The following is a 115343-nucleotide window of genomic DNA, read 5'->3' on the forward strand; positions in this document are numbered from 1 at the left end:
GAGGCACTTCCTACACTTCTCCGGTGAAGATTATTTGAAATGGATGGTACATGAAAGCTATCCTATTTCATTTGATATGAAAGATGTTAAAGATAATCTGCTTACAATCACGCTGACTGCTGCTAGAACCCAAAAGCTGGTATTGGTCTGGATATTGCCAGCGGCGCTATTGATACTGGGCTCACTTATTCTACTCAGACGTAAACGACAATAAGTAATCACCATGTACCTGTTAACCGATGAACAAACGATAGAGGATCTGCGCATCTTCGCCAGACGCGATAGTCAGGGCTTGTTTGATTTGTATAATCATTCACATACCCGTGGCGCAGAAAATGTTTTGAAAGAAATGTTTACGAGACCGCTGTCTGATCAGGAGGAGATCAATCGTCGCAGCTGCATCATCAAGGCATTTTCGTCTATAGATCTGCGTTTTCCTTTTGAACCGGCATTGTTCGATATGGCGGAGAAATATTTATTGGCAGCCGATGAACAAAAGAAACAAGGCAGCCAGCAGGCTGTACTCGGAGAAAAGGAAATTGCCGGAGGCGTATCTTCCCTGATCCAACTGATCCACCAGGTCAAAGCATTTGTGGAATCCAGGGAAGTAGCGGGTATTCAATGGTATTCACCAGAGCGGGATGCCATCATCTCCCTGCTCATCGATACTGCTTTTGAACCAGTGCTGCGCGAGCAGCAACATACCAGGCTTTCCTATGCAGCTATCACAGCCTATGACCTGTTGTTCCGTCAGCGAGAGCGCCATAAGATTGAACAGTTACTGCGTCAGATCTATCAATTGGATGTGTACCTCTCAGTGGCTAAAGTTGCACGCGACAGAAACTTCGTATTCCCGACAGCGTTAGCAAAGGGCAGTAGTACTTTAATATTGAAAGGAGTATATCATCCTGAATTGTCGAAGCCGGTGAGCAATGATTTTTCCATGAATGCAGATCGGAATGTAGTGTTTCTGACCGGGGCGAATATGGCGGGGAAATCCACCTTCCTGCGCGCCGTGAGTACAGCCGTGTATGTAGCGCATATCGGATTTCCCGTAGCGGCAACGGAGATGGAGTTCTCTGTACTCGATGGGATCTATACCACTATCAACCTTCCCGATAACCTGGGAATCGGCGCCAGCCATTTCTATGCTGAAGTGTTGCGGGTGAAAAAAGTAGCCGCAGAATTAGAGGCGAACAAATCGCTGTTCATCATTTTTGATGAAATGTTCCGCGGCACCAATGTGAAGGATGCGCATGAAGGTACGGTTGAGATCACTGTGGCATTTGCGAAGAAAAAGAACAGTATGTTCATCATCTCTTCCCATATTGTGGAAGCAGGAGAACGATTGAAGCAGGAGCCTGGTATCGGTTTTCAATACCTGCCCACTATCATGAAAGGCAGGATGCCTGAATACACATACACGCTGGAGGATGGCATCACGGCAGACCGGCATGGCATGATCATCATCCGTAATGAAGGCATTCTCGATATTCTGAAGAATGGGAAAAAACGCGCTGGAGAATTTGACAGGGCTCAGTCTCTGGCAGCAACCGTCTAAACTAGTAGTATGAGCAGTATACAATTCAATACAGATAAGCAGACAGTAGATGAGCTTAACCTGCTGGGTAAGTTCAGGCAGGGATCAGTGTATCATTTATTCAACCAGGTAAAAACGAGGGGTGCTGAACAATTGCTGGATCAGATGTTTCGTCAACCGCTAACTGATGAAGCAGCCATCAATAAACGAAGTAGTAAATTCAGTTTTTTTCAGCAGTCGGGTTTGAGTTTTCCATTTGATGTACAGCAGATCAATACGATGCGTGAGTACCTGGATGCAGGAACAGGCAGGAGCTATTTTGCTATTGTCAGCAGTATGATCATGCAGAAATTACTCAGCAAGCTCACCCGTGACGAACGTTATAAGAAATCAGTACAGGGAGTGCAGGCTACTATTGTTACTCTTAACCGTTTTTACGGTATGCTGGAAATATTACAGAAACTCAGCAGTCCGCTGGCAAATCGCGTGGATCAACTTTTGCAGGTATTGTCCGACAAACAATTGGAGAGACTGCGGAACACGGATATCTATGCCGACCTGCCGGTGCATACACTGGCGCAGTATGATCATTTATTGAAAACCCGCTTCCAGTCGGCCATGGATCAGTTGTTGCAATTTATCTATGAACTGGACCTGTACATGGCCGTTAGTAGCGTGGCTGCAAAGAAAGGGTTTACATATGCAAAGGCTGTGGCGCCTGGAAAAAATACGCTAAAGGTGACTAACCTGTTTCATCCCTGTATCGACAAGGCGATAGGGAATGATATCATGATGACCCAATCCACAAATGTAATCTTCCTTACCGGCGCCAATATGGCTGGAAAGAGTACGCTCATGAAATCTATCGGCATAGGAATGTATCTGGCGCATATGGGCTTTCCCGTTGCAGCAGCAGCCTTTGAATTTTCAGTGCGTGAGGGAATGTACTCATCTATCAATGTGGCTGATAATATCGGCCTTGGGTACAGTCATTTTTACGCTGAAGTGGTAAGAGTAAAACAAGCTGCTGAAGCAGCAGCCAGTGGCAGACGCTTATTGCTGATGTTTGATGAGCTGTTCAAAGGAACGAATGTAAAAGATGCCTATGATGGTACACTGGCAGTTACTGAAGCATTTGCTGAATACAATGATTGTTTGTTCATTGTTTCTACACATATCATAGAAGTGGGAGAGGCGTTAAAAGGAACATCCAATATATTGTTCCGGTTTATGCCAACGATCATGGACGGGATGAAACCAAAGTATACCTACAAGGTAGAAGAAGGAATTACGGAAGACCGTCAGGGTATGATGATCATCAGGAATGAAGGAATATTGGAGATGCTGGCTTGAGTTGAATCGTTTTCCAATAAACCAGGTATAGCTATGAAAAAAGGGTGTCAAATTATTTTGGCACCCTTTTCGTGTCCGCACGGAGGGACTCGAACCCCCACGGATCGCTCCACCAGATCCTAAGTCTGGCGCGGCTACCAATTACGCCACGTGCGGAAAAATTCCCTAAATTCCATCTTAACAAACCCTCCTAATCGTTTCAGGGACAGCAAATGTAGGAGATTTGACCCAGAACTGGAAAAACAGTTCTTAATTCGTAAATTCGTACGTTATGGCAACCACAGCAGCGATACCGAAGTATAACCTCAATGACGACCAGGAAAAGAAGCTGATCCTGCGTGAATACCGTGCCTTGCTCAGAGCCCTCAAGCCCAAACTCAAGCCCGGCGATAAAGAACTATTACGTCACGCTTTTGAAATGGCCGCCGATGCGCACAAGACCATGCGTCGCAAAAGCGGAGAGCCCTATATCCTCCACCCGCTGGCTGTAGCCCGCATCTGCGTGGAAGAGATCGGCCTCGGCGTTCGCTCTACCATCTGCGCGCTCCTGCACGACACCGTTGAAGATACAGACATCACCCTCGAAGATATAGAACGCGAATTCGGCAGCGAGATCGCCCGCATCGTTGACGGGCTCACCAAGATCTCCACTGTTATCGATGTAAATGCATCGCAACAGGCAGAGAACTTCAAGAAGATCCTGCTCACCCTCACCGATGATCCCCGGGTGATTCTCATCAAGCTCTCCGACCGTCTGCACAATATGCGCACGCTCGATAGCATGAAACGCGAGAAGCAACTCAAGATCGCTTCCGAAACCGTTTACGTGTACGCACCACTCGCACACCGGATGGGACTCTACACCATCAAAACAGAAATGGAAGACCTGAGCATGAAATACCTGGAGCCCGAAGCTTACAGGGAAATTGCCAGGAAGCTCGCCGAAACAAAAAGAGAACGCAGCAGATATATCAACGAATTCATCAAGCCGATCAAGGAAAAACTCGATCTCACCAATTTTGAATTCGAGATCTACGGCCGTCCCAAAAGCATCCACTCCATTTGGAACAAGATGAAGAAGAAAGCCGTTGAGTTTGAAGAAGTGTATGATCTCTTCGCCATTCGTGTGATCCTCAACGTTCCCCAGGAAAAAGAAAAAGAAGCCTGCTGGAAAGTGTATTCCTTCATTACCGATGAATACACACCGGCGCCTGAAAGACTCAGGGACTGGCTCTCCAATCCCAAATCCAACGGATACGAAGCCCTGCATACCACTGTGATGGGCCCGCAGGGAAAATGGGTGGAAGTGCAGATCCGCACCAAGCGCATGAACGAGATCGCGGAGAAAGGCCTTGCCGCCCACTGGAAATACAAGGAAGGAGCAACCGATGAAAGCCGCTTCGATAAATGGTTCCAGCAGATCCGCGAAGTTCTCAACGATAAAGACAACGATAGTATCGACTTCCTCCAGGATTTCAAAACCAGTTTCCTGGCAGAAGAAATATATGTATACACTCCAAAAGGGGATGTGAAAATGTTACCCGTTAACTCCACCGCACTGGATTTCGCTTTCGCGATTCACAGTATGGTGGGATCACAGTGTATCGGCGCCAAGGTGAACCACAAGCTTGTGCCCATTAGTCACAAGCTGCGCAGTGGTGACCAGGTGGAGATCATCACTTCCGCCAAACAAAAACCAAATGACGACTGGCTGAAAATTGTAGTTACTGCAAAAGCCAGGAGCAAGGTCAAGGATGCACTGAAAGAAGAAAAAAGAAAAGTGGCCGATGAAGGCAAATACACCCTTCAGCGGAAACTCGAACATATGGGCGCGGCATTCAATCAGCACAATGCCGATGTGCTCACTGCGTTCTATAAACTTGCATCGCCGCTGGATCTCTACTACCAGATCTCTATCAAAGCCATCGATCTGAAAGAGCTGGCAGACTTCCAGGTATTGGGAGATAAGCTGGAACCCCCCAAGCCCAAACCGGTGGAGCATAAACAGGAGACCAGCACAGCGCCGGCGAAGCACAGCAAGGAAACAGAACTGATCATATTCGGAGAAAGCAGCGATAAGATCGTATACACGCTCGCCAATTGCTGCAAGCCCATTCCTGGTGACGATGTATTCGGTTTTGTAACTACTGGTAAAGGTCTTACCATCCACCGCACCAATTGTCCGAATGCCACCAAGCTGCTCAGCAACTATGGCCATCGTATCGTAAAAACAAAATGGGCCAAGAACAAAGAGATCTCCTTCCTCACCGGTCTCAAGATCGTGGGACTGGATGATGTGGGCGTGATCCATAAGATCACTAACCTCATCTCCGGTGAAATGAAGATCAATATCGCTGCCATGACCATCGAAGCAAAGGATGGTCTCTTTCATGGAAACGTGAGAGTATTTGTTCACGACAAGGAAGAACTGGAAGAACTGGTAGACAGGCTCAAAAAATTACCAGGTATCGAAACAGTGGACAGGTACGATACCGAAGCTTGACAGAAATCAATTTACCTGCTGAACACTTCAGCATTTCATCATCTTTTTATACCTCTTAAATGCACCTTTTTTCAAGGTGCATTTTTTCTTACCTGAGCTGCTGCATACCATGCATGAGCAGAGGACGAATTGATTGCTACCGCTGTCTTTATGTGAACTGTTTTTCAAACTCAATTAAAAACGAAAAGTACACCAACATGAGACATCTGCTCAAACATGCAGTGCTTGCCTTCATTTGTGTAGCGCTACCGGCAGTGCTATTGGCACAGGTCAGCGTAACAGGTACTGTAACGGATGCAAAGAACAATCCGTTGCAAGGCGTATCTGTCAAGGTAAAAAATTCGAATATCGGAACCTCCACGGATGCTTCCGGCAGGTTCTCCCTCACGGTTCCAAAAGCAGGAGCTTCCCTGGAAATCTCTTCCGTGGGTTACAAAACAAAAACATTACAGACCAGTGAGAGCAGTGCCATCAGCATTACGATGGAAGAGGATGCAGGAAGGCTGGATGAAGTGGTGGTAACAGGTTTGGCCACCAGTGTAAAGAGAAGGAATCTCGCCAATGCCGTAGTAAGTATTTCCAGTAAAGAGCTGACCGGAACGGCGCCTGCACAAACCTTCGATGCCGCCCTCAACGGTAAGGTTCCCGGCGCATTGATCAATGCCAACTCCGGTGCGCCGGGTGGTGGTATTTCAGTGAAGCTGCGCGGCGTAACATCTGTTTTCGGCAATACACAACCGCTTTTTGTAGTGGATGGTGTGTTCATCGATAACTCGTCCGTTTCAGGTGCACTAAGTGCTGTTACTGGAGCTGTACCGGGCGCCATCACTTCCACACAGGACAATCCATCCAATCGCGTGTCTGATATCCGTGCGGAGGATATCGAGAATATTGAAATTCTCAAAGGCGCTTCTGCCGCTGCGATCTATGGCTCCAAAGCGGCTGCAGGCGTAGTGATCATCACTACCAAAAGAGGAAAAACAGGAAAAACGAAATTGTCTTTTTCCCAGGACCTGGGTTTCCTGGAAGCTACCAAACTGATCGGACAGCGCGAATGGAATGAAGCAAGGGCTGAATCGCTCGGTGGAAAGGATGAACCGAAAAATGCAGCAGCCCGCGCCGCCAGGAAAGCTGAATATATTGCTGCCCGTGATGCCGGCAAGATCTACGATTATGAAGAAGAAATGTATGGCAGAAAAGGACTCACCCGCAATTCTGTAGTGAGCCTTGTTGGTGGTAACGACAAAACCAGCTTCTATCTTTCCGGTGGCCTGAAAGATGAACAGGGCCTCGTAAAAAGAACAGGATATTCCAGTAAGACAATCAGACTGAATGTTGATCATCGCCTCACTGATAATATCAAGCTCAGCGTTTCTTCCACATATCTCAATACGCATGCAGACCGCGGCTTCTCCAATAATGACAACAATACAGTAACGCATGGCGTAGTATTGCTGAAAACGCCCAACTTCACTGAACTGCATCTGAATGACCTGGGTCTTTATCCCAATAACAGATATGCTTCATCCAATCCTTTGCATACAAGGGAAGTGATGACCAATGCAGAAGATGTGAGCCGCTTCATGACAGGTGTGAACCTGGATGCCATCCTGCAAAAATCACAAACCTCCACTACACGATTTATCGCAAGAGGTGGATTCGATTATTACACGCTCGGAACGAATGCGTTTTTCCCCGCTGATCTCCAGTTTCAGAATGTAGCACAGGGTACTTCTGCCCAGGGCACTACCAGAACACTGAACCATAATATCATTCTTTCTCTCGTCAACAGTTTTACGCCAACTGATAATTTCAGTCTTACCAGCTCTGCAGGTCTGACACAGGAGAATAAGGACTATAACAATATCCTGAATGTAGCCACCAGGCTCGTTGGCGGACAAACGAACATTAACCAGTCGGGAGCATTGACTTCATACCAGTTGCGTGATAAATTCCAGGACAATGGTTTCTTCCTGCAGGAAGAAGCTACCATCATGGATGCGGTTACACTTACAGGTGGTATCCGTCTCGATCGCTCCACCAATAATGGGGACGCTAAAAAACTCTATTTCTATCCCAAGGCCGGCTTATCCTGGAACCTTACGAGAATGAGTTTTTGGAAAGCGGATTTTGTTGATAACCTGAAGATCCGCACTGCATATGGCCAGGCGGGTAACTTCCCTGCATTCGGCAGTAAGTTCACACTGATGTCTATTGCCAATACCGGAGGAAATACCGGTTTGCTGCCTTCCACACTTCGTGGAAGAAAGGATATCGCTCCGGAAAGAACTTCAGAGCTCGAAGCTGGAGTGGATGTAAGTATGTTGGGTGGAAAATTGAACCTCGAGTTCACAGTGTATGAAAAAAGGATCACAGACTTCCTGCTGCAACGTCCATTGCCCGGATCCACCGGTTACTCTTCCGAATTCCTGAATGCCGGCGACCTGCGTAATCGTGGTATGGAAATCAGCTTGAGTGCTCAGCCTGTTTCCAGCAAAGATCTCAAATGGAATACCACTGTAAATTTCTGGCGTAACCGCTCTGAAGTGACCAGGCTGTCGATCCCATCTGTTGTGCTGGGTGCATTCGGAACGGGTCTGGGAACCTTCCAGATCAAAGAAGGAAGACCTGCAACAGAGATCGTGGGCACTATGGGGCCTGCCGGTGTACAAACTGTGGGTGATGCAGAGCCTGACTTTCAGATGAACTTCTGGAATGAACTCACTTTCATGAAGAACTTTTCATTCCGTTTCCTGCTCCACTGGAAAAAAGGTGGACATAATATCAACCTGAGCGAGTATCTCTCAGATCTGGCCGGCACATCAGCCGATTATGACGATGGAGATAAGGGTGGACCTGGCAAAGGCCCGGCCCGTCTGGCAAGAATGGAAGGAAGATTTGCTGACACTTATGTGCAGGAAGCAGGCTATGTGCGTTTGCGTGAAGTGGCATTCTACTATACTTTCAGCAAACTGCCAACATCCGTGATCAAAGGTTTGCGCATTGGTGTATCTGCCAACAACTTCCTGACATTCACAAAATACAGGGGATACGATCCTGAAGTTTCCAACTTCGGCGCCGGCTTCTCCACCAACGTGGATGTTGCGCCATTCCCTGCGTCCAAACGTGCTTCTTTCCATCTTACTGTTGATTTCTAATTGAAAAAAATGAGCATTATGAAAAAATCATTCATCATAAATCTTTCTGCCGGATTGATGCTGACAGGCGTTCTTGCTTCCTGTAACAAGGAGATTGGAAGCCTGAACGGATCCAGTGTGGACGATGTGTCTGCAAATCCGTCGCGTCTTGAATTGAACAATATGGTAGTCGGCTCGGAAGCCGGCATGAGAACACAGATAGGATTGTACCTCGATGCTGTTGGGGTTTTAGGACGTGAAGTGTATCGTTTCTCTGGCGCTGAACCGAGATATACTACAGAGCTGCTGGGTAAGAATGACCTAACGCTTACCAACAACGTTTTCTACCTGAGCAATCCCTGGAATGCGCGATACAGGGTAGTGAAGAATTGCAATATCATTATCGCAGGCGCTACCAGGTCTACACTCATCACAGACAAACAGGAGAAAGGGTATACCGGTTTTGCAAAGACCATCAAAGCCTATCAACTGTTGCTGAACCTGAATTATACTGAAACAAATGGTATCAGGGTGGATGTTGCTGATCCTGACAAGCTCGGGCCATTCCTGTCTTATGATCAATCACTCACTGAAATTGCCAAACTGCTGGATGAAGGGAAAACGGAGATCGCGGAAGGAGAAGCGTTGTATGTGTTGTCTGGCGGCTTCGATAACAAAGGTGGTGGCATGCTCAAATTCAACCGTGCCATTGCTGCGCGTGTAGCGGCTTACAGGAAAGACTGGCCCGGAGTGCTGTCTGCCCTCAGCGAATCATTCTTCAATCTGGATGGCGATTTCGCGGATGGATTCTATCATGTGTTCTCAACTGGTCCGAATGACCAGACGAATCCATCTTATTTCCGTCCCAACAACACTGGTGAAGCCAGGCTCACTCATCCTTCCTTTATCACTGATCTTACTGCTTACAGTGCAGCAGATGACAGGAAAAACAAAGCGAGGCTCCGCACTGCTGCGGAATCTTCCGATGATTTGACGGGCACACACGATCTCGCGTTGTTTGCTTCCAATACCTCACCAATGGCGATCATCCGTCAGGAAGAGCTGATCCTGTTGTATGCAGAAGCAAAAGCAAACCTGGATGAGATCACAGATGCGAAAACAGCCATCGATAAGATCCGCACCAAACATGGGGGTGTAGCTTATGCAGGTGATGATACAAAAGAAGCGCTCATCACTGAAAATCTTTTACAAAGAAGATTCTCGCTGCTGTATGAAGGACATCGCTGGATAGATCTGCGTCGTTACGGAAGATTGGCGGAATTGCCGCTGGATCGTACCAACGATACTGTTTTCGAAAGGATGCCAAAGCCACTTACGGAAGCTCAATAATTTAGATACCTCTTTTATTTGCAGGCCCCGTTTCTGAAAAGAAGCGGGGTTTTTTAATATCTTAGATAATTGATAATTAAACTGCCATTTTTTGCAGTTCAGTATCTGGATTGTACAGTGCAGCATCAGGCTTTGTTTTCTTGTCTGATTATGAGATCCTTTTAAAAACACATTCGATCATCCAAAAACCTTTCCACATGAGACTTTTACATCTGATCAATTCCTGCTAAACACCGGCTTTCTCTCACGTAAAGACTCCCATCTTTCCATAAACCCCTTTCCGTATTCCTGTGCTATCACACGGGCAGCACTGCTATGCCTGCATGTGATCCTTTTTTAAACACATTCAAAAACAAAAGTTACACCAACATGAGACATCTGCTCAAACACGCAGTGCTTGTCATAATTTGTATGGCACTGCCAACGCTGCTACTGGCTCAGGTCAGCGTTACAGGTACAGTAACCGACGCCAGCAATAATCCGTTGCCGGGCGTATCTGTAAGGGTGAAGAATTCAAACATCGGAACTTCCACCGATGTATCGGGAAGATTCTCCATCACTGTTCCTTCCAAAGGAGCCACACTTGAAATTTCTTCTGTAGGTTTTAAAACACGATCCATCCAGGTGTCAGAGAATGCTGCTCCGCTCTCCATCAAAATGGAAGAGGATGCTGGCAGGCTGGATGAAGTAGTGGTCACCGGTCTGGCCACCAGTGTAAAAAGAAGGAACCTTGCCAATGCCATCGCTACTGTGTCCAGCAAAGATCTTGTTGGTACTGCGCCTGCGCAGACATTCGATGCAGCGCTGAATGGTAAAGTGCCCGGCGCGCTTATCAATGCCAACTCCGGCGCACCCGGTGGCGGCATCTCCGTGAAACTGCGCGGCGTTACTTCCATCTTCGGCAACACACAGCCACTCTTTGTGGTGGATGGCGTATTCATCGATAACACTGCTACTCCCGCTGGACTTAACTCCGTTACAGCTGCAGCAAGAGGTGGTAATGCATCCAACCAGGATAATCCTTCCGGTCGTGTTGCTGACCTCCGTTCAGAAGATATCGAGAATATCGAGATACTGAAAGGCGCTTCTGCTGCCGCCATCTATGGGTCGAAAGCTGCTGCCGGTGTGGTGATCATCACCACCAAACGCGGTAAATCAGGAAAAACGAAACTCACGCTTTCACAGGATCTCGGTTTTGTGAAAGTGCGCAAATTACTTGGACAGAGGTCCTGGACGGAAGAACGTGCAGCAGAGCTCGGTGCAGTTGCGCTTGCAGATTTCCAGGAAGCGAAAGCAGCAGGCAGAATGTACGATTATGAAAAAGAGATGTTCGGCGAAACAGGCCTCACGCGCAATACAGGTCTCAGCCTCGTGGGCGGAAACGAAAGGACCAGCTTCTTCCTCTCAGGAGGAATGAAGAATGAAGATGGAATTGTAAAAGGAACAGGTTATGAATACAAAAGCTTACGGGTGAACGTGGACCATCGCATTACTGACAATATCAAAGTGGGTGTGTCCAGTACCTATATCAACTCCGAAGCGGATCGCGGATTGACGAACAACGATAACAACTCAGTGTCCTACGGCGTTGCTCTTTCCGCTACTCCCAATTTTACAGAGCTGCATAAAAATGAACTGGGATATCCCGATAACAAATACACGGCGTCCAATCCCATACAAACAAGAGACCTGGCCAATAACTCTGAAAAAGTGAGCCGCTTCATCACGGGTGTAACCCTGGATGCGATCCTGCAAAAATCAGATGTGTCAACCACCCGATTCATCGGCAGAGGCGGTTTCGATAATTATACTTTGAAGACCAGCGCTTATTTTCCCAATGAGCTGCAGTTCATGCAGACAGCAGAAGGTACATCGGTTCAGGGTTATGCAAAAAGCCTGAACTATAATGTGATCCTTTCGCTGGTAAATAATTTCTCTCCGTCAGACAAATTCAATCTCACATCTTCTGCCGGTGTTACTCAGGAGAATGGTGATTTCGATAATATCCTCAATGTGGCAAGCAAGATGATTGCAGGCCAGCCGAACGTAGACCAGGCCGGCGCCTTGTCGCCAACACAATTGAGGAACCAATTCCAGGACAATGGCATCTTCCTCCAGGAAGAAGCTACACTCATAGATGCCATCACACTCACCGGCGGTGTACGCCTGGACCGCTCTTCGAATAACGGAGACGCCAGCAAATTCTATTTCTATCCCAAAGCAGGTTTGAGTGTGAACCTCACCAGGATGGACTTCTGGAAAAGTCCTTTGTTCGATAACCTGAAACTGCGCGTTGCTTACGGACAGGCAGGTAACTTCCCTGCTTTCGGAAGCCGCTTTGAATTGATGAGCATCTTCAATATTGGTGGTAATGTGGGACTGTATCCGGCTCTTACGCGTGGATCGAAAGACATTGCACCTGAAAGGACTTCCGAACTGGAAGCAGGTTTTGATGCAAGTATCCTGGGTGGAAGAGTGAACCTGGAGTTCACGGTTTATGAAAAACGGATCACGGATTTCCTGCTGCAGCGTGCGCCTGCCGGTTCTTCAGGCTTCTCACAGCAATTCGTGAATGCCGGCAATCTCCGCAACAGGGGAATGGAAGTGAGCCTGAATACCACGCCGGTTTCCAACAGGGATGTACGCTGGAATTCCATCGTGAATTTCTGGTTCAACAGATCCAGGGTTACCAAACTGAATGTAGATCCTGTTGTGCTGGGCGTGTTCGGTACCAGTCTTGGTTCTTTCAAGATCGAAGAAGGCAGGCCGGCAACACAGATAGTTGGCGCAGCAGGTTCCCCTGATAATGTGATACCTATCGGTGATGCAGAGCCGAATTTCCAAATGAACTTCCTCAATGAAATCACTTTCCTGAAGAACTTCTCTTTACGTTTCCTCCTGCACTGGAAGAATGGCGGCGATAATATCAATCTGAGCCAGCTCCTGACTGACCTCAGCCTGACCTCACCGGATTATGATGATGATGGTGGCACCAAAGGCCCCAACCGTGTTGGACGTTTCGGCGACACATATGCTGATGTGTACACGCAATCTGCGTCCTACCTGCGTTTGAGGGAAGTGGGACTCTTTTACAATTTTAGTAAGATGCCCACATCCGTGATCAAGGGATTGCGCATTGGTGTATCCGCCAACAATTTCCTGACCATTACCAATTACGATGGTTATGATCCTGAAGTATCCAACTTCGGTACAGGATTTTCCACCAATGTGGATGTAATGCCTTTCCCCGCATCCAAACGCGCCACTTTCCATCTCACCATCGATTTCTAAAAACAAAAAATGATTATCATGAAAAAATCATTCATCATATATCTCGCTGCAGGAATGTTGGCAACAGGTTTGTTTTCGTCCTGCAAAAAAGAGATCGGCAGTTTGAACGGCCCGGAAATAGAGGACCTCACAACCAATCCTACCAGGTTCCAGTTGAACAACGTGGTGATCGGAACAGAATCAGGAATCCGTACAGCACTTGACTTCTACCTGGATGCAGTAGGAGTGGTGGGCCGCGAAATGTATCGCTTTGCTTCATCAGAACCCCGTTACGTGCAAAGCCTGATGGGTAAGGACGGACAGGGCCTCGACAATAATGCTTTCTATCTTACCAATCCCTGGAATGCCCGCTATCGTGGGGTGAAGGCCTGCAATATTTTGATTGAAGGCGCCACCAATTCAACCAGCATCACTAATGAGCAAAGGAAGGGATACCTGGGCTTTGCCAAAACCATCAAGGCTTACCAGTTGCTGCTGAATCTCAACCTCACTTACAGCAATGGCATCAGAGTGGATGTAGCGGATCCGGATAATCCGGGACCGTTCCTGAATTACGATGAATCGCTGAAAGCTATCTGGGACATGCTCAATGAAGCGGTTACTGATTTCACCGGATCAGTGATAGAGTATACTTTGTCTGAAGGATTCTTTTACGGCACTTCATCTCCGGCAAAGCCCACTGTTGCACAGATGATCCAGTTCAATAGGGCCATAGCCGCCCGGGTAGCATTGTACAGGAAAGATTGGCCCGGTGCTTTGACTGCACTCAATGGAACATTCTTTGATCTCAATGGTGATTTGAAAAAAGGATATTACCATGTGTTCTCCACACGCCCGAGTGATCAGACCAACCTGGCTTTTTTCCGTCAGAATGCCACCGGCGAAGTGAGGGTAGCGCATCCGTCTTATGCTGCCGATATTCTTCCGGGTGATGACCGGCTTGCGAAAGCTCCTTTGAGGACCAATCCTGCATCTGCAGACCAGCCGGCTCTGGTGAGCAATCGCGATGTATTTGTGTATACTTCAAATCTGGCGCCCATTCCCATTATCCGTAATGAGGAAATGATCCTGATCTATGCGGAGGCCAAAATCCGATCCACTTCCTATCCTGATGCGATCGTGGCGCTCAACAGGATCAGGTTGGCCCATAACCTTCCCGTGTATACAGGATTGGCAAATGAGAATGCGTTGATCACGGATCTGTTATACCAGCGCCGCTACTCTCTTTTCTTTGAAGGGCACCGCTGGGTGGATGTTCGCCGGAACGACAGACTGGCTAGTCTGCCCAATGCCAGGGTCGGGGATACCATATTCGATAAATTCCCCATTCCCCTTACAGAAGGCCAATAATTTATTGTTTATCCCCATATTTGCTGCGCCCCGCTCTTTTTACAGAGCAGGGCGCTTTTTTATTTTCCGCTTTTCTGGCATTCGCCTATTTTTGCCCCCGTTTTCCGGAGGCTGTCTCCAGGAAGCTAAACTCACACAAATTCTGTTATGGTTGATGTATTATTAGGCCTTCAATGGGGTGATGAAGGAAAAGGAAAGATCGTAGATTATTTCGCTCCTCAGTATGATATCATTGCACGTTTTCAGGGTGGGCCAAATGCAGGGCACACGCTGTATGTGAACGATAAAAAAGTAGTACTGCACCAGATCCCTTCCGGCATCTTCCATGCAAATACCCTCAACCTCATCGGTAACGGCGTTGTGCTGGATCCCGTGATCTTCAAAAAAGAATGCGATACTGTTGCTCAATTTGGGGTTGACTTCCGCAAAAATCTTTACATCTCCGAAAGGACCCACCTCATCCTCCCTACGCACAGGGCGCTGGATAAAGCCTCTGAGCTGTCTAAAGGCAACGACAAGATCGGATCTACCCTCAAGGGGATCGGACCTGCCTATATGGACAAAACAGGCCGTAACGGTCTCCGCGTAGGCGACCTGCTGGATAAATCCTTCACTACTCAATATATCAAGCTCCGTTTGAAGCATGAGAAAATGCTCAACAGCCTGAATTTCCATGAAGACATCACCGCCTGGGAAGAAGAATTTTTCGAGGCCATCGAATTCCTGAAGACCTTCAAGATCGTGAATGGTGAATACTTCATCAATCAAAAGCTGAGAGAAGGTAAGACCGTTCTGGCTGAAGGAGCTCAGGGCAGCATGCTGGATGTGGACTTTGGCACCTTCCCCTTCGTTACTTCTTCCAACACCATCTCCGCCGGCGTTTGTACCGGTCTGGGCGTGGCTCCTCAAAAGATCAGAGACGTGATTGGAGTAACCAAAGCGTATTGCACACGCGTGGGTAGCGGTCCTTTCCCTACTGAGTTGCACGATGCCACGGGAGAAGAACTCCGCCGTATTGGCAACGAATTCGGCGCAACTACCGGCCGTCCCCGCCGTTGTGGCTGGATAGATCTGGTAGCGCTCGATTTTGCCTGCATGGTGAATGGCGTTACCAAGCTGGTGATGACCAAGGCTGATGTACTTGATGCTTTTGATGAATTGAAAGTATGTACTTCCTATAAGATCAACGATAAATCGGTAAAAGCCGTTCCTTTCCAAATGACCCGCGTGGCTATCGAGCCTGAATACAAGTCGTTCAAGGGATGGAAAACCGATATCACTGCACTGCAATCTGCTGCCGCCTTGCCGGTAGTGATGAAAGACTATGTGACTTTTATCAATGACTATCTTGGAGTTAAAGTTGCCTGGATCTCAAATGGTCCCGGCCGCGATCAATTGATAGAAATTTAGTAGTTTCATAGCATAATCTTATCAGGGTTTTTTAATGATCAGCCGATCAGGTATCCCACTAATGAAATAGTAGTTAAATTATTATTTTTGCCGGTATTTTTTTGTTTGAATTGCATGTGTATCTTAACAGCATATACGTGTGAACAGGCGGGGAAATCCCTGGTGTTTTTACCTTAAAAAAAATTCAAAAAAAGTTTGGCGAATTAAAAACTTCGCGGAATTTTACAACTCAATCTTACCAGACAATGGCAGCAAAATCTGACAAGGAAAAAAAGACTGGCGGAAACCCTGCACCAAAGTCTTCTAAGGAACTTCCTAAGAAAGAATCCTCCAAACCCAAAAAAGAGGATGATGATGAGGATGATGATTTTGAAGATGATGAGCTGGAAACGCCCAAAGCCGCCAAGAAACCAGGCGGTAAAGCAGCAGCATCCAAGAAGAAATCCTCCGACGATGAAGATGAAGAAGATGGTGATGACGATGATGTTGATGAGGTGGATGACTGGGATAAAGTAGAAGAAGACGAAGACTGGGATCCGGACTTCGAAGAATTCGATCTTCCCAAATCCAAGACGAAGAAATCAGGCGGCGGAAGCAGCAGCGGCGGCGGTGGAAAGAAATCCGCCAAAGACGATGACGATGATCTCGGATTGGATGATGAATTCAAAGACATGGATCTCTTCAATGACAGAGGAGGTTTCGACGATGATGATGATGACTTCTAAGAGAAGATTCAAATCTTTTCCAATAACCGATTTTCGGCTAACAAAAGCACAAATGTTGAACTGGACTTACCAGTTCGACATTTGTGCTTTTTTAGATAACCACCAGTACCAGGGTGAGCACCATTCCTTTGAATGCCTGCTCGGCGCCGGTGCGCTCCATCGCCTGGAATGTAATGCTGGCAATGCTTTTGAGCGATTGCAGCAAATGCATGCCGAACATGGCGACTGGCTTTTCGGCCACCTGGGCTATGATCTCAAGAACGAACTATTCCCACTTACTTCAGAGCATCCCGATCCAGTAGGGTTTTCGGATATGTTCTTCTTTGTGCCCGAAGTAGTGATACTGCTTGGAAAAGATGCAATACATATTGGTGTTCACGGTGATGATCATGCGAAACTGTGGGAAGCCATCGTTAACCAACCCTTTGCAGGTTGGGTAGGGGTTCAGTCGCCCTTCCAGACCTGGCAGCGATTTTCGAAGCCGGAGTATATCGGGATCATCGAACAACTGAAGCAACATATCCTTCGCGGAGATTGCTACGAGATCAATTTTTGTCAACAGTTCTACGGTGAAAATGTGAAGCTCATTCCATTGAGGTTGTACGAAGAGCTTTGCGCTGCATCTCCCAATCCTTTTTCAGCATATTACAAATGCATTGATAAATACCTGCTCTGCGCCAGTCCTGAAAGATATCTGCGAAAGGAAGGTGATCGTTTGCTAAGTCAGCCCATCAAAGGCACCATGGCCCGTCATAAGTTTGACGCCAGCCAGGATGAACAGCGCAAAGAACAATTGCAGAAGAGTGCGAAAGACCGCTCCGAAAATGTAATGGTGGTAGACCTGGTTCGCAACGATCTGGCAATGGTTTGTGAAGAAGGTTCTGTTCAGGTGGATGAACTCTTCGGTATCTACAGTTTTCCCCAGGTACACCAGATGATCTCCACTATCAGCGGCACCCTACGAAATGATCTTAGTTGGGTGGATGCCATCAAAGCTACTTTCCCGATGGGCTCTATGACGGGCGCGCCTAAGCGCAGAGTGATGGAACTGATCGAAAAATATGAAGCAGTAAAGCGCGGCATCTTTTCAGGAGCAGTTGGCTATATCACTCCCGACGCAGACTTTGATTTCAATGTAGTGATCAGAAGTATCCTCTATAATGAAACTACGGGCTATGTCAGTTGGCTTGCCGGCGGTGGCATCACTTTCTACAGTGATCCGCAACAAGAGTATGAAGAAAGCCTGTTGAAAGCAAAAGCGATCAGGCAGGTTTTTGGAGAAGCGGAGAAAGAATCTTTCCGCGATGTGGAAGCCCGCTGGAACAAACCGACGGAAGGGCAATAAGAAAAGGTGCACCTGTGCAGGTACACCTTTCATAAATAATTAAGCAATTCCTTATTACTTCACCTGGCTGGATACACTGGAGCCGCTCAGGAGCAACTGTACGGATTCATTCAGGATCACGTACTTGTTGGTCATAAACAATTCCATTTTCTCGGCAGGCAACTTGAGTTCGTAAGCATTGTCTGCACTCGCCATCTTTTTATCGAAATCAGGATTGTACCTGTTGAAGGTGGACATATCCATCATCACATGTTTGGCGATGCAGGAAGAATGGTATTTGCCGGAAACGTTTAAACTTTTGGAGCTGGCCAGTTCATCCGCGCTGAGTTTACGGTTCAGCAGATAAGTGGCCGTTACGCCCATTTGTTCTTTGGCTTCTTCCTTGGTGAGGGTGGTGATGCCTCCCTGACCTTCGAATACGTAATGCGTTCCGATGAACTTCTTCACGTGTGTACGGGATTCGGCAGGCAGGTAATACTGGAGATCCCAGAAATTGCGGCTACCGCTTTTTCGGATGGCTGAATACACGTTACCCGGCCCGCCATTGTAAGCAGCAATAACCAGGAGCCAGTCGCCGAACTCGGTGTACAGGTCTCTCAGGTATTTTGCGGCTGCAGTGGTGCTCTTGTAGTAGTCGGTACGTTCATCCTTGCCCTTGGATACTTTCAGTCCCAGCACACGGGCTGTACCCGGCATGAATTGCCAGGGGCCAACGGCGCCGGCCCAGGAAACTGCTGTACGTTTGAGTTTGGATTCTATTACGGCGAGATACTTGAGCTCCGTAGGGAGGCCATAGCGGCTCAGGATGCCATCCATCATATTGAAGTAGGGGCGGCCCCAATCCTTCATTTCCAGCAGGTCTTCACCATGCTTGTCCATATAATCCTCCACGAACTTAATGGCCCTGGGGTTCAGTCGTACTTCGGCTGATGTGGTACCTGCCGCTTCCTCATCGAACAGATTGCTGAAACCTCCGGTTTTAGGGGCGGTGGAATCAGCCATACCGGGGAGGAACAGGCTCGTCTCCAATACAAAGTGATTGGAGCGTGGCTTCTTCTTAACGGCATCCGTTGTTGAAGCCATAGTAAACCATACCAGACACAGTAAACTGGCAAAAAATAGCTTTCTTTTCATCATCATTTGTTTGAGGCACAGAAATGCGACCCTACAGGTATGGATTCAAGAGTTAAAGATGATGTTTCAAATAGGATAGAGAATAAACGTGGTTCATTAGGATAGGACGAAAAAAAATCGGTGCAGAGAACTCCGGGGGTCGAGCGTTTAGGCTTTTCATGTTAACCGGCGAATCTGTACCGCTGCATCCACTGATGGGATAACTGGAGCAAAGATAACTCGCAGAATCGGTTTGTCATAATCTGCAACCCATAGGGCATGCCATTACTGTGCCAAAAAAGCGGGATTGAAATACCGGGAATACCGGTCAGGTTGGAAAAAACTGTAAAAATGTCAGCCAGGTACATGGCGATGGGGTCTTCCATTTTCTCACCGATTCTGAAAGCGGTGGATGGAGCCGTGGGGAGTATGAGGGCGTCGAACTGGTTGAATACCAGATTTGTTTTGTTGACCAATAGTTGACGTACCTGCTGGGCCTTCGTAAAGTATGCATCGTAGTATCCCGCACTGAGAACGAAGGTTCCCAGCATGATTCTACGCTTCACTTCCCAGCCAAAACCGTCAGAGCGACTGGCTTTATAAAATTCGATTAAATCTTGTTTTTTATCCACATTGGCCCTGAAACCGTACTTCACCCCATCAAAGCGGCTCAGATTGGAGCTTGCCTCGGCAGTAGTGAGTACATAGTAGGCGGGAACGATATAGTCGAGATACTCGAAGTCAACAGGGCTCACGGTATGGCCGTCTGCCTTGAGTTTCTCTATAAGGCTGAGGATATTCTCTCTGATCTCGGGATCGAGGGCCGGGCTTTCCAGGGCTTCTCTGAAATACGCGATCCGCAATGGTTTGAGAGCTGTTTCGTCTGTTACCGAAGCAGCAGAAGGAATGGCTTCTGATGTAGCTGTAGAATCGAAGTCGTCGGCTCCGGCAATCACTTCGAGAACAGCGGCCACATCGGGCACGTTCTGGCCGAAGATGCCGATCTGATCGAAACTGCTCGCATAAGCGATCAGTCCATAGCGGCTCACCCGCCCGTAGGAAGGTTTCAGTCCAACCACTCCGCAAAAATCTGCTGGTTGTCTTACCGAGCCACCGGTATCGCTTCCGAGGCTGGCCATACAGAGCCCTGCCTGTACAGCAACGGCGGAGCCGCCCGAAGATCCACCGGGAACGCGGGTCTCATCCAGTGCGTTCAGCACTTTCCCATAGGCCGAATTCTCATTGGTAGAGCCCATGGCAAATTCATCGCAGTTGGTAACACCAATAATAATGGCGTCTTCTGCCAGAAGGCGTTCCACCGCAGTGGCGCTGTAAACGGCATTGAAATTTTGCAGGATCTTAGAACCTGCGGATACCGCATGCTGCCTGTAACTGATCACATCTTTGATGGAGATCACCACGCCATGCAATCTGCCCATCGGCTTGCCTTCCTTACGGGATTGGTCAAGCGCAGCAGCTTTCTCCAGCGCCTCTTCGCTGAAAACCTGCGTATAGGCATTGAGGTGACGACGTGATGCTATTGCCAATAAAAAATGCTGAACGGCTTCTGTACAGGTGACAGAACCATTCAGCAGATCAGTATGATATTGTTGTATCGAAGTATACGTAAACAAGCGAAACCACCGGTTTTGAGCACAAAACGGTTAAAGGATCAACCGGAAATAGGAGTGACGTTCAGAAATTATTGAGCAGAGGTAGCTTTCTTGTCTTTTTCATTCATGCCTTCCTCGATCTCTTTCTTCACGTTGTTCTTGGCATCGTTGAACTCACGGATACCCTTACCGATACCGCGCATGAACTCAGGAATTTTACGACCGCCAAACAGGATCAACACCGCTAAAATGATCAGGATCCACTCAGTACCCCCCGGCATTGAAATCAGCAACAAATTGGCATTTAATAACATGATAAACTATTTAAGTGATTTGAACTACGAAATTACAGCTTTTAGGTGAATAAAATACCCGGAGCCGGGATTGGGAATGTGAAAGCAGGGCTGCGGAAACAAACCAGCGCGGGAGGATGTATTTTTAACTTTTGTTTAGTTGGGTTGGGCTTAGGTAATTCTTCTGAGCTTTTTCGCTTATGTTTCCGAGGCCCTGCTTTCACATTCCCAATCCCGGCTTCCCACCCTGCAAGGGGCATTATGATGAAGCTCCTCCGCAATATTCCCTATTAATTTGTTGAAATATATGACACTGAAAGGTAAGTTGGTGGAGATTTATACAGTTCTAACCCGCCCTGATTGCAATTACTCGGGAATGATGCACTTTTTCCCATCCTCCTTTTTTAATCAAGGAAAATCCGTTTGAACTGGCTTGTCATAGTGCATGAGCCAGTTCCTATGTTGATTTTGTAAATAATCAGACTGCCGTTGGTCACAGGGGGTACTTTTTGTTACACCTCCCGGGTGGCGAGGCAGCAGTGGGGATGGTCTGCCTCGGCCTTCAAAACATAAGCGAAGAAGTTGAAAAGAATTACCAAAGCCCAATCCTACCAAACCAAAGCCCAATAAATATCCTCCTGCGCCGGTATGTTTTACAGCCGACGCAGACCATCACCCTGCTGCTAATCAAAAACAGCAACAGAGGAATAAAAAGAAAGAACCTGCCACAATGGGCAGGCTCCACCATATTTAAAATAAGCTGAATTATTGGTACTATGCTTTCGCAGCAGCGCCAGTGAGAACGCGTTTTTCCTTGATTCTCGCGCTCTTACCGCTACGTTCACGGAGGAAGTACAGTTTAGCACGACGAACACGACCAGTTTTGTTCAGTTCGATTGAATCAATGTTGGGAGAGTAGATAGGGAAAGTTCTTTCTACACCTACGCCATCGGAGATCTTACGTACAGTGAAAGTTGCAGTTTGAGCAGTTCCCTGGCGTTTGATCACATCACCACGGAAACTCTGGATACGCTCTTTACCACCTTCAATGATCTTATAGTTAACAGTGATATTATCACCTGCTTTGAATTTCGGGAATTCTTTCTTTCCGGTCAACTGTTCGTGTACAAATTGAACTGCTGCGTTCATGACTTCTAAATTTAAGGGAGGCAAAGGTAATGAGAAAAACCGTAATTCGATCTATATTCTGCTTTTTCTTCTGAATTAATTCCGGCAACACACTGCCACGGCTTCGGTTCTACCTCTGTATCAACCCGTTGTTATATAAAATTGTTGTTTAAATCTTTTTTTATCGGGCCACATTCACGGCTCTCTTTTCCCGGATCACGGTCACTTTGATCTGACCTGGGTAGGTCATTTCAGTCATGATCTTCTGTGCGATCTCGAAAGAGAGTTTATCGGAATCGGCATCGCTTACTTTTTCTGCTTCAACGATCACGCGGAGCTCACGGCCGGCCTGGATGGCATAGGCTTTCTCCACACCCTGGTACGCCATTGCGAGCGCTTCCAGTTCCTTGATACGTTGCAGGTATTGCTGCATGATCTCGCGGCGTGCACCTGGTCTTGCACCGCTGATGGCGTCACAAGCCTGGATGATGGGAGCGATCACATAAGCCATTTCCATTTCATCGTGGTGGGCGCCGATGGCGTTCACCACTGCGGGGTTCTCGCCGTATTTCTCAGCCAGCTTGGCTCCGAGGAGGGCGTGGCTTAATTCTGTTTCTTCATCAGGAACCTTGCCAATATCGTGCAGGAGGCCTGCGCGTTTGGCGAGTTTGGGATTGAGACCAAGTTCTGCAGCCATGATTCCGCAGAGGTTGGCCACTTCGCGGCTGTGCATCAGCAGGTTCTGGCCGTAGGAAGAACGGAAACGCATCTTACCCACCAATCTTACCAGTTCCTTGTGCAATCCGTGAATACCCAGTTCGATCACAGTGCGTTCGCCGATTTCCATTACCTGCTCTTCAATCTGGCGGCGGGTTTTCTCAACCACTTCTTCGATACGGGCGGGGTGGATACGGCCGTCAGCTACGAGACGCTGAAGGCTGAGGCGTGCAATTTCACGACGGAGCGGGTCGAAGGAAGAAAGAATGATCGCTTCCGGAGTGTCGTCAACAATCAGATCCACACCTGTAGCGGCTTCGATGGCGCGGATATTACGTCCTTCACGACCAATGATCTGACCTTTTATTTCATCGCTTTCCAGGTTGAAAACCGTGATGGAGTTCTCGATGGCCTGTTCTGCTGCTGTACGCTGAATGGATTGGATGATGATCTTGCGGGCTTCCTTGTTGGCTTTCTGCTTGGCGTCGTCGATGATCTCCTGCTGCAAAGCCAGGGCCTGCGTATGTGCTTCCTGTTTGAGGCTTTCTACCAGTTGTGATTTTGCCTCGTCGGCTGTGAGGCCTGCAATCTTTTCAAGTCTGCGGATATGTTCTTCCTGGTGCTTTTCCAGTTCTGTCCTCTTCAGGTTAACAACTTCGATCTGGCGGTTCAGATTATCTTTTATGGCGTCGTTTTCCTTGATCTGCTTCTCTGTCTGTTCTACTTTCTGATTGATGCTTTGCTCTTTCTGCCTGATCCTTCCTTCTGCTTCGTTGATCTTCTTGTTTCTTTCCAGTACCTCTTTGTCGTGCTCTGCTTTCAGTTGTACAAATTTTTCCTTGGCTTCGAGCAGTCTTTCTTTTTTCAGGTTCTCCGAGTTGGTCTGGGCGTCTGCTAAGATCTTTTTGGCCTGTGATTCAGCATCTTCTACCTGCTTCTGAGTGTTCTTGGCGAAGATGAATTTACCCGCTACAATACCTACAGCCAGCGAGACTCCTCCAATTATATAGGTTAATGCATCCATTTTGTTTAGAATGTTTTATTAGTTCTACCATATTATATGACCCCGATATGTATAGTAATTTCTCCATACGTGAGGCTAATGTGCGAAAGTAAGGAAATTACGGAATGATTCCCGGAACTGAACATTAGAAGGGCAATAATTGTTAGGGCCGCAGCTCTATTCGTATTAATTTTGCTTCACACCAATGCCTGTCCTTTATGAGATTCCCCGCTCTTACCAAACGTAGTATAACATTGCTGGCGGCCATTTTGATACTGTTCACCGCCTGTAAGATCACGCTTTTATCGGCCTATGACCAGGTAACGGACAATGTGCTGTCTGAAATGCAGCAGTCCACCACCGCCTTTTTTGTGAAATATGAAACCACACCTTCTGCCCCGGAACTGAAATACCAGAACCAGCAGGCGTTCTACCAGGGCTGATGACCAGCTCCCGTACGCTCCGGATCCGCAACAGCGCCATTGAGAAGAACAGGCCGATGATCACCATGCTGGACCTGCTGGATGAGAATATCATGCTCATGGATTCCCTGCACAAACTAAAACCAGATGGCCTTCTCGCTCCCCATGATGTTCGCCTGCTCAAAAGTGCTTTCGAGAGCCAGTATACTGCCATGTTCAAATTTGTGATGGCCCTTAAGAGCAGGGCTGCCGCTCAGTAACCTTATTCATTCATCACTTTACATCAGCTATGAACCTCAATATCTCCAACCTGGCCAAAGACATGCTCAATGCAGCCAAACCCATTCTCAACGATTATTGGAAAGAAGTAAAACCCTATGTTGAAAAGGAAAGCAAAGCTTTTGCGCAAAACCTTGCGATGATCGCCAAACTGAAACTTCAGGGAAAGATCACCCGTGAAGAAGCGCTGATCCATATTCAGATCCAGCGGAACTCGTACCGGGCAGTACTAACCGCAGTGGAAGGCCTGGGCATCCTGATGGTGGAAAAAGCGCTCAATGCAGCCATCGGCGCTATCAGGAATGCAGTGAACACTGCCATCGGATGGAGTTTGCTCTAAGCCCCTCAAGGAACTTCAACCGCCAAACATTACCTTTGCGGGGAAGCCAATTGGAGTTAATCACAATATATCAATTCACGGATGACTATTTCTTATAACTGGTTACACGAATACCTGCCGGCAACTATTGAACCTGAAAGATTGAGCAAGATCCTGACTTCTGTTGGACTGGAAGTGGAAAGTCTTGAAAAATATGAAAGCCTGAAAGGAGGGTTGCAGGGGCTGGTAATTGGTGAGGTGCTTACATGCGAAAAACATCCCAACGCCGATAAGTTATCTGTTACCACTGTTAATATCGGAAGCGGTGAACCGCTTCAGATCGTTTGTGGGGCACCGAATGTTGCTGCCGGTCAAAAAGTGATCGTGGCACCTGTGGGCGTTACCATCTATCCGTTAGGTCATGATCCCATCACCATGAAAGTGGCCAAGATCCGCGGAGTGGAAAGTCATGGAATGATCTGCGCCGAAGATGAGATCGGATTGAGCGATAACCATGCCGGCATCCTGGTGCTTCCTGCAGAAGCCAAAACCGGAATGCCTGCCGCCAACTATTTCCAGCTGTATACAGATTGGATCTACGAGATCGGCATCACACCCAACCATATGGACGCCATGAGCCATATCGGTGTAGCACGTGATGTGTGTGCTTATATGAGCCATCACGACAAAAAGGATTTTCGCGTGAAATCCCCGTCAGTGAACGCTTTCAAGGCCGATAACACCAGTCTTCCCATCACTGTGGAGATCGAAAACAATGAAGCCTGCCAGCGATACAGCGGCGTATCTGTTTCAAATATCACTGTAAAGGAAAGCCCTCAGTGGCTGCAGGATAAACTGCGCGCTGTTGGCCTTCGTCCTATCAACAATATCGTAGACATCACCAATTTTGTTCTGCACGAAACCGGTCAGCCATTGCATGCGTTCGATGCAGCTGCCATCACGGACAATAAGGTGATTGTAAAGAATCTCGCGGAAGGGACTCCCTTCATTACGCTGGATGAGAAAGAAAGAAAACTGAGCGCTGAAGATCTGATGATCTGCAATGGTGCTGGTGAAGCGATGTGTATTGCCGGCGTGTTCGGTGGTATCAAAAGTGGTGTGAAAGAAACTACCACCAATATCTTCCTGGAGAGCGCCTGGTTCAACCCAACGGATATCCGAAAAACATCTTTCCGTCATGGTTTGAGAACAGATGCTGCTGTCCGTTTCGAGAAGAATATCGATATCAGCAATACGGTGAACGCGCTCAAACGCGCTGCACTGTTGATCAGGGAACTGGCAGGAGGCGAGATCAGTTCTGAACTGGTTGACCTCTATCCACAACCGAAAGAGAAAGCGGCGGTGCAATTGAAATATCATTTTCTCCGCAAGCTGAGTGGTAAGAGCTATCATTTCGATTCTGTGAAGAAGATCCTCGCCAGCCTTGGCTTTGAAGTGATCAAGGAAGGGATGGACGATCTCTGGATCGCTGCTCCATACTGGAAGCCTGATATTACATTGCAGGCAGATGTGGTGGAAGAGATCATGCGGATAGACGGGCTCGACAATATCGAGATCCCTGCCGCGATCACGCTGTCTCCTTCAGTGGAAGCCGACCGGTATAAATATCTCTACAAAGAAAAAGCCTCCAATTACCTTGCAGCAGTTGGATTCAACGAGATCTTCACCAACTCCATCACCAATGCCGCTTACTTTGATGAAGCGGACCTCGGCAATGCAGTGAAGCTTCTCAATAACCTGAGCGCTGTGCACAATATCATGCGCCCCTCCATGCTGGAAACCGGTCTGGAAGCCATTCTGCACAACCTCAACAGGAAGAACCAGGACCTCCGGTTCTTCGAGTTCGGTAAAACCTATTCTACTTCCGGCTCCGGCAAGTATGAAGAGCACGAGCATCTCTGCGTATACATTACCGGCAATGTGGAAGAACAGAGCTGGAAATCCAAGGCTGTGGCTGCGGATCTCTATCATCTGAAAGGTATCGTGGCAAGGATATTGCAACTCTGCGGAATAAGCAAAGTGAGCTGGAAAGCGGCGGAAGACAATACTGCTGCCAAAGGCAAGCTGGTGAATGCCCTGCAGGTGTTGATCGGGCAGGATGTGATCGCTGAACTGGGGATGGTGAGCAATACAGAACTGAAACGTTTCGATATCAAACAAGCCGTTTTCTATGCAGACTTCGACTGGCAGCAAATGCTGAAGTTCATGGCGAAGCAAGACCTGAAAGTGAAAGAACTGGCCAAACAGTTGCCGGTGTACAGGGACCTGGCCATGATCGTTCCAAAAGCCCTTGCTTATGCTGAAGTGGAGAATGCAGTGAAGAAAGCGAAGCTCGACAAGCTCCAGCGCATACAGTTATTCGATGTTTTCGAAAGTGAAAAGATCGGTTCCGATAAGAAATCACTCGCCATCAGCTTTACTTTCCTGGATGAAGAAAAAACTTTAACGGACAAGGAGATCGATGGCATGATGAACAAGATCATGGACGCCCTTGAAAAAGACCTGAAAGCCGAGATCCGGAAATAGTTAAAAATTTATCCCATGTCGCAGACAGAGTCATTGAAACGGTTCAATGAAAAATTGCAGCTTGTGGTGCAACAGTACCAGGCTATGCAGCGGGAGAATGTCCGGTTGCAAAAGGAGCTTCAGGATCTGAAAGGGAAGGAGGAGCTGCATGTATCACAGATCTCCGAGCTGGAGAACAAGGTGGCGGCGTTGAAGATGACGGCCGGTCAGATAGAAGTTACTGACAGGAAAGAATTGGAGAAAAAGCTGAACCTCTACATCCGGGAGATAGACCGGTGTATTGCCATGCTTGGAGACTGACCGATTGATTATACCCGTTTTACCAGGCGCATTTTTTGTTCGTCCTCGCCCTGGGATAGCTCAAGTGTGTATACGCCGTAAGGCAGGTCGTTGAGGCCTTTCCAGGTAACAGTATTATCGCCTTTGGGAACATTGGCCTCCATGCGGCTGCATTCTGCGCCTTTTTCATCTCTGAGGATGGCCCGGAGGCTGGAGCGGATGGGAGCTACTAACTCGAACGTAAGGACGTCGATGAAAACGGAAGACTTGACTTTAGCTAACATGGTAGTCGTTTGGTTTTGGGATTTGAAATCATAGAATACGGGATCCGGTTGTCCTTGCCTTAACCATCCAAAACGATCCAGAGTTGGTCCTTAATACATGAAAACGTCCGTTGTGAATACCGTGTGGATAAATATAGAGCACCTATTTCAAATTTGCAAGCAATGGAAGAATTAATTCCAATAAATGTTGTGATAGGCGACAGAACCTATCGGATACGCATATCCCCTGTTGATGAGGAAGTGGTCAGAAAGACCCTGAAGCTGATCAACGACAAGATCATTGAGTTCAAAACCAATTTTGCAGGGAAGGATATGCAGGACTATGTTGCGATGGTGATCCTCTGGTATGCCACACAACAAAAAGCGGCCGGAAACCAGCCGCTGATTGATCATGAATCGGAACTTCAATTGTCCGCCATGGAAAAAATGTTGGATAAAATATTGTCTTCCGAAAGCTGAGCCGGATTATTGACGGTTCAACAATGCGTCTGAGTCTATCTTGATCTTAAAAGGGATTTCCTGTCCCATCGTTTCCAGTTTTCCTTCCCCTTCCATGTTGAGTTTTTTAGCCTTTACCAGGCCTGAAGCAGTCTCCATGGTATACTCGCCTTTGAGAAGCCCTGTCAGGTCCATATTCATGGTCATTCCGCCCTGCTGCATTTCACCACTGCGGCCAACGGTTCCGCCGAAAGAAATAGTTGCATTGGCGCCCTGGATAGAAACCACTCTGTAGTTGAGTACATATTTAGCATTGGTCTTTGGATCAGTGAGGCTGTCAATCCAGGTATCTCCGGTTTTGAAAGTCTTGCCTTCAGGAAGGTTGGCGATGATCTCGAGGCTGGTTCCAACCTTGCTCATGCTTTCTCCCATGCCACCGCCCATATCGTTCATGATATCGCTGGCTGGATCTGCTTTTTCATCGCTGGCAGTGATCATTCCTTTTTTATCTGTAGTGATATTTACAGGAGTATTGAGTTTTGCGCTGAAAGCTTTTCCGAATTCGCTGTCGGCATCTTCTTTCTTATCTGAGTCGTAGCTCATGGTCTGGGGACCTGCCTGCATATCCATCACAACACGTGTAAGGATGGTGTTGAGTTTATTATCTGTGGCGGTAACATCGGTTACACCTACTTTGCTGGTGAATTTATAGTTGTTCACCATATCCATGGACTGGCCCATCATTTCCATGGTCATCACCATTTTCATGGAACTGGTGGATTCGATCTGCTGGCCTTTCTTGAATTCGGCTTTACGGGTAATGGTTTGGGCAGAGGCAGCTCCCGTGATCAATACTGCTGCAATGGCGATGAATTGTTTCATACAATCTTTGATTATTTAGTAAGGTTAGTCGCGCGGACGCGATCGATATTGCAAATGAAGGCTAAAATAATTTATTGGGGAACAGAAATAGTTGCGCCGGAAGAAATTTCAGGCGGGTGAGCAGTAAAAATCAATTTCTGGAGATAAGAAAATGGAAGGGAGGCAATCGGCGCATGTCCATCAGCCTTTCCAGCTTTACCGGTTTGCGCAGCATTTTGGGGAAGGAAGTGATCTGCGCTATTTCAACAAGATTGCCTTTGGCTATAGCTGCGGATGTGAGTATGCGACGACAGAGTTGTTCATGATGGTCCAGAAGGGCCAGCTCTTTCGACTGACTGTCGTTCAGCAATACTTCAAAATGTTTCAATTGATACACCCGCATAAAACTGGCTTTTGCCTGATGCTAATTTCGGTTTAATAACAGATATTTCCTATGGTTGTTTGACGTTTTTTATTACAAATACCTTCGCGGTACCGCTTTCAGCTTTGCAGCAGTCCGCAAACCCGCACTGCATCGGGTTTTTTACCAGCCGGAAACCAGCTAAAACAACCTCCTGCTACATCTTGATTATTGCATGTTTTCACCAAATTTCGAGGGCCTTTTTCTTTCGCACAGCCTGTGTGAATTTCTTTTAGGAACGGGTGCCAAACTTTTGTAAATTGGGGATAGGTATAGCATCAGTGTGGATAACCCATCAAACCCTGTGGGTACACTGGTGGATTGCGGGTGATGAAATATAGATCGGAAAAAATTTTTTTCGGGACGATGGAGGGGTTTATATTCGCCCTCCTGACTGACGCGGTAACATTGCGATAACCCTGTAGTAACATTTTCGTAACAACAAGGCTGGATACTAACCCGCAAGTCATTGGTTGGTCACCCCAATTAATGTGACAAGCCCTTTTTACGCCTATACCTGGAAAAACTGCCCGAAACGGCTGCTCTAACCAATGTGTTTAACTTATTATTGACCCTCTTGAATGGACTTGACTAACCTTAATAAAGACCGAAAGAATAATCGGCGCAAAGGTTCCCTGGACCTGAGCACGATGGTATATGGCAAAGTACCCCCGCAGGCTAAAGACCTTGAAGAAGCTGTCCTTGGAGCCATTATGCTGGAAAAAAGCGCTTTCGATACCGTTATTGAGATCCTCAAACCCGAGTGTTTTTACCTGGATGCCAATCAGCGTATTTACCGGGCCATGCAAAGCCTCCAGCAAAAGAACCAGCCTATCGATATCCTTACCGTGGTGGAAGAGCTGAAAAGTAAAGTAGAGCTGGAAATGGTAGGCGGTCCGTACTACGTGACCCGTCTCACCAACGCTGTTGTATCATCCGCCAATATCGAAGCGCACTCCCGTATCATCCTTCAGAAATTCATTCAGCGCGAACTGATCCGTATCAGCGGAGAGATCATCAGCGACAGTTATGAAGACAGCACGGATGTATTCGATCTCCTGGACGAAGCGGAGAGCAAGCTTTTTGAGATCACCAACAATCACCTTCGTAAAAACTTCGACAGTATCGATTCTGTGTTGGTGAAAACCGTACAGCGTATCGAAGATATGCGCCACCGTACGGAAGATATCACTGGCGTGCCCAGTGGATTTCCTTCACTGGACAAAGTCACCTACGGATGGCAGCCATCGGATCTGATCATCCTCGCTGCCCGTCCTGCGGTAGGTAAAACGGCATTCGCCCTTAACCTGGTCCGCAATGCGGCACTCAGCAGCAAACAGGTACCTGTGGCCTTCTTCAGCCTTGAGATGAGCTCGGCACAGCTGGTACAACGTGTACTCTCAGCCGAAAGTGAGATCTGGCTCGAAAAGATCTCCCGTGGTAAAATGGAAGAGCATGAAATGAAACAGCTCTATGCCAAGGGGATCCAGAAACTGGCGCAGGCGCCCATTTACATCGATGATACAGCAGCCCTCAACGTATTTGAGCTCCGAGCCAAGGCCCGCCGTCTCAAGAACAAACATAATATCGGCATGATCATCATCGACTACCTTCAGCTCATGAGTGGTGGCGGTGGTAAGAATGTGAACCGCGAACAGGAGATCAGTACCATCTCCCGGAACCTGAAAACACTGGCGAAGGAGCTGATGATCCCCATCATCGCACTGTCCCAGTTAAGCCGTGCGGTGGAAACGAGAAAGGAAGGGAACAAGATGCCACAGTTGAGTGACCTTCGTGAATCGGGCGCCATCGAACAGGATGCGGACATGGTAATGTTCATTTATCGTCCTGAATACTACGATATCACTTCCAATGAAATGGGAGAAAGCAATAAAGGTGAAACGCACGTGCGTATCGCGAAGCACCGTAACGGTTCGCTCGAAACCATCAAACTCCGCGCCCAGCTTCATATTCAGAAGTTCGTGGAAATGGAGGAAGATGATTTCGGTGGTCTCGGAGGCGGTGGCGGCAGCTGGAGACCTGTACCTACTGATGGCGGCGGTGGCGGCGCACAAGGCCAGGATGGCGGTGGAGCCAAGCTGTATATCCAGGCCGGTAGTAAAATGAATGATATGCCTTTCGGGGATGATGACGATTCTCCGTTCTAAGTTGCTGCTCCTATGAGTTTGCCAATCTTCTTTTACGCAGAACCTGTAACAGTGAACGAACTGGTGCAATTGCCGGAGGAAACTTCAAAGCATATTGTACAGGTGCTTCGTATGGACAATGACGAACATCTTCAACTGGCCGATGGCAAAGGCAATCTCCACCTGGTGGTCATCGCAGAAGCACATAAAAAGAAATGCATCGTAAAAGCGTTGAGCACCACCGTTAGTCCGGCTCCTGCAAGAAAGATCAATATCGCTATTTCACTGTTGAAAAATGCCAGCCGGTTTGAATGGTTCATGGAGAAAGCAACCGAGATCGGTGTAACCGAAATTATTCCGCTGATCTGTGAACGCACGGAAAAACAACATTTCAAGAAAGAAAGATTCGAGAATATCCTTGTCAGCGCGATGCTGCAAAGCCAGCAATCCTGGTTGCCTGTATTGCATCAGCCTGTTCACTATGAACAGCTCTTCCGCCTGGAAGATACATTGCTGGCCTCACAGAAATTTGTTGCGCATTGCGGGGAAACTCAAAAGACGTCTCTTGCTTCGGCTGTCGACTTCAGCCAATCATCCCAATTTATTTTGATCGGTCCGGAAGGGGATTTCACACCGCTTGAGATCAAACTGGCGCTCGATCACAAGTTCACTCCTGTAACGTTGGGGGATACCCGCTTACGCGCTGAAACGGCAGGAGTGGTGGCTGCTACATTACTCTGTATTCATTAATCACATTTTGTCCGGTAGCTCGCGTCCCCGCGAGTGGCAATAAAAAAGCGGAGCCATTGGCCCCGCTTCTATCCTGAATATTTAGCTGATCAATGTTGTCTGCTTGCATTCGTCCCTGCCGGACTGTTCTCTTTGAGCTTTGGCTCTCGCAACTCCACCGGTTTCTTTTTCTTCTCGCGCTTGCGCATCCACATATTCAGCAGCTCCACACCAAAGGAAAATGCCATCGCAAAGTAGATATAGCCTTTATCGATATGGCTGTGGTGTACAGGCTCCAGACCTTCAAAGAAGAGGCTGAAACCAACCATCAGCAGGAAGGCCAGGGCCAGCATCTTCAGCGTGGGATGCTGATGGATGAAGTTGCTGATCTTGTCTGCAAAGAAGAACATGATGATCATGGCAATGATCACGGCAATGATCATTACCGGTACGATGCGCGCAAGTCCAACAGCCGTAATGATACTGTCGAACGAGAACACCATATCAATCACAATGATCTGCGCGATCAATGAACCGAATGAAGCTGGCTTATTGTTCTTCGGATTCAGCGATTCCTCATCGCCTTCCAGCTTGTGGTGGATCTCCTTCACTGTTTTGTACAGCAGGAACAGGCCACCCACAAACATGATACAGTTACGCAGGTTGAATGAAACATGCGTACCCCTTATGTCGAATCCGAACAATTCCGAGTTACCGTTCTTTACCAGCCAACCGATGGCCATGAGTAAAAGGATGCGGACGGTGATGCCGGCAAACATCCAGATACGGCGGGCCTTGAGCTGTTGTTCTTTGCTCATTCGTCCCATCAGTATCGACACGAATATCACGTTGTCGATGCCGAGCACCACTTCTAGTGTAGTTAGTGTTAATAAACTGATCAGTGCGTCGATCGTAAATAACTGCTCCATGAGCGGGTCAAAGTTTTAAAAGCTGAAAGTAAATTAGTAGTGGTTGGTTGCTGTTTGTTACAGTTGATCTACGCTTTCCATTTGCTGCTGATCTTTTTCACGATAGCGGGACCTTCATATATAAAGCCTGTCCAGATCTGCACCATCACTGCGCCTGCAGCGGCTTTGGCGGCTGCATCTTCACCGGTGAAGATACCACCTGATCCGATCACCGGGATCTTTCCGCCCGTCTTCTCACAAATATAACGTACCACTTCCGTAGAACGCGTGAGCAACGGCTTTCCGCTTAGACCTCCGGCGCCAATGGCTTCCAGGGTGCTGGCGGGTGTTTGCAGGTTATCACGACTGATAGTGGTATTGGCGGCAACCAGTCCATCCAGTTGGATCTCAAGTGCCAGGTCTACCACATCATCGATCTGCTCAACGGTAAGGTCTGGTGCAATCTTCAGTAATAACGGTTTAGCTTCAGCGCCGGACGGCGTGAGCTGGTGATTGATTGTCTGCAAATGCGAAAGGATCTTGTGCAGGGAATCTTTTTCCTGCAGTGCACGTAAGCCCGGTGTGTTGGGCGAGCTAACGTTCACCACAAAATAGTCCACAACATCATAGAGCTCCCTGAAGCAGATTTCGTAATCTTTCCAGGCATCCTCATTGGGCGTTACTTTGTTCTTACCGATATTGCCGCCAATGATCAATGGAGAAGAAGCATGTTGCTCTTTCCATTTTTTCAATCGCGCAGCAACTACTTTAACGCCGTCGTTGTTGAAGCCCATACGGTTGATCAGGGCCTTGTCTTTCGGCAAGCGGAAAAGCCTGGGTTTATCGTTCCCCGCTTGCGGTAGCGGTGTAACAGTTCCGATCTCCACATAACCGAAGCCCATCACTTCCAGTTCACTGAGGAAGAGGGCATTTTTGTCGAACCCGGCAGCCAGGCCAATACGGTTAGGGAAATGAAGCCCAAAAAGAGTGGCAGGGTTTGCTGATACGGGTTTGAATGACGCTGTCAGCATTTTGCGGATGAAGCCGATGCGGCATCCAAGTTTGAACGTGTTCATGGCAAAATAGTGCACACTTTCAGCATCGAAAAGGAATAGTAATTTGCGAATTAACTGGTACATATTGGGGTGCGAAGATAATGCAACTTTAACGGACAGCTATTTGGCGGGAAGAAAATGGATTATTAACTTTGATACAGAAGGTTGCATAAACAACTAATGAATCACTTAAACATATTTTATGCAGGAAGCATATATCGTAGCAGGGTATCGTACCGCAGTTGGTAAATCCAAGCGGGGGGTATTCCGTTTTTATCGTCCGGATGATCTGGCCACTGAAGTGATCAAATCGCTGGTAGCTTCTGTGCCCGGACTGGAGCCTAAAATGGTGGATGATGTGATAGTGGGCAATGCGGTTCCCGAAGCGGAGCAGGGCTTGCAGGTGGGCCGTTTGATCGCTGCCAAAGCGCTGGGTATTGAAGTACCGGGCATGACAGTGAACCGCTATTGTGCGTCCGGCCTGGAAACCATCGCCATTGCTACGGCGAAGATCCGGATGGGAATGGCAGAGTGTATTGTTGCCGGCGGAACCGAAAGTATGAGCCTGGTGCCAACATCTGGTTGGAAGCCTGTTCCTTCTTATGCTATCGCGAAGGATGAACCTGATTATTTTCTCGGCATGGGGCTTACAGCAGAAGCTGTAGCCAAAGAATATGAAGTGAGTCGTGAAGACCAGGATGCTTTCTCTTACCAAAGCCATCAGAAAGCGATCAATGCTATCAAGAATGGCTATTTCAAAAGCGGTATCCTGCCCATCAATGTGGAGCAGGTATATGTGAACGAAAAAGGAAAGCGCGCAGTAAAAAGCTATGTAGTGGATACTGATGAAGGACCACGTCCGGATACCAGTATGGAAGCGCTGGGTAAATTAAGACCAGTGTTTGCTGCCAATGGTACCGTAACAGCCGGTAACTCTTCTCAAACCTCTGATGGCGCTGCCTTTGTGGTAGTGATGAGCGAAAGGCTGGTGAATCAGCTGGGATTGAAACCTATTGCACGTCTGGTTGCCTGTGCATCAGCGGGTGTGCATCCCCGTATCATGGGCATCGGTCCGGTGGAAGCAGTTCCCAAAGTGTTGAAGCAGGCCAATATGAATCTTGGTCAGATTGATTTGGTAGAATTGAATGAGGCCTTCGCTTCACAGGCGCTGGCCGTGGTTCGTAAACTGGGCATCAATCCGGATATCGTGAACATCAATGGAGGCGCTATTGCGTTGGGCCATCCGCTGGGATGTACAGGTGCCAAGCTCACTATTCAGATCACGAATGATATGAAGCGATTGGGCAAGAAGTATGGCATTGTTACTGCCTGTGTTGGCGGTGGACAGGGGATTGCGGGGATTATTGAGAATATCAGTTAAGAGATTGAAATAGATTAGTTGCAAGCCTCCGGTGAAAGCCGGAGGCTTTTTTGTTGGACGATATTAATCGGGATGAAAAATCTGCGGAAAATCGTCATAATTACCCTCATTTTTAGGCTTAAAGAATCCCTGAATGCAATTGGGATTTCTGATGCAGATCTGGATATGAGTTTTTGAAATGATGCCTGAGCCTTCAAAAGCTGGCCCTCCTTCAAAAAAAGCGCCGCGTACAGAATCGAAAATCCTGAACCTGGTATGACCTTCAGTTCTTTTATCATCACTGATCCTTTTCTGAAATTTAGCATGCATATATTCTATCACTGCACAATCAAGGTATCTTAATAATTTGTCCTTGTGTATGTCGCCTTTAGAATCTTTATTGATCGGGAGTGGGGTACCTGTAGACAAGTAAGATTCAGCCATGGTATTGTAGTAATTTGACAATAGGTGGATATACTCACTGTCCAGCAAATCACAACAATAACCTAATTGAAGCACTGCTCCAATTACTGCAGGCTCCGAAATTTCACCACGGGCTTTTTTCTCCAATGCCCATAGCCAGGCTCTCTCCTCATTGTTCTCCCAAAAATAAAAACCATGGCCCAACCACTCGAATGGCTTTTGGCTAAATTTGATTCTATCGGGCTGTGAAAGCAATTCATCCCGTACTGCGGCTTCACAACCGTGGAAACCGAACACCAGGTTCGACTTAAAATCATACATATACTCCGCTATTTAGAAGCGGAGTACTGCTCGAGGATTTTATAGGGTTCTGTGTAGTTGCCGTTCTCATCAAAGATGCCTGCGTCGACCAGGTCTTGAAGCGCCTCTTCACGAGTTAATTTCCTCTGTCTCAGACTTACCGCTAAATCCATCATTCGCTGATAGTTTGCTCTTTCTTCGTCTGTCCATGTATACATAAGAGAAAATTTAGAGTCACTAATTTACAACTTCTTTCGAACAAACTTTTCTCCCAACCCTTCTCACGTCAACATCCCCCCGAACTCCTGATTCCTCAAAATCCCTGTCGAAGCACGCTTTTCACCCCAATCCGTATTATTACGATTTTCTCTGAATTTTTACTTGTTGATGGACTATTTCTTTCAAATGGCAACATTTTTGAGCATAAATAGCGTTAACTGCTTACCCCAAAAATAACCGTATGGATAGAAGAGCATTCTTCGCCCTGAAACCAAAAGCCAATACTCCTGCCACCTCGCCATTCGGCGGGCTCCGCCAGATCACTTCAGGTTTGAACCCTTACACGGGTCCCTGGACTACCAATGAAGTAGCGCACCTGCTTAAAAGGACCATGTTCGGGGCTAAAAAGTCTGATGTGGACTATTTTCGCGCCATGTCAATGGATGCCGCTGTGGACGCGCTTTTGAACGTACCCGCAACAGTACCTGCTCCTCCGGTAAAAGCATATAGCAATGAAGATATCAACCCTGCCGATCCGGATTTTGCTATCCCCATTGGAGCAACCTGGGTGAATACACATACCAACGACGGCCAGGCGAACTACAACAGGATCATCAGCTGGAAAGCCTGGTGGACTTCCCTAATGATCAACCAGGAAAGGAATATCGGTGAAAAGATGAACCTCTTCTGGCATAATCATTTTGCCACAGAAACCGGATTTTATAAAGTGGGCATTTACGCGTATCGTCATTACCTCTTGCTTAGAAGTCATGCCACAGGCAATTTCAAAGCATTGGTTCGCGGGGTAACCATCGATCTTGCCATGCTCAATTATCTGAATGGCATGCTTAGCCGAAAAGAAGCGCCAGACGAGAACTATGCACGTGAATTGCAGGAGCTTTTCACACTGGGAAAAGAAAACAATCCAAACTATACTGAACCAGACGTGATAACGGCAGCACGCGTGCTCACCGGCTGGTGTATCAATGAAGCAACAGATGAGGTTTTCTTCGATATCAATCGCCACGATACAGGAAGCAAAACCTTTTCCTCCTTCTATGGCGGTACTACCATCGCCGGCCGTAGCGATGCCAATGCAGGTGAAGCTGAGCTCGACGATCTCCTCACCATGATCTTCAACAAAAGTGTGGAAGTCTCAGAATTCATGGTGCGCAAACTCTATCGTTATTTCGTTTATTATACCATTGATGCCAATACGGAAACCAATGTGATCAAACCATTGGCCCTGCTGTTCCGCAACAGCAACTGGGAAGTGAAACCTGTGCTCGAACGCCTTTTCAAAAGCGAACATTTCTTCGATGTGCTTTCACAGGGCTGCCTGATCAAAAGCCCGCTTGACCTCACTATTGGTCTCTGCCGTGAGTTCAATGTTCAGTTCCCTTCGCCAACTGACTATGAAGCTTATTACGGCTTGCTGGACTTTGTAAGGTTCCAATCAGCCGAAATGCAGCTAAATCCCGGCGACCCTCCCGGTGTGTCCGGGTGGCCAGCATACTATCAGATTCCACAATTCCACGAGGCATGGATCAATTCAGATACCCTGCCTAAAAGAAATATTTTCTCAGACGTATTGATTGGCTCAGGCTATATGAGGAATGGTCAGGTACTTAGGATCGATCCCGTAGAATTCACCAACACACTACCCAATGCAGTTAACCCGGATGTGCTGATCAATGATGTGTTGAACCTCTTCTACCGGGTACCCTTATCCGATGCATCCAAAACCATCATCAAGAATGCGATCCTGCTTACCGGTCAAACGCAGGATTACTATTGGAGCAATGCATGGAATGCATACAAAACCGATCCCACCAATATGGTGAAATACGAAGTAGTTTACCTCAGGCTACAGGCATTGTACAAATATTTCATGAACCTGGCCGAGTACCAATTAGCTTAACCCAACCGCCTGCTCCCGCAGGAACAACCAATTACTATGAAACGCAGAGAATTCTTTTCACAAACTTTGCCGGCAGCCATTACACTGCCCGGACTTTTCAAAGGTTTTTCTGTTAAAGCATATACCGGCTCTTCGCCATTGATTCACTCTTTACTTGCTACCACCGAAACAGATAAGGTACTGGTACTCATCCAGCTCAATGGCGGCAATGATGGATTGAACATGGTAATACCTGTTGAGTTCTACGCAGGTTATCAGAATGCAAGAAAGAATATCGCTATCCCTCAGAATAAGGTCCTTACCCTGAACGGCGTGGTAAAAACAGGATTGCATCCTTCCATGGCCGGCCTGCAAAGCCTTTACAACGAGGGCAAGCTGGCGATCGTTCAGGCTGTGGGTTATCCCACACCCAACTTCTCGCATTTCCGCGCCACAGATATCTGGATGAGCGGCTCCGATTCAGAACAGGTGCTCACTACAGGATGGACAGGCAGGTATCTCGCCAACGAGTTTCCCAACTATCCTAACGGATACCCCAATTCGCAGATGCCGGACCCGCTGGCCATTCAGATCGGTGCCGTGGCCGCTCTGGCACTACAGGGACCTACCATGAACATGGCGATGAACATCAGCGATCCCAACAGCTTCTATGATTTTCTCGAAGACATTCAGGATACTGTTCCGGATACACCATGGGGTAAGGAACTGAAATATATCCGTCTTATCGCCGGACAAACGGAGAGATATTCCACCGTTATCCGCGCAGCAGCCAGGCGTGTACCAACACAGGGCAGCTACCCGGGCAATAACGACCTGGCGCAACAATTGAAAATTGTAGCAAGGCTCATCAAAGGCGGATTGAAAACACGGATCTATATGGTGAGCACCGGAGGATTTGATACACACGGAGGCCAGGTGGAAGAAAAAGATACCACCACAGGAATGCACGCTTCACTGCTCGGCAATCTTTCTAATGCTATCAAAGCGTTCATGGATGACCTTAAAGGTCTTGGAGTGGAGGACCGCGTGATCGGAATGACCTTCTCCGAATTCGGAAGACGCATCAAATCCAATGGCAGCTTCGGAACTGACCATGGAGCCGCCGCGCCTGTATTCGTATTCGGCAAAAATGTCCGCCCGGGCATTGTAGGAAACAATCCCAATATCCCTACCAGCACTTCGGTGAACGACAATGTGCCTTTTCAATACGATTTCAGAAGTATTTACGCTTCCCTGCTCAGTCAATGGTTCTGCGTGAAAGAAACCGATCTGCAGACCATCATGTTTAAAAATTTTCAGAACATCCCACTGGCTTACAACAATGCCTGTACCACTACCGGCCTTGACGATGTGATCCGGAATTCAGGCGATCAACTTATCATTAATTATCCTAATCCGTTCACCGAAACCACCAGTATCACCTTCAAAACAAAAGGCGGTCATACTATGGTACAGGTAATGGACAGTCTCGGTCGCGTTGCAAAAATTCTCACGGATAAGGTCTATGCCCCCGGTGCCTATACGCTTCCATTCGAAAGCCGTGGCCTTCCGGCAGGTGTTTATTATGCACGTTTTCAGAATGGCACCACCCAACAGGTAAGATCGATGCTGAAAGTGAGATAAGTATTCAAAACATATTAATACGAATAATCTTTAAGCCCTTTTCAGGGCTTTTTACTTTCATATGGTAAATAGTTTTAAATTGCCCCATATTGATTACATCCTATGGTGAAAGTTTTTATTACTGACGACCACGAATTATATCTTGAAGGACTTACCCTGTTACTCGGAAAACAAGAAGGAATACAGGTTGTTGGTACGGCCATGAACGGAGGCCATTTGCTGAAACAATTGCCCGAACTGGAAATTGACGTGCTGCTGCTGGACGTACACCTGCCCGATATCGAGGAAGAGGATCTCCTCAAGCAGATCCGCGTCATCAAACCCGAGTTGAAAGTGCTTTACCTCACGCTCATGAGGGGCACCCGTTACATCCATAAACTGGTGAAATACGATATCCAGGGCTATCTTCTGAAGAATGCCAGCATGGAAGAACTGAAGAAAGCCCTCAAAGCCATCTCCACGGGCGAGAAATACTTCAGCAAAGAGATCAATATCCTGGATACGGAACAGGACTTCCGCAATACCATCACCATCGAAGACAAGAAGGTGGAAGAAATTCTTTCCCGCCGCGAAATTGAGATACTGACCCTTATTTGCAAGGAATTCAGCAACTCCGAAATTGCAGAAAAACTATTCCTGAGCGTAAGCACCGTGGAAACCCACCGGAAGAACCTCATCGCTAAATTAGGCGTGAACAATACGGTTGGACTGGTAAAATTTGCGCTTAAGAACCGGCTGATCGACTGATATCCATTTTCGATTTATGGAATTTTAATTGCTGCCAACCGCAAAACGGTAGCAGATTCCTTATCTTTCCTATAAGCAACCCGATTATCATTTGAGACCCTGGCTCCTCATTACTCTCCTTATTGGCAGTATGCCTGGATACACACAGGTGGATACTTCCCGCCTGAAAAGCATCTATGACCGTTGTCTCGATTTCTCGGAAGACAAGAAAGATTCTATCCGCTATTATGCTGCTTTCATCGAAGAGGAAGCGGTCAAGCTGAAATTCAACAAAGGCCATGTGCTGAGCTGCCGGCTCAAAGGGATCTATGAAGAAATGATGAGCAATTACGAATCTGCCATCCATTTCTACCTGGAATCGCTGGATGCTGCCCGTAAACTAAATTCCATTGAATATGAGATCTCTGCACTCAGCGATCTCGCCATTCTCTATTCCAATATCAAGGAACCGCAACAGGCTAAAACCTTTTACCAGCAGGCGGCAAGGCTTTCCGCTTACAAAGGTGATATTTACAATGTGGTTAGTACCTATAATAACCTGGCGGTGATCTTCATGCAGCTGAAGCAGTTCGACAGCGCAAGGGTATTGCTCGATGAAGCGCTGCGCATCGGGAAACCATATGAGCACACTGTAGATATAACCAGCACCTACAATAACCTGGGCAGTCTCAACTTCAAGGAAAAAAAATATGATGAAGCGCTGCCCTTTTTCCGCAGCAATCTCTACACGCATACGCTCAATAATAATGTAGGAGATCTCTGGATCGATCTGCTCAACCTGGCCGATCTCTTCACTGAAAAAAAACAATTCGACTCGGCAGCCTGGTACGCAGAAAGGACCATGGACCTGGCCCGCAAGCTCGGATCCAAAAGCAAGGAGGCAGATAGTCATGCAATGCTGGCCAAGCTTTCCGAATACAAAGAAGATTATTACAGTGCCTACGATCACCTCAAAAGCTGGTACGAACTGGATACTGCCATCGTAAATGGGGATACCCATCAAACAATCGCTGAACTTCAGGAAAGGTTCAATGCCAAAGAAAGGGAAGCCGCCAATAAACTCCTGAAAGAACAGGTGGAAAAGGAAATGCTGAAAGCGAGAAGCATCACCCTGCTGGCTGTTGCATTCGGAATTATCGGCGCACTCACCGCCATCGCATTCATCACCAAACGAAATGCCAACAGGCGCTTACAGGCCACCAACCAGTTGATCCTGCAACAAAACGATAAACTGGCCGAGCTCAACTACGAAAAGAATTCCCTCATCAGCATCGTTTCACATGATCTCAATACACCCTTTGCTACAATCCAGGTCTGGGGTGATTTGATGATGCATGAATCGGAACGCTTATCAGCAGAGCAACAGCGGGCACTCAGCAAGATCATACAAGCCAGCAATTATGGTGAAGGCCTGATCAGCCGTATTCTCGACGTGGAGAAAAAAGATATCGGCAATCACAAATTGCGCATCGAGAATTTCGATCTCACCATTCTCACGGAAGATGTGATCGATAATTTCAAGGTGATGGCTGATAAGAAAGAGATCCGTCTTCATGCGGAACTTCCCGAAAAAGAATTATACATCCTCAGCGATAAACACCTGGTGAGCCGCATCTGCGAAAACCTGCTTTCCAATGCCATCAAATACACGCCCCGTGGAAAAAATGTATGGGTGAGCGTAAACGAAGAACAGGATGCCATCAGTATCAAGGTCCGCGATGAAGGAGTAGGGATCGAAAAAGAAGAAATGCCCCATCTTTTCTCCAAATACAGTATGATCTCTTCGCAACCCACGGACGGCGAAAACTCTAACGGCCTCGGGCTAAGTATCGTAAAACGCATCGTGGAAGAGATCAATGGTAAGATCAGCTGCGAAAGCGAACCAGGCAAAGGCTCCCTTTTCACCGTGATTCTCAGAAAGTAATCCACCGCTTCAATAATTTTTGACCCGCTAAAAGCAAATGTTCTATATTTGCAACATGGTGGCAATTTTTTTGAGGGATGGAAAACAATGGCTCAGTCGCGGCATCAGTACGCTGCTCCTGCTCTTGTTTGCGCTCAGCATCACCCCCAAGAAGATCCTGCACGATCTGATCGTTCATCACGAGGATGATATCAGTTATCATACAGCAGCCACACCAGGATTCGTAAAAAGCGGCTTTCATTGCGATACAGACAACAACGTAGCGGAATCTCCCTTTACCAGCGGAGATCCTGTAACCATCTCAAAGCCGCCTGTTGAATTCATCAGCTTCAACGATGTCGTCAACAGTTCCCTTCATTCTATAACCGCCTTCTATTTCAGTCTTCGCGGACCACCTGCCATCAGTTGATCCCACTAACCCGCTTGTATAAGCGATATTGACATGATCTGAATATCCAGATCAGCATTTACTTATTTACTGATTGTATTTCTATAAATCTGAACGAAGATGAAATTTGTTCTGTCGATCATTGTATTCATTGCCGGCTTTGCCGCCAATCCCCTCATTGCACAAAACCTGAATAATTCACCTGCAGCTGCTCCTGTAACAGACAGGGCCAGCCTCACAGGTAAGATCACCGATATCGTTACAGGCGAAGCGCTCGCCGGCGCCTCCGTTTACCTGCCGGACCTCCGCACAGGGGCCACCACCAACGCACAAGGCATTTACAGTTTCAAGAATATTCCCGGAGGCAAACACCTGGTAGAGGTGAGCTTCACAGGCTATGCGCCGCTGATCGAATCCATCTACCTCAGCGCCATCAGCCAGAAAGACTTCGCCCTCACCCGTTCCTATGTGGAGAATGAAGCCGTTACCGTTACCGGTGTTTCTGCCGCCACTTCCGTGAAGCGTACACCCGTGCCCGTTAATATCGTTAAGAAGGATGAACTGTTCCGCGCAGCATCCACCAACCTGATCGATGCATTGAGCCGCACGCCCGGTGTATCGCAGGTATCAACAGGACCGGCCGTTTCCAAGCCTTTCATCCGCGGCCTCGGATACAACAGGGTAGTGATCGTGAATGATGGGATCCGTCAGGAAGGACAGCAATGGGGGGATGAACATGGTATTGAGATCGATGAATACAATGTGAGCAAGGCGGAAATTCTCAAAGGACCGGCTTCCCTCATGTACGGCAGCGATGCTCTGGCAGGTGTGGTGAATATCATTTCCATCGTTCCCGTAGCAGAAGGAACCATCAAGGGAAACCTGTTCAGCAATTATCAAAGCAATAACCGCCTTCGCGGCTTCCATGCAGATCTCGGCGGCAACCAGAATGGATTCATCTGGGGCGCCTATGGATCTTACAAAGCCGCTGCAGATTACAAGAATAAATACGATGGCTACGTCTTCAATTCCAAATTCAATGAGAAAGCCTTTGGTGGTTATCTCGGACTGAACAGGCAATGGGGGTACACGCATGTGTATGCAAGTATGTTCGATCAGCATGTAGGACTGGTGGAAGGGGAGCGAGACGCTGCAACCGGCCGCTTTATCAAGCCTGTTGATCATGATGGTGTGGTTGAAGAGGAAGAAGCAGCGCATGATGATTTCACTTCCACAGATCCATTCATCCCACGTCAGCGCATCAGGCATTTCAAAGTGGCTACAGATAACAGTTTCAGACTGGGGGATGATCGACTCACTTTCACGCTGGGCTTCCAGCGCAATCAACGGGAAGAGTTCGGTAATGTGCTCGATCCCAAAGAACAGGAATTGTATTTCGATCTTAAGACCATCAACTACAACCTGCAATATCATTTCGCTGAAAAGAACCATTGGAAAACATCCATCGGTGTGAATGGCATGCAGCAGAACAATCAGAACAAAGGAGAAGAAGCCCTCATTCCTGAATACGATCTCTTCGATGTTGGCGCCTTCATCTATACACAGAAAGAGATCAACAAGATGACGATCAGCGGCGGCCTTCGTTATGATCACCGCTCCCTGAATTCGAAAGAAATGGATGAAGATGGCGATCTGAAATTCGAACAGTTCAAGAGGAAATTCGATAACGTTTCCGGCAGCATCGGTCTCAGCTACCGTGCAACAAAAGACCTCACCCTGAAATTCAATATGGCCCGGGGTTTTCGAGCACCCAGCATTCCTGAGCTGGCCAGCAATGGCGCGCATGAGGGAACTAACAGGTATGAGTATGGGCAGCGCGACCTGAAATCAGAAACCAGCTTCCAGGTAGATGGCGGAGTGGAATTTGCCACGCCCCACGTAAGCCTGGCGGCCAATCTCTTCTACAACTCTGTACAGAATTTCATTTATTCACGCAAACTGCAGGCTGTTGGCGGTGGCGATTCACTCATCATTGCTGACGGAGACGAGCTCTTTGCCTTCCGGTATAACCAGCACAATGCAACGCTCTATGGCGCTGAAATGAATATAGATATCCACCCGCATCCGCTGGACTGGCTGCACCTGGAAAACACTTTTTCCTATGTGCGCGGAACTCTCAGCGAAAGCCAGGACGGCAGCAGGAACCTTCCTTTCATTCCTGCAGCCAGGCTGATCAATGAAGTGAAAGTTGACCTCTTCCCAAAATCAAAAACCTTCAGTCAGCTCTACGTGAAAGCTGAACTCGATAATACTTTCGCACAGAACGAGCCTTTCACCGGTTACAATACCGAAACCAAAACTTCTGGTTATACTTTGCTGAACGCAGGTTTCGGTGGTAATGTAATGAGTAAGAACAAAGTGCTGTTCAGTCTCTTCTTTTCTGCCAATAATATCGGGGATGTTGCCTGGCAGAGCCACCTGAGCAGATTGAAGTATGCACCTGAAAATGAAGTCACCGGCAGAATAGGTGTTTTTGGGATGGGAAGGAATTTCAGTGTGAAGCTGAACATCCCGCTGAGCTTCACCACCAACTGATGAAACCGGCTACCCCCGCGGGTTATACATACTAAAAGCTGAAAATAAGCGTTGATAAATGGGTCCTTACTAACCCATCTTCATAGGATTGATGAAGCCCTGCTACTGAGCGGGGCTTTATTTTTGGGTATATTTATGTTGTAAATCAACCGCATGGAATTGTCTATCACCACCCCTGCACTGCTATTCCCGGCTATCTCACTGCTGATGCTGGCCTATACCAACCGTTTCCTGGCGCTGGCAAGCCTGATCCGGAATCTCCGGGAGCAATATCGCAAAGACCCTGCTGAAAAACATATCGTACAACAGATCCGAAATCTTCGCGTAAGGATCAGGTTGATCCGCTCGATGCAATTGTTCGGAGTGCTTAGCTTTCTTTTCTGTGTGGTATGCATGTACTGCATCTTCAGGCAGTGGGAGGAAGCCAGCTACATGATCTTTGCTATCAGCATTGCTGCTTTTATGGTGAGCCTGATTCTGTCTCTCATCGAAATATTCCTTTCCACCAAAGCGCTTGAGGTAGCGCTCAGTGATATAGAAGAAGTGACCCGCACCAATTTCCTGGTGGAAATCCTGCGTGGAAAAGAAGAAAAAGATAAATGATGGATCAGATCTCGCTTACCGGCTCTTCAGTTTTGTAATTGGGATTGTATTTCACAAAGAAGTAGAGATAGATAACACGGCTCAGGCGCATCAGCCAGGGTTGCAAAAAGATCAGTAAAAAGATATTGATCCCAAGCCACCAGAAGAACCGCGTATCATGAGCAGACATACCGATCAGTACGATCCAGGCTACGAATGTAGTTACAGAGAGCGCCACAGACAAAGCATAGCTCACATAGCCGGTTCCATACCAGAAGCCCACTTCAATTTCATACCGCTGCGCACATACCGGACAGGTCTCCGGCATATCGAAAACCTTCTTCAGGTTCCACGGGTTTTTGTTATTGAACATATTGCCGCGGCGGCAACGTGGGCATTTCATAGTGAGGATGCTCCAAAAAAAATTGGGCCTGGATACTTGGTTGCTCATAATCCCGCAAAGATAACCACTTTATTTCTACAGGAAATTGACCTTTATCACGCTGTGACTTCGTTCTCCGGGGTCGCTACCGGCTTCTTGCGCTCACCGATCTGCTGACGCCACATGGCATAATACAGTCCCTTCTCTTCCAGCAGGCTCTCATGCGTGCCAGTCTCTACCACATCACCGCGCTCCAGCACATAGATGCGGTCTGCATGCATGATAGTACTCAACCTGTGGGCTATCAGGATAGTGATCTGGCTCCCTTTGGAAGAAACATCCTTGATGGTATTGGTGATCTCGTCTTCGGTCAGGCTATCCAGTGAGGAAGTGGCTTCATCGAAGATCAGGAGATGAGGGTTGCGCAGCAAGGCACGGGCTATGGATAAACGTTGTTTCTCGCCACCGGACAATTTCAATCCACCTTCTCCGATCATGGTGTCCAGTCCTTTCTCAGCTCTTTCGAGCAGGCGCGTAACGGCTGCTTTTTTCAGCGCAATGAGCAGTTCTTCATCCGTTGCGGAGGGATTTACAAAGAGGAGGTTCTCACGGATGGTGCCGGAAAACAATTGTGTGTCCTGCGTTACAAAACCGATCTGGTTACGCAGGTCTTCAAAATCGATATTGTTCTCATCGATGCCATTGTACAGGATCCGTCCTTCCTGCGGACGATACAGTCCAACCAGCATTTTCATCAGGGTGGACTTACCGGAGCCTGATGGCCCTACAAATGCGATGGTCTCACCGGTCTTAGCAGTGAAGCTGATATTCTCGATGGCGCGGGTTTGCGCGCTCTGGTGTTTGAAAGCCACCTGCTGGAATTCGAGTGTCTGAATATTGCCCAGGTGTTTTGGATTGGCAGGTTGTGATTCGGGTTTCTTGTTCATCAGATCCCTGAAATTATTCAGCGACGCTTCAGCCACACGGTAGGAAAGCAGGATGCTGCCGATATCCTGTAATGGACCAAAGATGAAGAAGGAGTAGATCTGCATGGTCACCAGCTGTCCGCCTGTTATGCCGTGCTTATGATACACCAGGTACATCAGGATGAAAAGGATCACCTGGCGGAGTGTATTCACAAGAGTTCCCTGCACAAAACTGATGCTTCTCACTTTCTTCACTTTCGTGAGTTCCAGTCCAAGGATCTTGTAGGTATTCTTGTTCAATCTTTCCACTTCCTGGTTGGTGAGGCCAAGGCTCTTCACCAGTTCAATATTTCTCAGGGATTCCGTGGTGGAACCGGCCAGACTGGTAGTCTGGCTGACGATCGTTTTCTGGATAGCCTTGATTTTCTTACTCAGTAAATTGGTGATGGTAGTAAGTAAAAAGATGCCGGCCAGGTATACGATGGGAACTGTCCAGTGAATATTGATGGCTGCATACACCATTACGATCACGATACCCACCAATACACCAAAAAGGATATTGATGAAGTTGGTGATGAATCTTTCCGTATCGGTCCTCACGTTTTGCAATACACTAAGTGTTTCGCCACTGCGCTGGTCTTCAAACTCCTGATACGGAAGTTTCATGGCATGTTTCAATCCATCGGTAAAAACCTTTGCACCGAATTTCTGGATCACTACATTCAGGAAATAGTCCTGGATATTCTTGGCGATGCGGCTGATCATGGCAATGGTGATGCTGGCCAGCAATAGCCAGAGCACGCCACTATATGCCTGTGTGAAGAACTGCTGCCAGGTATAGTTGCCCGTGTTCTTATGGTAATCGTTGGTAAGGTCAACCAGTCTGCCAAAGATGATCGGGTCCATTAATGCAAAACCTGAGTTGATAGCGGCCAGAACAAGGGTTAGGGCCACCAGCCATTTATATGGTTTGAGGTAGGTAAAAAGAATTTTCATATTCTGTCAAAGCTTGGGGAAATATTGAGTAATACTTCAGGATGTATCAACAATTCTACAATATCGTACAAATATATCATGGATAATATGAATGTCCGAACAGCCTGCAACATCATAACAAGCAAGGGGCAGTCTTGTTTAGCCAAAGTTTTATGAATCTTTTCGGGTGTTCGTGAATGTGTAGATGATACTTATTGGAAATCAGGTGTTTTGGAGTCATTATGACAGTATTAACAGATTTTGGGCACGTATGTTGCTTTCATACACAAAATCCCGAGCAAAGAGGATGTTAAAGCAGAGCAGTGTAAAAATAAATACCGGGAAGCAACGTTTAGTTTGCGCGCTTTGTCACATGAAGAACGAGTTTCCAGGTTGGAAAACACTGTTTTAAATATATTTTAGAACTGTTTAGTCTTATGGTTATAAATAAAATTTGTTTACTTTGCTGCCTCAAGGCGTAAGTAGGAATTTTTTTGAATGACCCTCTGATTTGAGGAAAAGCCTTAATTACGATGATGATAACGTCCTTTTCGCCGGTCCATTCCTTTGAAAGAAAAACCGGATTTAATAGTAATACTGTCGCCTTCAGGACTTACGTAGAAGAAAAGCGTAACTACCTTATTGTTAAGAGGGTATTTGATATTGTCCTTTCCCTGTTGGTGATTGTTGGAATTCTAAGCTGGCTGATCCCAATCATTGCAATACTGATCAGGCTGGACTCTCCCGGGCCTGTATTTTTCGTACAACGCAGGGTTGGCCGTTTCGGAAGAAGTTTCCGCTGCTTGAAGTTCCGCACCATGGTTGTGAATGAATATGCCAATACCCGCCAGGCTGCAGAGGATGATATTCGCATTACCAGAGTAGGTAATTTTCTCCGCATTTCTAATCTCGATGAATTTCCCCAGTTCCTTAATGTGTTCTTAGGACAAATGAGTGTGGTTGGTCCAAGGCCGCATATGCATGCTGATTGTAATGTCTTTTCTTCTGTGATCACTCATTACAAATTCAGGAACATGATGAAGCCCGGTATTACCGGTCTGGCACAAGTGAAAGGATTCAGAGGGCCCACAAAGAATTTCGAGAGCATCTTCCATCGTTATCAGTTCGATGCATTTTATATCCGTAATGCCAATTTTTGGTTGGACATGCGTATTGTGCGCAAGACGGCAGCTCAGACTGCCCGTACCTTCTGGCATAAGTTCTCAGGAAAAGATGCTCCTCAACCTGCGCTGCCCGCGCCCAAATCAAACTGGGCCGCTACTGTACAGGTAAAAAACCTGAACTAGTAAGCGCTACTACAGTTCTCAATCTTCCTTATGCGATCCATATTTCTGACAGATCCGGAAGGACTGCAAATCCCCGTCAAAGAGAAGGGATTGTATGCCCTGTTCGCCGGATTCATGATCAGTTTCTTTTTACCCGGCATGCCCGTGGTGAATAATATTCTGTTCGGATTGCTTTTCGTTTATAGTTTCCTGTTCAATACTCACGGAGAGAAAGGCTGGCTCTTACGCCGTCGCCTGGCTGTTGCGGGAATGATCGTTTTCTTTCTGCTGCAGGTCTTGAGTGTTTTGTATTCCTCCAATAAGAAAGAAGGATTGGAGATGGTGGTGTTGCGCTTACCCATGCTGATGTTCCCCATTGCGATCGGTACTATCAGGATCGGAGATCTTTTGAAGAAGAGACTGATGGCGCTTTGGGTTATGGTGATGTTACTGGCAGCCGTTGTCACTTTTATCTGCAGTATGGTAGTTGTTATCAGAACAGGAGAGAGCTCCTGGTTCTATAATGATTCGCTGACGGTGGCTATTGGCTGGCAATCCTCCTATTTTGCCATACTGCTCACCGTTACACTGTACATGTTCGTTTACCTGATCGAATCCGGCGCCTGGCCTTTTTCACGGGCAATCAGTTTTGTAATAGGTGCTTTCTTCCTGGTTTTCCATTTTCTGCTGGCCAGCAGGATGAATATCATCTTACTGTATAGTTCCATATTCCTCTATGCGCTTTATGGAATGGTGCTGAAAAGAAAATACAAACTGGGATTGTACATCATGTCCGGCCTGGTGCTTGGTGCTTTGATGCTGGTGTTGCTTTTTCCTAAAACCATCAATCGATTCAGGGAATTGGGGTATCGCCAGTTCGATTATTCCAGCAGGGGAGTGGAGAGCCATTATGATATGGAAGTGAAGCCTGATCAGTGGAACGGAGCCAATATCAGGTTGGCTGTATGGCAATGCGGATGGGAACTTGTGCAGAAACATCCAGTATTGGGCACAGGTATCGGGGATAAGATGGATGAACTGATGGAAGCGTATAAAATGAATGGATTTGTGATGGGCGTTGAAACCAGGCGTAATCTTCATAATACTTACCTGGATGTACTGGTGGCAACCGGATTTACCGGGCTGATATTATTCCTGCTTGCCTGGATCATTTTGCCACTGCTGTATTGCCTGAAAAGCCGCGACTGGCTTGGGGCCTGTATCATTGTGGCCCTCGCATTCGGATGCATCACTGAAACCTATATCGATCGTAGCCAGGGGAATTATATGCTGGGTTTCCTGATCACTTTCATTGTCAGCTGCCGCAGGCAGGATCAGTGATTATCTGAAATGTACATATCGATAGCGGTTTGCGTATCGCCGTAAAAAACAAGGCTGCCATTTTTCATGAAAGCGCAACGGCTGCAGTACTGACGGATCACATCCATCGAGTGACTGACCAGGATTACGGTCTTCCCTTCAATCCAGCTACTCTCGAATACTTTCACTGCTTTTTCCTGGAAACGCATATCTCCCACAGCAAAGATCTCATCAAGGAACATGATATCTGCGCCTGCATTTACGGCAATGGAGAAACCCAGCCTGGCTACCATACCAGAAGAAAAGAAGCGGATCTTGGTATCCACAAATTCACGCAATTCTGCAAAATCGATGATCTTATCGAATATCTTATCTATCTCTTTGATGGTGAGTCCAAGTACTGAAGCAGATACATAAACGTTCTCACGCGCGGTGAGCTGGTGGCTCATACCTACGCCAAGGTTCATCAAAAGCGTTGTGCCATTGATATTGATCTCTCCTGAGTCAATGGGATATACGCCAGCCAGTAACCTGATCAGTGTGGATTTGCCGCAACCGTTTCTTCCCAGGATGCCAATGCACTCGCCTTTGTAAATATCGAAGTCCATCGGCTTGATGGCTTCCACCCGTTTGGCGCGCCCGGGTTTGAACAGGTTGAATAATCTATGCTTAACGGTATTGTGACTGTCTTCCGTGATACGGAAGGTTTTACTGATGTTCTTTGCTTCTATTGCGAGCTCTTTGTTCTGCATGATCATAATTTTTCAGCCGCCTTTACGCCCAGCTTGTTCAGTAATACCAATCCGAAAAATAATAACAGTGCCGCATAACCGAAATCAGCCAGTAGCAGAGGCATATCAGGTGCGCGCCCTTCCAGCATCACCCTTCTTGCATTGATGATGATACCTGCAATGGGATTGGCATATTCAAGTGCAGGGAGTGAGTTCTTGAAAGTTTCCAGCTTATAGAAGATAGGCGACAAAAAGAAAAGGAAGGTTGAAAAAGCCACCCAGATCTGGGAAATATCTTTTGCTACGATATAAATATTGGAGAGGATCAATGATATGCCCAGTGACAGGATGAACAGGTTCACAAAGAGGAACAGCATCCAGATATTTGAGGGGGCGATGGCCAGCGTTCTCAGTTCAATAAAATTGTAGAATACCAGGAAGATAATAAAGTTGAACAGGAAGCCGATGGAATTGGCGAACAGGGTGGAGATATAGATCTCGAACTTGTTCATATTGCTGTATTCATAGAGATACTTTTTGGTATACAGCAATTGAATGGTGCCGGTAGTGCATTCCAGGAAGAAGTTCCACATGATCAAACCGATGAAGAGATAGGAGGCGAAATTCGGTTGGTCCGTTTTCAGGATCGTTTTGAAGGCGATGTAATAAATCACCATATCCATCAGCGGTTTGATCAGCGCCCATAAGAGACCGAGCCTATTTTCGTAATATCTGAGTTTGAATTCTATCTTCGCCAGCAACCAAATCCTTTCGATCTTATTCTTGCTTTTGGTCCAGTCTTTTATGAGTTTTGGGAGCATGCTATTCAATTAGTCTTTTTACTTTAAGAGCAATTTTTTTGAGGTAATAGTTTTTGCTTACGATATTCTTTAATCTTGAATTGAATTTATTGATGATCACAGGACCGGTTATGCCATGAGTAGCTTTGTCAATCGTTGGGTTATCAAGGTAAAGTCCCGGACCATTCGAATTCAACAAATTGACAAGGTCAGATGCATAATTTGCATAGAACCTTTGGTGTTTATTGGCTACGTATGAATACAGGTCGAGGAACTTGGCCTTGGTCAGTTTTCTGATCATAGAATTGGTCCTTACCCTGTATTGGAACAATGCCTCTGGCAGGGAAACCCCACCCAGGCCTTTTGACGTCAGATGCACAATACATTCCCAATCTTCCAGGCCCTGTTTCATGGAAGCATCATTACCAGTTGTGAGGTAGGATGCTTTTTTATAAATCAGAGCACAATGCATGGTATTGTGGAACAAAATGAATGGAGGTTCAGGCGTAACTGACAACCAGTATCCATCATTGTTTTCGAAATATTTGCTCCAGCAACCAACAAAGTGAACATTGTCATATTGCTGCAATACCCTTACAGCTTTTTCGTAATAATCCGGATTAATCAGATCATCTGCATCAAGGAAAGCCAGGTACTCCCCGGTGGCATGTTTAGCGCCATAGTTCCTGGAATCACTTAACCCTGAATTCTTTTTGTGCAATACGATCACATCAGGGTATTTCGCTTTCAAAGTAGCTAAAGACTTTTGGCTTTCCGCATTGGAACCGTCGTCAACCACCAGGATCTCCAGGTTATTATAAGTGGACTTCAGCACAGATTCCACCGTTTCTATCACCAGGTCGCCCAGATTATAATAAGGTATTACCACAGAAAGAAGCTCCTTTTTGCTTCCGTTCAGCGCCAACTCTTCCGCTTTCACGGTCAAAGGCACAGGTCTGATATAAGGAAAGGTCCGGTTGGATGCAGTCTTCTTTTGCAAATAACGCTCGATCACCTGCATCTTTTGCTCATAAATGGTTGCGAAATTAAAATCATTTATGATCTTTTCATAGGCTTTTTTGCCGAATAAGGAAATTTCTTCATCCGTCAAGGCCAGCGCTTTCTGTAATTGGGTAAAAAAAGTCTGAGGTTCAGTATGATCGAAGAGAAAACCGGTTTCACCGTCTTCCACCAATTCGGAATGGCCACCCTGGCGGGAAGCCAGTACAACCTTGCCTTCCAGCATGGTTTCCATTACAGTATAAGGGAAATTATCAATCAAACTGGGAATGATCACAATATGGGCTTTCTTCAAATGTTTCTGAGCCTCAGCTAATTGCAGTTTGCCCGTAAATATCAGCAATCCCTCATCTATATATTTCTTGTATTTGGAATTGATATAATCCATCGCATTCATGTCTTCCAGATGAAGATGCAGATTGGTCTCTCCGATCATCTTCAATGAATGCGTAAAGCCCTGGTCCCATAGGTTCTTAAAATATTCTATCAGGTGAAAGCCGCCTTTGGTATACACCATTTTCCCAAAGAAGACGATGTTGTTGCGCTCAAAAGAAAAGTCAGGCTTTGGAGCATTGCTTTTGATGGGGTATCGCACCAGATTCACTTCCCTGTCTCTCACCCGGAAATCTTCAGCAAGCCTGTCTACAATATAATTACTGGGAGTTATTACCAGATCGCTGGCCAGTACGGCAAACTTTTCCATTTCGCCCATCCAGAAACCAGGAAGTTTGAAAACAGGCTCTTTATTCACCTTCATGTAAGAAAGTGCGGTAGCATGAATTGAAGTGACTACAGTCAGGTCTTTGAAATTTTCATAACCAAAGAGCTTATACATATGCAGGTAATAACCAATTCCCTGGTAATCCTGAGTTTCCAGAATATCCGGTCTGGATTCTTTCTTCATATACTCCCCTACCACATGTGCAAACTCGTAGCTTAACATTGCGATATAGCCCATGAAGTCCTGTGTTTTGGTCCTGTTGGGGGCAAAGCGGATGACTCTTATATTATCAGTTTCTGAAATCAGATCAGTGGGAGTGTTCCATTCAGGAACGAATACAGTTACATGATGACCTTTGGCAGCCAGCATTTGTGCAGTGAAATTACAATAGGTACCGATGCCACCTCCGTAAAATGGCGGGAATTCTGTGGTAAGGAGCCAATACTTCATAGTTTAAGATTTATATTACCGTTATCAGGTTTACGTGTTTGAAATCCTGGAATCATTGAAATCCTCATGTGCGGTTGTCTCGTGATTCTTTGGGGAACCTCGGATCCGGACAATACTTTCTCCCGGAATGATGAATATCCTGCATACAATGCTGTTATGCGGGAGTTTCCAATTCTCCGGTCAGTCCGAATGAATGTTACTTTGTTGGGGCTGGTTCCTGCTTCAGGAAAATCGAACACTACATATGGGTAATGGAGCGGCATCTTCAGTTTCATGCATACTTGATGCCATTTATTCAATAACCGCTGCAGTAGCTGTTTAATTTTATAATGCAAATGTAGATTTTGTAGCTTTTCATTCCACATGTAATTGTATTCTCACCCAATTCCAGTTACCGAACTTTACACATTGTTGATTGTATTCTTCCGATTGATTGCTGCATTGAATAGTATTGACGCGGATTCTGTGACCGCCCCCAATTGTTTTGACGCGACATTAAAAAATGATGAAAAATATCTCTTCCTTCATTAGTATTAAGGAGGAAAACTCCCTGTTGTAACATAGACGCACAAACGAAATTAAGTGGCCGCTTTTTAACAGAATGCTAACAGTGCGAATATACTTTCCTGCATTCTTTATCGTTTGGCGCCGATAACCTTTAATGCTATTTTTTTCAGGTAATAGTTCTTCGCTACAAAGCTTCTCGCCCGTATAAACAGCTTATTTAGAAATGCTGAACTGAATAAGCCGGTGAAATTATCCTGTGTGGGATTCTTCAGGTTCAGGCCGGACCCATTTGCGTTTAATATTCCCATCAGGTCTGCAATATGATCTGAATAGAAATCCTGATGTTTTTGTGTTATGTAAGTATGTAAAAAAAGTGCGCCGTTTGTTGAAGCCTTTCTGGCACCCTTTGCCTTTCGTATAGACTGATGGAACAATGCCTCAGGTAAGACAACTCCTGTGAACCCTTTGGCGCTCATATTCACGATGCATTCCCAGTCCTCCATTCCGTTTTTCATACGCTCATCATTTCCGGTACTGAGGAAGGAAGAAAGTTTGAAAACAAGGGCAGTACTATTAAGGGTATTGTGCAGAAGAAAATAAGGAGCTTCAGGCATAACTGAAATCTTATATCCCTTTTTGCTTCCGGTCAATGCTGTCCAGGACCCAACAAAATGAACATTATCGAATTGCTGCAATACCCTTATTGCCTTTTCGTGATAGTTGGATGCAACACTGTCGTCAGCATTCAGGAAAGCCAGGAATTCCCCTTTGGACTGCGCTGCCCCAAAATTCCTCATCTGACTGATCGTTGCATCGTGGCTATTCAAAACACGCAGTTCAGGATAACGCAGCTCCAGCAACTGCAATGTTTTAAAGCTTTCTGTATCTGACAGGCCATTAACAACCAATATCTCTACATTCTTAAAACTGGAATTGATGACTGATTCCACTGCCCGCTGTATGTGATCTCCTGCTTGTTGATAAGGGATCACCACTGAGAGTAATCCTTTCGTTGAGCTCTTCGCAGTTAAAGTTTCCGGCGAGATCTTGACGGGAATATGTTTGATGTAGGGAAAGGTCTTATTAGGCGTTCTTGTTGTTTGCAGGAACAGATCGATCACCTGTATCTTATGTTCATATATCCTGGCAGGATTGTATCGATCCCTGATCTTTTCATAGGCATTCCTGCCAATGCTCCGGGCCTCTTCATCGCTCAGTGCAAGGATCTTTTTCAGTTGATCAAAAAAACTTTCAGGAAAAACATGATCAAAAAGGAATCCATCTTTTCCATCTTCTATCACTTCGATCTGGCCCCCTTGTTTAGATGCCAATACTATTTTCCCCTGCTGCATGGTCTCAAGTACTGTGTAGGGAAAATTATCTATCAGGCTTGGGATGATCACCACATGCGCTTTGGCCAGATGTTTTTGTGCTTCTGCGAAAGGAAGTTTGCCGGTCAATTGCAATAATCCGGCCCTGATGTATTTTTTATACTTGCGTTGAATATAATCCTTGGCAAGAATGCCCTCAGAGTGCAGCACAAAATCTGCATCTCCGATGATCTTCAGTGGATGGCTGAAGCCCTCTTCCCATAAGGTTTTGAAATATTCGATCAGATGAAAGCCTCCCTTCATGTACACCATCTTTCCGAAGAATACAATATTGTTGCGTTCAAATGAAAGGTCTGGCAGTGAAGCAGAAGTTTCGATAGGGTTGGGAACAACTGTTACTTCTTTATCCCCTAACCGGAAATCGGCTGCCAGTTGATCTGTGATGTATTTGCTGGGCGCTATTAAAATATCGCTGGCAAGTATGGAGAACTTTTCCATTTCGCCCATCCAATAGGCTGGCAGTTCGTAAACAGCTTCTTTATTCACCTTCATGTAAAGCAACGCTGTTGCATGAATGGTGGTCAGGATAGTCAGGTCTTTGAAGTGTTCGTAACCAAAATGCTTATACATCAGCAGATAATAACCGATGCCGTGATAATCCTGCACTTCAACTATATCGGGTCTGGATTCTCTTTTAAGGTATTCTCCAACAGTATGGGCAAACTCATAACTGAGCAAGGCATCATAACCAAGCCAGGCCTGCATGCCAGTTTTATTGGCGGCAAACTGGATCACTCTTATGTTACCGGATTCGCTGATAACATCTTTGGAGATGGACATATCAGGTACAAATACCGTTACCTGGTGGCCATTAGCAGCCAGCATCCTGGTGGTGAAAGAACAATAAGTACTAATCCCGCCTCCAAAAAAAGGAGGATATTCAGTTGTTAGGAGCCAATATTTCACGAATTATTAAATATTGTGCAAATGTATGCTTTGCGGTTCATTACGTCAAGCACAGGCCGTCCGGGGGCTGACGGCATAGCGTTCTGTGGAAAATCAAAATATGTTCTATTTTTAAGCGGTTTTTGAAAAGACTGCCAAACTTTAACCCAACCTGTTGATCAACTCATGAAATTATTCTTTCGTAGTGTAATATTTCTGCTCGCTGCTGCGGGCTTTGGTATATTCAGTTCAAATATTTTGCCGGTATGGCAGTCGATTCTCCTGGGGGCCGGTGTATTGATTTTTCTTTGGTATGCTTATAGGAATTTTCAATTTTCTCAGGCATTACAAAACCGGGCCAGCACATTGGCCGGCCTTGCACTCAGTGTGATCATATTGGTAGCAGCCTGGGATTGCTGGGTGCCTGTTGCTGCAAAAGAAAGCAGTTATGCGGAAGTAACACTGACTGCCCTGTCTGAAAAATCACCGGCATCAAACGCTACGGAAGTATGGATAACCGAAGTTACCAACCAGGGAAGCGTTTACGATCTCACAAAGATCGATCTGGAGAAAACAGGTTGGGAAATGAAGAGCGGGCGAATTCTGTTTAATCGCTCCGAGCCTGCTTCCCTGAAAATCCGTCTCTATGATCCGTCTTCTCCTGCAATCCGGATACTTACACATCCCTGGTCTGGCAAATTGCGAATACAGGAAGGAAAAAAAGATACCACGCTGGACCTTTATGCTCCCGCTGAAACAACCTTTCTTTATCATATTACGGATCCTTCTGCATTTTATCATTCAGCTCCCTGGCCGGTTCATAATATCGTATTGATCTACCTGTGCGCATTCCTGATAATAGCAATGATCACTTTGGGGATTGTATGGCTACCCGGAAAATCAGCAGCTATTGCAGGAGCGATGAGCTGGGCTGCTCTGATCATATTTCTATACAGCAATAATTTCTTATTGCACAGGGATGAAAGATGGGAGCTGATCATTTTGTCTGTGATCATTGGATGGTGGGCAGGGAAAGGTTTTGCGGATGGTGCGATCAGTGCTTTTTCCAAATACCAGAAACTGGGATTATGGTTAATTGCAATCTATGCTGCCTTTGCTTCAGCAGGCACTGCCCTGTTTCTCTTCTCTCCCATAGAACCTATTGGTATTCCGGCAGTGGCCTGCTATCTGCTTATCGTTCTTTGGTGGTGGGTTACAGCCATTGCATTCATCTATGCTACCATTCGATTGAGCAGGCATATCATGGATAAGAACGGAACACATACTGGAGAGGAAGTAAAGGAGTCGGGGATTTGGTGGAAATTCTTCCTGATCCCATTTCTTACATGGTGTTTATGGCTGGTGACTTTTTATCCCGGCATCCTGTCTGATGATTCCCATGTGCAATGGGCGATCGCCACGGGTACAAAACAATGGAACGACTGGCACCCTGTGTTGCATACATTGTTCAATAAACTTGCCTTGCTTGTTTGGAAAAATCCCGCAAGTCCGGTGCTGCTGCAGATCATCTTCATGTCTGTGATCGTATCGAGGTTCGGCTGCTTCCTGTATAGAAGAGGAGTAAGCAAAAAGGCTTTGTACATTCTCATTACGGCATTTGCAGTGATGCCAAATAACGGTATCCTCATGGTGACGCTCTGGAAAGACATTCCATTTGCTGCTGCCGTTCTTTGGTTGAACCTTGTGATCATAAAACTGCTGTGTAACGATTATCAAAAGAAATATGCAGTAGTACCTGATCTGGCCATTTCGCTTTTCTTTACTTCGCTGTTCAGGCATAATGGTATCATCATATTTGTATTTTGCCTGGCGGGCCTTTTGTTCTATGTATGGAAATACAGGAACCTGGCTGTATTGGCGGGCCTGGCTCTTTCAGTAGTGATGATCTTTTCTTTTAAGACCTTTTTTGTGAATACGCCATACGTGATCGGTAATCCCGCATCCATCAAACTGGTGCCGCCGGCAAAAGGAATCGCTGCAGTGATGAAGTATAACGGAAAGCTCCCGGCAGATGCAGCATTCATGGATACGATTTTACCACACCAGGAATGGCTCGATAAATACAATCCTTATTCTCCTGACCTGTATATGTTCAAAACAAAATGGGTGATGTTGAATAAGCTCGATTTTGTACCTGCTGAAAAAGTGATCAAAACTTACCTGGAATGTTTTAAGGATAATCCGAGACTGATCATATGGGATAAACTCCTTGGTTCCAGTATTGCATGGAATGTTTCCCAGCCTGAATATGTAACATTCCGCTACCTCACACATATTGTAAGAAATGATAACGGACTGGAATCGCATTCATGGAAAGGTGGCGTTGAGATGGCAAAGAAATATTTGAGATTATCGGAGCATGACGGCCTGGTTACCATTCTCTGGCGTGTGGGCCTCGCAAATATCCTGTTGCTTGTACTGGCAGTTTATATGAGTGGAAGAAATGTAAAATTCTCCTGGATCATGTTCCTGCCATGGCTGGCCGGTGTCCTTTCCCTCGTCATTGCTTCACTGGAGCAGGATTTCAGATTTGTATACTTTGTATTTGTATCGTTCTGGTTCCAGTGGTTCTTTATTATGACTACTAAAAAGAAAGAAAGCGATGCAAAGGAATAAGCCACTAAATGATTACTTTTTCCGTGCATAGAGTTCCCTGTAGCGTTTTCTCATATAGTCTATATTGAAAGCTTCATAACAATAATCACCGGAATGCTTTCCCATTGAGGCGAGCATCTCCCGGTTATTATTGTATTCCAGGATTCTTTCAACAGCTTCTGCTGCTGTATTGAAAAGATGACCATTCATACCATGATCGATCATATCACGGTTGCCTACCCGATCAGATAACAAAACCGGTTTTCTGAGCGATAAAGCTTCCAGTACTGCAAAGGGCAAGCCTTCAAATCTCGCCGTGGACATATATACATCACCGGTAGCTACTTTATTTTTTGCATCTTCAGGCGTGAGCCATCCTGTAATATGGAAATTGTTTGCCGTGATCATATTGGCATCCGGTCCGTATCCGATCCAGATGAATTCTATATCTGTGTGGGATTCCAGTTCTTTGGCAATAGAGTTGAAGAGCGCAGGGTCTTTCTGGTCCAGTATCCTGCCACTGGTTACGATGCGGAGTTTTCTTTGCCTGTTGACCAGCGCTTGTTGTGATGCCTGGTCAATGTTAAACTCAGCGCTTACGGTTACGCCATTGTTGATCGGTATTGCTTTGATGCCTGCTTCCTGGTACGCATGCAGCTCCGAACCAGAGCAGCAAACCACTGTTCCGTTGAATAAAGAACCGAACCACTCCAGCTTTTTGTACGCGAAATTGGAAAAGGCTGATTGTCCAACCAGGAATGGAGCTCCGTTCGGCGTATAGATCACATTCGGGATACGCAGCAGTTGACAGACCATCCGGCCAATGAAACCGCTTTTGGAGGAATGCATGTGCACGGCATCGATCAGTTGCTGTTGCTTCAGCCGCTTCAGTATTTTGTACAGCTCTATGAATGCTTTGATATCCTTGACGGGATGGATGCTTCTTTGTGCAGATTTCCAGTAGATGTATTTTACACGGGGCGATTTCAATTGTTTTTTCGCGTCAGCTACTTTCACTACATGCGCCCGCTCTCCATGAATAATAATATGGTTATCCCCGGAAGGGTCTTCAACAAGGGATTTCAGAAAAGCGACAATCCCGCCCGCAAATGGTTCTACAACATGCACAATGTTCATAATGAAAATATTCCTCCTGTGAGGGTAAACAGGTTGCAAATATACGAAAGCGGGAATGGCTTTTCACGATGGGACCTGTTATTGTGCTATTGCCTGAAACTCAGGAGTAGAGCGCTTTTTTGATTGGTAGTAGAATCCTTTGCGGTACCAGCATCAGCAGTCCGAGTTTGATGGTGCCCATCAGTGTTAGCCACCGGCTGGTCCCATACTTCCGGATAACCTGCATCCGGCTTTTGTATTGGGCCTGCCTGTTGGAAATGGAAATGCCTTTTTCGTTGATCTCACAGGTGACCATGAATTCAGGGATCACTGCGCCGGCGCCACGCTTCAGCAATTCATAAAAGATCCCATAGTCTTCGGCATGAGGGAAATCGTAAGGATAATATACAGGCGATGCGCTATTGAAGCGCCACATCACGGTTGGATGGATGAATACGTTCTTGAAATACATCTTCCTTTGTATCTCTTTATCATCTACCGGTGTTCTGTACTTGTAGTTTTCTCCCGTTGTGAAATTTTTGAAGTAACACCAACTGCCCAGCAATTGTACCTGAGGGTTGGCCTGGAGAAAACTGACCTGTTTCTCAAACCGGTCGGGGGTACAGAGATCGCCACAGTCCAGCCTGGCGATGAAACCTTCCGTTGCCTGGCTGTGAATGGCTTCCAGTCCTGTGTTGAGCGCAAGGGTGATGCCTCCGTTCTTTGGCTGCCGGATCACCTGCAGCTGCAGGTCCGGAGATATTTTTTCGAGCAGTAGTTTGTCTGATACCGGTTCCCTGCTGCCATCATCCACCACCACCACTTTGTACCGGTGCATGGGATATTGCACACTCTGAAGAGACCGTATCAGTCCTTCTGTATTATTGTAGCAGGGGATCAGTAAAAAGAAATCCGGCATTGATGAATAATGTGGCGCGAAGGTACAATAAACGGAACTATGTCAGCCTGATCAATGTTTGTACCATCGAAAGATATGGTGATTAATTTGCAACTGAACAGCCTGAAGCTCTTTGTGGATACTACTTTCCGGTAGTTTTGGTTGTTTTAGCGCAAATTTTATTTACTGTTTATGCATTGCAATAAAAATTGACTAATTTGGTTTTCGATCTGCCCAATATCTGTGCATAAGGCTAATAAAATGTTGATGCCCGATTAACATTCTTCTCTACAGCTTCACATGAGTGTCTCTTCACTATTAACTTCTCTGTACTCCACCTGATTATCTTTTCCGACCCATTGTTGGCTGCATCTGATATCCTGATGTAAAGGCTTTGCCATGTCATTCACTATCCAATACCAGGAAGGCCAAGTCGGCATTTTTTTCTTTAATACCTAAACATTTATCTATGAAAAGGATTTTATTATCCTTGGTGGCAGTGGTATGTTCACTGCTATCCGGCTACGGTCAGTCCAACGGCGTTGCTATCAACACAACAGGCGCATCGCCTGATCAGAGCGCCATCCTTGATGTTTCTTCCAATTCGAAAGGTATCCTCATTCCGCGCATGAGCACTGCCGTTAGGAACACGCTTCTTACCAAACAGGGGCTTCTCGTTTACGACACCACCACCAACACATTCTGGTATCATACCGGCGCAGCCTGGCAGAATATTGCCATTTCATCCGGCGCTGGTGATGCCTGGCTGATCGGTGGTAATTCCGGAACGATCGACAGTATCAATTTTCTCGGCACGGTGGATAATATGCCTCTGAGCTTCCGCGTGAACAACCAATTTGCAGGAAGGATCGATCACTTGAAATCCAATACATTCTATGGCTACTGGAGTGGTAAATCCAACACTACAGGTTACAACAACACGGCTATCGGCTTCCGGGTACTTGAAAACAATACCACTGGTTACGAGAATTCCGGTATCGGATTCATGGCATTGGTCAATAATACCACCGGCCACAACAACGATGCAATTGGTAAATGGGCATTGAAGAACAATACGGAGGGCACCGCCAATTTAGCTATCGGCTCTTATGTGATGGAAGATAATACAACAGGGTCCGGTAATACTGCTGTAGGATTTAAATCGCTTTCAAACAATACCACTGGCGACAATAATACCGCAATGGGGTCCACTGCATTGTTTCAGAACACTACCGGAAAATTCAACGCAGCTCTTGGAACGGATGCCATGCTGTTTATGATGAGCGGCAGCTGGAATACGGCAGCAGGCTGGTCAGCCCTCCGAAACAATACTGCCGGCATGCATAATACTGCCATCGGCAGCAGGTCGCAGGAAAATGCAACAGGCACACACAACACTTCTGTTGGTGAGCAGAGCATGCGGAACGCCACTGCAATGGATTCCAGCGTTGCCATCGGTTCTTATGCACTGGCCGGCACTGCTAACGGCAAGGGTAATACGGCAGTGGGCTTCAATGCACAGGGCACCGGAGATGGTGGCCGATTCAATACATCGATTGGCGCCAATGCACTGAGACAGTCCAATAAATTCGGAAATACTGCCATAGGTGCGGAAGCCATGATCAGTTCCAACCAGGATTCCACTACTGCAGTTGGTTATCGTGCGCTAGCCTTCAATACTGGGAATGAAAACTCCGCAGTTGGTTTTAGAGCGATGGCTTCCAATACCAGTGGCAGCTGGAGCACAGCCATCGGTTACCGATCCATCGCCAGCAATCCGGCTGCTGATCTTAATACAGCAGTGGGCGCTGCCACTCTTGAAAAAGGAACAACAGGCGCCGGAAATACAGCCGTTGGTTCCTGGGCGCTGAGAGAGAACACGGCCAACGCGAATACTGCCATCGGCATGTATTCTCAATCCAGGGCCGTAACCGGAGCCAATAACACGGGCGTGGGTGGTTTCTCGCTTTACATGAACAACGGACATCATAATGCTGTGTTGGGCTGGGATGCAGGCAGGAACAATACTGCCGGTAATTATAATGTGGCAGTTGGCTCTTCCGCCCTGCTTGAAAATTCTACAGGGTCAAATAATATCGCCATAGGTTACCAGGCTGATGTTGCCAGCGATGGACTTTCCAATGCCATCGCCATCGGTAGTGGCGTAAAGGTAGATGCATCCAACAAAGTACGCATCGGGAACGGCGCCATCACTGTGATTGAAGGGCAGGTGCCATTCACCACTCCTTCCGATGGCCGTTACAAATACAATGTGGAAGAAGATGTGAAGGGCCTCGATTTTATCATGCAATTGCGGCCGGTTACTTACCAGTTCGATGTGAAGCGATTTGATGCACAGTATGACGCTGTTCAAACGAACAATCTTATCCACCAGGTGGCATATGACGAAGCGGCTTCCATCCGCCGTACCGGCTTCATTGCGCAGGAAGTGGAGCGCGCCGCCAACAGTGCCCACTATAATTTCAGTGGCATCATCAAACCAAAAACAGAAACAGACCATTACAGTCTCAGCTATGATGCATTTGTAGTGCCTCTCGTAAAATCAGTGCAGGAGCAACAGCAGATCATCGCTGCACAGCAAAAAAAGCTCAAAGAGCAGGGAAAGAAAATTGAAGAACTGGAAAAGAAAATGGAGATGCTGATACAGATGATGAACAGCAAACAATAATTCATACTACAATACCATAGCATGAAAAAGATAAACATTTATCCGCCAAAGCTCCTGTACGGCATGATGGCATTGCTGCTCTGGTGCAGCAGTGCATCAGCGCAGGGCCTGATCATCGGCAACGGCGCGCATGTGGTTGCGGACGGCTCTCCGAATATCGTGCTGAGCAATACGCACTGGACCAACAACGGAACATTTGTGCCGGGTTTCAGCAGGGTTTATATGAACGAGGGCAGCAAACTCGGAGGTAATTATTTTCTGCGAGGGGATTCTGTTACCACGTTTTATCATTTGCTGGTGACCACTTTCCCCACGGCTGTACTCACCGTACAAACCAATGCGTACATCATTGCCCGCTTCGATTTTTCAGGGCATATGGCATCAGTTGGCGATGCGGACATTAACCTGCTTCCCGGCGCTGTGCTTGGGGATCAATCCCAGGGGCGCCTAACGGGAAACAATGGACGAATTATCACCACCGTGATGCTGAACAGGCCCCAGGCTGCCAATCCCGGCAATCTTGGATTACAGATCACCAGCAATGAAGACCTGGGCATGACCACCATCATTCGTGGTTTCCGTGAACAGACCAATGCAGCAGGAGAGAAGAGTATCGAAAGATATTTCGATATCATTCCTTCCAATCAGCCTTCCCAGCCTGTACAACTCAGGTTCCAGTATCACGATGATGAGCTGAATGGTAATAGCAAAAGCCGGCTGGCAGTGTTCTCCGGAAAAGCAGGAAGCAAACTTTCCATGCTGCCTCAGAACAATGATGAATCCAGGTCCAACTGGATCAATGCCGGAAGCATCAGGCTGTTGCAAAGATTCACCATCGGCAATGCACTGGCTGCTGACCTGAAGGCCACAGAAAAGGTTGGACTGAAAGCATTCCCGAATCCTTTCACCAGCCGATTCACCATTACACTTCACAGCAACATCGCCAAATCAGTTGAGTTGAAGATGGTGAACCTGGCCGGTATTGTGATCGAAAGTAAACTGGTGAAATTGCAGGCGGGCAACAACTATATTGAATGGTCCGCCGCGAGATACACGCCTGGCGCCTATCACCTGGTGATCGGCGGAGATGGCGGTAAAACAATCAAAGTAGTGAAGCAGTAATAGAACTTACACCGAAAATATCATCCCAATGAAAAACTGGAAGCCACTGCGGTAACGTGGTGGCTTCTTTTCATTCTCCCCAATTCTCCCTGTCGAGGCTCCTGTATTGAATGGCTTCTGCCAGATGCACGGAACTGATCAATTCACTGCCTGCAAGGTCTGCAATGGTCCGGCTTACTTTCAATATCCTGTCGTAGGCCCTCGCCGATAGTTGCAGTTTTTCCATCGCGGATCTCAATAATTGTTTTCCTTCATTGTCTACCGTGCAGACCTGCCGGAATATTTTCTTGTTCATTTGTGCATTGCAGTAAACGCCTGGCATCAGCCGGTATCTGCCGGCCTGTAATGTCCGTGCACGGATCACACGTTCCCGGATCTGCGTGGATGATTCCAGGTCTTCTTCATTTTCCAGTTGGCTGAAGGGAACGGGTGTTACTTCCACATGCAGATCGATGCGGTCAAGCAATGGCGCAGAGATCTTGCTGAGGTAATGCCGTACGGCGCCAGGATGACAGCTGCATTTTTTCTGCGGGTGATTATAGTATCCGCAGGGGCAGGGATTCATCGCAGCCAGCAACATGAAGCTGGCAGGAAAATCAACAGACATCCTTGCGCGGGAGATCGTTAGCTTTCTTTCTTCCATTGGTTGCCGCATCACTTCAAGCGCTGTTCTACGGAATTCAGGGAATTCGTCCATGAACAGAACACCGTTATGTGATAAGGATATTTCTCCCGGTTGCGGAATGCTTCCGCCTCCCACGAGGCTCATATCGCTGGCTGTATGATGCGGTGCGCGGAATGGACGTGCAGTGATCAATGTAGCATCAGACAAGAGTTTGCCAGCCACTGAATAGATCTTGGTGGTTTCGAGGGCTTCCTCCAAAGTAAGCGGCGGCAGGATGGTAGGCAGGCGGGAAGCAAGCATGGTCTTGCCGGCTCCGGGTGGACCGATAAGGATAGCATTGTGCCCGCCGGCTGCGGCAATCTCCAGTGCGCGTTTGATATTCTGCTGACCTTTCACATCCAGGAAATCACCTTCCGCTTCCGAATAGCTGGAGGAAAAGGCTGCGGCAATATCAACTTTGGTTGGCGTGATGATCTTCTCTCCTTTGAAGTGATCGATCACCTCATTGATATGGCCCACGCCAAACACATTCAGTCCTTCCACAACGCCCGCTTCTCGGGCATTCTGTTGTGGCACGAAAAGATCGGTGAAGCCATGCTTCTTCGCATTGATGGCAATGGGAAGGGCGCCTTTGACAGGTCGGATTACCCCATCGAGCTGCAATTCACCTTTCAATACAACGCGGAGCAGTGATTCGGGATTGGGTATCTGTTCTGTTGCTGCAAGGATACCGATAGCAATTGCCAGGTCGAAGGCTGTACCGGTTTTCCGGATAGCGGCAGGTGCGAGGTTCACCACCAGCTTCCGGCGCGGCATATAATATCCATTGGTCTTGAGTGCGCTCTCCACGCGTTGGAAGCTTTCTTTCACGGCGCTGTCGGGAAGTCCTACCAGGTAGTATTCTCTTCCTGCCATTTCATTCACTTCCACTTCTATGGTGATGGCATCTACGCCTGATACCGCGCTGCCGAATGTTTTTACAAGCATGCTGCAAGGTAAGTGGGAGTGGGACGCTATCCGTTTCGCATATCTATTCAGGTTAGATTAGCGCTGAGGAATTTGTTTTACAACAACAGAGGATAATTTATTTGTCTTCTTTCGCCGCTCCTTCAAATAATAAATTCACGCCGGGGTCTACCTCAAAATTGGAGGGTTGTGATTTTACGGGGAAACTGAAATTCGTCCTGCCTTCTTTCACGCGAAGCGTGATCACCGTCGGATATGTTTCTCCGGCCTCCTTCCACGAGAGGTCCAGCGGGAATTCGAATGGCGTGGGCTGCAATTGTTCGATGGTACCGGAGATCATGTTCTTTCCTGCATCGTATTTCCAGCGTATATCCAGTTTGGGTTGACCCGGGGTATAAAGCCATTGTTTGAAGAACTTACTCAGGTTCCTGCCTGAAGCTTTCTCCATCACCCGCTGCAGGTCTTCAGTTACGGCATTCCTGCCGGCGAATGCTGCGTAGTAATTGCGGATGCCGCGGAGAAAGGCGCTGTCGCCGATCTGCGTCCGGAGCATATGCAGCACCCAGCCACCCTTTTGATAGGAGTTGGCATTGAGCAACTGGAGATAATCGGTAACGGTATTGTCCACCACAGGTTCATTGTATTTCCTGCTGAAAGTGATAACGGTCTTGCGGTCTTTAGCCCGCATCTCTGCTGCAGTATCTTGTCCATGTGTTCTTTCGAAATACCAGATGGTCATATAGGTAGCGAAGCCTTCGCTGAGCCAGATATGGCTCCAGTCGGCCTCTGTGGCCATATTGCCGAACCATTGGTGGGCAATTTCATGAGCAATCAGTCCCTCGCATTTCCTTGTGCCGGTGACGGATTTTTCAGCATAAAAAATAGCGCTGGCGTTTTCCATACCACCGAACATGGTAGTGGATTGCACATTGGCCAGTTTCTTGTAAGCATAAGGGCCAACCAGGTTGATGAAGTATGCGAGAATATCTTTCGCCATCGCATAATCGTAGAATCCTTTTTCCTTGTTCTCGGGATAGATCCAGCTGTATACGGGCACACATCCCACTTCACCTGCATATTGGACTGCAAAATCAGCGGCGCCGATCACCATGATCTTGGTAGGCAGCGGCACGGTTTCTTTGTAATGCGTCAGTTTCTTTTTATTGGGGAGGGAGGATTCTTCCAGCTGTACGCCATTGGCCACTACCTGGTAATGATCGGGCGCGGTGATGATGAATTCCACACCTGCTTTGTCTGCCGGGTGATCATTGCAGGGGATCCAGTTGCGGGCGCGGTTGGGCCAGTTATCGCTGAAGAAGCCGCGATGCCCGAATAAATTCTTACTGATGATAAGCCCATCGGCGGGAATGCCTTCGTAGCTGATCTCAACAGACCGGGATTCATCTTTTTTTGCCGGAGCATCGAGCGTAATGAGGAGTGTATCACGCAGATGAGTAAACGATAATGGTTTGTTATTCTCTGTAACCCTGGTCACCTTCATGCCTTTTCCTTTGCTGTTGGCGCTGACGAGGTCTAGCTGCACCAGGTTTCCTGCCTGCAGGAACCGGACATCCACTGTTGCTTTACCGGTGATCTGATCATTGATGTCGTTCAATTCCAGTTCGAAGATGTAATTGTTCACATCTATCGCAGATCCCGGGCGTTGCGCCATTGCGGGGTACAGGATAAGCGAAGCCAGCAGCAGTGTGATGCTTTTTCTCATTGAATAAGTGTTTAATACCAGTTAGAGTTTCTCCAGCAATTCCACCACCTTTTCCCTTTTGAGGATGAGGTAACCCAGGCGATCATTGCTGATGCCGTCTTTCAGCTGGTAACTGAAATGCAATTGGTCGCCATTCACTGTTGTTTCGAAATATTTGAATGAAATGTTCGGATATGTTTTGAGCTCTTCGCCGATCTCGTACAGGTGGGTACTGAGAATGAACAAAGAATTTTTGATCTTGATCAGTCCCTTGATCACAGTGCTGGAGCATTTCATGGCGTCCTGCACATTGGTGCCCTTGAACAGTTCGTCAATCAGCACCAGCCATTTCCTGCCATCATTGATCTTGATGATGGTATCGCGGATGCGTTGCACTTCGTTGAAGAAATAGCTTTCTCCTTTCACGATATTGTCCACCACATTGATATTGCTGAGCAGACCGTCGAAGAGCGATAATGTCATGGAAGCCGCGGGCACGCCCATGCCCAGGTGTGCAAGGAAAACAGAGGAGCCAACAGCTTTGATGAAAGTGCTTTTGCCGGCCATATTGGCGCCGGTGAGGAAAACGAAATTGCTGTCTTTACTCATCTGCACATCATAGCTCACGGGGGTGGGGAGCAGTATATGGTACAACTGTTTCGCATCGATCATCGGTAATAGCGAATCGGAGAACGAAGGGAAGCTGAGATTGAAATGTTTCATGGCGCGGGCCATGGAATACCAGGCATCGAACCTTCCGTAAATGCTGATCAGCTCAAAAGCGGCTGATTTGAATTCATCTTTCAGGAAGCGGCCATAATAGATCACTTCGGTGGCGCTGAGTTTCTTTCCCTGCTCTCTTTGTGCAAGCTCCAGCAAGATGGGCCTGTTGATCAGTTGTCTTGCCCTGTGCAGGTAGCTGCGTACCAGCAGGGGCGCTTCTTCTTCATTGAACAGATTGATCAGTGCATCGATACCCCGCGCGAAGTCCGCGAAATGGGAAATGGAATAGCGTACCAATGCGAAGTCCGCTACATGGAAGAGGCGATAACCAAGAGCATTCACGGGGCCTGCGGCAGGAATAGCATCAACATGACTATCATAGAACTTTTCCATCACCATCAGGGTTCCGTTGGAGATGGCTTTCGGCCATGCGTCCAGGTTAGCGAGGATCACCCGGATTGTCTGCTGCGTCTGGATGATCTGGGGAAGATCGCTGAAGGGATTGGAAAAATACTTCAGCAACCATTCTCTTCCTTCCACGGTTTGAGTGAAGTTGAGGCGGTGAAAGATGGAAAATTCCTCTTCGTGCTGAATAATGGATAAGTCGTTAAATGTGGTGTTGTCTATTTGCATAGCCGCGATTAGGTGATATAAGAGTTAGCGGGCAAACAAAAGCCGCTGTCCTCTCTGTGATTCATCCCATTGCCCGTTTCCATATACGAGGTGACCATTTACGAAAGTATGGGTGATGGCCGCTGGTGCGGTGAATCCTTCGAGCGGGCTCCAGCCGCATTTGTACAGTATGTTTTCTTTGCTCACGGTAGTGCTTTGGTTCAGGTCTGCCAGTACGAGATCTGCATGATAGCCTTCGCGGATAAAGCCGCGGTCAGCCACCTGGTAACATCTTGCTACTGCATGGCTCATTTTCTCCACCACTTTTTCGATACTGATCTTTCCCTGTTTTACATAGTGCAACATCAGCAGCAGTGAATGTTGTACCAGTGGAAGGCCGGCATGCGCTTTTTCATAAGGCTCTTCTTTTTCGGCCCAGGTATGCGGGGCATGGTCGGTGGCAATTACATCCAGCCTGTCGTCCAGGAGTGCATTCCACAATGCTTCGCGGTTATGAGGCGCCTTGATGGCAGGATTGCATTTGATCAGGTTGCCTTTGGCTGCATAATCATTACTGGTGAAATGAAGATGGTGAACACATACTTCAGCGGTGATACGTTTGTCTTCCAGCGGCAGCATATTGGTGAACAATTGCAGCTCGCGTTCTGTGCTGATATGCAGGATATGCAGGCGGGTATTGTGTTTCTTGGCAATCTGGATGGCTGCGAAACTCGATTCGAAACAGGCGTTCTCATCGCGGATGATGGGGTGGTCGGCAGGTTCGAGTGTTCCTTTTTCTTTTTTCAGTCTTTCGAAATTGGCCTTGATGATCTTCTCGTCCTCACAATGTGTGGCAATGAGTACTTCGCTTTCGCGGAAGATCTTGTCGATGGTAAGATAATTGTCTACCAGCAATCCTCCGGTGGAAGAGCCCATGAAGATCTTGATACCGGCAATCTCATTTTTGCGATCGTTGGTGCGCAGGGCTTCATCCGCATTGTCGTTGGATGTACCCATATAAAAGGAGTAATTGGCCAGGGATGATTGCGAAGCGATCTGGTATTTGTTTTCCAGTAATTCCTGTGTGAAGACCGGAGGAACGGTATTCGGCATTTCCATAAAAGAGGTAACGCCTCCTGCCACAGCGGCTTTGGCTTCAGAATAGATGGTGGCTTTATGTGTCAGACCGGGCTCACGGAAATGTACCTGATCATCGATGGCGCCGGGCAGCAGGTGCTTACCTGTTCCATCGATCTCTATAACGGGCACAGATGGTTGAATACTTCCTGCAATTTTTTCTATCCTGCCTTTGGAGATCAATACATCTTTGGCCTCCAATTTGCCTTCATTCACTACTATTACGTTCTTAATCAGGTAATTTTGCATAACTTGAATTTCAATAGCCAATTAATAAACAATCCAACATGCAATTTATTGTAAAAACCGTTGTCGGCCTTTCAATTGCAATTTTTCCCCTCATTTCCTGGTCTCAAAGTACATACCTGCCGCAGAGTAACAAACACCAGCCCTTTCTGGACAGGCTGGAGATCATGCTGCAGCGTAACCTGGAGCTGAATGTGGAAACGGCAAAATCACTGAACAGGCGTACAGCGGTAAAAGTGAGTGAGTATGCGGATTCTTTGAGTAAGGCAGGGGCATTGCAGTTATCGAAGGTTGATCAGTACAATCTCCAGAGCGTGCTGATGAACAGCAGTGAATGGGTGCAGGGAGATAAGTCCGGGTTCGAAAGCCGGAAGAGTCTGTGGAACACTTTCTATAAAACGAAGGCCAATCTTTTTGAGGTGGACGAAAAGGATTTCTACCTGGCGGTGAACCCGGTATTCCAGGGACAGTTATCCGAAGAAACCGATTACAACGGCAAGCGGCAATTCCTGAACACGAAGGGAGTTGCTTTTCGCGGACTGATCGCCAACAGGCTGGGCTTCTCTGCTTACCTGGTGGATAACCAGGAACGTGGTCCTTTGTTCATGCAGCAACGCATCGCGCAGTATAATGCAGTTCCGGGCGTTGGTTTCTACAAACGTTACCAGGAAACCGGCGTTGATTATTTCGATGCGCGGGGATCTATCAATTTCTCGGCTGTAAAAAATTATCTCGACTTCCAGTTCGGATATGATAAGATGTTTGTAGGGAATGGATACCGTAGTCTTTTCCTGAGTGATTTTGGTAACAGTTATCTTTTCCTGAAGATCAGTACACGCATCTGGAAGTTCAATTATACCAATGTTTGGATGGAGCTTACACCGCAGACCATTCGCATCAATCAGGGCAACAAGTTGCTCGATAAAAAATATGCTGCTATCAGGCACCTCAGTCTGCAGGCCACGCAATGGTTGAATGTTGGATTGTTCGAGGCAGTAACTTTTGGAAGAAAGAATCATTTCGATTTTACCTATCTCAATCCGGTGATCTTCCTGCGTGTGAGTGAGCAACAGAATGGCAGCTCAGACAATGCCATCGTAGGATTCGATTTCAAAGCCAATGTGGCGAAGAAATTACAGTTCTATGGACAGGTGATGCTGGATGAATTTGTGCAGAAGGAGCTCAGGGCCGGCAATGGCTGGTGGGGTAATAAATTCGGATTGCAGTTGGGTGCGAAATATGTGAATGCGTTCAAAGTAAACAACCTGGATTTGCAGGGTGAAGTGAACCTGGTTCGTCCATTCTCTTATACGCACTATGATTCCGTAGCCAACTACACACATTACAATCAGCCGTTGGCGCATCCGCTGGGTGCCAATTTCGTGGAGGCGATCGGGATAGTGCGTTACCAGCCGATCCCAAGGCTTACAACGTCTGCAAGGCTGATACTCTGGAAACAGGGAGTAGATACAGCCAACAGCAATGTAGGCTCTGATATTTTCAAAATGTATACGACCCGCAGCAGCGATTACGGATACAAGTTACCTGCTGGCCCCCGGGCTACAGGTGTGAATGCACAACTTTTAGTGTCGTACGAACTGAAAGAAAACCTTTTTGTGGATGGCTCCGTACTGGTAAGGAAGCTAAGCTCCGATGCAATAACAGAACGGAATGCCAGTTACTTTACCCTGGGGTTGCGGTTAAATATGAACAGGAGAGAGTACGACTATTGAGTTTGTTCAATAGGCGGACTGAACCTTTTTTGAAATTTTTCAGAACCGGAGTTAGCATTTGAGGCCGATGGGCCGGATGGTTAATTCCGGTTTTTTGCGTCTCATAACTGGAAAAAAAGGGCTAACACGACAGATCGTATGGTTATATTTTACCGGAGAAGAATAATTGCAAAGAATTTGTGACTGGAAGTATTTTATTGAAAATGAATCATTTGTGAGGGATTTTGCTCAGGTAAGGGCAAAAAAAAGTGCCGCTTTTCGGCGGCACTTCACTAATCAAATACCATTAACCATTAAACCTTATCCTATGATGTAAAATTAATGATTTTTTATTCGCAACATAATATTTGTGACAAAAGTTTTATACACTTTGTATACATTTTTATACGCTGTATGGTTAAGAAACCTTTTTCAAGGATGAACAGGATCAATCCAGCGGCTAACGATTGTTTGGGTATTAGGGTTGCGTCTGAAGACAACTACACAAACGCTCGTCTTCAGGTTTCCTTAAAATGATCAGCCTGTTATCTTTCGATCTGTAAAAACCAATGGCCCATTTTTTCACTGCCTCGATTACTCTTGTTATTTGAGTCGGGTGAACTGGTAATGTCATTCGGAGCCGATGCACTGTCCAATTCGTTATTTGAAAGTTCAACAAAAGTGTTTTTTGGAATCCCTTCGGATATTTTTTCCAATAGCTTTTCTGTTGCTTTGACGGAAGATGGTTTAACCTTGATAGTTAGATCGTGTTTGCTATTCAGTACAAATTCAGAGATGCCTGCATAGAGCTTAGTGCTGTCTGTGGTTGTTGCAATGATAAATGCTTTGTAACCCGGTACAGTAAGTGAAACATCAATAATCTCAGCTCCTAAAATGTCCTCCATCAGTTTATCTATATTGTGCCACCCCCAATTAAATACCGGCAAACAATACTTGTTGAGATTGTCTGATTCAGAGAGGAGATTACTGGTAGAGTCGAATGGAATATTGTCCAGATAAGGGTAGTATTGGCTATTGTTGTTCAAGATAGCAGTGTCCGTAATATGCTCGGATAAATCAACAGCAGGGTCGTCAGGATGATAGATAATCCAGCCTTTTCCTGCGTACCTGCCTTTGTATCCTGCATTCATGAAATTGATGATGCAGGAGTCTATCCAGTCTGTAGCTAGTGGCGGTGCAGGGTTGAGGGATTGTTTCGATTCGCCAGGTATCGCTGATTGTTTTCCGGGCTCAAGAGAAGGTGTGGGAATACTTACATAGAATGGTTACTTCTCGGATGCTTTGGAAGAACGGGATGGTTTGATGCAGATCATACCGCCACTGGAAAGCGGTTTGCCATCACTGATAGTTGGAAGGCCTGCTTTTACAATGTCTTCCATGCTGCAGGCCTCCTTCACTTCCAGTTCCACCTGTTTTTCTTTTCCTGCATCGATAGCGCCTGCAGGGATCAGGATAGTAGCGCCTTTTGAAGTGCGGAGCTTTGTTCCTTGGTTACATCAACAGTAAATGTCTGAACGGTAATTTTACCGGTATTGAAAACCGGGTTGGGTTGATTGGATGAGTTGCATGCCAGTGCTGTTACCAAATAGACCGGTAGCCAGGAGCATTATTTTCATAGCAAGGGGTTGTGTTATTGCTTAACACCCCGGGCTGGAAGAATGTTGCTGCAAATGATTATCCCTCAAAAATAAGCGAGAAAATGATCATTCTTGATTGCAATTTGTCGATGGTGCTGGAATATTTCAGGTTGGCATCCCTGGAATGCACGTTCATCAGGCCATTGCTGATCTTGATCTCCGGCGAGAGGATGAATACAGGGAAATAGAAATTGAAGCCGATACCTGCTTCCACACCGAGATCATATTTTTTCAATTTGATCAGGTCTTCGGCGCGGCGGGCAGTGGAATTGGAAGTAAGATCGTATTCGAACTTGCCACCAGCGAACATGTATACACGAAAATTATCGATACGGTCTGAGCGGAATTTCAGGTGAACAGGAAATCCGAGCAGGATGGACTCCACTTTCTTGGTCATCACCTTTTGCTCTTCCTTCATAGGGTCGGGCGTTTTGAGGTGATAGGTGAGGTTCTTGTAAGAGAACAGGAGCTGCGGGAAGATGGCCCTGATCTCGAAGCGATGATTGAGTCGAAGGGTATGGATGCCTGCCAGTCCGAAACCGCCGGCATTCTCCGGGTCAACAACCTGTACACTGTCCTGCCCCAGGAAACCGGGATGGTGGCTCAGGTTGAACCGGCTGGTATTGTACATAAGTGCAATACCGAGATAATATTTCTTATCGTCGTGATTGGGGAGGTACAACTCACGTTGAGCGACACTTCTCAGGGAAGCGATCAACAGAATTGAAACGGATGCCAGGCGTATCAGCCGGCTTTTTTGCTGCCGCAGTAAATTGTGCATATACCTAAACTCAACCTTTTTAGCCTGGTGTCAGAAAATCCGGCTTGTTGTAAAATGTGTAGAAATGTTTCGCCTTCGGGGAATGCTTTTACTGAGTTGTTTAAATATTGATACGCGTCTTTATTTTTTGATAGCCATTGTCCTGCTTTTGGGGCAACAACATTCAAATATAAGTTATATAATCCTTTGAATGCAACCTGTTTGGGCTTGGAAAATTCCAGGATCATGGCTTTCCCGCCTGGCTTCAGTACGCGGTACATTTCGGCCAGACCCTTATCCAGATCCTCAAAATTCCGTACGCCAAAGGCCACTGTAATGGCATCAAACGTGTTGTCCGGAAAGTTTATTGCCTCGGAATCGCCTTTACGGAGCTCGATCTGGTCATTTAACCCGAGTTTAGCAACCTTGGTCCTTCCTACGGCCAGCATTTGCTCTGAAATATCTATGCCAATGATCTTTTCCGGCTGTAAATATTTATGGGTCATTATAGCCACATCGGCTGTTCCTGTAGCTACATCCAGCACCAGCTTTGGATTGATGCTTTTCAGTTCACGGATACCTTTCTTTCTCCAGCCTTTGTCGATCCCGATACTCAGGAACCGGTTGAGCAGATCATACCTGCATGCGATCTGATCGAACATTGCTTCCACCTGCTGCTTCTTTCCCGCCTTTGACTGGTCATAGGGAACTATCGTATCGTGCGTAAACTTTGCCATGAGGCAGCGAAGATACAGTAAGTTTCGGGATCAGGTGTCCGGTGGAACGCAGTATCCGTATCTTGCAGCCTTAATTGCAGTTCCATGTTGATCAAAAAAGCAAGTTATCTTATCAGTTGTCCGGATATCAAACAATGCCCTGCGGGCGACAGGCCCGAGTATGCCTTTATCGGCCGCAGTAATGTTGGCAAGAGTTCATTGATCAATATGCTGAGCGGGCATCAGAAACTGGCAAAGACTTCCGGTACGCCGGGAAAGACCCAGCTGATCAATTTTTTTGAAATGGAGAGTCTCAAAGGTTCTTTGCAGGAAGGGGCCGACCGCGATAAAAAAGGACAGACTGGGCCTGCCAGTAAATGGTTCATTGTTGACCTTCCCGGTTATGGTTTTGCCAAAGTGAGCCAGAGTCAGCGGAACCAGTGGGAACAAATGATCGAGAATTACCTGCGTAAGCGGGAGAACCTGGTGAATGTATTCCTGCTGATCGATAGCCGCCATGAACCGCAGAAGATCGACCTGGAATTTGCCAATAAGCTGGGTGAATGGGAGATCCCTTTCGCCCTCACGTTTACGAAGGCTGATAAGGAAACACAGAAAGTAGTGGCTAAGAATGTGAAATCATTTCTCGATGCGATGCGCGCCACCTGGCAATTCCTTCCCAGGAATTTTGTAACGAGCGCTGAAAAGAAAATGGGACGCGACAAGATCCTCGGATTTATCGAAGAATGCAATGAGGCATTCGAAAATCCAGAGCAATAAATGCACTGTGATGGAAAACATCACTTCGCTAAAACTAAAAACCTCCGCTGACGATGCGGAGGTTTTTAGTTTACTACCTTATTGGCGCAGCTACTGCTGGCAAAGGCTTCCGGTTTGGCTTTGAAGGCGAAACCCATCCCAAGGATATAGCCCATCGCTTCCTTCAGTGCGTCGTTACTTTTGAAGTGTGGATTGGTATTGATGTCTGCATGTACCTCCATGTCCACATTGTATTGTGTGAAGAGATTACAGAGCTCATACGCAATCTCGATGCTTCTGGCCACTTCCACCAGCATACGTTCCTTGATGGTGTATTGCTGCCTTGTTTTTTCGTTGTGGATGAACATGAAACCTCCATGTCCTTCACGCAGGAAAACGATCACGGTAGCAAATTCAGTCTCGGAACCTTTCACTTGTGAGTCAGTGCCAATGCATACTTTCAGGTGATACCCTTTTTCAGATTCACGCCTGATGGCATTTTCAACAGCATCGATGATGGGAAGTTCAATCGGGTCGCCATTAAATTTTCTCCATAGCATAATAAAACGGGTTTGTGTAATTTACCGAAAAACCCGCTCATTACCAAAAGGGCTATCTATTATTGTTTTATTAATTTCTCGCTATGGACCTCATTTTCAGCCTGCAAGCGAAGTAAAAGAACACCTCTCTGCGTGCCATAAACCTCAATTCGATTATACCCCGCCGCTACCTTGCCCTGTTGCAGCAGCCTGCCTGTTGCGTCCATCAGCTGATACGCATATACCTTACCGGTAGTTACTTCGATAGCATTACCGATGAGGTTGCTATGCAGCTTTATGTCTTCGGAAGCGGCAGGTTGCAAGGTCACAACGTTGGAATAATAGGCGCGTTCATCCGCTACTGTAATGGCTTGCGCACGGTAATACAGTCTGTCTTGAGAAGATGGTGTCCAGCTGAATTGTTTTTTGTTTGTGCCTGCATCAACGAGATTACTGAAATGTACGCCATCTGCGGAGTATTGAAGATTGATGGTTTTGATCGGCTCGTCTGTATCATACACCCAATTGAAAAAATGCTGGTTATTACTGATCCTTCCGGTAAGATGGAAACGATAAACTGGCAGCGCCTGCGCAATACTGCCGGTCACTGCATAGTAACCAAGACTGGCATAATCACTGAGATTGGTATTGCCCACACCATCCACCACCAGGAAATAATTGCCGGTATTGAGAATGCTGTCAACGCCTGCGTTCAGCAATTCGGCAGGATTGTAGCGCCCCACGGTATCGCCGAGATTATCGAGCAGTGAGACTTTGATATCGAGATTGGCGCCTTCATTGGCGGGCCCGATGCTTTGCGGATTGGCGCGGATGCGGAACCTGGCAGTTGAATGCACACGGAAAGAAAACACATCGCGGTCAGCTTCCGTATTGATGATGCCGGTGGCTGCAAATTCGCTGCCCATCATAGTGATAGGGGTTGCTTCGTTGAGCGTAGCTGCATGTTCATCATCGCGGAGGCCTATATATTTGGCGATCACTTCAATGTCGTTTTGAATGGTAGTGCAACTCTTGGCATTGGTACCGGTATGCCAGGTGCTGAGGTTTTTGTCGTAGCTCACACCCATCAGCGGTCCCCAGCCGATCTGTCCGGTTCCCTTTCCTTCAGCATATTCCTTCGTTTTTACACAGGCTGCATCCCAAACGCTCTGGTGCTGCAGACCGAGTGTATGACCTGCCTCATGGGAGATACAATCAGCAACAGATTGCACTCTATTGCCCAGCAGGCTGCTGAATACCCAGGCGGGCGTATCATCGCCCCATTTCATCGAACTCACGTAAGAAATGCCGCCTACTTTTTTTGCATACCATTCCCAGGTGGGCGTAACGATCACGCGTGTACGCTTGGTGGCGGGAGCAGCAAAGAAAACGGTGGAATCGGTGGTGATATTGATATTGAAGATGCGATAGTCCTCAGCCACGCGATTGAATATTTCGGTTATAGCTTCAGGTGAGAAACCTGATGAGGCCGCCTGAATAGGGCCGTCCCAATTCCAGGCGGTGCCCCGAACAGATTGTCCATCGAAATCCAGGAACACCGTTGCTTTCGCTTGCGGATAGCTGTTGAGTATAGGGGTTTGGGAGAAGCTGTGCAAGGTGATGCCCAGGAAAGCGATTACAGACAAAATGCCTTTCATAGTTATGCAGGATTGGAATCAGCAAATAGTGTTTTGAACAAGGGGTACGATCAACAAATGGTACGATCAACAAGGATGACTATTCAGCCAGGAAGAACTGCTGTTCCTCTTTACGGAAGATGTATTTGCTTTCTTCCTGCACCAACACCATCACATCACCTTTTTTAGGATGGAGGATACGGGCACGGATGGCCTGTTCCACATCGGGAGCTGTATTATGACTGATATGCATCATGGCGCCTTCAAAATGAAGCCCACGGATATTAAGTGTATGAAGGTTGGGAGATTGCTGCACTTTGTCTGTAATCACTCCGGAGAAAGCATGTTTTTTGCTCAGCTGGATACGCACGGTATCGCCAATGCTGGCCGAAAAGGCTTTCAGGAGTTGCCACTGGTCAACTTCAAAACTGTTTGGGAATTGCTGAAAAACTGCCGGGTGGACAGTACGGTGCTGTTGCACCTGGATGGCTTGCTGCGCTGTGGCAGATGATAGGGACAATAGGAATACCACTAAGCCAGAGTAGAATAGTTTCATGCTACTGGTTTTTACGAATGATAATTGGATACAACTCTTTCTTAGGGTACGATCAGCAAGCTTTGGGAACAATGGAGTTTAAACGATCAGATTCTGCCTTGTTGCCCGGATAAGGAATAATAAATAAAGGGGATACGTATGCGAAAACGGCAATTGTATGTGTTTAGTATGCAGATTATTTTTATTTGATATAAATCAAATGGATATGCGTAATAATGTGTTAGAATTGCCCGGTGCTCAATAAAACCAGGGTACAGGCTTCCATCGTCTGGATACCTTTCTCTTTGGCTTTTGTTTCCAGCTCTTCATTCTCCGTACCGGGATTGAAGATGATGCGTTTCGGATTCAGTGAAAGGATATAATCGTAGTATTCTTTTTGTCTGGCGGGATTGAGGTAGAGCGAAACTGTATCTACTTCTTCAAATGGTTTCTTTTCGGTCTCTACCATAATATCGGCTACCTGTACCGGTTTGAGACCAATGGCCACCACGGGATGACCGGCATTGCGAAGACGGTTCACAGCCAGAAAACTGTACCGCTCCGGATTATTGGATGCGCCGATCACCAGCGTCTTTTTGGGAGTTTTCATAATACCAATATTACAAAATTGCCGCCACCTTTGTTCGGTGGAAGAGGTGGTAACAGCATTGAGGCGTTTGCTGTACAATGTTTTGTAATGCATCTTCTATATGGTTATAGCGGAACCGGAAACCAGTTTCCAGCAAACGGCCGGGATATACCCAACGGCTTTTCAGGATCAGCTCAGTCTCAGTACCGATCAGGGTTGCGCCCAGCTCCAGCATCCAGTCATATGCGGGCAGCCCGAACTTATGTCCGGTAAGTTTCCTCAGTGTTGCCATGAAAGCCGTATTGGGAATGGCATTGGGCGCGGAAAGATTGTACACGCCTTCAGTTTCGGGATGATCATAACACCATTCGATAGCTGCACAAACATCGTGGATATGCACCCAGCTGAACATTTGGTTGCCATTGCCCTGGCGGCCTCCCAGCCCCCATTTGGCCAGGTTGAGGAAGGGAACCATTACACCAGCTTTTCCCAATGTGATCGCGGTACGGAAGATAATTTTTCGTGTGTGTGGCACCGTGATTTCATTCATGGCTTTCTCCCAGGCCAGGCAAACCTGGATGGAGAAATCTTTTTCCAGGTCCCTGTATGCAGTTGAGTTCCTTCGACCGCGGAGTGTCAGCGCGCATTTGTTGAAATTCCTCCGGCAACGGTCAAGGAAAGAGTATGGCATGTTCATGTCTTTCTCTTCACAGATCTCACCATTGAATTCATCCTGGGGATAGTCCTGCGCATGGCGGTAGATAGTAGCGGAAGCAGTATTGATCCAGAGTTGTGGAGAACGTGTTACCTGTTTAATGGCTTTGCCCAAAGCACGTGTTGCATCAACGCGGCTGCTGATGATCCTTGCACGATTCTTTTTATTGTAACGGCAGTTCACGGATTTACCGGCGAGGTTGATAACAATATCGCTTCCGTCCACTTCATTGGCCCAATGCTTTTCTACATGCTTTCCATCCCATCTCCAGTAAGTGATATTGTAGCCATCCGCTGCCGTGAGCAGTTTATTGCTGTAACGGTTGTTGCTGCTTTGGACAGATTTCCTGGTGAGGATCACCACATGGTTATCCTTCCCGAAATGGCGCGCCAGCTCCTGCCCGATGAACCCTGTTCCGCCAGCCAGGATGATCTTTTTGTTTTTCATAATTTCAAAAAGTTTTGAAAGTTTATGTCTTAAAAAAAACCGGGAGACCGGTTTGAATTGTTCAGTTGTTTTTTATCAGCTTTCCTGCGAGATCAGATCGTTGTTACCGGCAGTTGGCTGGTTGTTTGTCTGATCCGGAGCAGTCAGTTTATATTGTTGCAATTCTTTGTAACAGGTGGCCAGATAAAATATGGCCATCAGCGGAGAAAAGAACAACAACCCCATTAAGGAATAAATGATGGCTTCTGTGGGAACAGAGATGATCAGTATCACCAGCACGAGCAATAAAGTAACCAGGTAGATCTTTCTCATGGTGCCAAAGCGAAAACCTTCGCCTACCAGATGTACGATCACACTGAAGATCTGCCAGCCCCCAACGAGGAAATAAGGCACAAACATATAATCGCTTTGAATGGAATTGCTGGCTACTGCCAATCCTATTGAGATCCCGATGATGATCAGGATCACTTGTATAGCTACATCTAATCTTGCAAATGCTTTCATGAAACAGGTTTAAATCGAATTGAGCTATTTAAAGAATTTCATCAGGCTGCCGATGAACCAGTTCTCGTCGGCCTTTACCATTACATCCATCATCCGGTCTGCCTGTCTGCCGAAACTTTTGATGCTGCCGATGGTTTCAGTGAACTGTTTATGGTTCTTATCTTTTTTATCGCCTTCAATGTTTTCGAGGGATTCCACCACTTTCATCATGGGATCGAATTCACGTTTCTTGCGTTCGCGGAGGATCTGTGTGGCCACTTTCCAGATATCTTTCTCGGCAACGAAGAACTCCCTGCGCTCACCTGAAATGATGATGCGTTCCACCAGTCCCCAGTCGATCAGTTCACGGATATTCATGTTCGCATTGCCGCGGCTTACGTTCAATTGCTCCATGATATCATCCTGGCTGAGCGGATCAGCGCTGATGAGGAGGAGCGCATGGACCTGCGCCATGGTGCGGTTGATCCCCCAGTGGGATCCGAATGCGCCCCATTTATTGATAAATTCATTGCGTGCGTCTGCGAGTTTCATATGTTCTGTTTAACGGGTGTAACTGCTTTTATCAAAGTTAATGTCTGTTTCTGAATTTTCAAAACTTTGTGAAAGTTCGTTTTGGGAAAGAGGCATAATTTTTTTAGGCTTACATTCAGTAAAATAGCCACTATGACTGATTCCTCTAAAAGAACGGACAATGTATCCCTGTTGATCAGGTCATCCCCTGAAACGATCTATGATGCATGTCTGGATCCGGATGCCATTGCTTCCTGGCGGCCGCCTTCAGGCATGAGCTGCGAAATATTTGAATTCGATCCCAGGGAAGGCGGAAGATACCGGATGGTGTTCCGCTACAATGATGCGCAGCATGCTGCCTCCGGCAAAACTTCAGCCAATGAGGACGAGTTCACGGGGAAATTCAAACTGCTGGTGCCGAATCAAAAGATCGTGGAAGAAGTGGTATTCAAATCCGATGATCCTGCTTTTGCGGGAAACATGATCATCACTACAACACTGAAACAGACTCCCGGCGGAACGCAGGTGAATATAATGGCAGAGCAGGTACCGGAAGGGATCAGTGCTGAAGATCATTATGCAGGAATGATGTCCAGCCTGAAGAATCTTGCTATGTATACGGAACAGGAGCCGGATATCACGGTATAGGGTATGCGATTTACCATACCGGGCAGTCATATTGCCGCAGCTTTCGGTCTCTCTTCCCTTTCGATACTTCTTTCTTTTTACCCGGCTTGATCACCAGCGCCAAATACCCGCCTCCATTCTGTAAATTATTTTTCGTAAAGATGTAAGCGAGATTATGCAGGCCGAACAATACAGGGCCTGCTTTCACGGCTGCGCCTATCCAGAATTTCTTTTCATAATTGAACTGGGCCGGCAGGTAGAATCCGAATTTCCGTGTTTCCCATCTGGGGGTGATGGTGATGAAATTCATCTCTTTGGTATATAGTCTGCGATCGCCAACAAGCGGCGTGAGGTTGAGCGATATTTCCCCGTTCACATAGAATGCCTGTGTTATGAACCTGTCTACATTCAACACAGCACGTGTTGGATTGATCACCTGGAAAACTCCTGAGGGAATGCGCACATTATTGAAAAGGGTAGCAGCACTGTCGTTGAAACCGCGGATGCCGTTAACGGTTCCGAACTTCTGATCGAAGTCGGTGGCTGCAACTCCTGATTTGAGTGTGCGCAATATCCTGCTGTTGCTGCTGTACCGGTACTGGTTGTAACCGATATCCAGTACTGACAGGCCGATCTTCCAGGTATAGTCCCAGTATTCATCATCACTGTCGTTGAAGGAACGGAGCCCGCCTTCCTTTACAAGAAATTCCAGTCCTGCATCCAGTGAAATGCCGCCCTGCGCATTGCCGATGAAGTTCCTGATATTGGTGGATTGGGAAAGATCATTGTCCCATTTATCGAAATTGGCTGAATAAGCATAGAAGGCTTCGAGGCCATTTACCTGGTATTGAGGTTCGGGGCCGCCGGGAATGGGTGTGACGGTGCCGCTGACGAGATTGCTGTAGCCGCCTGCCAATCCGCGTGTAACCTTCACTGTTATACCAGCATTAAGGCGGCTCTGGTCATTATCCCAGATGGTGCGTGCATAGCTCCCGTAGACTTCGATCCAATTGCTGCTGATCACATCATTGGAGAGCGGGATATTGCCCTGGTTGATGGTGAGGAACTGGTCTACGTTATGGAGCGTGTCCAGGTAGGCAAAGCGACTGGTCTTGTTGCGTGTATAGCCGCGGATATTGATGCCTGCTGCCACAGCATTTTTCCGGTTGATGGAATAGCGGGCATTGAGCAGGTTGATATTGAAATTGACATTTGCATACCGCTCCTCATTCTTTGGATTGATCTGGTACCTCGCATCGCCGGGTGGGGTGATGAGTGAATAGTTGCGGACGGTAAAAATATTGGTAGTGGCCTTTGCCTGAACGCCAAAGACGGTGAGGTCCCAGGGCCAGGGCGTATTCACAATGGAGGCGGGATTGTTGCCGGTGCCTAAACTTCCTGCATAATTTGAGCCATTAACCGCATGATAGTTCTGACCGGTGCCTGCCATGCTGATCATACAGCATAAAGCAGACAGCAGATGGTATCGCATGTTTTTTAGAAGGGTCTTCCGTGAGTTTGTCTGATCAAAAAAGAAACCAGTGACGGAAAAGGTTTAAGGGATGCAATCAGGTAGTTGCTCAGGATGCCGTTGCCGAAGAACTGCTGCAAAACACGACCAGTCTGAAGCCTGCGGTTGAAATGCTTTTCCCATTGCTGGGTATACTGCGTTTCCATTTCGTACCGGTTGATCCTGCCTTGCAGAAACTGATCGGCTTCTTCGAAGGCCAGTTTACTGCTATGCAGGGCCATGCTCATTCCATTACCACAAAGTGGCGTGATCATGCCGGCAGCGTCGCCAAGCATCAGCAGGTGATTTTCCACCTGGGTCTTTCTGTTGAAGGATATGCGGGATACTGTAACAGGTTCTTTGTACAGGAAGCGGGCTGAGGAAAAAATCTTATCGAGAAATGGATTCTTGCGCAGGATCTGCTGTTCCATCTGTTTAATCTCATTTCCACTCTTCCTGAGATTGGATGCAGTTGTAAGATAACACAAACAATACTTATTATCCTCAATTTTTGAAATTCCGCAATAACCATTTTCAAAATTGTGAAGGGCAATAAGATCGTCAGGGAAAAAAGTCTGTATATGATATTTTACACCGATGAGATGATTGAGGGCATTGGGCTTGATGCGCGTGAAATCCCTTTTCCATTTTGCATCGAGATTGGACCGCTTCCCATAGGAGCCAGCCACTACAGTGGCTTCAATGGCGCCCCTGGTGCTGAATACCACACTGGCGTGATGACGGTGCACCACATCATTCACACGGGTATCTTCCAGCAAGGTAACGCCTTCCCTTCGGGCGATACCGGCCAGCAGGTGATCGAGTGTAAACCGGCTGATACCGAAACCGCCCAGTGGAAGATTGCTTTCCACAAAACGACCGTTGGGGGAACTGATCAATACACGGTTGATGATGGGCAATTGCATATCGCTGAGCGGTACACCGAGATCCTGGAGAAAGTTCCAGCTCTCGAGGCTTACATATTCTCCACAAACTTTATGAAAGGGATATTGTTCTTTCTCAAAGAGGATGGTCTTGTATCCTGCCCTTGCAGATTGAATGGACAAGGCAAGGCCGGCCAGTCCACCACCGATAATGGCAACATCATATGTAGCTTCTCTATTCAAGAATCTTTCCCATTTACCGGTACAAATAAGGTTTAATAAAGACTACCCAACTACCACCAACCAGCGAAATGCCCATTTCCAATGTACAGAAAATGTATCGATTCCTGCTTCTTCCATTATTAATAACCAGTCAGATTTAACAAAACTTCTTTTTACTGAAAGAGGGGCATCATTTTTTACAAGATAACTGCGGCTGAAAAGCTTTGTCAGTATCTTAATGGAATGATAGGCGATGGGGTGACGGTGCAGGTCATTGATGAAAAAGCCGATGCCGGCCCGTTGGTGCATCCATTGGAGCTGTGCAACCAGTTCTTCCCGGGTAAAATGATGACAGAACAGGGAGGAGAAAATGATATCATATCTTTCGCCGGCTTGTACCAGTTTATAATCAGAAGTAATGAAATTGATGGGAGCGAAGCTGGCCAGGGAAGGATCCTTTTTCCATTTTTCCATGGCAGTGCTGATACAAAAAGGATTGATGTCGATGCCTGTAAGGGTAACGGAAATCCCGTTCCTGCGGCACCACCTGGCGATGGCTTCCAGGTTATCACCGCCGCCACAGCCAATTTCGCATATGGATAGCTGTTTATGCTGCTTCACCAGTTTCTTCAAACCAGCAATGGTGATGGCGTGACCACCCAGCCAATTATTGATAAGGTCCAGCTCCTCCATATTGCGCCGGATATCTTCCTGCGGAATACCGGGCATATCCAGTAATTCTTTTTCGGCTGACCGTTGCATTCAGACTGTTTGATATTGTGCAATGAAAGTTTCCATGGTCAATCCGGGCCCGAATGCCGCTCCAAAAATGCGGGCATCTGCATGGAGTTGCTGCATCATGTTCTTCAGCACGAACAGGATGGTGGATGAGCTCATATTGCCATATCGATCCAGCACTCCGTAACTGTACTGCAATGCATCTTCCGGTAAATGGAGACTGTTGCTGATCACTTCCAGTATCTTTTTCCCGCCGGGGTGGATGCACCAGTGCGTGATCGCTTCTGCAGATAGTCCTGCATGTTGCATTGCCCTTCCGGTGAGGGCTTCAAAGTCTTCTGCTATCAGTGAGGGCACGTAGTTGCTGAGTGTCATCTGGAAGCCGGAGGAAGAGAGTTCCCAGGACATATCTTTTTTCCCTTTCGGGACCACTTCGCTGTAAAAATTTGTGATGGCGAGTCCGCGATGTTCATGTTGATCGTGTACTACCAGTGCGGCGGCGCTGCCATCAGCAAACAACAGGCTGCTGGCGATATTGTCCGGGGTAGGCTCCCGCTGGAAATGCAGGGTGCAGAGTTCTGTGCAAACCAGCAGCACTTTGGCAGCGGGATCGCTGTGGCAAATGGCATCTGCCAGTTTAAGTGCATGTATAGCGGCATAGCAGCCCATGAAGTTCACGGAAGTTCTCCAGGTATTGCGGGGCAGGTCCAGCAGCTCCACCAGTTCAAGATCCAGTCCAGGCGCGCTCATGCCAGTACAGCTGACGGTAATGAGGTGAGTGATGGCTGTATGCTTCAGTGGGCCCTGCAGGCAGTCGCGCACTGCATCCACAGATAATGGAGCTGCGTGGCGGTTATACCATTGCATGCGGGTCTCCAATGTAGGAAAGGGCTCCAGGTTCTCAGTCTGCGGGTAGAATTTCCATTCTGCTATCGGCCTGCTGTAATCCGGTATCACGGAGTACCGGGTGCTGATGGCGCTCTGATGATAGAGGAATCTTATTTTTCGTGTGTCCGGACCTGTTAGTGAATAGGCCGGAAGCATAAAAGAAAGTATGTCTTCCTGCCTGTGCTTCCAGGCAGGTACTGCTGTTCCTATTGAAATTATTTTGCTCAAATCCACCTCCCGGTTAAAATGATGAGGAATGCCAGGTTAGAACATAGGGATGCCAACAGGTTCATGCGCATGGTATGGGTAAAGTCCGCTACAGAAATATTGGACCATACCCCTTTTGCCCATACAAAAAAATATACGAGGGCGGGTAGCATAACGGTTGCTATTACCATTAGTTTCATCGGCTGTTCCCTTTGAAAAAACAGCCAGCTAAGCGCCAGCATGGCGGCGAGATATAGTATAGCTGTAAAAATAAACGTGCCACGATAGCCCAAAAGCCTGCTGATGGTGGTAACACCATCTTTTTTATCGGCCTCGTGCTGGTAGATCTGTGTAATAGGATAGAAAGCGCCTATGAGGAGTCCGGCAGCCAGAACGCCTGCCAGTGGTACATTAGTGGTCTTATCCATACTTCCTCCGTGATACACCAGAAAGAAGGTTGCGCAGCCCTGGAAGAATACTACTGTGCAATAACCCATGATGGGATACTGTTTCAACCGTATTCCCCTGTAGCTGTAGGCCCTTGAGGCGAGGATATAGGCTGTAATGCCAATGGCGAATAAATTACTGATGAAGACACTGAGCGCAATGGCTGCAATGTCCATCAATACTGTAATGTGGAATAATTGCCTGGTGGGTTGCATAGGGCGGGCCAGGCCCCCGATACTGCCTTCGTCCCTGTCCATATATGAATTGTAACCATTGCTGGCGGGATACACAAGGAGATGAAGGATGAAAAATATCAGCCATGCATCTGTAGAATGGATCACGGGTACCAGCCCCAGCGCAAAGAGGTAAACCGGTAGCAGGAAGAATGAAAACGGAAAACGCAGCAATTGAATGGTTGACCGTTGCAGCATTGGGATGTTTTGTACCTGTAATTTATGCTTTTTAAGCAGGATGGCAGTATTCATCGATTGTTGTACCTTGGCATAAACCTGATTGTATGAAGTTGAGTTGCTACTTTGTTACCGGATTTTTGTTTGTGTTTTCCGTGTTCCCGGCCAAATCGCAGGAAAAGGATTCTGTAGTGTTGAAAACCACTACCGGAGATATTTACGGAACGCTTAATGTGCCGGTTGCAAAAGGGCCAGTTCCTGTAGCGCTGTTCATTGCCGGTTCCGGTCCAACCGATCGCGATGGCAATAACCCTATGATGAAGAACAATTCGCTCAAATTCCTTGGGGATACTTTGAATTCACTGGGCATTGCCACGCTTCGTTACGATAAGCGCGGTATTGCAGCCAGCAAGAATGCCATGAAGATCGAAACGGATATCCGTTTCAATATGCTGGTGGAAGATGCTACGGATCTGATCAGAATGCTGAAAGCTGATAAACGGTTTTCCAAAGTGATCGTAGTGGGGCATAGCGAAGGTTCAACCATCGGGTTGAAAGCGGCGGCGCAGGGTGGTGCTGATGCGATGGTGTCTATTGCCGGTCCCGGACAGTCTGCAGATAAAGTGTTGAGAAGACAGCTGGATGCAAGCCTAGATCCGGCAAAAGCTGCCAGTGAGCAGGCAGCTGAACAAATGCGGAATATGAGAGAGATGGCCAATAAATTCATCGACACTCTCTCTAAAGGCGATACACTTCATAATCCACCTGCGAGCATGAATTCATTGTTCCGTCCTTCTGTTCAACCTTATCTGATCAGTTGGTTCAAATATGATCCGCAGCAATTGATCAAACAATTAAAAGTGCCAGTGCTGATCATACAGGGTAATACAGATCTCCAGGTTACAGAAGCCGATGCCATGATGCTCCTGAAAGCCAACCCTGAAGCGAAAGTGCTGATCATTGATAGAATGAATCATGTGCTGAAGCACAGTGAGGCGGAGCAGCGCGCCAATCATGCCACTTATATCAATCCTGATCTGCCGGTAGTGCCTGATCTGGTGACTGCCATTGTTGATTTTGTGAAAGGCTTGAAATGATCAGCAGGTCTTTTTTCGAAACTTATACTATCTTTAATCCAGCCATCCGATCTTGTCCTTCATCTATTTCCAGAACTGATCCCTAATTTCAATCCCCTCCGGATTAATGACTGCATACAGTACATACAAGGACGATGAGTTGGTGGCATTACTTCAACAGGATGACCAGCAGGCATTCAATACAATCTACGATCGTTACTGGAATCTCCTCTTTGCCCAGGCTTTCAGAAAACTGGATAATGCACAGGAAGCAGAAGATCTGGTGCAGCAACTTTTCATCGAAGTGTGGGAGCGGAGATCGCGGATCAATATCACGCGTTCGCTGAATCACTGGCTGGCTGCGGCTGTGAAGTTAAAAGTGATGACTGTTTATTCAGCCCGTTTCCGAAACCTGCAAACAACCGGAGAGATCAATGAGGAATACCCGGCAGATACACCTTTACCGTATTCCATCATTGAACTGCAGCAAATGATGGCGAAGCTGGAAGTGCTGGTAGAAGCGCTTCCTGAGAGACCACGAATGGTATTCAGAATGAGCAGGGAAGGCCAGCTCTCCAACAAAGAAATTGCAGATCAACTCAATATCTCCGAAAAAACAGTGGAGAACCATATGAACCGGGCACTGGGCTCCCTCCGCAAATCCATGGGCGATTCACCCATTTCTGTTATCCTCCTTTTCTAACCTTCCAGAAAAAAAAGATTCAAAAAGCTTGGGTGCTGCTTTCATTAAGCAAGACTATTGTGTATATGGACCAACAACGCGCATATGAACTGGCCAATAAGTGGCTGAAGGGTACTATCACTGATGCTGAGATGGCTGCATTCAGTGAGTACTACAACAGCAAAGGTGATGATGAAATTATGCTGCCCGAAGATTTTGCGATGCACGAAACCGCACTTGGCAAAAGAATACTAGCCAACGTTAAGGAAGCTACAGGCATGGCTGCTCCCGTTGTTGACATGCCCGTGCATCGCCACCGTATGCTGCCAAAGATTGCTGTTGCGGCTGCAATAATGGTGTTGGTTTCACTGGGTGCTTACCTTTGGCTCCACCAGGATCGCGACAGGCAGCTGGCAATCGAGAACAAAATGTTGCCTGCACAGGTATTGCCCGGAAAAGAAGGAGCCGTGCTGACACTCTCTGACGGACGGCAGATTGCACTCGACAGTGCAGGCAATGGCCATGTAGCCGATCAGAACGGAGCAAAAGTGATGCTGCAAAACAAGCAGCTCATCTATGATGCATCGGAAAGCAGCACCGCTGAAATGGCTTTCAACACTATGAGTACACCGGCCGGCAGACAGTTCAGGTTAACACTGCCGGATGGTACCAAAGTGTGGCTGAACGCTGCCAGCTCCATCCGCTATCCCACCCGGTTTTCAGGAAACGAAAGAAAAGTGATCATAACCGGAGAAGCCTATTTTGAAGTGAAGCGGGATCAGTCGAAACCGTTTCGGGTATCCGTCAGCGATATGGAAGTGGAAGTGCTGGGCACCAGTTTCAATATCAATAGCTATGCCAATGAGAAGATGCTGAGAACAACGCTGATCGAAGGTGCAGTACGTGTAAAGAACAATGCAGCGGCCATTTTGCTCAAACCTTCGCAGCAGGCGGTATTGCTGCAAAACCATATTGGCAGATCACTGGAAGTAAAAGACGGAGCGGATATTCAGCAGGTAATGGCCTGGAAGAACGGAATATTCAATTTCAACGGAGCCGATCTTTTTATGGTGTTGCGGGAACTGGAAAGATGGTATGATATTGAAGTGCGCTATGAAGGCAGGATTGTGCCGGGGTTATTCTTCGGAAAAATGAGCAGGAACGTAAACCTGAATGTAGTGCTTGAATGGCTAAAAGGTTCAGGTGTGAACTACCGGTTTGAAAAAGGAAACAAACTGATCATAATACCATAAATCAATTGTTCCCAAAACAAAAGGCCAGCATGCGACAACATAACTGGCCAGGCGTTTTGGGTAACAAAAATGCAAAAGTCCGGGAAGACTGTATTCATCACCCAAAACACTGCGAAAGTATGCAAAAAACTGTTTATGGGCGGGACTGCCCCTTCATGCCTGAAGGTGTGCGGATAGACCGTCGTTTTATCAACCAAACTATGTTAGTAATGAAACTAACAATGGTATTACTGATCACTTCGATCCTTACCGTGCATGCGAGAGGGTTTTCACAGCAGGTCACTTTCTCAGGAAAGAATGTTGAATTGCTGAAAGTATTCTCCGCCATCGAAACGCAAACAGGCTTCTTCACCGTAGGCAGTCTGGAACTGCTGAAGCAGGCCAGCCCGGTTTCACTCCACGTAAAGGATATGCCGCTCGAGACATTGCTGCAACTGATCCTGAAAGATCAGCCCATCGATTTCAAAATATCAGAGAAAACTATTTTCCTGTTCCGCAAACCCGGCCTCCCTGACAATGCTGTAAGACCTTCATCAACTGCAGGACCCACCCCTATTTTGGTGAAAGGAGTTGTGCTGGGTGTAAATGACGTTCCTTTATTCGGAGCGAGCGTAAGCGTTGCAGGAACAGCTAACTACGAATTCACTGATAACTTTGGAAAGTTTGAAATATCGGTAGAAAAAGGGCAGAAACTCAAAATCTCCTATGTGGGATACCAGCCCGTGGAATGGAAGGCTACCAGTGAAAAAGTAACCATCGTAATGAAGCCGGCAGATAATAAGCTGGAAGACGTAGAAGTAGTGATCAATACAGGCTATCAGAAATTCAAACCCAATGAAATGGTGGGCTCTGTAGAAGTGTTCTCTGAAAAAATGCTGCAGAAGCAGGTTGGTACAAATATTCTGCAAAGACTAAAAGGCTTGTCGGCCGTTCTTCAGTTCAATAATAAGATCACCACATCCTCAGCTTCCGGCAATCCGCACAGCACTTTGAATATGACTATCAGGGGATGGAGTACCATCAACGGACCAACGGATCCACTGATCATTGTAGATAATTTTCCTTATCAGGGGAACATCGATAATATCAATCCCAATGATGTTGAATCGATCGTGATACTGAAAGATGCTGCCGCTGCCAGTATCTGGGGAGCGCGTGCAGGTAATGGGGTGATAGTGATCAACACCAAAAGAGGGAAGTTCGGTGCAAAACCTTCCTTCAGTATAAACTCCACTATCAACATAACTGAAAAACCTGACCTGTACAAATTGCCGCTGATGGGAAGTGCAGCTTATATAGATCAGGAACTGGCCATAGCCAATCAGAACGGAATACTGCTCTATCAGGAGAGATATGCACACACGCCGGTAGTGTCTGTACTCATAGACAGAAAAAAAGGATTGATCAGTGCAGAAGACTCCGCGGCAAAGATCGATTACCTGAAATCTATCGATAGCCGTGAGCAATGGAATAAATATGTCTACCGGCATGCACTTACGCAGGATTACTCAATGAATGCATCGGGTGGCTCCAGCAATATCGCCTGGACCATCAGGGGCAACTATGTGAAAACATCGGGGAGCACACAAAACAAACAGGAGCGTGCTTCGATAGGGATCGGTAATGATTTTAGGATCAGTAGCAAACTGGATCTGCAGATCACTGCGGACTACTCACATCTTTCATCAAAGTCAGGCGCTCCGGAATTCAATGCAGTTAAAGCCAGGAATTTTATGGTGCCGCAAAGCATTCCCTATCTGCAACTGGCAGATGAGAACGGACAACCGGTAAGCCTCCTGAAAAAATACAACAGCCAGGTTTTGGATACGCTGGGAGGCGGTCGCCTGCTCGATTACAGCTATTACCCGCTTACAGACTGGCGGCATGATTACTCTACCGACAAAAGCAATACTTATTCCCTTGAAGCCATTCTGACCTATAAGCCCATCAGCGATCTTCGCCTGCAGCTCTCAGCAAAAACAATGAAAGCGAACGCAACCTTTCGGACAGTGAGAGATAAGGAAAGTTATTATACGCGCGATGTTATCAACCAGTTTTCACAAATAGACCCGGTTACCAAAGTGGTGAACAGAGTAGTGCCCCCGGGCGATATCGTTTCAGTTGAAAATACTGAACTGACCAACTTTGCCATCCGCGCACAGGGCACATACAATAAGCAATGGGGAGCACATGGCATCAATCTGATGGGAGGCCTGGACCTGTCTGATTTCAAAAGAGAGAAAAGCGGTCAGCTGATGGTAGGCTATAGTGAAGATCCATTGCTGTTCTCCCTTGTAAATATGGTAGACAGGTTCCCTGTTTGGTTTGAGGGAGAAAATACAGTGGGCAACGTGTTGCAGGCCCAGTCCATAATGGGTATCAGAACATTCGTTGAGAGATTTGTTTCTACCACTGCCAGCATCTCTTACAATTACGACGGCAGGTATGTTTTTTATTCCAACATGAGAAAAGACGGAGCGAATATCCTTGGTGTAAAAACAAACGACCGGTGGAGCCCTTTCTGGTCAGTTGGCGGAAGCTGGATCATCAATAAAGAAAAATTCTTTAACGCAGCCTGGGTGAATGGACTCACTTTCCGGACCAATGTTGGCATCTCAGGCAATGTGGATGTAACAAGAAGTTCCAATCCTGTAGGAAATATCAATCAGGGCATGCCCAATACCACTGTGCCTTATCCATATCTGATCATCGCAGATCCTCCGAATCCAAACCTCAGATGGGAGAAGATAATACAAGTGAACTGGGCACTGGATTTTTCGTTGCTGAAAGACAGGCTCTCCGGATCTGTGGAGTATTACATCAAAAATGGCAGGGACCTGTACGGCAGTATACTTGCTGATTATACGCAATCGCCCAATATCAATGTGAAAGCAAATGCGGCTTCCATGGATGGAAGAGGAATTGACATTAGGCTCAATGCGAAAATACTGGATGGAAAATTTGGCTGGAGATCCATGATCAACTTTGCAAGGATCACCAACAAGTTAAAGCAATACCACAATCAGGTGGCCATTGCCGGAGCCTTCAATCAAACAGTGGGTAGCAACGGAAACAGGATCCACGATAACATGTTATTATTTCCCGGGCAGAGTTTGTTCAGCGTAACCGCCATTCGTACCATGGGAGTGAATAGCTCAGGCCAGGTGCTGTACCTGGTGAATGATAAACCTACCACAAATATTCTCGAGGTAATCAAGGATTTTGAGCAGAACGGAGATAAGTCAAGCTCCTACGTTTACTTCGGACCAAGCGATCCGAAATTCAATTTCAATTTCAACAATTTTATCAGCTGGAAAAACTGGAGCCTGGCTGTAATTACTCAGTTGAAATTTGGTTACTATTTCAAGAAGTTGCTGATAGAAGATGGTGCAACAGCTTCCAATCCTTACTATCACAAAGATTTTGAACAAAGATGGAAGCAGCCCGGTGATGAATTGCATACGAGGATTCCCAAATCAAATGGTGGATTGCTGAATTATGCCTACTTCAGTTCCGATCTGGTTCACAGGGCAGACAATATCCGTATCGAGAATATACAGCTCTCGTATGACTTCGATATTAAGGAGCACCAGGTATTCAGGTCGATGCAGCTTGCGTTGAACATCAGCAATGTCGGCATTGTGTGGAGAGCCAATAAAGAAGGGCTTGACCCGGATTATGACAGGTCCGGGAACTTTACGATGCCTAATCGGCCCATCAGAATGTGGAGCCTTAAACTGATCGCCGGATTTTAAACACCACCTAAAAAAATGACATGAAACAGCTGTTCATACTTTTTGCAGCATTCATCCTGCCGGGCTGTAACAAATTCCTCGACAAGCCGGGAGATCCAACCAGAAAGGTCCCAAAGACTGTGGCGGATGTGCAGATGCTGCTGGATCAGCCTTTGGCCAATGGAAGCACATTCATAGGCGCAGATGAATATTATGTGAGTGCTGCGTTTTGGCTATACATGATGGAGGCCAACGCAAACTATTACTTTACCTGGTTGCCCAATAACAATACGGCAATGGTGGGGAGGGATTTCTGGAAAGAATCCTACAATGCAATATTCAACACCAATGTTGGAATTGAAATACTGAACAAAGTACCGGTAACTGCCGCCAACAAAAAAGAATGGGAGTTGGCAAAGGGATCTGCTCATTTCGTCAGGGCCTGGTCTTTTCTCTCCGTTGCCTGGCTTTATGCCAACACCTGGCATGAAGAGAGATCGAAAAATGACCTGGGCGCAGTAATTGATCTTGATTCTGATTTCCTCAATAAATTATCACGGTCTACTGTAGCCGAAACATACGATCAGATCCTCAAAGATGCGCAGGAAGCTGTAAAGTATCTTCCCTTATACCCTGATAATCCGGTAAGGCCATCCAGGCTGGCAGCATATGGTTTGCTGGCAAGAATTTATCTCTCCATGAGAAAATATGATGAAGCGCTTCAGCAATGCAATCTTTACCTCGCGGAATTGAATGCACTCCTGGATTACAACAATCCTGCAGAAGTGCAGGTGGATAATGATTATCCTTTTTCGTTGTTCAATAAAGAGGTGATCTACAATAATGCATCTGTATATTCCGGCAGCACTTTTTATCCGCTGGATTTCAATACCGTGGCTGTAGATACGGGCATCATCAAATCCTTTCACAACAATGATCTGCGGAAGAGGGCCTTCTTCAAAGATTATGGAGAGTTCTGGCAGTTTGCAGGAAGCTCGATGTATGAAACACCTATGACAGGTATCTGTACAGATGAGTTGTACATCACACGCGCAGAATGTTATGCCAGGCAAGGGGAAACAGGTAAAGCCATGAAAGATCTCAATGACCTGCTCATTACCCGGTGGACATCGGGCACATTCGTTCCCTTTACAGCCAGTACAAAAGAAGAAGCGCTGACAATCATTCTGGATGAAAGAAAAAAGGAGTTGCTTTTCCGCGGACTGCGTTGGATGGACATCAAACGCCTGAATGAAGAAGGAGCGAATATCTCCATCATCAGGAAATCTCCTGATCATACTAAAACAGGCGTGCTTCTACCCGGCAGCCCACGCTTTGCCATGCAATTGCCGGAAGATCTTGTAATCAATTTCGGATACCAGCAGAACCCCAAAGAATAATCTGACATAAGGGAAATCACTTTTTGAATACACGCAGCAGTGCGTGCAGGGGATCATTTTGCCATAAAAATTAACATCAATGGAAACACCAATTGTAAGTGTTCGGCATCTTTCTCACCGCTACAATGTTCAGTGGGCGGTGAATGATGTAAGCTTTGAATTGTCCGCAAGAGGCGTATACGGTTTGCTGGGCGCCAATGGAGCCGGCAAGTCTACCATCATGAATATCATGTGTGGTGTGCTCAATCAAACCAAAGGAGACGTATTCATAAAAGGCATCGATATGCTGGCACAGCCGGTGGCTGCCAAAAAGCTGATCGGCTTTCTTCCCCAGACGCCTCCCTTGCAATCCGAGCTTACTGTAGAAGAGTTTCTGACGCATTGCGCCAGGATCAGGCTGATGCCTAAGAATACCATCAAAGCCGCAGTGGATGAAGTGATGCAGAAATGCAATGTTGCTCATTTCAGCCGAAGGCTCATCGGAAATCTATCGGGAGGTTATCAGCAACGTGTTGGTATTGCACAAGCCATTATCCACCGGCCGGAGTTTGTGGTGATGGATGAACCTACCAATGGTCTCGATCCCAATCAGATCATCGAGATCAGAACGCTGATCAGAGAGATCGCTGAAGACCGGACCGTAGTACTGTCTACGCATATTCTGCAGGAAGTGCAGGCTATCTGCGATCATATCTGGATGATCAATGAAGGCAAGTTTGTTTTTTCCGGAACGCTCCATGAATTTGATAACTACATACTGCCATCATCACTGATGGTTACCATGATGAATCCGCCTTCACTAGCTGAATTACAACAGCTGGAAGGCGTGCAGCAGGCAGAAGCCATCGACCGGAATAAATTCCGCATCCGCTATACAGATGCACAGGAAGTGACCGACCTCCTTGTTCTGCATAGCGGGCGCAACAACTGGCGTATCAGTGAGCTATCCCTTGAAAAATATTCGCTAGACAATATTTTCTCCGAACTGTCCCGGAAAAAATAAGAATCGTTCTGTAAAAAACTATCATTATGAAAGTCATTTTAGATATTACTTCCAACGAATTAAGGAAGTTGTTCTATTCGCCCATCGCCTGGTTTGTGATGGTAATATTTGCATTCCAGGGAGCCGGCGCATTTGCTGCTTCGTTCGGGTACTATGTTCACCTGAAAAATGCCGGGGCACTGATGTATATCAAGGATGTTACCTATGCAGTGTTCTCCAGTGAAATGATGGGGATGTATGGAGCTGTGCCATCCATCATGTATCTTTTTATTCCACTGATAACCATGAATGCCATCAGCCGCGAAAAAGGAACTGGCGGTATCAAACTTTTGTATTCTTCTCCTGTAAGCAATTCACAGATCATACTCGGAAAGTACCTGGCGCTTGTACTTTTCATCTTACTGCTGGTGCTCTTCATTTTCATCTTTGGCCTTTACGGCATGCTCAATATTGCAAATGCAGACAAGGGTCTTATTTTCTGCGGCCTGTTGGGACTGTTTCTGCTTGGTTGTGTGTATGCCGCGCTGGGATTATTTATGTCGTCCATCACTGTTTACCCGATTGTGGCAGCTATAAGCACCATGTGTCTGCTGGCATTTCTTCATTTTGCAGATCATTGGGGGCAGGGAACAAAATTCATTCGTGATATTACCTACTGGCTTTCATTGAAAGGACGGGTAAATACATTTATCAAAGGGATGATCACCACGGAGGATGTAATTTATTTTATTGCCGTGATCGCTTTTGCGCTGTCACTGGCGGTGATCAAGCTGAATGCAGCCCGTACAAGACGATCCCGCAGGCAGGTAGCCATGCAATACATCATTGCTTCATTGGCGATGGCAATAACCGGTTATGTAACTTCCATGCCATCTTTCAAATTCTATCACGATGTTACACATACGCAGCGAAATACAATTTCTGAAGAAAGCCAGAAAGTGATGCGCAAGGTGGAAGATAATATTCTTATTACTTCCTACACCAATATGCAGGATGCCAATACCCTGGCTACCGCATTGCCGAACAGCTACATGATAGATGTACATCGGTTTGAAGAATATACCCGCTTCAAACCAACCATGCAGCTCGATTATGAATACTACTACAAGAAAATGCCTACAGGGTTCTATACCGAAAAATATCCAACCCTGAATGATGAGCAGTTGATGGATACTCTTCGTAAACAAAATGATTTCGATTTCAAAATTGTTCCACATCAGAACCTCGCAGGTAAAGTTGATCTGTCCGGGGAAGATTACCGGTTTGTAAGAGAGATCAAATTGGGCAATGGAAAGAAAACCTTCCTGCGGATCTTCAACGATAACAATATTTTTCCGGATGAAGGTCAGATCACTGCTGCATTCAAAAGACTGGTTGACACGCTGCCCCAGGTAGGTTTTGTAACCGGACACGGAGAACGCAGCTTCGATATTACCAATGAGCGGGGATACAATACATTCACGCAGGAAAAAACTTTCCGCTATTCACTTATCAATAATGGGTTCGATTTTGAAAAAGTGGAACTGGGCAAACCTGTGCCCGAACATATTTCAATTCTGGTGATAGCAGATCCCCGTCAGGATTTCACTGAAACTGAATTGAATAATTTTCAAGCCTATGTAAACAAGGGAGGAAACCTGATCATTGCAGGGGAACCAACTCGGCAGGCGATCACCAATAAGCTCGTTGGCCCGCTGGGCGTGAATATGATGCCCGGGGTTATCTATCAGCCCAAACAGAATGTACTTTCTGAAGTAATGCTGGCAAAACCGGTGATACCGGCTGAATGGAATTCACCCTGGCTTAAGATGTCGAAAGACAGAAGGCAGCAGATGGTAATGGATCAGGCCTGTCCGCTGGAATTCACCGGCAGTAATGGTTTTGTGGCAACATCCGTTTGCGTTACCGATACTACACCCGGATGGGTTGAACTGGAGAGCACTGATTTTGAAAATAATCCACCCGTTTTCAATCCTGCTGCAGGTGAAAAGAAAGAACCATTCTCTTCAGCGATGGCACTTTCGAGAAAAGTAAATCAGAAGCAACAGAAGATACTGGTAACAGGAGATGCAGACTGGATGAGCAATATGGAACTGCAGACCTTTCGAAAAGATACATGGGCAGCCAACTTCGAATTCATCTGTACTGCTTTCTACTGGCTCTCCGATGGCAAAGCGCCCATCAATACCAGCAAACCTGAACCGATCGATAATGATATTTCCGTGAACAGGGAACAATGGAAACTGCCTTCCTTCCTGCTCAAATGGGGTGTCTCCTTTCTGTTGCTGGCAGCAGGAGTAACAGTTTGGGTACGTCGCAGGAGAAGATAACCGAAGCCTTCATCAAAATAATCCGCTTTGCATTTCATAATCGATAGTCAAACCCTTGAAGATCTGAAGATCTTCGGCAAAAAAGGACAGGATTCAGTTTACGCGCTGTTTAACCGGACTGTTACCAGTGGCGGAGCGGAGCAGCTTCAGCATATGTTCAGGTTTCCTTTGTCTGATGCATCAGTGATCAGCAGGAGAGCAGCTGTGATCCGTTTTTTTCAGCAATACCAACTGGCATTGGTTGCAAAGCATAGCGAGTATGAATCGGCAATCCTGTATCTCAACATGCGCGATCAGCGAAGCAAGCTGAACCATGATGAACAATTCCTTAGCCGGATGATAAGATCCGTGATGCGGTCCGACATTGAATTCAGGACCATCAAAAAAGGGATACTGTCTCTTATTCAGCTGATGCGTTCACTGAAAGATTTCCTGAAGAAGATTGAGCCATTGCTCACAGAAAATACAGCTTTCAGAGAAGAACATGAAGCCATGAACAGGTTGTTGTCAACTCCTGAATGGCAGGTGTTCTTTGAGAAAAAATCTTTGACGCCCTGTTACAGTTCTTTGGTGTTTTTCGATCAGTTGCTGCGCTTCCGTTTCTACGATGAAGTGCGGCAACTTCTTTCCCTGATCTCTTCCATGGATGTTTATATATCCGTAGCTGCTGTTGCAGATGCAGCGGGGTTAGTGTTTCCCACTGCATTGCCGCAGGAGAACAACCTGTTGCAGCTGGCTGAAGTATGGCATCCGCATCTCCGAAAGCCGGTTGCCAACAGTGTTGTATTCTCGGCTGATCAACAGCTGGTTTTTCTTACCGGAGCGAATATGGCAGGCAAATCAACTTTCATGAAATCCGTTGGTATTGCGGTTTACCTGGCACATATGGGTTTTCCGGTTCCTGCAAAAGAGATGAGGTTCTCTGTGATGGACGGCATGCTCACTATCATCAATCTGCCTGATAATCTCAACAGCGGTTACAGCCATTTTTATACGGAAGTACTTCGCGTAAAGAAAGTGGCTATCCAGTTGCAGCAGGGCAAACGGATGATGGTACTGATTGATGAATTGTTCAGAGGGACCAATGTGAAAGATGCGCTGGAAGCCACCGTTGCAGTAACAGGGAAATTTGCTAAGTACAGGAACAGTGCCTTCATTGTATCGAGCCATATCATGGAAGCAGCAGAATTGCTCAGGCAGCACTTTACTCAGATTAATTTTCAATTCCTGCCCACGCTCATGGAAGGCAATCTGCCTGTGTATCCCCGGAAACTTGAAACAGGGATTTCGGCAGACCGGCATGGAATGATCATCATACAGAATGAAGGCATTCTCTCCATGTTAAATCAATCGCTCAATGAACCAATACATACCTGAAATTAATTACGATGGAATTTCTGGCAGACAAACAAACCTTGCTCGACCTGAATGTGCTGGGCAAATACAAAACCGGATCTTTATTCAGCTTATTCAACCATGTTGTTACTTCAGGCGGTGAGCGATTGCTGGATGAAATGTTCCGTCATCCGCTCACCGATGTAACTGCAATCAATAGCCGTAGCAGCGTGTTCCATTATTTTCAGCGGATGGAACTGCAGTTGCCATTCGATGAAGCAGCATTTTCAAAAGCCGAACAGTTTTTGCTGAATGGCTGTGATGATAAATGGTTCTTTTTCCTTTTCAGAACTGGAAGAAGAAAATTATGGTCGTTGATGCGGTTGAACAATGATGCGGAGGAGTTTGATGAGGGACTGCGGGCTGCACTGCAGGTACTCGGACAACTGGCCCTGTTCTTTCAAGAAATGCAGCAGGATCAGCGAAACCCGCTCTACGCAAAGGCCAGCGAATACCTTGCAATGCTACATGCAAACGGAATTGCTGATCATGAATTAACAAATTCTACCGTAAAAGGGTTGGGTGCTGAACTGAAGTACGATTATCTGTTGCGGGGAAAACTGTACCGGAAAATGCAGTCTTTACTGGAGTTTGTTTATCTGTTGGATGTGGCAGCTGCAGTGGGAAAAGTGGCTTGTTCAAACAAACTTGTTTTTGCTAGAGCGCTTGGATCGGAATCTTCCGTTCTGGAGATCTCAAATTGCCGTCACCCAGCTTTGGAAAAAGCGATCGGTAATGATCTCAATCTGAATGAAGGGCAGAATATATTTTTTCTCACGGGAGCGAATATGGCGGGCAAATCTACTTTCATGAAGTCGGTAGGTGCTGCATTTTACCTGGCGCATATGGGATTTCCGGTAGCTGCCGATTCTATGCGGTTTTCAGTGAAGAAGGGTATCTATTCTTCCATCAATGTGCCTGATGATCTGCAGCAGGGTATCAGTCATTTCTATGCAGAAGTATTGCGGGTAAAGCAGGTTGCGGGTTCTGTTTGTTCCCGTTTGCCATTGCTGGTGATATTTGATGAACTGTTCAAAGGCACCAATGTGAAAGATGCTTATGATGCTACACTGGCAGTTACTGCTGCATTTGCCAATTACAGGCAATGCGATTTCATCATATCCACACATATCATTGAGGTAGGGGAAGCGTTGAAGCATGTGCAACCCAATATGCAGTTTGGATTTATGCCAACGGTGATGAAGGGAAGTATCCCCGGATATACTTATCGCATGAAGGAGGGGATCACGGAAGACAGGCATGGAATGATGATCATCCGGAATGAAGGAATTCTCGATATACTGTAAATGAAACGGGGGCGTCTCAATATTGAGACGCCCCCGTTTTCGTATAAATCAATTATTCGTTTACCTGTGCGGGTTATACCAGCATAGTGAGGGGCTCTTCCAGCAGTCCCTGCAGTGTTTGCAGGAATGCAGCGCCGGAGGCTCCGTCTACAACGCGGTGGTCGCAGCTCAGGGTTACTTTCATGATATTTCCTACCACGATCTGGCCGTCTTTCACAACAGGCACCTGGTTGATAGCGCCGATAGCGAGGATACAGGCATCGGGTGGGTTGATGATGGCAGTGAACTCATCAACGCCAAACATGCCGAGGTTGGAGATGGTGAAGGTATTGCCTTCCCAGTCTGCCGGTTGCAGTTTTTTGTCTTTCGCTTTTTGAGCTGCTACTTTCACTTCAGCCGCGATCTGGCTCAGTGACTTTGTATCTGCAAAACGAACAACGGGAACGAGCAGACCTTCTTCCACTGCAACGGCAACGCCGATGTTCACGTGGTGGTTGATGCGGATCTTGTCGCCCAGCCAGCTGCTGTTCACTTTCGGGTGTTTCTTCAATGCGATGGCGCATGCTTTCAGCACCATATCATTGAAGGATATTTTGGCGGGAGAAACTTCATTGAGTTTTGCCCTGCTTTCTACCGCTTTGTCCATGTTGATGTTCATGGTAACATAGAAGTGAGGAGCAGAGAATTTGCTTTCAGCGAGACGTTTTGCAATCACTTTGCGCATTTGTGAAACGGGCACTTCTTCGAAGCTTACCTGTCCGGCCGGTGCAGCAGGTGCACTGGAAGCAGCAGCTGCAGGAGCGCTGGAAGATGCGGCGGCAGGAACATAGTTATCGATATCTTTCTTCACGATACGGCCACCGTCTCCGCTTCCGGAAACTTTAGCCAGATCGATGCCTTTATCGCTGGCGATCTTTTTAGCGAGGGGAGAGGCTTTCACGCGGCCATCTTCAGAAGTTGAAGCAGCAGCGGGAGCGGGAGCGCTGGAAGCGGCAGGCTGGGCAGCTTGTTGTGGCTGTTCGGCCTGTTGCGGTTGTGCGGCACCGGCAGCAGCGGGAGCCGGGCCACCTTTGGCGGCAGCAACGATAGCGTTCACATCTACTTTGCTTTCATCTCCGATGATACAGAGCAGTGCATTCACAGGAACTTTATCTCCTTTCTGTGCGCCGATATATAATAATTTTCCTTCTTTATAGCTTTCCAGTTCCATCGTGGCCTTGTCTGTTTCCACATCGGCCAGCAGGTCGCCTTTTTTCACGGCATCACCTACTTTCTTGTGCCATTCTGCAATCACACCTTCCGTCATGGTATCGCTGAGGCGTGGCATGAGGATCACTTCAGGAACGGTAGAGAGATCGATAGAACCGCCGGATGCAGGTGCAGCGGCTGGAGCGGCTTGTTGTTGAGGTTGTGGCTGAGGCTGAGGAGCGGCGGCTTGTTGTGGTGCTGCTGGCTTTTCAGCAGCAGGGGCGGCTGCGGCAGCGCCACCTTTGATCAGGGAGCTGATGTCTTCGCCGGGTGTTCCTATAATGGCCAGCAGGTCGTTCACCTGGAGTTTTCCGCCTTTGTCCGTTCCGATATGTAATAAGGTACCGTCTTTATAACTCTCCAACTCCATGGTAGCTTTATCGGTTTCCACTTCTGCCAGGAGATCGCCTTTTTTCACAGGGTCGCCAACTTTTTTATGCCAGGCCGCAATCACTCCTTCGGTCATCGTATCACTCAGGCGGGGCATTAGGATCACTTCAGCCATAACTTTATTCCAGTTTATAATTTGGGATGTTCAAATTTCTATTGAGTGCCGAAATTACAGCAAAATAGGGAATTGACAATGCGGAACACGCATTGAACTGTATTCAATACATTATGTAAAATTGGCAAGTTGCCAATCGCAACGTATTAAAGATCAAGTTCCAGTCTCAGTCTGTCTTTCAGCTCCCGGATCAACGGGTATTCTTCAGCTATGGCAATGAATTTATCCCGGCTCGACATTGGTTTATCGGTCGGTTCCTGGTAAACCACGTTCTCATCCACTTCAATCACGAAGAGAAGTGCCCGGTTGTTGAACACCTTGCAGAGGTATTCACTCAGCGGTCTTCTTTCGCCTTCGATGAACTTTTGTTCCAGGTTATTATTGGTGACAATCGTGAAATGTGCGCTGTTATTGATTTGCAGGCGGGCCATCACAAAGGATTGTGAGGCTGGGTTCTTGGTATCGCGCAATTGCTGGGTGAATGCTTCCCAGGCGGCATGCAGTCTGGCTTCTTCCAGGGGGATCACTTCTCCGGCGGAGGCGAGACCTTTGCCTACAAACTGTTGACGGATACTGGCGAGCCCGCCGATCTTCACTTTGGGTTGATCCGAGACTGGCTGTTCCTGTTTTACCGGTTGAACGGGCGGCACCACAGCCTGCGATGCAGGTCTGGCGGCAGGTTGATCTTCGATGATCAGTTTGGCCCCGGTTTGTGGGGCTTCAGCTTTTGGTTTGGCTGCCGCCTGTTTGGGAGCGGCTCCCAGAACGGGTATCTGGCGAAACGCTACTGGTTTGGCTGTGTCAACTAGTTTTTTTTTCCCGTCGTCTGCGCCGGCGCCCAGTTCGATAGCTTGTTGCAGGTAGCTGAGTTTGATCAGCACCAGCTCTATGTGCAATCGCTTGTTGCGTGCGGCTTTGAAGCCAATCTCGGCTTCATTCAGAATATTGAGGGCATTGATGAGCCAGGCCACGGAAACCTGCTTGCCCATTGCGATGTAGCGGTCTTTGAAACTTTCCACCACCTGCAGCAGGTTCGCTACTTTCTGGTCTTTACAAACCAGCAGGTTGCGGACGAATTCAGCAAAGCCATTCAATACCAGATCACCTTCGAAGCCCTTGCGGTCGATATCATCGTAGAGAAGCATGGCTCCACCAAGATCCTGTGCCAGCATGCTTTCCATGAAACGGAAGTAGTAATCGGCATCCAGGATATTGAGGTGCTCAAGTGTATTCTGATAACTGACGGTACCATTGGTGAAGCTTACGATCTTGTCCATGATACTGAGCGCATCACGCATACAGCCTTCGCTTTTCTGAGCGATGAGGTGCAGAGCGGCGCGATCGGCATTCACTTCTTCTTTGGTACAGATCTGTTCAAGGTGGTCAACTGTATCGTTGGTGGTGATGCGTTTGAAATCGAAGATCTGGCATCGGCTCAGGATCGTTGGAAGGATCTTGTGCTTTTCGGTGGTGGCCAGAATGAATATAGCGTATCCTGGCGGCTCTTCCAGTGTTTTCAGGAAGGCGTTGAAGGCCGAGGAGCTGAGCATGTGCACCTCATCGATGATATACACTTTGTAGGTGCCGGCCTGTGGTGCAAAGCGGACCTGTTCCACCAGGGTGCGGATATCATCCACGGAGTTGTTGCTGGCAGCATCCAGCTCATGGATGTTGAGCGATGTGCCTTCATTGAATGAAACGCAGCTGTGGCAAACATTACAGGCTTCCCCGTCCTCTCCGGGCTTCTCACAGTTGATGGTCTTGGCAAGGATACGTGCACAGGTGGTTTTACCAACGCCCCTGGGGCCGCAGAACAGGAAGGCGTGCGCCAGTTGCTGGTTCCTGATCGCATTCTTGAGGGTAGTAGTGATATGCCCTTGCCCTACAACTGTGTCGAAGGTCTGGGGCCTGTACTTTCTTGCCGAAACGATAAACTTTTCCATTATGGGTGCAATTTAAGAAACGCCGGATTAATGCCCGGAAGCAAAATTTAAACTTGTGAATAATTTGTAATTAAGTGAGTTACTTTTGCGCCATGATAAAAGCGATCCTTAAGAAGAAGATCAGTCAGCGTGTAGTGGTGAACGGCCATCCCTGGATCTTTGCCAATGAAGTGAACCTGGTAGACGGAGAAGTAGAGCCCGGCGATATCGTGGAAGTGTACACACATGATAAAAAATTTGTAGGTAAAGGATATATCAACCCGGCCAGCCAGATTTTGGTCAGACTGCTCACGCGCGACAAAAACGAGACCATCAACGAGGATTTCTTTTACAATCGCCTGCTCAAAGCCTGGCATTACCGTCAGCAGATCGGGTACATCGAGAACTGCCGCCTCATCTTCGGCGAAGCGGATTACCTGCCTCAGCTGATCATCGATAAATTCAATGATTATTTTGTGATCCAGACCCTGGCGCTGGGGATCGATAAATGGAAGCCTGCCATCGTAAAGGCCCTGGAAAAGATCTTCCAACCCAAAGGCATATACGAAAGGAACGATGTTCCCGTGCGTGAACTGGAAGGGTTGAAGCAGCAGAAAGGATTCCTTTCTGCACCCTTCGATACAAAGATCACCATCATGGAAAACGGTTTGAAATTCCTGGTGGATATTGAGAACGGACAAAAGACGGGCTACTTCCTGGATCAGCAGGATAACCGCCGCGCCATTCAGCATATCGTGAAAGGAGCTGACGTACTTGGCGCTTTCACCTATACGGGAACTTTCGAGATCCATGCAGCGGCCTATGGCGCCAAAAGCGTACTGGGACTGGATATCAGCGAGAATGCCGTGGCACAGGCCAATCGTAATGCAGTGCTGAACGGAGTGGAAAAAATAGTGAAGTTCGAAGCGGAAAATGCTTTCGACAAACTGAAGCTCTGGGCGAAAGAAGGAAGACAATATGATGTAGTGATGCTGGATCCTCCCAGCTTCACCAAAACAAGAGAGAATATTCAGAAAGCCATCACCGGTTACAAGGAGATCAATCTCCGCGGTATGAAACTGGTGAAGCCCGGCGGATTCCTGGTCACTTCCAGCTGTACCAATCTGATCCAGCCTGATCTTTTCCTGGAGATCATCCAGATGGCGGCCAAAGATGCCAGAAGGAAGATCCGCCAGGTTTGTTTCCAGACCCAAAGCGCCGATCACCCGATCGTATGGGGATGGGAGAATACTCAATACCTGAAATTCCTGATCATACAGGTGGATTAAGCGATTACTGGTTACCGTTAAATTATTTGGAGACCTGGAACTTTCCGGAGTCGATCAGTTTACCTGATTTGTCTTTCAGTTGGAAGATGTACAATCCGCGGAAGAAGTCGGAGAGGCTGATCACGTTCCTGGCGGAAACGTTATTGGTTTCGTACACTTTTTTGCCCAGCATATTGAAGATCTGGAAAGTATAATTCTTGTCGGATTCTTTTTGAATATCGAAGGTGATATAAGAAGTAGCAGGGTTTGGATAGAACTTAACGATCTTAGTCACCGGTGTCTCCGGTGATGAAGTCCTTGCCTGGCTGCTTGCCTGAAGGGTAGTGAACAGGATAATGGATAGTGCGTAAAAAATCTTCATGCAGCAAGATATTTTTCTCGTCTGATCCAAAATAGGCCCTTTTATTCAAATTTACAACTGATTTCCCAATTCTACCTATATGCCTGACTACAAATCAGTCTTTTAAGGGCCTTTAACAAATCTTTTGCGGCTATCAGCTCAAAATTGAAACTACCTGGCAGTCAGGCAGTTTGAGTATAATAATAACGCGAATTTGATTTCGGTCAACTAAAATTATTATTTCAGTGTGGCCAAAACAGCATCGATGGCTTTGAAGTCAGGAATGTCTGCGGCATTTTCCAGCACCTGGGCATATCTGACGACCCCTTCGCTATCCACCACAAATGCGGAGCGCTTACTCACGCCCTTCATATCGAAAACGAAATTCTCGTAAAGGCTGCCATAATCTTCAGATACTTCTTTATTGAAATCGCTGAGCAGGGGGAAGTTGAGCTTTTGTTCTTCCTTGTATTTGGCCAGTGTAAAAATGGAATCCACGCTGATACCCAAAACCTGTGCATTCACATTATTGTAATCTTCGATATGGTCTCTTACGCTGCACAGTTCTTTGGTGCAGGTGCCGGTAAATGCCTGGGGGAAGAATAACAGGAGTACGTTTTTGCCTTTGAAGTCGGAAAGCCCTACTTTATTTTTCTCGGAATCATACAAAACAAAATCCGGGGCTTTTTGTCCAGTTTCAATTTTCATGATGCGATATATCCTTTGATGGGTTTCAAATGTAATCAGAATTTTGGACACAGCACCTGATCCCTGTCAGGATTGTTGCGGTCCAGAAACCCTATCCAGCAAAGGCTTAATTCAAATCCACCTCTTCCCTGGCTGGCGGTCTTGAGCTGGCTGACGTTCACATCGTAACTGATGGCAATGGAAAGGGGATGTCTTTCCAGTTTGATCACAGGGATCAATGCATCTTTCAACCGGAGGAAAGCGCCGCCATGGATCACGTATTCCGGATTGTCCGGATCATCTCCAAGTTTGTATCCATAGAGGGCGCCGGCAATAGTTTCGTTGAAACTTCCCTGAATGCTCTGGTCTGCCTGTATGGTGAAAAACGTATAATCATCCACATCGAACTTCACGCCTGCCGAAATCACATATTTCGGTTGTAATTCAACGTTAGGATTCTTGTAGAAGGAGTTCTTTGGTCTGTTGAGGTGATGATAGGCTGCGCCGAGGAACATGCTGTTCCGTTGGTTTTCACCGAATGTAGTGTTGAAGCTCATGCCTACACTGGCATCCCAGGTGGTGAAATTGGGTGTATTGAGCGGTTCGCCATTGGGAAGTGTGGGATCGAATCCGCCGGGTCCATACTGATCATCGGTGGTGATCTTGGCAAGGTCAAGGCTCTTGCGTATCATACCGCCCATGAAACCCAGCGAGAGGTACATCACTTTTTGATTACTGAGGGATTTGTGGTAATTGAGGGCAGGCAGCAGGTGGGTGGTGGCCAGGCCAACAGTGCCGGCTTTGTCGTACAGCGCCTGCAATCCTACGGTCATGAAATCATCTCCCTTTCCTACGGGCATTTTGTATTCGGCATTGAAGGAGCCGGTACGATAGGCATTGGTGACGCTGTTCCACTGATCGCGGTAAACGCCCTGCACGCGTATATCTCCGGTGTAGATACCGGCAAGACTGGGATTGCGCAGCAGTGGCGCTTCAAAGAATTGAGAAAAATGGATGTCCTGTGCCCAGGAGCAACCTGCGGCGCACATCAATGAGATGAGCAAAGCAATTCTCTTCGGTTTCATTCGGGTTCTCATAGAAATTCATTTCAATATTGATTAATGGCATCACAGGATTCGGTTCAGTGTTCAGGTTTATTTCAACAGCATCACGTTGCCGCGGAACGGCACGATCGCTGCATTTTCGCAAATGAATTCGATCACATAGATATACACGTCCGGGTCGGCGGGTTTGCCTTTGGCAGTACCATCCCAACCTGCAGCCGGATCATTGGCTGCAAAATTCCTTCTCTCGAATAACAGCTCTCCCCAGCGGTTGAAGATCTTCATGCTGTTGATACGCGTGATATTGCTTCCCCGCGGATAAAAGCGGTCGTTATGTCCATCGTTATTGGGAGAGAAGGTATTGGGGACGAAATAATTCTTGTCGTTACACTGCACATTCACAGTGATGCCCTGGTTGTTCGTACAGCCGTACTGGTCAGTAACCTGAACAACATATTTGGTAGTGAATTTCGGGCTGGCCACAGGGTTAGGACAATCATTGCAGCTCAGGTCCTTTGCCGGCACCCAGTTCCAGGAAACGATATCACCGGTATAACTTACCGGAAGCGTAATGCTGCCACCTACAGGTATCACAGGGTCCTGTTGAACTGTAATAACAGGCAATGGTGGTACCTGTATCTCCGTGCTGGTGTTTCCGCTGCATCCGAGCAGATTGGTAGCCTGCAATCTGACGGTGTAGGTGCCGCTGGCACCATACTTCACCGTGGATGTTTCTCCATTGCCGCCAGGTTCCCATTTCCAGGTGATGGCAGTATCGGGCACCTGCAGTGTTGCGCGCAGTGGAAGCTCACTGTTGATGCAGACTGTGGGGCCTCCATCGATCAATGGTGCAGGAGTACGGAAAACGCGCACAGTATCCACCATTACGCTGCTGCAACCAGCTCCTGTTACAGCTGTGAGTGTTGGATAATAAGTGCCTGGTTCAGTATAGCGATGAGAAGGATGATCTTCAGTTGATGTAATTCCATCGCCGAAATTCCATTCACGTGAAAGGATGGGATCGAAACGCGGACGGGTATAATCGGTGAAGAATATTTGTCCTTCGTCACAGAATCTTTTTCTGTCCATTCCGAAGAGTACTTCTGCACCGAGGATCTGTACGGTGCTTGCAAAGCCCCTGGTCACCTGGCACCCCATATTATCTCTCAGGGTAATGGTTGGTCTGTAATTATTCGGTGCAGTGTACATGTGCTGCAGGTTCTTTGATTGCGTATTGTCACTGGCTCCATCCCCGAAATTGAAAGTGAAGGAAGTGTAATCAGGAGTGGTGATGGTGAAATCTACTACCAATGTATCACAGGCCGAAGTTGGACTAAAATTTACATTGGTATTGGCAGCGGGATCTATAACTCTCACGATGCGGCTGACTGAATCCAGGCAACCGCCAATTCCAATCACGTAAAGCTTAGCCGTATAAGTTCCAAAACCATTATAGAAATGATCTGGTTCATCGAGGGAGGAAGCGCCGCCATCACCAAAATCCCAATAGAAGGATTCGTAATCCTGAGATCTGTTGAAGAATTTTGTTTGCAGGGGCGGGCAAATAGTGGTGGTGTCTTCAATATCGAGGGCCGGTTTGGGCGTTTTCAATATCACATAATCGTTTCTTACCACAGAATCTGTACAGCCGTTGGCATCGGTCACTTCCAGTTTTATCCTGAAAGTATTGCCATCGGTTCCCTGGAATGCGTGAACAGGGTTTTGCTGAGTGGATGTGCTGCCATCTCCAAAATCCCATCGGTAACGGAGGATATTGGCGGAGGAAGTGTCTGTGAATGTAATATTGGTGCGGGGGCAAACAGTGGTATAGTCTGATCTGAATCCGATTGTTGGGCCTGATATACGAACAGGTAGCGGGTCTGTGTAAACGCCCTGGCAGCCATTTGCGTCAACTGCTGTGAGTTTTACGATATAAGTGCCCGTATCTGCATAACGGTGTGTGAAGGGAGGCGCTGTGAAAGTGGATGTAGTGCCATCCCCGAAATCGAAGATCCATTGACTGATTGTTACTGCTGAAGTTGTTTGGTTTGTAAAGGTGATCGCATTGTTACGGCAGGTTCCCCGGATGGAAGGAGTGAACCTTGCCCTTGGTCCATTGATCACTATGGTTTGCGCCGGTGAGGTACGGATACAGTTATGTATGTCGGCAATGCGTAATCGTACATTGTAATTTCCCGGATTAGGCATGTTGACCTCATGATTACGATCACCGGTAACGAAGGGGCCGCCATTGATTGACCAGAAATAAAGGTGGATCTTTGCCGGATCGCTATTGATGGTCTCGAGCATTACCGGACTATTGGTACAGGCCGGTTGTGGAGAGATCCTGAATTCCGGGCTCTCATCTGCGAGCACCAGATTTCTTGTAGCCGTATGTGTGCAGGATCCATTTGTTACCCGGAGACGGATTTGGTATGGACCGGGACCGGCATAGGTACGTGCAGGAGGGCTTGCTGCGGTGGATGTGTTACCATCTCCAAAATCCCATAAATAGGAAACGGGAAGGGAGTTATCAACTTTAGAGGTATTAATGAAATTGTATCGATTGTCTACAGAACAATCAGCTGTATACTGAAGGGATGCCAGTGGTGGTTTGTTATGGATCACTGTAGTAACCGGAAGGCTTGGACATTTTTGATAATAGGCGATCAACTGAACGGTGAAATTACCGGTGTCTCTGTATCGGTGCGATGGGTTGCGCTCAACGGATGTGTTGCCGTCCCCAAAATCCCAAAGCCATTCATCTGTCCCCGCGTCAGACAGGTTTGCGAACCTGACCTCTGCTGCTGCACAGATATCTGTTGAATTGGCTCTGAATGCTGCTGTCTTTCTGGTTCCTGTTTCAACTGCATCCGGCAGTGTATAAGTTTGCGTGCAGCCACCATTGGTAACTACCGTTAATGTAAGTGCGAATTTTCCTTCTGTTGTATAGTTAGCCACTGGAGTGGGGCCGGTTCCCGTTTGCCCATTCCCAAAATCCCAGGCATAGCTTCTCACTCCGTCCGGTGCTGACACATTGGCGCGGGGAGAGAATCTAAAGGGAATACAACCTCCCGCAGGCGTATTAGTGAATCTGATCTGAGGCTGCCTGATACGGACAAATGCGTTTTTCGTAATCGTATTCGAACAGCCATCAGCGTTAGTGATGGAGAGTGTAACATTGAAATCTCCTTCCCGCGTATAGGTATGCGAAGGATTCTGTGCGGCGGATGTATTGCCGTCTCCGAAGTTCCACAACCAGGTTGCAGCAGCAGGTGCATTGGCCCTGAAATTAACGGTGAATGGTGCCTGGCAGGCACTTGTAGACGGAGCGGAAAAGTCAACAGCAGGTTTATCTGATACTACTATAGGTTTGGTGATCGAGTCCTTACAGGCTCCATAGGTGTTTACAATTTTTATATTGTAGGTGCCTGGTGCTGTATAAGTGGCGGTGGCTGTTGGCTGATCAGAAGTTTCTCCGTTCCCAAGTGACCAGGAGGAACTGATAGCTGTTTTTGATGATGCATCAGTAAAAGTGACGAGTGTATTAAGACATGCCCCTGCCGGACCTGAAAAATCCGTAACAGGTGTACTGATCGTAACAGGTTTGGTGATAGTATTGGAACAACCATACTGACTTCTTGCAGTGAGCGTAACATTGAAAGTGCCGGTAGCTGTATAGATTGCAGTAGGATCTGTTGTTGTGGAGCTGGTGCTGTTCCCGAAATTCCATTGATAAGTCAGTGTGCCGGGGCCGCTGGTCTGATTACTGAAGTTCACATTGAATGGGGCACGACAGGTAGGCGGCGGCGTGAAATTGAAATCGGCAGTTACTCCGGGTGTAATCCGGATCATTCTTCCCACAGATCTCGATGCCACACAACCCGAAGCAGAAGTAACTCTCAGTGAGACTGTATAGAAACCTGGTTCGGTATATGATTTAACCGGATTTTGCTGATTGGAGGTAGTGCCATCCCCAAAATCCCAATACCATTCAGTAATGGGACTGTTGTTAGGAACACTTCTGTCTGTAAATTGTATAGAAGACGGAGCGCAGGCGATGGTCTGGCTGGCAATAAAATTAGCCTGTGGGGATTCGCTTACTGTAATGTAGTTAGTTCTTGTAATGGAATGTGTGCCATCACCATTTCTAACGGTGAGAGTTACAGTATAAGTACCGGGCTGGGCATAAGTAACGCTGGGATTTTGCAGATTAGAAAATTGTCCATTCCCGAAATCCCAGCTCCAGTATTTTGGACTGTTGGAAGATTCATCCCTGAAAGCCACTCCCAATGGGGCACAACCTGATTGGCGGTTGGAAGAAAATGCAGCTACAGGAGCCTGTGCCGCAGCCTCCTGCAACAAAGCCAGTAATACTAACGTACAAAGCCAGAGTCTTTTCAAGCAAGAAGTATTATGGTCACAAAAAGGTAACTGAGCCTAACAGGGTTTTCAACAGGGTACGGATTAAAAAACGGGCAACTACCGGATAAGGGTTACGTTACCTTTCTCATTGAATATTGTATTGTTGGTACAAACTACTTCCAGGGTATAGATGTATACATCGGGTGACGCGATCTTCCCTTTATGTATTCCGTTCCAGCCGGCGGTAATATCGTTGGGCTGGAAATTGGTCCTTTCAAAT

92 protein-coding genes and 1 tRNA gene (2 of these 93 only partly in view) are annotated in these 115343 nt (G+C 47.0%); 45 read left to right on the forward strand and 48 right to left on the reverse strand.

All coding sequences use genetic code 11. From position 1 onward, the window contains the following. The 3 genes in view from FSB84_RS10815 to FSB84_RS10825 are tightly spaced (at most 9 nt apart) and all read left to right on the forward strand, a layout consistent with a single transcriptional unit that may run on beyond the window. On the forward strand, positions 1-214 hold the end of the coding sequence (locus FSB84_RS10815) for a Gldg family protein (protein ID WP_130541544.1). 2132 nt of this gene lie to the left of the window's left edge; only the last 214 of its 2346 coding nucleotides appear in the window; the start codon falls outside the window, past its left edge; its stop codon occupies positions 212-214. A gap of 9 nt (positions 215-223) precedes the next feature. Continuing rightward, positions 224-1561 (forward strand): MutS-related protein, encoded by a 1338-nt coding sequence (locus tag FSB84_RS10820; protein ID WP_130541543.1) that lies wholly within the window; start codon positions 224-226, stop codon positions 1559-1561. A gap of 9 nt (positions 1562-1570) precedes the next feature. Then, positions 1571-2893, forward strand: a complete 1323-nt coding sequence (locus FSB84_RS10825) for a MutS-related protein (RefSeq protein ID WP_225980046.1) — start codon at positions 1571-1573, stop codon at positions 2891-2893. 74 nt (positions 2894-2967) lie between these two features. Here the strand turns inward: FSB84_RS10825 and FSB84_RS10830 are convergent. Continuing rightward, positions 2968-3049 (reverse strand) — tRNA-Leu (locus FSB84_RS10830). A gap of 115 nt (positions 3050-3164) precedes the next feature. Between FSB84_RS10830 and FSB84_RS10835 the strand changes: the two genes are divergently transcribed. The 7 genes from FSB84_RS10835 (at position 3165) to FSB84_RS10865 (ending at position 16659) form a co-directional block, all read left to right on the forward strand. Then, a complete protein-coding gene (locus FSB84_RS10835; protein ID WP_130541542.1) occupies positions 3165-5396 on the forward strand; it encodes a RelA/SpoT family protein in 2232 nt (743 codons plus the stop codon). Positions 5397-5593: 197 nt separating this feature from the next. Continuing rightward, the gene (locus tag FSB84_RS10840; protein ID WP_130541541.1) at positions 5594-8554 is read left to right on the forward strand and encodes a SusC/RagA family TonB-linked outer membrane protein; all 2961 of its coding nucleotides are present in this window, start codon (positions 5594-5596) and stop codon (positions 8552-8554) included. A gap of 18 nt (positions 8555-8572) precedes the next feature. After that, positions 8573-9883, forward strand: a complete 1311-nt coding sequence (locus FSB84_RS10845; protein WP_225980047.1) for a RagB/SusD family nutrient uptake outer membrane protein — start codon at positions 8573-8575, stop codon at positions 9881-9883. Between the two features lie 369 nt (positions 9884-10252). After that, positions 10253-13174, forward strand: a complete 2922-nt coding sequence (locus FSB84_RS10850; protein ID WP_130541539.1) for a SusC/RagA family TonB-linked outer membrane protein — start codon at positions 10253-10255, stop codon at positions 13172-13174. A gap of 18 nt (positions 13175-13192) precedes the next feature. Continuing rightward, positions 13193-14524, forward strand: coding sequence for a RagB/SusD family nutrient uptake outer membrane protein (locus tag FSB84_RS10855; protein WP_158643850.1), 1332 nt, complete (start codon positions 13193-13195; stop codon positions 14522-14524). 147 nt (positions 14525-14671) lie between these two features. Beyond that, a complete protein-coding gene (locus FSB84_RS10860; RefSeq protein ID WP_130541537.1) occupies positions 14672-15934 on the forward strand; it encodes an adenylosuccinate synthase in 1263 nt (420 codons plus the stop codon). A 245-nt stretch (positions 15935-16179) separates the two neighbouring features. After that, a complete protein-coding gene (locus tag FSB84_RS10865; protein ID WP_130541536.1) occupies positions 16180-16659 on the forward strand; it encodes a hypothetical protein in 480 nt (159 codons plus the stop codon). 91 nt (positions 16660-16750) lie between these two features. Here the strand turns inward: FSB84_RS10865 and FSB84_RS31415 are convergent, their stop codons facing one another. Then, positions 16751-16879 carry a hypothetical protein gene (locus tag FSB84_RS31415; RefSeq protein WP_262713804.1) on the reverse strand — a complete coding sequence of 43 codons (129 nt, stop codon included), beginning with the start codon at positions 16877-16879 and terminating at the stop codon, positions 16751-16753. On the opposite strand from FSB84_RS31415, the gene FSB84_RS10870 reads away from it, so the two are divergent. Further along, a complete protein-coding gene (locus FSB84_RS10870) occupies positions 16865-18004 on the forward strand; it encodes an anthranilate synthase component I family protein (protein ID WP_225980048.1) in 1140 nt (379 codons plus the stop codon). The genes FSB84_RS31415 and FSB84_RS10870 overlap by 15 nt on opposite strands. Positions 18005-18058: 54 nt before the next feature. Here FSB84_RS10870 and FSB84_RS10875 read toward each other — a convergent pair whose 3' ends face one another. The 5 genes from FSB84_RS10875 to rny form a co-directional block, all read right to left on the reverse strand. Beyond that, the gene (locus FSB84_RS10875) at positions 18059-19087 is read right to left on the reverse strand and encodes a lytic transglycosylase domain-containing protein (RefSeq protein ID WP_158643851.1); all 1029 of its coding nucleotides are present in this window, start codon (positions 19085-19087) and stop codon (positions 18059-18061) included. A gap of 212 nt (positions 19088-19299) precedes the next feature. After that, positions 19300-20751, reverse strand: coding sequence for an Asp-tRNA(Asn)/Glu-tRNA(Gln) amidotransferase subunit GatA (gene gatA, locus FSB84_RS10880; RefSeq protein WP_130541533.1), 1452 nt, complete (start codon positions 20749-20751; stop codon positions 19300-19302). Positions 20752-20819: 68 nt separating this feature from the next. After that, positions 20820-21044 (reverse strand): Sec-independent protein translocase subunit TatA/TatB, encoded by a 225-nt coding sequence (locus FSB84_RS10885; RefSeq protein ID WP_127130932.1) that lies wholly within the window; start codon positions 21042-21044, stop codon positions 20820-20822. Between the two features lie 753 nt (positions 21045-21797). Continuing rightward, positions 21798-22172: a 50S ribosomal protein L19 gene (gene rplS / locus FSB84_RS10890; RefSeq protein ID WP_130541532.1), complete on the reverse strand. Its 375-nt coding sequence runs from the start codon at positions 22170-22172 to the stop codon at positions 21798-21800. Between the two features lie 160 nt (positions 22173-22332). Then, the gene (gene rny, locus FSB84_RS10895; RefSeq protein WP_130541531.1) at positions 22333-23892 is read right to left on the reverse strand and encodes a ribonuclease Y; all 1560 of its coding nucleotides are present in this window, start codon (positions 23890-23892) and stop codon (positions 22333-22335) included. Between the two features lie 197 nt (positions 23893-24089). Between rny and FSB84_RS10900 the strand changes: the two genes are divergently transcribed. From FSB84_RS10900 to FSB84_RS10920, 5 genes are all read left to right on the forward strand, one after another. Continuing rightward, positions 24090-24314 (forward strand): hypothetical protein, encoded by a 225-nt coding sequence (locus FSB84_RS10900; protein WP_147122130.1) that lies wholly within the window; start codon positions 24090-24092, stop codon positions 24312-24314. Next, entirely contained in the window at positions 24314-24553 is a 240-nt protein-coding gene (locus tag FSB84_RS10905; protein WP_147122132.1) for a hypothetical protein, read from the forward strand. Before FSB84_RS10900 ends, FSB84_RS10905 begins: the two co-directional genes overlap by 1 nt. Before the next feature lie 29 nt (positions 24554-24582). Then, positions 24583-24912, forward strand: coding sequence for a hypothetical protein (locus tag FSB84_RS10910; RefSeq protein ID WP_130541529.1), 330 nt, complete (start codon positions 24583-24585; stop codon positions 24910-24912). Between the two features lie 81 nt (positions 24913-24993). Continuing rightward, positions 24994-27438: a phenylalanine--tRNA ligase subunit beta gene (gene pheT / locus FSB84_RS10915; protein ID WP_130541528.1), complete on the forward strand. Its 2445-nt coding sequence runs from the start codon at positions 24994-24996 to the stop codon at positions 27436-27438. Between the two features lie 15 nt (positions 27439-27453). Beyond that, positions 27454-27738 carry a hypothetical protein gene (locus tag FSB84_RS10920; protein WP_130541527.1) on the forward strand — a complete coding sequence of 95 codons (285 nt, stop codon included), beginning with the start codon at positions 27454-27456 and terminating at the stop codon, positions 27736-27738. Positions 27739-27746: 8 nt separating this feature from the next. Here FSB84_RS10920 and FSB84_RS10925 read toward each other — a convergent pair whose 3' ends face one another. After that, complete coding sequence (locus FSB84_RS10925; protein WP_130541526.1) at positions 27747-28001, reverse strand: hypothetical protein; 255 nt, start codon at positions 27999-28001, stop codon at positions 27747-27749. Between the two features lie 162 nt (positions 28002-28163). On the opposite strand from FSB84_RS10925, the gene FSB84_RS10930 reads away from it, so the two are divergent. Then, a complete protein-coding gene (locus FSB84_RS10930; RefSeq protein WP_130541525.1) occupies positions 28164-28460 on the forward strand; it encodes a cell division protein ZapA in 297 nt (98 codons plus the stop codon). Between the two features lie 6 nt (positions 28461-28466). Here FSB84_RS10930 and FSB84_RS10935 read toward each other — a convergent pair whose 3' ends face one another. Both FSB84_RS10935 and FSB84_RS10940 read right to left on the reverse strand, forming a co-directional pair. Further along, positions 28467-29321: a DUF6263 family protein gene (locus FSB84_RS10935; protein ID WP_130541524.1), complete on the reverse strand. Its 855-nt coding sequence runs from the start codon at positions 29319-29321 to the stop codon at positions 28467-28469. 130 nt (positions 29322-29451) lie between these two features. Beyond that, positions 29452-29703 (reverse strand): hypothetical protein, encoded by a 252-nt coding sequence (locus FSB84_RS10940; protein ID WP_130541523.1) that lies wholly within the window; start codon positions 29701-29703, stop codon positions 29452-29454. A gap of 599 nt (positions 29704-30302) precedes the next feature. On the opposite strand from FSB84_RS10940, the gene dnaB reads away from it, so the two are divergent. Together dnaB and FSB84_RS10950 are read left to right on the forward strand one after the other, a co-directional pair. Then, positions 30303-31889: a replicative DNA helicase gene (gene dnaB / locus FSB84_RS10945; protein WP_130541522.1), complete on the forward strand. Its 1587-nt coding sequence runs from the start codon at positions 30303-30305 to the stop codon at positions 31887-31889. A gap of 12 nt (positions 31890-31901) precedes the next feature. Continuing rightward, positions 31902-32618 carry an RsmE family RNA methyltransferase gene (locus FSB84_RS10950; RefSeq protein WP_130541521.1) on the forward strand — a complete coding sequence of 239 codons (717 nt, stop codon included), beginning with the start codon at positions 31902-31904 and terminating at the stop codon, positions 32616-32618. An 89-nt stretch (positions 32619-32707) separates the two neighbouring features. Here the strand turns inward: FSB84_RS10950 and FSB84_RS10955 are convergent, their stop codons facing one another. Further along, positions 32708-33526, reverse strand: coding sequence for a TerC family protein (locus FSB84_RS10955; RefSeq protein ID WP_130541520.1), 819 nt, complete (start codon positions 33524-33526; stop codon positions 32708-32710). A gap of 68 nt (positions 33527-33594) precedes the next feature. Next, complete coding sequence (locus FSB84_RS10960) at positions 33595-34644, reverse strand: quinone-dependent dihydroorotate dehydrogenase (protein WP_130541519.1); 1050 nt, start codon at positions 34642-34644, stop codon at positions 33595-33597. A gap of 118 nt (positions 34645-34762) precedes the next feature. Between FSB84_RS10960 and FSB84_RS10965 the strand changes: the two genes are divergently transcribed. Beyond that, on the forward strand, positions 34763-35941 hold the full coding sequence (locus tag FSB84_RS10965) for an acetyl-CoA C-acyltransferase (protein WP_130541518.1): 1179 nt from the start codon (positions 34763-34765) through the stop codon (positions 35939-35941). A gap of 63 nt (positions 35942-36004) precedes the next feature. Here FSB84_RS10965 and FSB84_RS10970 read toward each other — a convergent pair whose 3' ends face one another. After that, complete coding sequence (locus FSB84_RS10970; protein ID WP_130541517.1) at positions 36005-36664, reverse strand: hypothetical protein; 660 nt, start codon at positions 36662-36664, stop codon at positions 36005-36007. Positions 36665-37103: 439 nt separating this feature from the next. On the opposite strand from FSB84_RS10970, the gene FSB84_RS10975 reads away from it, so the two are divergent. The 7 genes from FSB84_RS10975 to FSB84_RS11005 all read left to right on the forward strand — a co-directional run bounded on the left by FSB84_RS10975 (position 37104) and on the right by FSB84_RS11005 (position 46624). Then, entirely contained in the window at positions 37104-38783 is a 1680-nt protein-coding gene (locus FSB84_RS10975) for a DUF1800 domain-containing protein (protein ID WP_130541516.1), read from the forward strand. 36 nt (positions 38784-38819) lie between these two features. Beyond that, positions 38820-40406, forward strand: a complete 1587-nt coding sequence (locus FSB84_RS10980) for a DUF1501 domain-containing protein (RefSeq protein ID WP_130541515.1) — start codon at positions 38820-38822, stop codon at positions 40404-40406. 102 nt (positions 40407-40508) lie between these two features. Then, positions 40509-41153 (forward strand): response regulator, encoded by a 645-nt coding sequence (locus FSB84_RS31015; protein ID WP_147122134.1) that lies wholly within the window; start codon positions 40509-40511, stop codon positions 41151-41153. Between the two features lie 91 nt (positions 41154-41244). Then, on the forward strand, positions 41245-43077 hold the full coding sequence (locus FSB84_RS10990) for a tetratricopeptide repeat-containing sensor histidine kinase (RefSeq protein ID WP_130541514.1): 1833 nt from the start codon (positions 41245-41247) through the stop codon (positions 43075-43077). A 55-nt stretch (positions 43078-43132) separates the two neighbouring features. Beyond that, positions 43133-43486 (forward strand): hypothetical protein, encoded by a 354-nt coding sequence (locus FSB84_RS10995; protein ID WP_130541513.1) that lies wholly within the window; start codon positions 43133-43135, stop codon positions 43484-43486. A gap of 99 nt (positions 43487-43585) precedes the next feature. Continuing rightward, on the forward strand, positions 43586-46021 hold the full coding sequence (locus tag FSB84_RS11000) for a TonB-dependent receptor (protein ID WP_130541512.1): 2436 nt from the start codon (positions 43586-43588) through the stop codon (positions 46019-46021). Positions 46022-46174: 153 nt separating this feature from the next. Next, positions 46175-46624: a DUF2721 domain-containing protein gene (locus tag FSB84_RS11005; protein WP_130541511.1), complete on the forward strand. Its 450-nt coding sequence runs from the start codon at positions 46175-46177 to the stop codon at positions 46622-46624. Positions 46625-46628: 4 nt separating this feature from the next. Here the strand turns inward: FSB84_RS11005 and FSB84_RS11010 are convergent, their stop codons facing one another. Together FSB84_RS11010 and FSB84_RS11015 are read right to left on the reverse strand one after the other, a co-directional pair. Next, positions 46629-47054: a DUF983 domain-containing protein gene (locus FSB84_RS11010; protein WP_130541510.1), complete on the reverse strand. Its 426-nt coding sequence runs from the start codon at positions 47052-47054 to the stop codon at positions 46629-46631. 47 nt (positions 47055-47101) lie between these two features. After that, a complete protein-coding gene (locus FSB84_RS11015; protein ID WP_130541509.1) occupies positions 47102-48907 on the reverse strand; it encodes an ABC transporter ATP-binding protein in 1806 nt (601 codons plus the stop codon). Between the two features lie 515 nt (positions 48908-49422). On the opposite strand from FSB84_RS11015, the gene FSB84_RS11020 reads away from it, so the two are divergent. Beyond that, on the forward strand, positions 49423-50193 hold the full coding sequence (locus tag FSB84_RS11020) for a sugar transferase (RefSeq protein WP_225980095.1): 771 nt from the start codon (positions 49423-49425) through the stop codon (positions 50191-50193). 30 nt (positions 50194-50223) lie between these two features. After that, positions 50224-51513 carry an O-antigen ligase family protein gene (locus tag FSB84_RS11025; RefSeq protein ID WP_130541507.1) on the forward strand — a complete coding sequence of 430 codons (1290 nt, stop codon included), beginning with the start codon at positions 50224-50226 and terminating at the stop codon, positions 51511-51513. Here the strand turns inward: FSB84_RS11025 and FSB84_RS11030 are convergent. The 4 genes from FSB84_RS11030 to FSB84_RS11045 form a co-directional block, all read right to left on the reverse strand. Next, a complete protein-coding gene (locus FSB84_RS11030; RefSeq protein WP_158643853.1) occupies positions 51507-52244 on the reverse strand; it encodes an ABC transporter ATP-binding protein in 738 nt (245 codons plus the stop codon). The two genes, FSB84_RS11025 and FSB84_RS11030, sit on opposite strands and share 7 nt — an antisense overlap. Positions 52245-52246: 2 nt before the next feature. Continuing rightward, a complete protein-coding gene (locus tag FSB84_RS11035) occupies positions 52247-53044 on the reverse strand; it encodes an ABC transporter permease (RefSeq protein ID WP_130541505.1) in 798 nt (265 codons plus the stop codon). A 1-nt stretch (position 53045) separates the two neighbouring features. After that, the gene (locus tag FSB84_RS11040) at positions 53046-55214 is read right to left on the reverse strand and encodes a glycosyltransferase (RefSeq protein ID WP_130541504.1); all 2169 of its coding nucleotides are present in this window, start codon (positions 55212-55214) and stop codon (positions 53046-53048) included. Between the two features lie 635 nt (positions 55215-55849). Further along, positions 55850-58018 (reverse strand): glycosyltransferase, encoded by a 2169-nt coding sequence (locus FSB84_RS11045; protein WP_130541503.1) that lies wholly within the window; start codon positions 58016-58018, stop codon positions 55850-55852. Between the two features lie 345 nt (positions 58019-58363). Between FSB84_RS11045 and FSB84_RS11050 the strand changes: the two genes are divergently transcribed. Next, a complete protein-coding gene (locus FSB84_RS11050; RefSeq protein ID WP_130541502.1) occupies positions 58364-60634 on the forward strand; it encodes a DUF6020 family protein in 2271 nt (756 codons plus the stop codon). Positions 60635-60646: 12 nt separating this feature from the next. On the opposite strand, the gene FSB84_RS11055 is transcribed toward FSB84_RS11050, so the two are convergent. Continuing rightward, positions 60647-61750, reverse strand: a complete 1104-nt coding sequence (locus FSB84_RS11055) for a glycosyltransferase (RefSeq protein ID WP_130541501.1) — start codon at positions 61748-61750, stop codon at positions 60647-60649. Positions 61751-61850: 100 nt separating this feature from the next. Next, the gene (locus FSB84_RS11060; RefSeq protein ID WP_130541500.1) at positions 61851-62648 is read right to left on the reverse strand and encodes a glycosyltransferase; all 798 of its coding nucleotides are present in this window, start codon (positions 62646-62648) and stop codon (positions 61851-61853) included. A gap of 448 nt (positions 62649-63096) precedes the next feature. Between FSB84_RS11060 and FSB84_RS11065 the strand changes: the two genes are divergently transcribed. Continuing rightward, positions 63097-65316 (forward strand): tail fiber domain-containing protein, encoded by a 2220-nt coding sequence (locus tag FSB84_RS11065; RefSeq protein WP_130541499.1) that lies wholly within the window; start codon positions 63097-63099, stop codon positions 65314-65316. 21 nt (positions 65317-65337) lie between these two features. Continuing rightward, positions 65338-66438 (forward strand): T9SS type A sorting domain-containing protein, encoded by a 1101-nt coding sequence (locus FSB84_RS11070; RefSeq protein ID WP_130541498.1) that lies wholly within the window; start codon positions 65338-65340, stop codon positions 66436-66438. A gap of 70 nt (positions 66439-66508) precedes the next feature. Here the strand turns inward: FSB84_RS11070 and FSB84_RS11075 are convergent, their stop codons facing one another. The 4 genes from FSB84_RS11075 to FSB84_RS11090 form a co-directional block, all read right to left on the reverse strand. Next, entirely contained in the window at positions 66509-68050 is a 1542-nt protein-coding gene (locus tag FSB84_RS11075) for a YifB family Mg chelatase-like AAA ATPase (protein ID WP_130541497.1), read from the reverse strand. A gap of 97 nt (positions 68051-68147) precedes the next feature. Then, positions 68148-69752, reverse strand: coding sequence for a M1 family metallopeptidase (locus tag FSB84_RS11080; protein ID WP_130541496.1), 1605 nt, complete (start codon positions 69750-69752; stop codon positions 68148-68150). Between the two features lie 21 nt (positions 69753-69773). Then, positions 69774-71087, reverse strand: coding sequence for a MutS-related protein (locus FSB84_RS11085; protein ID WP_130541495.1), 1314 nt, complete (start codon positions 71085-71087; stop codon positions 69774-69776). 24 nt (positions 71088-71111) lie between these two features. Next, on the reverse strand, positions 71112-72452 hold the full coding sequence (locus FSB84_RS11090; protein WP_130541494.1) for a dihydroorotase: 1341 nt from the start codon (positions 72450-72452) through the stop codon (positions 71112-71114). A gap of 38 nt (positions 72453-72490) precedes the next feature. Here FSB84_RS11090 and FSB84_RS11095 point away from each other — a divergent pair, with 38 nt between their 5' ends. After that, on the forward strand, positions 72491-74182 hold the full coding sequence (locus tag FSB84_RS11095) for a hypothetical protein (RefSeq protein WP_130541493.1): 1692 nt from the start codon (positions 72491-72493) through the stop codon (positions 74180-74182). A 524-nt stretch (positions 74183-74706) separates the two neighbouring features. Here FSB84_RS11095 and FSB84_RS11100 read toward each other — a convergent pair. The 4 genes from FSB84_RS11100 to ubiE form a co-directional block, all read right to left on the reverse strand. Then, positions 74707-75312, reverse strand: a complete 606-nt coding sequence (locus FSB84_RS11100) for a hypothetical protein (RefSeq protein ID WP_130541492.1) — start codon at positions 75310-75312, stop codon at positions 74707-74709. Between the two features lie 135 nt (positions 75313-75447). Next, positions 75448-75591 carry a hypothetical protein gene (locus tag FSB84_RS30655; protein ID WP_158643854.1) on the reverse strand — a complete coding sequence of 48 codons (144 nt, stop codon included), beginning with the start codon at positions 75589-75591 and terminating at the stop codon, positions 75448-75450. A 265-nt stretch (positions 75592-75856) separates the two neighbouring features. Next, complete coding sequence (gene porT, locus FSB84_RS11105) at positions 75857-76600, reverse strand: type IX secretion/gliding motility protein PorT/SprT (protein ID WP_130541491.1); 744 nt, start codon at positions 76598-76600, stop codon at positions 75857-75859. Continuing rightward, a complete protein-coding gene (gene ubiE / locus FSB84_RS11110) occupies positions 76564-77316 on the reverse strand; it encodes a bifunctional demethylmenaquinone methyltransferase/2-methoxy-6-polyprenyl-1,4-benzoquinol methylase UbiE (RefSeq protein ID WP_130541490.1) in 753 nt (250 codons plus the stop codon). Before ubiE ends, porT begins: the two co-directional genes overlap by 37 nt. An 84-nt stretch (positions 77317-77400) precedes the next feature. Between ubiE and FSB84_RS11115 the strand changes: the two genes are divergently transcribed. After that, on the forward strand, positions 77401-78075 hold the full coding sequence (locus tag FSB84_RS11115) for a GTP-binding protein (RefSeq protein WP_130541489.1): 675 nt from the start codon (positions 77401-77403) through the stop codon (positions 78073-78075). A gap of 65 nt (positions 78076-78140) precedes the next feature. Here FSB84_RS11115 and FSB84_RS11120 read toward each other — a convergent pair whose 3' ends face one another. The 7 genes from FSB84_RS11120 to FSB84_RS11150 all read right to left on the reverse strand — a co-directional run bounded on the left by FSB84_RS11120 (position 78141) and on the right by FSB84_RS11150 (position 83551). Then, the gene (locus FSB84_RS11120) at positions 78141-78614 is read right to left on the reverse strand and encodes a ribonuclease H-like YkuK family protein (protein WP_130541488.1); all 474 of its coding nucleotides are present in this window, start codon (positions 78612-78614) and stop codon (positions 78141-78143) included. A gap of 59 nt (positions 78615-78673) precedes the next feature. Then, entirely contained in the window at positions 78674-80251 is a 1578-nt protein-coding gene (locus FSB84_RS11125; protein ID WP_130541487.1) for a T9SS type A sorting domain-containing protein, read from the reverse strand. A gap of 79 nt (positions 80252-80330) precedes the next feature. Continuing rightward, positions 80331-80786: a hypothetical protein gene (locus tag FSB84_RS11130; RefSeq protein ID WP_130541486.1), complete on the reverse strand. Its 456-nt coding sequence runs from the start codon at positions 80784-80786 to the stop codon at positions 80331-80333. 220 nt (positions 80787-81006) lie between these two features. Further along, complete coding sequence (locus FSB84_RS11135) at positions 81007-81375, reverse strand: CoA-binding protein (protein WP_130541485.1); 369 nt, start codon at positions 81373-81375, stop codon at positions 81007-81009. Between the two features lie 10 nt (positions 81376-81385). Next, positions 81386-82516, reverse strand: coding sequence for an epimerase (locus FSB84_RS11140; protein ID WP_130541484.1), 1131 nt, complete (start codon positions 82514-82516; stop codon positions 81386-81388). A 75-nt stretch (positions 82517-82591) separates the two neighbouring features. After that, positions 82592-83020: a hypothetical protein gene (locus FSB84_RS11145; protein ID WP_130541483.1), complete on the reverse strand. Its 429-nt coding sequence runs from the start codon at positions 83018-83020 to the stop codon at positions 82592-82594. Positions 83021-83044: 24 nt separating this feature from the next. Next, a complete protein-coding gene (locus tag FSB84_RS11150) occupies positions 83045-83551 on the reverse strand; it encodes a GbsR/MarR family transcriptional regulator (RefSeq protein WP_130541482.1) in 507 nt (168 codons plus the stop codon). 132 nt (positions 83552-83683) lie between these two features. On the opposite strand from FSB84_RS11150, the gene FSB84_RS11155 reads away from it, so the two are divergent. Beyond that, positions 83684-84178 (forward strand): SRPBCC family protein, encoded by a 495-nt coding sequence (locus FSB84_RS11155; protein ID WP_130541481.1) that lies wholly within the window; start codon positions 83684-83686, stop codon positions 84176-84178. A gap of 10 nt (positions 84179-84188) precedes the next feature. Here the strand turns inward: FSB84_RS11155 and FSB84_RS11160 are convergent, their stop codons facing one another. Genes FSB84_RS11160 through FSB84_RS11180 form a run of 5 tightly spaced genes read right to left on the reverse strand, consistent with a single transcriptional unit; the run spans position 84189 to position 89484 of the window. Next, positions 84189-85649, reverse strand: coding sequence for a hypothetical protein (locus tag FSB84_RS11160; RefSeq protein WP_130541480.1), 1461 nt, complete (start codon positions 85647-85649; stop codon positions 84189-84191). Between the two features lie 5 nt (positions 85650-85654). Beyond that, positions 85655-86794, reverse strand: a complete 1140-nt coding sequence (locus tag FSB84_RS11165) for an NAD(P)/FAD-dependent oxidoreductase (protein ID WP_130541479.1) — start codon at positions 86792-86794, stop codon at positions 85655-85657. A gap of 42 nt (positions 86795-86836) precedes the next feature. Beyond that, a complete protein-coding gene (locus tag FSB84_RS11170) occupies positions 86837-87535 on the reverse strand; it encodes a methyltransferase domain-containing protein (protein ID WP_130541478.1) in 699 nt (232 codons plus the stop codon). Next, a complete protein-coding gene (locus tag FSB84_RS11175; RefSeq protein WP_130541477.1) occupies positions 87536-88627 on the reverse strand; it encodes a type III polyketide synthase in 1092 nt (363 codons plus the stop codon). Further along, entirely contained in the window at positions 88624-89484 is an 861-nt protein-coding gene (locus tag FSB84_RS11180; protein ID WP_225980049.1) for a UbiA family prenyltransferase, read from the reverse strand. Before FSB84_RS11180 ends, FSB84_RS11175 begins: the two co-directional genes overlap by 4 nt. 86 nt (positions 89485-89570) lie before the next feature. On the opposite strand from FSB84_RS11180, the gene FSB84_RS11185 reads away from it, so the two are divergent. The 9 genes from FSB84_RS11185 (at position 89571) to FSB84_RS11225 (ending at position 103643) form a co-directional block, all read left to right on the forward strand. After that, positions 89571-90560, forward strand: coding sequence for an alpha/beta hydrolase family protein (locus FSB84_RS11185; protein WP_130541475.1), 990 nt, complete (start codon positions 89571-89573; stop codon positions 90558-90560). A gap of 106 nt (positions 90561-90666) precedes the next feature. Next, a complete protein-coding gene (locus FSB84_RS11190) occupies positions 90667-91242 on the forward strand; it encodes an RNA polymerase sigma factor (protein WP_130541474.1) in 576 nt (191 codons plus the stop codon). A 65-nt stretch (positions 91243-91307) separates the two neighbouring features. Continuing rightward, positions 91308-92474: a FecR family protein gene (locus FSB84_RS11195; RefSeq protein ID WP_130541473.1), complete on the forward strand. Its 1167-nt coding sequence runs from the start codon at positions 91308-91310 to the stop codon at positions 92472-92474. Positions 92475-92683: 209 nt separating this feature from the next. Beyond that, positions 92684-96229: a SusC/RagA family TonB-linked outer membrane protein gene (locus FSB84_RS11200; protein ID WP_158643855.1), complete on the forward strand. Its 3546-nt coding sequence runs from the start codon at positions 92684-92686 to the stop codon at positions 96227-96229. A 20-nt stretch (positions 96230-96249) separates the two neighbouring features. After that, the gene (locus tag FSB84_RS11205) at positions 96250-97608 is read left to right on the forward strand and encodes a RagB/SusD family nutrient uptake outer membrane protein (RefSeq protein WP_130541471.1); all 1359 of its coding nucleotides are present in this window, start codon (positions 96250-96252) and stop codon (positions 97606-97608) included. A 79-nt stretch (positions 97609-97687) separates the two neighbouring features. After that, a complete protein-coding gene (locus FSB84_RS11210) occupies positions 97688-98611 on the forward strand; it encodes an ABC transporter ATP-binding protein (RefSeq protein ID WP_130541470.1) in 924 nt (307 codons plus the stop codon). Between the two features lie 26 nt (positions 98612-98637). Beyond that, on the forward strand, positions 98638-100941 hold the full coding sequence (locus FSB84_RS11215) for a Gldg family protein (protein ID WP_130541469.1): 2304 nt from the start codon (positions 98638-98640) through the stop codon (positions 100939-100941). Positions 100942-100968: 27 nt separating this feature from the next. Further along, positions 100969-102318, forward strand: a complete 1350-nt coding sequence (locus tag FSB84_RS11220) for a MutS-related protein (RefSeq protein WP_130541468.1) — start codon at positions 100969-100971, stop codon at positions 102316-102318. An 11-nt stretch (positions 102319-102329) separates the two neighbouring features. Continuing rightward, entirely contained in the window at positions 102330-103643 is a 1314-nt protein-coding gene (locus FSB84_RS11225; RefSeq protein WP_130541467.1) for a MutS-related protein, read from the forward strand. Positions 103644-103716: 73 nt separating this feature from the next. Here FSB84_RS11225 and FSB84_RS11230 read toward each other — a convergent pair whose 3' ends face one another. Both FSB84_RS11230 and FSB84_RS11235 read right to left on the reverse strand, forming a co-directional pair. After that, complete coding sequence (locus FSB84_RS11230; RefSeq protein ID WP_130541466.1) at positions 103717-105396, reverse strand: pyruvate dehydrogenase complex dihydrolipoamide acetyltransferase; 1680 nt, start codon at positions 105394-105396, stop codon at positions 103717-103719. Positions 105397-105542: 146 nt separating this feature from the next. After that, positions 105543-107339, reverse strand: coding sequence for a DNA polymerase III subunit gamma/tau (locus FSB84_RS11235; RefSeq protein WP_130541465.1), 1797 nt, complete (start codon positions 107337-107339; stop codon positions 105543-105545). Positions 107340-107431: 92 nt separating this feature from the next. Here FSB84_RS11235 and FSB84_RS11240 point away from each other — a divergent pair, with 92 nt between their 5' ends. Next, positions 107432-108607, forward strand: coding sequence for a class I SAM-dependent rRNA methyltransferase (locus FSB84_RS11240; RefSeq protein ID WP_130541464.1), 1176 nt, complete (start codon positions 107432-107434; stop codon positions 108605-108607). Positions 108608-108629: 22 nt separating this feature from the next. Here the strand turns inward: FSB84_RS11240 and FSB84_RS11245 are convergent, their stop codons facing one another. The 5 genes from FSB84_RS11245 to FSB84_RS11265 all read right to left on the reverse strand — a co-directional run. Beyond that, the gene (locus tag FSB84_RS11245) at positions 108630-108968 is read right to left on the reverse strand and encodes a T9SS type A sorting domain-containing protein (RefSeq protein ID WP_130541463.1); all 339 of its coding nucleotides are present in this window, start codon (positions 108966-108968) and stop codon (positions 108630-108632) included. 216 nt (positions 108969-109184) lie between these two features. After that, positions 109185-109655 (reverse strand): peroxiredoxin, encoded by a 471-nt coding sequence (locus tag FSB84_RS11250; RefSeq protein ID WP_130541462.1) that lies wholly within the window; start codon positions 109653-109655, stop codon positions 109185-109187. 35 nt (positions 109656-109690) lie between these two features. Beyond that, the gene (locus FSB84_RS11255) at positions 109691-110731 is read right to left on the reverse strand and encodes a PorP/SprF family type IX secretion system membrane protein (protein ID WP_130541461.1); all 1041 of its coding nucleotides are present in this window, start codon (positions 110729-110731) and stop codon (positions 109691-109693) included. A 57-nt stretch (positions 110732-110788) separates the two neighbouring features. Beyond that, entirely contained in the window at positions 110789-115102 is a 4314-nt protein-coding gene (locus tag FSB84_RS11260; RefSeq protein WP_130541460.1) for a PKD domain-containing protein, read from the reverse strand. 78 nt (positions 115103-115180) lie between these two features. Next, a protein-coding gene (locus FSB84_RS11265) for a PKD domain-containing protein (protein ID WP_130541459.1) crosses the window boundary here: on the reverse strand, positions 115181-115343 show its final stretch. It continues 4637 nt past the right edge of the window; 163 of the gene's 4800 nt are visible here — the last part of the coding sequence; its start codon lies beyond the right edge, outside the window; its stop codon occupies positions 115181-115183.

The sequence above is a fragment of the Pseudobacter ginsenosidimutans genome, assembly GCF_007970185.1.
GTDB lineage: Bacteria > Bacteroidota > Bacteroidia > Chitinophagales > Chitinophagaceae > Pseudobacter > Pseudobacter ginsenosidimutans.

Excerpts from the sequence above, each read along its gene's own strand:
- FSB84_RS10820 (WP_130541543.1), top strand. The coding sequence starts at position 224 with ATGTACCTGTTAACCGATGAACAAACGATAGAGGATCTGCGCATCTTC.
- FSB84_RS10825 (WP_225980046.1), top strand. The coding sequence starts at position 1,571 with ATGAGCAGTATACAATTCAATACAGATAAGCAGACAGTAGATGAGCTT.
- FSB84_RS10835 (WP_130541542.1), top strand. The coding sequence starts at position 3,165 with ATGGCAACCACAGCAGCGATACCGAAGTATAACCTCAATGACGACCAG.
- FSB84_RS10840 (WP_130541541.1), top strand. The coding sequence starts at position 5,594 with ATGAGACATCTGCTCAAACATGCAGTGCTTGCCTTCATTTGTGTAGCG.
- FSB84_RS10845 (WP_225980047.1), top strand. The coding sequence starts at position 8,573 with ATGAAAAAATCATTCATCATAAATCTTTCTGCCGGATTGATGCTGACA.
- FSB84_RS10850 (WP_130541539.1), top strand. The coding sequence starts at position 10,253 with ATGAGACATCTGCTCAAACACGCAGTGCTTGTCATAATTTGTATGGCA.
- FSB84_RS10855 (WP_158643850.1), top strand. The coding sequence starts at position 13,193 with ATGAAAAAATCATTCATCATATATCTCGCTGCAGGAATGTTGGCAACA.
- FSB84_RS10860 (WP_130541537.1), top strand. The coding sequence starts at position 14,672 with ATGGTTGATGTATTATTAGGCCTTCAATGGGGTGATGAAGGAAAAGGA.
- FSB84_RS10865 (WP_130541536.1), top strand. The coding sequence starts at position 16,180 with ATGGCAGCAAAATCTGACAAGGAAAAAAAGACTGGCGGAAACCCTGCA.
- FSB84_RS10870 (WP_225980048.1), top strand. The coding sequence starts at position 16,865 with ATGCATGCCGAACATGGCGACTGGCTTTTCGGCCACCTGGGCTATGAT.
- FSB84_RS31415 (WP_262713804.1), bottom strand. The coding sequence starts at position 16,879 with ATGTTCGGCATGCATTTGCTGCAATCGCTCAAAAGCATTGCCAGCATT.
- FSB84_RS10875 (WP_158643851.1), bottom strand. The coding sequence starts at position 19,087 with ATGGCTTCAACAACGGATGCCGTTAAGAAGAAGCCACGCTCCAATCAC.
- FSB84_RS10885 (WP_127130932.1), bottom strand. The coding sequence starts at position 21,044 with ATGTTATTAAATGCCAATTTGTTGCTGATTTCAATGCCGGGGGGTACT.
- rplS (WP_130541532.1), bottom strand. The coding sequence starts at position 22,172 with ATGAACGCAGCAGTTCAATTTGTACACGAACAGTTGACCGGAAAGAAA.
- rny (WP_130541531.1), bottom strand. The coding sequence starts at position 23,892 with ATGGATGCATTAACCTATATAATTGGAGGAGTCTCGCTGGCTGTAGGT.
- FSB84_RS10900 (WP_147122130.1), top strand. The coding sequence starts at position 24,090 with ATGAGATTCCCCGCTCTTACCAAACGTAGTATAACATTGCTGGCGGCC.
- FSB84_RS10905 (WP_147122132.1), top strand. The coding sequence starts at position 24,314 with ATGACCAGCTCCCGTACGCTCCGGATCCGCAACAGCGCCATTGAGAAG.
- FSB84_RS10910 (WP_130541529.1), top strand. The coding sequence starts at position 24,583 with ATGAACCTCAATATCTCCAACCTGGCCAAAGACATGCTCAATGCAGCC.
- pheT (WP_130541528.1), top strand. The coding sequence starts at position 24,994 with ATGACTATTTCTTATAACTGGTTACACGAATACCTGCCGGCAACTATT.
- FSB84_RS10920 (WP_130541527.1), top strand. The coding sequence starts at position 27,454 with ATGTCGCAGACAGAGTCATTGAAACGGTTCAATGAAAAATTGCAGCTT.
- FSB84_RS10925 (WP_130541526.1), bottom strand. The coding sequence starts at position 28,001 with ATGTTAGCTAAAGTCAAGTCTTCCGTTTTCATCGACGTCCTTACGTTC.
- FSB84_RS10930 (WP_130541525.1), top strand. The coding sequence starts at position 28,164 with ATGGAAGAATTAATTCCAATAAATGTTGTGATAGGCGACAGAACCTAT.
- FSB84_RS10935 (WP_130541524.1), bottom strand. The coding sequence starts at position 29,321 with ATGAAACAATTCATCGCCATTGCAGCAGTATTGATCACGGGAGCTGCC.
- FSB84_RS10940 (WP_130541523.1), bottom strand. The coding sequence starts at position 29,703 with ATGCGGGTGTATCAATTGAAACATTTTGAAGTATTGCTGAACGACAGT.
- dnaB (WP_130541522.1), top strand. The coding sequence starts at position 30,303 with ATGGACTTGACTAACCTTAATAAAGACCGAAAGAATAATCGGCGCAAA.
- FSB84_RS10950 (WP_130541521.1), top strand. The coding sequence starts at position 31,902 with ATGAGTTTGCCAATCTTCTTTTACGCAGAACCTGTAACAGTGAACGAA.
- FSB84_RS10955 (WP_130541520.1), bottom strand. The coding sequence starts at position 33,526 with ATGGAGCAGTTATTTACGATCGACGCACTGATCAGTTTATTAACACTA.
- FSB84_RS10960 (WP_130541519.1), bottom strand. The coding sequence starts at position 34,644 with ATGTACCAGTTAATTCGCAAATTACTATTCCTTTTCGATGCTGAAAGT.
- FSB84_RS10965 (WP_130541518.1), top strand. The coding sequence starts at position 34,763 with ATGCAGGAAGCATATATCGTAGCAGGGTATCGTACCGCAGTTGGTAAA.
- FSB84_RS10970 (WP_130541517.1), bottom strand. The coding sequence starts at position 36,664 with ATGTATGATTTTAAGTCGAACCTGGTGTTCGGTTTCCACGGTTGTGAA.
- FSB84_RS10975 (WP_130541516.1), top strand. The coding sequence starts at position 37,104 with ATGGATAGAAGAGCATTCTTCGCCCTGAAACCAAAAGCCAATACTCCT.
- FSB84_RS10980 (WP_130541515.1), top strand. The coding sequence starts at position 38,820 with ATGAAACGCAGAGAATTCTTTTCACAAACTTTGCCGGCAGCCATTACA.
- FSB84_RS31015 (WP_147122134.1), top strand. The coding sequence starts at position 40,509 with ATGGTGAAAGTTTTTATTACTGACGACCACGAATTATATCTTGAAGGA.
- FSB84_RS10995 (WP_130541513.1), top strand. The coding sequence starts at position 43,133 with ATGGTGGCAATTTTTTTGAGGGATGGAAAACAATGGCTCAGTCGCGGC.
- FSB84_RS11000 (WP_130541512.1), top strand. The coding sequence starts at position 43,586 with ATGAAATTTGTTCTGTCGATCATTGTATTCATTGCCGGCTTTGCCGCC.
- FSB84_RS11005 (WP_130541511.1), top strand. The coding sequence starts at position 46,175 with ATGGAATTGTCTATCACCACCCCTGCACTGCTATTCCCGGCTATCTCA.
- FSB84_RS11010 (WP_130541510.1), bottom strand. The coding sequence starts at position 47,054 with ATGAGCAACCAAGTATCCAGGCCCAATTTTTTTTGGAGCATCCTCACT.
- FSB84_RS11015 (WP_130541509.1), bottom strand. The coding sequence starts at position 48,907 with ATGAAAATTCTTTTTACCTACCTCAAACCATATAAATGGCTGGTGGCC.
- FSB84_RS11020 (WP_225980095.1), top strand. The coding sequence starts at position 49,423 with ATGATAACGTCCTTTTCGCCGGTCCATTCCTTTGAAAGAAAAACCGGA.
- FSB84_RS11025 (WP_130541507.1), top strand. The coding sequence starts at position 50,224 with ATGCGATCCATATTTCTGACAGATCCGGAAGGACTGCAAATCCCCGTC.
- FSB84_RS11030 (WP_158643853.1), bottom strand. The coding sequence starts at position 52,244 with ATGCAGAACAAAGAGCTCGCAATAGAAGCAAAGAACATCAGTAAAACC.
- FSB84_RS11035 (WP_130541505.1), bottom strand. The coding sequence starts at position 53,044 with ATGCTCCCAAAACTCATAAAAGACTGGACCAAAAGCAAGAATAAGATC.
- FSB84_RS11040 (WP_130541504.1), bottom strand. The coding sequence starts at position 55,214 with ATGAAGTATTGGCTCCTTACCACAGAATTCCCGCCATTTTACGGAGGT.
- FSB84_RS11055 (WP_130541501.1), bottom strand. The coding sequence starts at position 61,750 with ATGAACATTGTGCATGTTGTAGAACCATTTGCGGGCGGGATTGTCGCT.
- FSB84_RS11060 (WP_130541500.1), bottom strand. The coding sequence starts at position 62,648 with ATGCCGGATTTCTTTTTACTGATCCCCTGCTACAATAATACAGAAGGA.
- FSB84_RS11065 (WP_130541499.1), top strand. The coding sequence starts at position 63,097 with ATGAAAAGGATTTTATTATCCTTGGTGGCAGTGGTATGTTCACTGCTA.
- FSB84_RS11070 (WP_130541498.1), top strand. The coding sequence starts at position 65,338 with ATGAAAAAGATAAACATTTATCCGCCAAAGCTCCTGTACGGCATGATG.
- FSB84_RS11075 (WP_130541497.1), bottom strand. The coding sequence starts at position 68,050 with ATGCTTGTAAAAACATTCGGCAGCGCGGTATCAGGCGTAGATGCCATC.
- FSB84_RS11080 (WP_130541496.1), bottom strand. The coding sequence starts at position 69,752 with ATGAGAAAAAGCATCACACTGCTGCTGGCTTCGCTTATCCTGTACCCC.
- FSB84_RS11085 (WP_130541495.1), bottom strand. The coding sequence starts at position 71,087 with ATGCAAATAGACAACACCACATTTAACGACTTATCCATTATTCAGCAC.
- FSB84_RS11090 (WP_130541494.1), bottom strand. The coding sequence starts at position 72,452 with ATGCAAAATTACCTGATTAAGAACGTAATAGTAGTGAATGAAGGCAAA.
- FSB84_RS11095 (WP_130541493.1), top strand. The coding sequence starts at position 72,491 with ATGCAATTTATTGTAAAAACCGTTGTCGGCCTTTCAATTGCAATTTTT.
- FSB84_RS11100 (WP_130541492.1), bottom strand. The coding sequence starts at position 75,312 with ATGAATGCAGGATACAAAGGCAGGTACGCAGGAAAAGGCTGGATTATC.
- porT (WP_130541491.1), bottom strand. The coding sequence starts at position 76,600 with ATGCACAATTTACTGCGGCAGCAAAAAAGCCGGCTGATACGCCTGGCA.
- ubiE (WP_130541490.1), bottom strand. The coding sequence starts at position 77,316 with ATGGCAAAGTTTACGCACGATACGATAGTTCCCTATGACCAGTCAAAG.
- FSB84_RS11115 (WP_130541489.1), top strand. The coding sequence starts at position 77,401 with ATGTTGATCAAAAAAGCAAGTTATCTTATCAGTTGTCCGGATATCAAA.
- FSB84_RS11120 (WP_130541488.1), bottom strand. The coding sequence starts at position 78,614 with ATGCTATGGAGAAAATTTAATGGCGACCCGATTGAACTTCCCATCATC.
- FSB84_RS11125 (WP_130541487.1), bottom strand. The coding sequence starts at position 80,251 with ATGAAAGGCATTTTGTCTGTAATCGCTTTCCTGGGCATCACCTTGCAC.
- FSB84_RS11130 (WP_130541486.1), bottom strand. The coding sequence starts at position 80,786 with ATGAAACTATTCTACTCTGGCTTAGTGGTATTCCTATTGTCCCTATCA.
- FSB84_RS11135 (WP_130541485.1), bottom strand. The coding sequence starts at position 81,375 with ATGAAAACTCCCAAAAAGACGCTGGTGATCGGCGCATCCAATAATCCG.
- FSB84_RS11140 (WP_130541484.1), bottom strand. The coding sequence starts at position 82,516 with ATGAAAAACAAAAAGATCATCCTGGCTGGCGGAACAGGGTTCATCGGG.
- FSB84_RS11145 (WP_130541483.1), bottom strand. The coding sequence starts at position 83,020 with ATGAAAGCATTTGCAAGATTAGATGTAGCTATACAAGTGATCCTGATC.
- FSB84_RS11150 (WP_130541482.1), bottom strand. The coding sequence starts at position 83,551 with ATGAAACTCGCAGACGCACGCAATGAATTTATCAATAAATGGGGCGCA.
- FSB84_RS11155 (WP_130541481.1), top strand. The coding sequence starts at position 83,684 with ATGACTGATTCCTCTAAAAGAACGGACAATGTATCCCTGTTGATCAGG.
- FSB84_RS11160 (WP_130541480.1), bottom strand. The coding sequence starts at position 85,649 with ATGCGATACCATCTGCTGTCTGCTTTATGCTGTATGATCAGCATGGCA.
- FSB84_RS11170 (WP_130541478.1), bottom strand. The coding sequence starts at position 87,535 with ATGCAACGGTCAGCCGAAAAAGAATTACTGGATATGCCCGGTATTCCG.
- FSB84_RS11180 (WP_225980049.1), bottom strand. The coding sequence starts at position 89,484 with ATGCTGCAACGGTCAACCATTCAATTGCTGCGTTTTCCGTTTTCATTC.
- FSB84_RS11185 (WP_130541475.1), top strand. The coding sequence starts at position 89,571 with ATGAAGTTGAGTTGCTACTTTGTTACCGGATTTTTGTTTGTGTTTTCC.
- FSB84_RS11190 (WP_130541474.1), top strand. The coding sequence starts at position 90,667 with ATGACTGCATACAGTACATACAAGGACGATGAGTTGGTGGCATTACTT.
- FSB84_RS11195 (WP_130541473.1), top strand. The coding sequence starts at position 91,308 with ATGGACCAACAACGCGCATATGAACTGGCCAATAAGTGGCTGAAGGGT.
- FSB84_RS11200 (WP_158643855.1), top strand. The coding sequence starts at position 92,684 with ATGAAACTAACAATGGTATTACTGATCACTTCGATCCTTACCGTGCAT.
- FSB84_RS11205 (WP_130541471.1), top strand. The coding sequence starts at position 96,250 with ATGAAACAGCTGTTCATACTTTTTGCAGCATTCATCCTGCCGGGCTGT.
- FSB84_RS11210 (WP_130541470.1), top strand. The coding sequence starts at position 97,688 with ATGGAAACACCAATTGTAAGTGTTCGGCATCTTTCTCACCGCTACAAT.
- FSB84_RS11215 (WP_130541469.1), top strand. The coding sequence starts at position 98,638 with ATGAAAGTCATTTTAGATATTACTTCCAACGAATTAAGGAAGTTGTTC.
- FSB84_RS11225 (WP_130541467.1), top strand. The coding sequence starts at position 102,330 with ATGGAATTTCTGGCAGACAAACAAACCTTGCTCGACCTGAATGTGCTG.
- FSB84_RS11230 (WP_130541466.1), bottom strand. The coding sequence starts at position 105,396 with ATGGCTGAAGTGATCCTAATGCCCCGCCTGAGTGATACGATGACCGAA.
- FSB84_RS11235 (WP_130541465.1), bottom strand. The coding sequence starts at position 107,339 with ATGGAAAAGTTTATCGTTTCGGCAAGAAAGTACAGGCCCCAGACCTTC.
- FSB84_RS11240 (WP_130541464.1), top strand. The coding sequence starts at position 107,432 with ATGATAAAAGCGATCCTTAAGAAGAAGATCAGTCAGCGTGTAGTGGTG.
- FSB84_RS11245 (WP_130541463.1), bottom strand. The coding sequence starts at position 108,968 with ATGAAGATTTTTTACGCACTATCCATTATCCTGTTCACTACCCTTCAG.
- FSB84_RS11250 (WP_130541462.1), bottom strand. The coding sequence starts at position 109,655 with ATGAAAATTGAAACTGGACAAAAAGCCCCGGATTTTGTTTTGTATGAT.
- FSB84_RS11255 (WP_130541461.1), bottom strand. The coding sequence starts at position 110,731 with ATGAGAACCCGAATGAAACCGAAGAGAATTGCTTTGCTCATCTCATTG.